Origin of the sequence: Streptomyces sp. NPDC002602 (assembly GCF_042889445.1) — a bacterium.
Lineage (GTDB): Bacteria > Actinomycetota > Actinomycetes > Streptomycetales > Streptomycetaceae > Streptomyces.
Genome location: NZ_JBIAQX010000003.1, coordinates 92,052 through 204,011, shown reverse-complemented (window position 1 = coordinate 204,011; position 111,960 = coordinate 92,052). Strand labels below are relative to the sequence as shown.

General features: G+C 72.3%; 105 protein-coding genes and 1 riboswitch (1 of these 106 cut by a window edge). Of the genes, 59 read left to right on the top strand and 46 right to left on the bottom strand.

The features are described 5' to 3' along the window. Positions 1-1,132: the 3' portion of a catalase gene (locus ACFYW3_RS10225; RefSeq protein WP_351749096.1), read on the top strand. It extends 338 nt beyond the left edge of the window; only the last 1,132 of its 1,470 coding nucleotides appear in the window; its start codon lies beyond the left edge, outside the window; it ends in the stop codon at positions 1,130-1,132. A 105-nt stretch (positions 1,133-1,237) separates the two neighbouring features. Here the strand turns inward: ACFYW3_RS10225 and ACFYW3_RS10220 are convergent, their stop codons facing one another. Then, entirely contained in the window at positions 1,238-1,633 is a 396-nt protein-coding gene (locus ACFYW3_RS10220) for a CBS domain-containing protein (RefSeq protein WP_351749099.1), read from the bottom strand. A gap of 253 nt (positions 1,634-1,886) precedes the next feature. Continuing rightward, positions 1,887-2,699 (bottom strand): histidinol-phosphatase, encoded by an 813-nt coding sequence (hisN, locus tag ACFYW3_RS10215; RefSeq protein ID WP_389386043.1) that lies wholly within the window; start codon positions 2,697-2,699, stop codon positions 1,887-1,889. Between the two features lie 137 nt (positions 2,700-2,836). On the opposite strand from hisN, the gene ACFYW3_RS10210 reads away from it, so the two are divergent. Then, on the top strand, positions 2,837-3,397 hold the full coding sequence (locus ACFYW3_RS10210) for a TetR/AcrR family transcriptional regulator (protein ID WP_351749325.1): 561 nt from the start codon (positions 2,837-2,839) through the stop codon (positions 3,395-3,397). On the opposite strand, the gene ACFYW3_RS10205 is transcribed toward ACFYW3_RS10210, so the two are convergent. The 4 genes from ACFYW3_RS10205 to ACFYW3_RS10190 all read right to left on the bottom strand — a co-directional run bounded on the left by ACFYW3_RS10205 (position 3,363) and on the right by ACFYW3_RS10190 (position 6,938). After that, positions 3,363-3,686 carry a multidrug efflux SMR transporter gene (locus ACFYW3_RS10205; protein ID WP_030225858.1) on the bottom strand — a complete coding sequence of 108 codons (324 nt, stop codon included), beginning with the start codon at positions 3,684-3,686 and terminating at the stop codon, positions 3,363-3,365. The two genes, ACFYW3_RS10210 and ACFYW3_RS10205, sit on opposite strands and share 35 nt — an antisense overlap. A gap of 116 nt (positions 3,687-3,802) precedes the next feature. Next, positions 3,803-4,813 (bottom strand): ribosome small subunit-dependent GTPase A, encoded by a 1,011-nt coding sequence (rsgA, locus tag ACFYW3_RS10200; protein WP_351749104.1) that lies wholly within the window; start codon positions 4,811-4,813, stop codon positions 3,803-3,805. An 8-nt stretch (positions 4,814-4,821) separates the two neighbouring features. Then, on the bottom strand, positions 4,822-6,159 hold the full coding sequence (gene aroA, locus ACFYW3_RS10195; protein WP_351749107.1) for a 3-phosphoshikimate 1-carboxyvinyltransferase: 1,338 nt from the start codon (positions 6,157-6,159) through the stop codon (positions 4,822-4,824). A 65-nt stretch (positions 6,160-6,224) separates the two neighbouring features. Then, on the bottom strand, positions 6,225-6,938 hold the full coding sequence (locus ACFYW3_RS10190) for a M50 family metallopeptidase (protein WP_389386042.1): 714 nt from the start codon (positions 6,936-6,938) through the stop codon (positions 6,225-6,227). A gap of 53 nt (positions 6,939-6,991) precedes the next feature. Here ACFYW3_RS10190 and ACFYW3_RS10185 point away from each other — a divergent pair, with 53 nt between their 5' ends. The 8 genes from ACFYW3_RS10185 to def all read left to right on the top strand — a co-directional run bounded on the left by ACFYW3_RS10185 (position 6,992) and on the right by def (position 14,760). After that, entirely contained in the window at positions 6,992-7,807 is an 816-nt protein-coding gene (locus tag ACFYW3_RS10185; RefSeq protein WP_351749110.1) for an SOS response-associated peptidase, read from the top strand. A gap of 19 nt (positions 7,808-7,826) precedes the next feature. Further along, positions 7,827-8,483, top strand: coding sequence for an alpha/beta family hydrolase (locus tag ACFYW3_RS10180; protein WP_351749113.1), 657 nt, complete (start codon positions 7,827-7,829; stop codon positions 8,481-8,483). A gap of 428 nt (positions 8,484-8,911) precedes the next feature. Beyond that, positions 8,912-9,556 (top strand): sigma-70 family RNA polymerase sigma factor, encoded by a 645-nt coding sequence (locus tag ACFYW3_RS10175; protein ID WP_008741505.1) that lies wholly within the window; start codon positions 8,912-8,914, stop codon positions 9,554-9,556. Then, positions 9,553-9,855, top strand: a complete 303-nt coding sequence (gene rsrA / locus ACFYW3_RS10170; RefSeq protein WP_053676413.1) for a mycothiol system anti-sigma-R factor — start codon at positions 9,553-9,555, stop codon at positions 9,853-9,855. The genes ACFYW3_RS10175 and rsrA overlap by 4 nt, the downstream gene beginning before the upstream one ends. 225 nt (positions 9,856-10,080) lie before the next feature. Continuing rightward, on the top strand, positions 10,081-11,682 hold the full coding sequence (locus ACFYW3_RS10165; protein ID WP_389386041.1) for an HD-GYP domain-containing protein: 1,602 nt from the start codon (positions 10,081-10,083) through the stop codon (positions 11,680-11,682). Continuing rightward, a complete protein-coding gene (locus ACFYW3_RS10160; protein ID WP_351749119.1) occupies positions 11,679-12,956 on the top strand; it encodes an HD domain-containing protein in 1,278 nt (425 codons plus the stop codon). The genes ACFYW3_RS10165 and ACFYW3_RS10160 overlap by 4 nt, the downstream gene beginning before the upstream one ends. A 105-nt stretch (positions 12,957-13,061) precedes the next feature. Next, positions 13,062-14,057, top strand: coding sequence for a hypothetical protein (locus tag ACFYW3_RS10155; protein WP_053676495.1), 996 nt, complete (start codon positions 13,062-13,064; stop codon positions 14,055-14,057). 67 nt (positions 14,058-14,124) lie between these two features. After that, on the top strand, positions 14,125-14,760 hold the full coding sequence (gene def / locus ACFYW3_RS10150; protein ID WP_351378402.1) for a peptide deformylase: 636 nt from the start codon (positions 14,125-14,127) through the stop codon (positions 14,758-14,760). Between the two features lie 20 nt (positions 14,761-14,780). Here def and ACFYW3_RS10145 read toward each other — a convergent pair whose 3' ends face one another. Then, positions 14,781-15,749, bottom strand: a complete 969-nt coding sequence (locus ACFYW3_RS10145; protein ID WP_351749123.1) for a helix-turn-helix domain-containing protein — start codon at positions 15,747-15,749, stop codon at positions 14,781-14,783. 81 nt (positions 15,750-15,830) lie between these two features. On the opposite strand from ACFYW3_RS10145, the gene ACFYW3_RS10140 reads away from it, so the two are divergent. Next, the gene (locus ACFYW3_RS10140; protein WP_351749125.1) at positions 15,831-16,118 is read left to right on the top strand and encodes a hypothetical protein; all 288 of its coding nucleotides are present in this window, start codon (positions 15,831-15,833) and stop codon (positions 16,116-16,118) included. Here the strand turns inward: ACFYW3_RS10140 and ACFYW3_RS10135 are convergent. From ACFYW3_RS10135 to ACFYW3_RS10110, 6 genes are all read right to left on the bottom strand, one after another. Beyond that, positions 16,070-17,086: a ribonucleotide-diphosphate reductase subunit beta gene (locus ACFYW3_RS10135; protein WP_351378411.1), complete on the bottom strand. Its 1,017-nt coding sequence runs from the start codon at positions 17,084-17,086 to the stop codon at positions 16,070-16,072. The two genes, ACFYW3_RS10140 and ACFYW3_RS10135, sit on opposite strands and share 49 nt — an antisense overlap. Beyond that, positions 17,086-19,494, bottom strand: a complete 2,409-nt coding sequence (locus tag ACFYW3_RS10130; protein WP_351749127.1) for a ribonucleoside-diphosphate reductase subunit alpha — start codon at positions 19,492-19,494, stop codon at positions 17,086-17,088. Before ACFYW3_RS10130 ends, ACFYW3_RS10135 begins: the two co-directional genes overlap by 1 nt. A 188-nt stretch (positions 19,495-19,682) precedes the next feature. Then, positions 19,683-19,760, bottom strand: a riboswitch (cobalamin riboswitch). A gap of 76 nt (positions 19,761-19,836) precedes the next feature. Beyond that, complete coding sequence (locus tag ACFYW3_RS10125; RefSeq protein ID WP_351749130.1) at positions 19,837-20,334, bottom strand: GNAT family N-acetyltransferase; 498 nt, start codon at positions 20,332-20,334, stop codon at positions 19,837-19,839. Between the two features lie 151 nt (positions 20,335-20,485). Further along, on the bottom strand, positions 20,486-20,683 hold the full coding sequence (locus tag ACFYW3_RS10120; RefSeq protein WP_351749327.1) for a YbdD/YjiX family protein: 198 nt from the start codon (positions 20,681-20,683) through the stop codon (positions 20,486-20,488). A gap of 5 nt (positions 20,684-20,688) precedes the next feature. Continuing rightward, positions 20,689-22,902, bottom strand: coding sequence for a carbon starvation CstA family protein (locus ACFYW3_RS10115; RefSeq protein ID WP_351749329.1), 2,214 nt, complete (start codon positions 22,900-22,902; stop codon positions 20,689-20,691). Positions 22,903-23,030: 128 nt separating this feature from the next. Next, the gene (locus ACFYW3_RS10110) at positions 23,031-23,795 is read right to left on the bottom strand and encodes a GntR family transcriptional regulator (RefSeq protein WP_053676497.1); all 765 of its coding nucleotides are present in this window, start codon (positions 23,793-23,795) and stop codon (positions 23,031-23,033) included. A 290-nt stretch (positions 23,796-24,085) separates the two neighbouring features. Between ACFYW3_RS10110 and ACFYW3_RS10105 the strand changes: the two genes are divergently transcribed. From ACFYW3_RS10105 to ACFYW3_RS10090, 4 genes are all read left to right on the top strand, one after another. Then, complete coding sequence (locus tag ACFYW3_RS10105; protein WP_053676423.1) at positions 24,086-25,375, top strand: extracellular solute-binding protein; 1,290 nt, start codon at positions 24,086-24,088, stop codon at positions 25,373-25,375. Between the two features lie 76 nt (positions 25,376-25,451). Beyond that, entirely contained in the window at positions 25,452-26,447 is a 996-nt protein-coding gene (locus ACFYW3_RS10100) for a carbohydrate ABC transporter permease (RefSeq protein WP_053676424.1), read from the top strand. Then, positions 26,444-27,316: a carbohydrate ABC transporter permease gene (locus ACFYW3_RS10095; RefSeq protein WP_053676425.1), complete on the top strand. Its 873-nt coding sequence runs from the start codon at positions 26,444-26,446 to the stop codon at positions 27,314-27,316. Before ACFYW3_RS10100 ends, ACFYW3_RS10095 begins: the two co-directional genes overlap by 4 nt. A gap of 6 nt (positions 27,317-27,322) precedes the next feature. Further along, positions 27,323-28,813 carry a glycoside hydrolase family 3 protein gene (locus ACFYW3_RS10090; RefSeq protein ID WP_389386040.1) on the top strand — a complete coding sequence of 497 codons (1,491 nt, stop codon included), beginning with the start codon at positions 27,323-27,325 and terminating at the stop codon, positions 28,811-28,813. A gap of 174 nt (positions 28,814-28,987) precedes the next feature. Here the strand turns inward: ACFYW3_RS10090 and nagB are convergent, their stop codons facing one another. After that, positions 28,988-29,773, bottom strand: coding sequence for a glucosamine-6-phosphate deaminase (gene nagB / locus ACFYW3_RS10085; RefSeq protein ID WP_351378426.1), 786 nt, complete (start codon positions 29,771-29,773; stop codon positions 28,988-28,990). 684 nt (positions 29,774-30,457) lie between these two features. Here nagB and ACFYW3_RS10080 point away from each other — a divergent pair. Further along, positions 30,458-31,927: a PAS domain-containing sensor histidine kinase gene (locus ACFYW3_RS10080; protein WP_351749331.1), complete on the top strand. Its 1,470-nt coding sequence runs from the start codon at positions 30,458-30,460 to the stop codon at positions 31,925-31,927. A gap of 177 nt (positions 31,928-32,104) precedes the next feature. Here ACFYW3_RS10080 and ACFYW3_RS10075 read toward each other — a convergent pair whose 3' ends face one another. Further along, positions 32,105-32,362 carry a WhiB family transcriptional regulator gene (locus ACFYW3_RS10075; protein ID WP_004937597.1) on the bottom strand — a complete coding sequence of 86 codons (258 nt, stop codon included), beginning with the start codon at positions 32,360-32,362 and terminating at the stop codon, positions 32,105-32,107. 319 nt (positions 32,363-32,681) lie between these two features. Then, positions 32,682-33,647: a diacylglycerol kinase family protein gene (locus ACFYW3_RS10070; RefSeq protein WP_351749137.1), complete on the bottom strand. Its 966-nt coding sequence runs from the start codon at positions 33,645-33,647 to the stop codon at positions 32,682-32,684. An 84-nt stretch (positions 33,648-33,731) separates the two neighbouring features. Here ACFYW3_RS10070 and ACFYW3_RS10065 point away from each other — a divergent pair, with 84 nt between their 5' ends. Beyond that, positions 33,732-34,184 carry a hypothetical protein gene (locus ACFYW3_RS10065; RefSeq protein ID WP_389386039.1) on the top strand — a complete coding sequence of 151 codons (453 nt, stop codon included), beginning with the start codon at positions 33,732-33,734 and terminating at the stop codon, positions 34,182-34,184. Between the two features lie 22 nt (positions 34,185-34,206). On the opposite strand, the gene ACFYW3_RS10060 is transcribed toward ACFYW3_RS10065, so the two are convergent. The 3 genes from ACFYW3_RS10060 to ACFYW3_RS10050 form a co-directional block, all read right to left on the bottom strand. Further along, complete coding sequence (locus ACFYW3_RS10060) at positions 34,207-35,205, bottom strand: RNA polymerase sigma factor SigF (RefSeq protein ID WP_389386038.1); 999 nt, start codon at positions 35,203-35,205, stop codon at positions 34,207-34,209. A gap of 17 nt (positions 35,206-35,222) precedes the next feature. Continuing rightward, the gene (locus tag ACFYW3_RS10055; RefSeq protein ID WP_053676432.1) at positions 35,223-35,636 is read right to left on the bottom strand and encodes an anti-sigma regulatory factor; all 414 of its coding nucleotides are present in this window, start codon (positions 35,634-35,636) and stop codon (positions 35,223-35,225) included. 205 nt (positions 35,637-35,841) lie between these two features. Further along, complete coding sequence (locus ACFYW3_RS10050; protein WP_389386037.1) at positions 35,842-36,102, bottom strand: UBP-type zinc finger domain-containing protein; 261 nt, start codon at positions 36,100-36,102, stop codon at positions 35,842-35,844. Positions 36,103-36,157: 55 nt separating this feature from the next. On the opposite strand from ACFYW3_RS10050, the gene ACFYW3_RS10045 reads away from it, so the two are divergent. Beyond that, a complete protein-coding gene (locus ACFYW3_RS10045) occupies positions 36,158-37,738 on the top strand; it encodes a Na+/H+ antiporter (protein WP_351749144.1) in 1,581 nt (526 codons plus the stop codon). A gap of 87 nt (positions 37,739-37,825) precedes the next feature. Here ACFYW3_RS10045 and ACFYW3_RS10040 read toward each other — a convergent pair whose 3' ends face one another. Together ACFYW3_RS10040 and ACFYW3_RS10035 are read right to left on the bottom strand one after the other, a co-directional pair. Continuing rightward, positions 37,826-38,755 (bottom strand): 1-aminocyclopropane-1-carboxylate deaminase/D-cysteine desulfhydrase, encoded by a 930-nt coding sequence (locus ACFYW3_RS10040; RefSeq protein ID WP_389386036.1) that lies wholly within the window; start codon positions 38,753-38,755, stop codon positions 37,826-37,828. Between the two features lie 17 nt (positions 38,756-38,772). Further along, positions 38,773-39,048 carry a hypothetical protein gene (locus ACFYW3_RS10035; RefSeq protein ID WP_389386035.1) on the bottom strand — a complete coding sequence of 92 codons (276 nt, stop codon included), beginning with the start codon at positions 39,046-39,048 and terminating at the stop codon, positions 38,773-38,775. Positions 39,049-39,357: 309 nt separating this feature from the next. Here ACFYW3_RS10035 and ACFYW3_RS10030 point away from each other — a divergent pair, with 309 nt between their 5' ends. Together ACFYW3_RS10030 and ACFYW3_RS10025 are read left to right on the top strand one after the other, a co-directional pair. After that, positions 39,358-40,098 carry an XRE family transcriptional regulator gene (locus tag ACFYW3_RS10030; protein WP_351749152.1) on the top strand — a complete coding sequence of 247 codons (741 nt, stop codon included), beginning with the start codon at positions 39,358-39,360 and terminating at the stop codon, positions 40,096-40,098. A 4-nt stretch (positions 40,099-40,102) separates the two neighbouring features. Beyond that, positions 40,103-40,573 (top strand): NUDIX domain-containing protein, encoded by a 471-nt coding sequence (locus ACFYW3_RS10025; protein ID WP_389386034.1) that lies wholly within the window; start codon positions 40,103-40,105, stop codon positions 40,571-40,573. Between the two features lie 143 nt (positions 40,574-40,716). Here the strand turns inward: ACFYW3_RS10025 and ACFYW3_RS10020 are convergent, their stop codons facing one another. The 3 genes from ACFYW3_RS10020 to ACFYW3_RS10010 all read right to left on the bottom strand — a co-directional run bounded on the left by ACFYW3_RS10020 (position 40,717) and on the right by ACFYW3_RS10010 (position 43,285). After that, positions 40,717-41,307, bottom strand: coding sequence for an N-acetylmuramoyl-L-alanine amidase (locus ACFYW3_RS10020; RefSeq protein WP_053676438.1), 591 nt, complete (start codon positions 41,305-41,307; stop codon positions 40,717-40,719). A gap of 170 nt (positions 41,308-41,477) precedes the next feature. Beyond that, positions 41,478-42,683 carry a globin domain-containing protein gene (locus ACFYW3_RS10015; RefSeq protein ID WP_389386033.1) on the bottom strand — a complete coding sequence of 402 codons (1,206 nt, stop codon included), beginning with the start codon at positions 42,681-42,683 and terminating at the stop codon, positions 41,478-41,480. 140 nt (positions 42,684-42,823) lie between these two features. Then, entirely contained in the window at positions 42,824-43,285 is a 462-nt protein-coding gene (locus ACFYW3_RS10010; RefSeq protein WP_389386032.1) for an RrF2 family transcriptional regulator, read from the bottom strand. Positions 43,286-43,509: 224 nt separating this feature from the next. Here ACFYW3_RS10010 and ACFYW3_RS10005 point away from each other — a divergent pair, with 224 nt between their 5' ends. The 4 genes from ACFYW3_RS10005 (at position 43,510) to ACFYW3_RS09990 (ending at position 47,166) form a co-directional block, all read left to right on the top strand. Beyond that, positions 43,510-44,916, top strand: a complete 1,407-nt coding sequence (locus ACFYW3_RS10005) for a family 2B encapsulin nanocompartment shell protein (protein WP_266949804.1) — start codon at positions 43,510-43,512, stop codon at positions 44,914-44,916. 45 nt (positions 44,917-44,961) lie between these two features. Then, positions 44,962-46,011, top strand: coding sequence for a family 2 encapsulin nanocompartment cargo protein polyprenyl transferase (locus ACFYW3_RS10000; RefSeq protein ID WP_351749163.1), 1,050 nt, complete (start codon positions 44,962-44,964; stop codon positions 46,009-46,011). Between the two features lie 190 nt (positions 46,012-46,201). Further along, positions 46,202-46,795, top strand: a complete 594-nt coding sequence (locus tag ACFYW3_RS09995) for a GNAT family N-acetyltransferase (protein ID WP_389386031.1) — start codon at positions 46,202-46,204, stop codon at positions 46,793-46,795. A gap of 170 nt (positions 46,796-46,965) precedes the next feature. Next, the gene (locus ACFYW3_RS09990) at positions 46,966-47,166 is read left to right on the top strand and encodes a hypothetical protein (protein ID WP_351749169.1); all 201 of its coding nucleotides are present in this window, start codon (positions 46,966-46,968) and stop codon (positions 47,164-47,166) included. Positions 47,167-47,187: 21 nt separating this feature from the next. On the opposite strand, the gene snpA is transcribed toward ACFYW3_RS09990, so the two are convergent. Then, positions 47,188-47,847: a snapalysin gene (snpA, locus tag ACFYW3_RS09985; protein ID WP_351749171.1), complete on the bottom strand. Its 660-nt coding sequence runs from the start codon at positions 47,845-47,847 to the stop codon at positions 47,188-47,190. A gap of 207 nt (positions 47,848-48,054) precedes the next feature. Here snpA and ACFYW3_RS09980 point away from each other — a divergent pair, with 207 nt between their 5' ends. The 3 genes from ACFYW3_RS09980 (at position 48,055) to ACFYW3_RS09970 (ending at position 51,096) form a co-directional block, all read left to right on the top strand. Then, the gene (locus ACFYW3_RS09980; protein WP_053676447.1) at positions 48,055-48,987 is read left to right on the top strand and encodes a LysR family transcriptional regulator; all 933 of its coding nucleotides are present in this window, start codon (positions 48,055-48,057) and stop codon (positions 48,985-48,987) included. A gap of 290 nt (positions 48,988-49,277) precedes the next feature. Further along, positions 49,278-50,198, top strand: a complete 921-nt coding sequence (locus ACFYW3_RS09975) for a DUF4097 family beta strand repeat-containing protein (protein WP_351749174.1) — start codon at positions 49,278-49,280, stop codon at positions 50,196-50,198. Position 50,199: 1 nt separating this feature from the next. Beyond that, positions 50,200-51,096: a helix-turn-helix transcriptional regulator gene (locus ACFYW3_RS09970; protein WP_351749177.1), complete on the top strand. Its 897-nt coding sequence runs from the start codon at positions 50,200-50,202 to the stop codon at positions 51,094-51,096. 4 nt (positions 51,097-51,100) lie between these two features. On the opposite strand, the gene ACFYW3_RS09965 is transcribed toward ACFYW3_RS09970, so the two are convergent. From ACFYW3_RS09965 to ACFYW3_RS09950, 4 genes are all read right to left on the bottom strand, one after another. After that, positions 51,101-51,661, bottom strand: coding sequence for a Clp protease N-terminal domain-containing protein (locus ACFYW3_RS09965; RefSeq protein ID WP_389386030.1), 561 nt, complete (start codon positions 51,659-51,661; stop codon positions 51,101-51,103). Next, a complete protein-coding gene (locus ACFYW3_RS09960; protein ID WP_053676451.1) occupies positions 51,661-51,870 on the bottom strand; it encodes a hypothetical protein in 210 nt (69 codons plus the stop codon). The genes ACFYW3_RS09965 and ACFYW3_RS09960 overlap by 1 nt, the downstream gene beginning before the upstream one ends. A 71-nt stretch (positions 51,871-51,941) precedes the next feature. Next, positions 51,942-52,904, bottom strand: coding sequence for a zinc-binding dehydrogenase (locus tag ACFYW3_RS09955; protein ID WP_351749182.1), 963 nt, complete (start codon positions 52,902-52,904; stop codon positions 51,942-51,944). 475 nt (positions 52,905-53,379) lie between these two features. Beyond that, positions 53,380-54,582, bottom strand: a complete 1,203-nt coding sequence (locus tag ACFYW3_RS09950; RefSeq protein WP_351749185.1) for an NADP-dependent malic enzyme — start codon at positions 54,580-54,582, stop codon at positions 53,380-53,382. A gap of 525 nt (positions 54,583-55,107) precedes the next feature. Between ACFYW3_RS09950 and ACFYW3_RS09945 the strand changes: the two genes are divergently transcribed. Genes ACFYW3_RS09945 through ACFYW3_RS09935 form a run of 3 tightly spaced genes read left to right on the top strand, consistent with a single transcriptional unit; the run spans position 55,108 to position 57,800 of the window. Continuing rightward, complete coding sequence (locus ACFYW3_RS09945; protein ID WP_351749188.1) at positions 55,108-56,058, top strand: ABC transporter substrate-binding protein; 951 nt, start codon at positions 55,108-55,110, stop codon at positions 56,056-56,058. Positions 56,059-56,088: 30 nt separating this feature from the next. Further along, the gene (locus ACFYW3_RS09940) at positions 56,089-57,036 is read left to right on the top strand and encodes an amino acid ABC transporter permease (RefSeq protein ID WP_266969831.1); all 948 of its coding nucleotides are present in this window, start codon (positions 56,089-56,091) and stop codon (positions 57,034-57,036) included. An 11-nt stretch (positions 57,037-57,047) separates the two neighbouring features. Continuing rightward, positions 57,048-57,800: an amino acid ABC transporter ATP-binding protein gene (locus ACFYW3_RS09935; RefSeq protein WP_351749335.1), complete on the top strand. Its 753-nt coding sequence runs from the start codon at positions 57,048-57,050 to the stop codon at positions 57,798-57,800. 118 nt (positions 57,801-57,918) lie between these two features. Here ACFYW3_RS09935 and ACFYW3_RS09930 read toward each other — a convergent pair whose 3' ends face one another. Next, positions 57,919-58,689, bottom strand: coding sequence for a class I SAM-dependent methyltransferase (locus tag ACFYW3_RS09930; protein WP_351378474.1), 771 nt, complete (start codon positions 58,687-58,689; stop codon positions 57,919-57,921). Positions 58,690-58,771: 82 nt separating this feature from the next. Between ACFYW3_RS09930 and ACFYW3_RS09925 the strand changes: the two genes are divergently transcribed. Beyond that, on the top strand, positions 58,772-59,401 hold the full coding sequence (locus tag ACFYW3_RS09925) for a CGNR zinc finger domain-containing protein (protein WP_266969827.1): 630 nt from the start codon (positions 58,772-58,774) through the stop codon (positions 59,399-59,401). Here ACFYW3_RS09925 and sodX read toward each other — a convergent pair. Continuing rightward, a complete protein-coding gene (sodX, locus tag ACFYW3_RS09920; RefSeq protein WP_351749192.1) occupies positions 59,305-59,733 on the bottom strand; it encodes a nickel-type superoxide dismutase maturation protease in 429 nt (142 codons plus the stop codon). The genes ACFYW3_RS09925 and sodX overlap by 97 nt on opposite strands. 171 nt (positions 59,734-59,904) lie before the next feature. Here sodX and sodN point away from each other — a divergent pair, with 171 nt between their 5' ends. Continuing rightward, entirely contained in the window at positions 59,905-60,300 is a 396-nt protein-coding gene (sodN, locus tag ACFYW3_RS09915) for a superoxide dismutase, Ni (protein WP_030036761.1), read from the top strand. Between the two features lie 111 nt (positions 60,301-60,411). On the opposite strand, the gene ACFYW3_RS09910 is transcribed toward sodN, so the two are convergent. Beyond that, positions 60,412-60,597, bottom strand: coding sequence for a DUF6104 family protein (locus ACFYW3_RS09910; protein WP_030190019.1), 186 nt, complete (start codon positions 60,595-60,597; stop codon positions 60,412-60,414). A 131-nt stretch (positions 60,598-60,728) separates the two neighbouring features. Between ACFYW3_RS09910 and ACFYW3_RS09905 the strand changes: the two genes are divergently transcribed. From ACFYW3_RS09905 to fxsT, 7 genes are all read left to right on the top strand, one after another. After that, complete coding sequence (locus ACFYW3_RS09905) at positions 60,729-62,837, top strand: trypsin-like peptidase domain-containing protein (RefSeq protein WP_389386029.1); 2,109 nt, start codon at positions 60,729-60,731, stop codon at positions 62,835-62,837. A 127-nt stretch (positions 62,838-62,964) separates the two neighbouring features. Beyond that, positions 62,965-63,975 carry a MoxR family ATPase gene (locus ACFYW3_RS09900; protein WP_053676460.1) on the top strand — a complete coding sequence of 337 codons (1,011 nt, stop codon included), beginning with the start codon at positions 62,965-62,967 and terminating at the stop codon, positions 63,973-63,975. Positions 63,976-63,980: 5 nt separating this feature from the next. Beyond that, positions 63,981-67,139: an SAV_2336 N-terminal domain-related protein gene (locus tag ACFYW3_RS09895; RefSeq protein ID WP_389386028.1), complete on the top strand. Its 3,159-nt coding sequence runs from the start codon at positions 63,981-63,983 to the stop codon at positions 67,137-67,139. Positions 67,140-67,248: 109 nt separating this feature from the next. Further along, entirely contained in the window at positions 67,249-67,443 is a 195-nt protein-coding gene (gene fxsA, locus ACFYW3_RS09890; RefSeq protein WP_351749198.1) for an FxSxx-COOH cyclophane-containing RiPP peptide, read from the top strand. 130 nt (positions 67,444-67,573) lie between these two features. Further along, positions 67,574-68,836: an FxsB family cyclophane-forming radical SAM/SPASM peptide maturase gene (locus tag ACFYW3_RS09885; protein WP_351749200.1), complete on the top strand. Its 1,263-nt coding sequence runs from the start codon at positions 67,574-67,576 to the stop codon at positions 68,834-68,836. Continuing rightward, on the top strand, positions 68,833-70,098 hold the full coding sequence (locus ACFYW3_RS09880) for an HEXXH motif domain-containing protein (RefSeq protein WP_351749202.1): 1,266 nt from the start codon (positions 68,833-68,835) through the stop codon (positions 70,096-70,098). Before ACFYW3_RS09885 ends, ACFYW3_RS09880 begins: the two co-directional genes overlap by 4 nt. Positions 70,099-70,161: 63 nt before the next feature. After that, a complete protein-coding gene (gene fxsT / locus ACFYW3_RS09875; protein WP_351749204.1) occupies positions 70,162-73,164 on the top strand; it encodes an FxSxx-COOH system tetratricopeptide repeat protein in 3,003 nt (1,000 codons plus the stop codon). Between the two features lie 81 nt (positions 73,165-73,245). On the opposite strand, the gene ACFYW3_RS09870 is transcribed toward fxsT, so the two are convergent. From ACFYW3_RS09870 to ACFYW3_RS09850, 5 genes are all read right to left on the bottom strand, one after another. Next, entirely contained in the window at positions 73,246-77,169 is a 3,924-nt protein-coding gene (locus ACFYW3_RS09870; protein ID WP_351749206.1) for a multifunctional oxoglutarate decarboxylase/oxoglutarate dehydrogenase thiamine pyrophosphate-binding subunit/dihydrolipoyllysine-residue succinyltransferase subunit, read from the bottom strand. A gap of 258 nt (positions 77,170-77,427) precedes the next feature. Beyond that, positions 77,428-78,507 carry an ATP-binding protein gene (locus tag ACFYW3_RS09865; protein ID WP_351749208.1) on the bottom strand — a complete coding sequence of 360 codons (1,080 nt, stop codon included), beginning with the start codon at positions 78,505-78,507 and terminating at the stop codon, positions 77,428-77,430. Next, positions 78,504-79,244, bottom strand: a complete 741-nt coding sequence (locus ACFYW3_RS09860; protein WP_053676466.1) for a response regulator transcription factor — start codon at positions 79,242-79,244, stop codon at positions 78,504-78,506. The genes ACFYW3_RS09865 and ACFYW3_RS09860 overlap by 4 nt, the downstream gene beginning before the upstream one ends. 60 nt (positions 79,245-79,304) lie before the next feature. Beyond that, on the bottom strand, positions 79,305-79,994 hold the full coding sequence (locus ACFYW3_RS09855) for a spermidine synthase (RefSeq protein ID WP_389386027.1): 690 nt from the start codon (positions 79,992-79,994) through the stop codon (positions 79,305-79,307). 224 nt (positions 79,995-80,218) lie between these two features. Then, positions 80,219-80,851, bottom strand: coding sequence for a hypothetical protein (locus ACFYW3_RS09850; RefSeq protein WP_389386026.1), 633 nt, complete (start codon positions 80,849-80,851; stop codon positions 80,219-80,221). Positions 80,852-80,892: 41 nt separating this feature from the next. Between ACFYW3_RS09850 and ACFYW3_RS09845 the strand changes: the two genes are divergently transcribed. The 4 genes from ACFYW3_RS09845 to ACFYW3_RS09830 all read left to right on the top strand — a co-directional run bounded on the left by ACFYW3_RS09845 (position 80,893) and on the right by ACFYW3_RS09830 (position 84,522). Further along, the gene (locus ACFYW3_RS09845; protein ID WP_389386025.1) at positions 80,893-82,317 is read left to right on the top strand and encodes a hypothetical protein; all 1,425 of its coding nucleotides are present in this window, start codon (positions 80,893-80,895) and stop codon (positions 82,315-82,317) included. Between the two features lie 226 nt (positions 82,318-82,543). Then, positions 82,544-83,386 carry a sulfurtransferase gene (locus ACFYW3_RS09840; RefSeq protein ID WP_389386024.1) on the top strand — a complete coding sequence of 281 codons (843 nt, stop codon included), beginning with the start codon at positions 82,544-82,546 and terminating at the stop codon, positions 83,384-83,386. Between the two features lie 64 nt (positions 83,387-83,450). After that, complete coding sequence (locus ACFYW3_RS09835) at positions 83,451-84,239, top strand: DUF4097 domain-containing protein (protein WP_389386023.1); 789 nt, start codon at positions 83,451-83,453, stop codon at positions 84,237-84,239. Positions 84,240-84,360: 121 nt separating this feature from the next. Next, the gene (locus ACFYW3_RS09830; RefSeq protein ID WP_351749219.1) at positions 84,361-84,522 is read left to right on the top strand and encodes a hypothetical protein; all 162 of its coding nucleotides are present in this window, start codon (positions 84,361-84,363) and stop codon (positions 84,520-84,522) included. Positions 84,523-84,561: 39 nt separating this feature from the next. Here the strand turns inward: ACFYW3_RS09830 and ACFYW3_RS09825 are convergent, their stop codons facing one another. Beyond that, complete coding sequence (locus ACFYW3_RS09825) at positions 84,562-84,831, bottom strand: hypothetical protein (RefSeq protein ID WP_389386022.1); 270 nt, start codon at positions 84,829-84,831, stop codon at positions 84,562-84,564. 542 nt (positions 84,832-85,373) lie between these two features. Here ACFYW3_RS09825 and lon point away from each other — a divergent pair. Together lon and ACFYW3_RS09815 are read left to right on the top strand one after the other, a co-directional pair. Next, a complete protein-coding gene (lon, locus tag ACFYW3_RS09820; RefSeq protein ID WP_389386021.1) occupies positions 85,374-87,770 on the top strand; it encodes an endopeptidase La in 2,397 nt (798 codons plus the stop codon). A 123-nt stretch (positions 87,771-87,893) separates the two neighbouring features. Continuing rightward, entirely contained in the window at positions 87,894-88,340 is a 447-nt protein-coding gene (locus ACFYW3_RS09815; protein WP_053676472.1) for a MarR family winged helix-turn-helix transcriptional regulator, read from the top strand. Between the two features lie 161 nt (positions 88,341-88,501). Here the strand turns inward: ACFYW3_RS09815 and ACFYW3_RS09810 are convergent, their stop codons facing one another. Beyond that, complete coding sequence (locus tag ACFYW3_RS09810) at positions 88,502-89,275, bottom strand: hypothetical protein (RefSeq protein WP_351749224.1); 774 nt, start codon at positions 89,273-89,275, stop codon at positions 88,502-88,504. Between the two features lie 397 nt (positions 89,276-89,672). On the opposite strand from ACFYW3_RS09810, the gene ACFYW3_RS09805 reads away from it, so the two are divergent. The 5 genes from ACFYW3_RS09805 to ACFYW3_RS09785 are packed head-to-tail and all read left to right on the top strand — an operon-like array spanning position 89,673 to position 95,694. Then, positions 89,673-92,909, top strand: a complete 3,237-nt coding sequence (locus ACFYW3_RS09805) for a nitrate- and nitrite sensing domain-containing protein (RefSeq protein ID WP_389386020.1) — start codon at positions 89,673-89,675, stop codon at positions 92,907-92,909. Beyond that, complete coding sequence (locus ACFYW3_RS09800) at positions 92,906-93,379, top strand: roadblock/LC7 domain-containing protein (protein ID WP_053676475.1); 474 nt, start codon at positions 92,906-92,908, stop codon at positions 93,377-93,379. The genes ACFYW3_RS09805 and ACFYW3_RS09800 overlap by 4 nt, the downstream gene beginning before the upstream one ends. Beyond that, positions 93,376-93,759: a DUF742 domain-containing protein gene (locus ACFYW3_RS09795; RefSeq protein ID WP_351749228.1), complete on the top strand. Its 384-nt coding sequence runs from the start codon at positions 93,376-93,378 to the stop codon at positions 93,757-93,759. The genes ACFYW3_RS09800 and ACFYW3_RS09795 overlap by 4 nt, the downstream gene beginning before the upstream one ends. Next, positions 93,740-94,369, top strand: coding sequence for an ATP/GTP-binding protein (locus ACFYW3_RS09790; RefSeq protein WP_351749230.1), 630 nt, complete (start codon positions 93,740-93,742; stop codon positions 94,367-94,369). The genes ACFYW3_RS09795 and ACFYW3_RS09790 overlap by 20 nt, the downstream gene beginning before the upstream one ends. 44 nt (positions 94,370-94,413) lie before the next feature. Beyond that, a complete protein-coding gene (locus tag ACFYW3_RS09785) occupies positions 94,414-95,694 on the top strand; it encodes a styrene monooxygenase/indole monooxygenase family protein (RefSeq protein ID WP_351749232.1) in 1,281 nt (426 codons plus the stop codon). Here ACFYW3_RS09785 and ACFYW3_RS09780 read toward each other — a convergent pair. The 3 genes from ACFYW3_RS09780 to ACFYW3_RS09770 form a co-directional block, all read right to left on the bottom strand. Then, on the bottom strand, positions 95,625-96,821 hold the full coding sequence (locus ACFYW3_RS09780; RefSeq protein ID WP_389386019.1) for an NlpC/P60 family protein: 1,197 nt from the start codon (positions 96,819-96,821) through the stop codon (positions 95,625-95,627). The two genes, ACFYW3_RS09785 and ACFYW3_RS09780, sit on opposite strands and share 70 nt — an antisense overlap. Positions 96,822-96,982: 161 nt before the next feature. Next, positions 96,983-97,381 carry an SHOCT domain-containing protein gene (locus ACFYW3_RS09775; RefSeq protein ID WP_389386018.1) on the bottom strand — a complete coding sequence of 133 codons (399 nt, stop codon included), beginning with the start codon at positions 97,379-97,381 and terminating at the stop codon, positions 96,983-96,985. After that, a complete protein-coding gene (locus ACFYW3_RS09770; RefSeq protein ID WP_053676480.1) occupies positions 97,381-97,773 on the bottom strand; it encodes a DUF6325 family protein in 393 nt (130 codons plus the stop codon). The genes ACFYW3_RS09775 and ACFYW3_RS09770 overlap by 1 nt, the downstream gene beginning before the upstream one ends. Positions 97,774-97,878: 105 nt before the next feature. Here ACFYW3_RS09770 and ACFYW3_RS09765 point away from each other — a divergent pair, with 105 nt between their 5' ends. Beyond that, positions 97,879-99,252, top strand: a complete 1,374-nt coding sequence (locus ACFYW3_RS09765) for an FtsW/RodA/SpoVE family cell cycle protein (protein WP_389386017.1) — start codon at positions 97,879-97,881, stop codon at positions 99,250-99,252. Next, a complete protein-coding gene (locus ACFYW3_RS09760; protein WP_389386016.1) occupies positions 99,249-100,709 on the top strand; it encodes a penicillin-binding transpeptidase domain-containing protein in 1,461 nt (486 codons plus the stop codon). Before ACFYW3_RS09765 ends, ACFYW3_RS09760 begins: the two co-directional genes overlap by 4 nt. 33 nt (positions 100,710-100,742) lie before the next feature. Here ACFYW3_RS09760 and ACFYW3_RS09755 read toward each other — a convergent pair whose 3' ends face one another. Further along, entirely contained in the window at positions 100,743-101,852 is a 1,110-nt protein-coding gene (locus tag ACFYW3_RS09755) for a ferritin-like domain-containing protein (RefSeq protein WP_351749243.1), read from the bottom strand. A gap of 187 nt (positions 101,853-102,039) precedes the next feature. Between ACFYW3_RS09755 and ACFYW3_RS09750 the strand changes: the two genes are divergently transcribed. The 3 genes from ACFYW3_RS09750 to ACFYW3_RS09740 are packed head-to-tail and all read left to right on the top strand — an operon-like array spanning position 102,040 to position 104,004. Continuing rightward, positions 102,040-102,978, top strand: coding sequence for a diiron oxygenase (locus ACFYW3_RS09750; protein ID WP_351749245.1), 939 nt, complete (start codon positions 102,040-102,042; stop codon positions 102,976-102,978). A 29-nt stretch (positions 102,979-103,007) separates the two neighbouring features. Continuing rightward, entirely contained in the window at positions 103,008-103,721 is a 714-nt protein-coding gene (locus ACFYW3_RS09745; RefSeq protein WP_266949898.1) for a TetR/AcrR family transcriptional regulator, read from the top strand. A 10-nt stretch (positions 103,722-103,731) separates the two neighbouring features. Further along, entirely contained in the window at positions 103,732-104,004 is a 273-nt protein-coding gene (locus ACFYW3_RS09740; RefSeq protein ID WP_053676486.1) for a hypothetical protein, read from the top strand. A gap of 344 nt (positions 104,005-104,348) precedes the next feature. On the opposite strand, the gene ACFYW3_RS09735 is transcribed toward ACFYW3_RS09740, so the two are convergent. The 3 genes from ACFYW3_RS09735 to ACFYW3_RS09725 form a co-directional block, all read right to left on the bottom strand. Beyond that, positions 104,349-105,614, bottom strand: coding sequence for a histidine kinase dimerization/phospho-acceptor domain-containing protein (locus ACFYW3_RS09735; protein WP_389386015.1), 1,266 nt, complete (start codon positions 105,612-105,614; stop codon positions 104,349-104,351). Next, complete coding sequence (locus ACFYW3_RS09730) at positions 105,611-106,462, bottom strand: hypothetical protein (protein ID WP_389386014.1); 852 nt, start codon at positions 106,460-106,462, stop codon at positions 105,611-105,613. The genes ACFYW3_RS09735 and ACFYW3_RS09730 overlap by 4 nt, the downstream gene beginning before the upstream one ends. A 187-nt stretch (positions 106,463-106,649) precedes the next feature. Further along, complete coding sequence (locus tag ACFYW3_RS09725) at positions 106,650-107,261, bottom strand: hypothetical protein (RefSeq protein ID WP_389386013.1); 612 nt, start codon at positions 107,259-107,261, stop codon at positions 106,650-106,652. Between the two features lie 445 nt (positions 107,262-107,706). Between ACFYW3_RS09725 and ACFYW3_RS09720 the strand changes: the two genes are divergently transcribed. From ACFYW3_RS09720 to ACFYW3_RS09705, 4 genes are all read left to right on the top strand, one after another. Continuing rightward, positions 107,707-108,534, top strand: coding sequence for a nuclease-related domain-containing protein (locus tag ACFYW3_RS09720; protein ID WP_389386012.1), 828 nt, complete (start codon positions 107,707-107,709; stop codon positions 108,532-108,534). 93 nt (positions 108,535-108,627) lie between these two features. Beyond that, a complete protein-coding gene (locus ACFYW3_RS09715) occupies positions 108,628-109,806 on the top strand; it encodes a Ku protein (protein ID WP_389386011.1) in 1,179 nt (392 codons plus the stop codon). 149 nt (positions 109,807-109,955) lie between these two features. Beyond that, positions 109,956-110,840, top strand: coding sequence for a non-homologous end-joining DNA ligase (ligD, locus tag ACFYW3_RS09710; RefSeq protein WP_389386010.1), 885 nt, complete (start codon positions 109,956-109,958; stop codon positions 110,838-110,840). Further along, positions 110,837-111,751 carry an ATP-dependent DNA ligase gene (locus ACFYW3_RS09705; RefSeq protein ID WP_351749260.1) on the top strand — a complete coding sequence of 305 codons (915 nt, stop codon included), beginning with the start codon at positions 110,837-110,839 and terminating at the stop codon, positions 111,749-111,751. The genes ligD and ACFYW3_RS09705 overlap by 4 nt, the downstream gene beginning before the upstream one ends. The last annotated feature ends 209 nt before the right edge of the window (positions 111,752-111,960 follow it).

Genomic DNA, 111,960 nt, shown 5'->3' with positions numbered 1-111,960 from the left:
CCCCCGCGGCTGGGCGCTGAAGTTCTACACCGAAGAGGGCAACTACGACCTCGTCGGCAACAACACCCCGGTGTTCTTCATCAAGGACGCCATCAAGTTCCCCGACTTCATCCACACCCAGAAGCGCGACCCGTACACGGGCTCGCAGGAAGCCGACAACGTGTGGGACTTCTGGGGCCTGAGCCCCGAGTCGACCCACCAGGTCACCTGGCTCTTCGGCGACCGAGGCATCCCGGCCTCCTACCGCCACATGAACGGCTTCGGCTCGCACACGTTCCAGTGGAACAACGAGGCCGGCGAGGTCTTCTGGGTCAAGTACCACTTCAAGACCGACCAGGGCATCAAGAACCTCACCCAGGACGAGGCCAACCGGCTCGCCGGCGAGGACCCCGACTCGCACCAGCGCGACCTGCGCGAGGCCATCGAGCGCGGTGACTTCCCGTCCTGGACCGTGCAGGTCCAGATCATGCCCGCGGCCGAGGCGGCCGAGTACCGCTTCAACCCGTTCGACCTCACCAAGGTGTGGCCGCACGCGGACTACCCGCTGATCGAGATCGGCAAGCTGGAGCTCAACCGCAACCCGGAGAACGTCTTCGCCGAGGTCGAGCAGAGCATCTTCAGCCCGGCCCACTTCGTCCCCGGCATCGGACCGTCCCCGGACAAGATGCTCCAGGGTCGTCTCTTCGGCTACGGCGACGCCCACCGCTACCGCGTCGGCATCAACGCCGACCACCTGCCGGTGAACCGCCCGCACGCCACCGAGGCACGCACCCACTCCCGTGACGGCCACCTGTACGACGGCCGCCACAAGGGCGCGAAGAACTACGAGCCGAACAGCTTCGGCGGCCCGCACCAGACCGACCGCCCGCTGTGGCAGTCGGTTCCCCTCACGGGCGGCACGGGCAACCACCCGGCCGCGGTGCACCGCGAGGACAACGACTTCGTCCAGGCGGGCAACCTCTACCGCCTCTACTCCGAGGACGAGAAGGCCCGGCTGATCGAGAACCTGTCCGGGTTCATCGCCAAGGTCTCGCGCGACGACATCGTCGAGCGCGCGATCGACAACTTCCGCCAGGCGGACGGAGACTTCGGCAAGCGGCTGGAGGCCGCGGTCCAGGCCCTTCGCGGCTGACGCACCGCTTGTCGTGGCGAAAGACGGGCCGGCGCTCCCTCGGGAGGGCCGGCCCGTCGGCGTACCGTCCAAGAGCCCGGGCCGGCGGGCCCCGCCCCGGGAGGACTACGCCGGAACGACGCTGCGCCGGGCCGGCGCCCAGCAGCGGATGACGTCACGGACGGACACGATGCCCACGGGGCCGCCGTCCTCCAGCACGATCAGATGCCGGAAACCGCCGTGCGCCATGGCCTCGGCGGCCTCCTGCACGGTGGCCTCCGGAGTACAGAACACGACGTTGTTGGTGGTGTGCGCACCCACGGACTCGCGGTCGGGGTCGTGTCCCGCGCCGATCGAGTTGAGGATGTCGCGCTCGGTCAGGATGCCGATTCCACTGTGGTCGGGGTCGAGGACGACGGCCGCGCCCACGCGCCGGCCGGACATCAGGCAGGCCGCCTGACGGAGGGTGTGTGCGGGGCCGAGGGTGAGGATCACGGTGCTCATGGCGTCACGGACGAGCATGAAGGGAGCCACCTCCTGGGTGATCCCCCGCTCGGGTGGGTGCGCGGGGCGAAGGCCGTGCGGTCGCACTTCGAGAAGCCCTTCACAAGCGCACAAGCGGGGGGATCCTCAGATTCCCACGAACACGGAGGGTCATCAAGGGGGCGCGTTCCGCACACGCGGGCGCATCCGCCGGCACGGGACGCGCCCGGGCCCCCGGTCGCGGGGGCCTCAGGGGTCCGGAACCCGGTCCCGGACCCGGCCCGCCCGGACCTCAGGCGCGCGGGCGCAGGTGCGTCAGCATCTCCTCGTGGAGCAGGTCGTTCGAGGCAGCGGCGTTCCCGCCGTGCACGCCCTCGACCCCGTCCAGATCGGTGAAGCGCCCCCCGGCCTCCTGGACCACGACCGCCAGGGCGGCCATGTCCCACAGGCTCAGCTCCGGCTCGGCGCACAGGTCGAGCGAGCCCTCCGCCACCATCATGTACGGCCAGAAGTCGCCGTAGCCGCGGGTGCGCCAGCAGGCGCGCGACAGGTCCAGGAAGCCGGGCAGCCGGCCCTGCTCCTCCCAGCCGCTCAGCGAGGAGTAGGCGAAGGAGGCGTCGTCCAGGGTCGCGACCTTCGACACCCCGAGCCGCGTGGTCTCGCCCAGCGCGCCGCCCGCGAAGGCGCCGCCGCCCTGCGCCGCCCACCAGCGGCGGCCCAGCGCCGGCGCGGAGACCACGCCGACCACGGGGCGGAACGACCCGTCCGCGTCCTCGGGGTCCCGGGCCATCAGGGAGATCAGGGTCGCCCAGACCGGAACCCCGCGCACGTAGTTCTTGGTGCCGTCGATGGGGTCCACGACCCAACGGCGCGGCCCGTCGCCCTGGAGCCCGTACTCCTCGCCCAGGATCGCGTCCCCGGGGCGGGCGGCCAGGATCCCGGCCCGGACGATCTCCTCGGCGGCCTTGTCGGCCTCGCTCACCGGGGTCATGTCCGGCTTCGTCTCGACCAGCAGGTCGAGGGCGCGGAAGCGCTGCATCGTGGCGGCGTCCGCCGCGTCGGCGAGCTCAAGGGCAAGGCGGAGGTCATCGTCATACTCGGGCATGGTCGAACAGTATCGAGACTGTCGCGGCCCGGCGAACGCCGTCCACGCTGCGGCCGAGAGGCGCCCTTGACAGGATCTGTCGACCCGTCAACTCTGGCCGGAGAGTCAATCGGGTGAGCCAATCGGGGGAGGCGTCGATGCCGGCGGCCCGGGAATCCTTGCTGGAAGCGGCCGGAGCGGCGCTGTCCGCGCGCCCCTGGCCCGCCGTGCGGATGGTCGACGTGGCGGCCGCCGCCGGGGTGTCCCGGCAGACCCTCTACAACGAGTTCGGTGGCAAGGCGGGCCTTGGCCGGGCCCTGGTGCGCCGCGAGGCCGACTGGTACCTCGACGGCGTGGACCGGACCCTGGCCGCCCAGGCGGGCACCGCCGACCGGCTCGCGGGAGTGGCCGAGTGGACCGTACGGGCCGCCCGCGCACGCCCCCTGGTCCAGGCCCTGCTGACCGGCTCGTGGAACGGGAACCTGCCGGCTCCGCCCGGACGCGGGTCCCGACCGGGCGTCCCGGCGCTCGGCCCCGGCGAACTGATCCGGGCGGTCCGCGACCGGGCGTCCACCGCGCTCACGCCCGAGACGGCGGGGCGGTGCGAACTCGTCGTACGACTCGCGCTGTCCTACGTGATCGCCCCGGGGGAGGAGCCGGGCACCGGGGAACTGCTGCGCCTGGTCAGTGCGCCGAACCGGACAGCTGAAGTCCGATGACGCCGAGGATGACCAGCGAGATCGAGACGAGCTTGAGCGTGGACACCAGGTCGCCCAGGAAGACCATGCCGTAGATCGCGGTCCCGGCCGCCCCGATGCCCGTCCACACCGCGTACGCCGGACCCACGTCGAGCTTCTTCAGCGCGAGCGTCAGCAGGCCGAAGCTGCCGAGCGCGAAACAGGCGAAGGCGATGGTCGGCCACAGACGGGTGAAACCGTGGGACAGCTTGAGGCACACCGCGAAGCCCGTTTCCAGGATTCCGGCGACCACGACCAGCAGCCACGCCATGGCGTACGCCTCCCCGCGTCATGTGACATCGCGTCACTTGGTGCGAACAAGCATTTATCCCGACCGGTGGTCCCACAAACCCGGCCCGCCGCCGGACGGCCGGGCCGCCGTTCGGCTCAGTCGCCCTCGCGGCGCTCCCGCGTCTCCAGCAGCCGGCGCAGCGAGTACAGCCGCGCCGGGTCCGCGTGGCCGTCCTCGACCCACTTGTCGAGCGCGCAGTCCGGCTCGTCGTGGCTGCACGCGCGCGGACACCCCTCGGTACCGGGCACCAGTTCCGGGAAGGCCAGGATCACCCGGGACGGATCCACGTGGTGCAGACCGAACGAGCGCACGCCCGGGGTGTCGATCACCCAGCCGTCGCCCGAGGGCAGCGGCAGCGCGAGCGCCGAGGTGGTGGTGTGCCGGCCGCGGCCGGTCACCGCGTTCACGTGGCCGGTGGCGCGCCGCCGGTCCGCCGCGACGAGCGAGTTGACCAGGGTGGTCTTGCCGACGCCCGAGTGGCCGACGAAGGCCGTGACCCGGCCGTTCAGACGCTCGCGCACCCGCTCCGCCGCGTCGCCCGTCGCCAGCTCCTCGCGGTTGGTCACCACGTAGTTCAGACCGAAGGTCGAGTAGATCTCCAGGATCTTGTCGGCGGAGGTCAGGTCGGACTTGGTGAGCACCAGCAGCGGCTCCAGGCCGGCGTCGTACGCCGCCACCAGGCAGCGGTCGATCATCCGGGGCCGCGGCTCCGGATCGGCCAGCGCCGTGACGATGGCCAACTGGTCCGCGTTCGCGACGACCACCCGCTCGTACGGGTCGTCGTCGTCCGCGGTGCGCCGCAGGACGGACCGGCGCTCCTCGATCCGCACGATCCGGGCGAGGGTGTCCTTCTTGCCGGACAGGTCACCGACGATCCAGACCCGGTCGCCGACCACCGCCGCCTTGCGGCCCAGCTCGCGCGCCTTCATCGCGTGCACCGTGCGGTCCTCGACCAGGCAGGTCAGCCGGCCGCGGTCCACGGTCAGGACGAAGCCCTCCGAGGCGTCCTCGTGCTTGGGGCGGATGGTCGTACGCGGCCGATTGCCCTTGCGGTTCGGGCGGGAGCGGATGTCGTCCTCGTCGGTGTTCTTGCCGTACCTGCGCATGACGGGCCCTACGCTCCCGATCCCGCGAGCATGTCCGACCACATCGTGGGGAAGTCCGGCAGGGTCTTCGCGGTCGTCGCCACGTTCTCGATCAGCACGCCCTCCACCGCCAGACCGATCACGGCGCCCGCGGTGGCCATCCGGTGGTCGTCGTACGTGTGGAAGACACCGCCGTGCAGCGGGCGCGGGCGGATGTGCAGTCCGTCGGCGGTCTCGGTGACATCGCCGCCGAGCCCGTTGATCTCGGCGGTCAGCGCCGCCAGCCGGTCCGTCTCGTGCAGCCGCAGGTGCCGGACACCGCGCAGGATGGACTCGGAGTCGGCCAGCGCCGCCACCGCCGCGATGCCCGGGGTCAGCTCGCCGACCTCGCCCAGGTCCACGTCGATGCCGTGGATCTTCCCGGTGCCGGTGAAGACCAGACCCGCGTCGGTGAGCTCGCAGGAACCGCCCATCTCCGTGAAGATGCGGCGCAGCGCGTCGCCGGGCTGGGTGGTGCGGCGCGGCCAGTCGGGGATGGTGACCGTGCCGCCGGTGATCAGCGCCGCCGCCATGAAGGGCTGCGCGTTGGACAGGTCGGGCTCCACGACCATGTCGCGGCCCAGGAGCGCGCCGGGCGCGACCCGCCACACGTCCTTCTCGCCGCCGGCCTCCGGGGTGTCCACCTGGGCGCCCGCCGCGCGCAGCATCTCCACCGTCATCCGGATGTGCGGCATGGACGGCAGGGTCGAACCGATGTGCCGGACCTCGACGCCCTGGTTGAACCGCGGCGCGGACAGCAGCAGCGCCGAGACGAACTGGGAGGAGTTGGAGGCGTCGATCTCGACCGTGCCGCCCTCCAGGGCCCCGCCGCCCTGGACGGTCAGGGGCAGCGCGCCCCGGCCGTCGTCGTCGATGCGGGCCCCGAGGACGCGCAGCGCGTTGATGACCTCGCCCAGCGGGCGCTCGTAGGAACGCGGGTCGCCGTCGAAGCGGATGTCGCCGCCGGCCAGGGTGGCCACGGGCGGCAGGAAGCGCATGACCGTGCCCGCGTTGCCGACGTCGACGGTGGCCGGACCGTGCAGCGCGGCCGGGATGACCCGCCAGGCCTCGCCGCTGTCACCGTCGGCGGAACTGGAGGAGATGGTCTCCTCGATGCCGACGCCCATCGCGCGCAGGGCGTCCGACATCAGCTGCGAGTCGCGCGAGCGCAGCGGGCGGCGCACCCAGCCCGGCTCGGAGGCCAGTGCGGCGAGCACCAGGGCCCGGTTGGTGACCGATTTGGAACCCGGCACGGTGACGGTGGCGTGGACGGTGCCGTCGGCGAGCGGAGCGGGCCAGAGGGCGTGGAGCGCGGGGGTCTCGGTCATGGCCTCCACTTTAGTGGCTCCGCCCGTACCCGGATCTTGATCGCCGGCCGGTCGTCGTCCCCGTCTCAGAGGGCGAGGAGCCAGCGCCCGCCGCCGATCAGCGAACACAGCGCGACGGCGTGGAACATCAGCAGCCAGACGACCGGGTGCACGTGCGTGAGCCGACCGAGCTGGTCCGCGTCCGAGTCCGGGGCTCCACCGTTCCTCCGCTTGGCCTGGAGCTCGAACACCGGCCGGACCCCGCCCAGCAGCAGGAACCACACCACCCCGTACGTGAACATCGCCTGGACCTCGGCCGGGGCCAGCCAGGACACCAGGACGAAGCCGGCCCCGGTCAGCACCACCGTGAGCAGCCCGTACGCGTTCCGGATCATCACCAGCATCGCCACCAGCAGCGCGGTCGCCGCCCACAGCAGCAGCGTGATCCGGTGCGCCGACAGCAGCGCGGCCCCGCCGAGGCCGAGCAGCGAGGGCGCCGTGTACCCGGCGGCCGCCGTCAGGACCATGCCGAGCCCGGTCGGCCTGCCCCGGCTGACGGTGACCCCGCTGGTGTCCGAGTGCAGCCGGATCCCGTCGAGGCGGCGCCCGGTCAACAGCGCGAGCAGCCCGTGACCGCCCTCGTGCGCGATGGTGATCGCGTTGCGGGAGATCCGCCACACCGGGCGGGGCGCCACGGCTGCCATGGCGACGACCCCGGTCGCGATCACCAGCCACAGCTCGGGCTCGGGCTGTATGCCGGTCAGCCGGTCCCAGAGACCGGCCGTCGTGATGCTGTCCATGGAGTGGCGGACTCCTTGCGGTGGTGGGCGGGTGTCGTGGCAGTGTTGCAGGCATGTGCGGAAGGTATGCAGCGAGTCGGGCGCCGGAGGATCTGGCGGGAATCTTCGGCGTCGAGAAGCGGGAGCCCGAGGAGTCCCTGGCACCCGACTGGAACGTGGCGCCGACGAAAGAGGTCCACATCGTCCTCGACCGTCCCTTGAAGGACGCGCCGAGCCCGCGTCCGGTTCGACAGTTGCGGGTGGTGAAGTGGGGGCTCGTCCCCTCCTGGGCCAAGAACCCCGAGGGCGCGGCCCGGATGATCAACGCCCGCGCCGAGACCCTCGCGGAGAAGCCGTCCTTCCGCCGCCCGTTCGCCCAGCGCCGTTGCATCATCCCCGCCGACGGCTACTACGAGTGGGTCACCGCCCACGACGAGCGGCAGTTGGAGGTCGAGGGGAAGAAGAAGCGGGCCCGCAAGCAGCCCTACTTCGTGCTGCCCTCCGACGGCGCCGTCTTCGCCATGGCCGGGATCTACGAGTTCTGGCGCGACCGGACCCTGCCCGACGACCATCCGGCGGCCTGGTGGGCGACCTGCTCGGTCATCACCACTGAGGCCGAGACCGGGCCGCTGGGGGTGGCCCCCGCCGACGGACCCCGCTCGCTGTCCGACATCCACCCCCGTATGCCGCTGATGCTGACCCCGGACAAGTGGGATCCCTGGCTGGACCCGGCGCGCACGGACCCCGACGAGCTCCAGGCGCTGCTCGCGCCGCCGCCCGGCGGGCTCATGCGGGCGTACGCGGTGTCCACCGCCGTCAGCAACGTGCGCAACAACGGCCCCGAGCTGCTGGCGGAACTGGCCGCGCCGGAGGAGGAGACCCTCTTCTGACCCGGGCAGGATGGGGCGCATGACCACGCGTACCGAGAGCGTCCCGACGCCGGCGGGCGAGGCCCGCGTCACCTGGCACCCCGCCACGGCCGGTAAGGCCCGGCTCGTGCTCGCCGTGAGCCACGGCGCCGGCGGCGGGATCGAGGCCCGGGACCTGCGGGCGCTGGCCTCCGCCCTGCCGGCCCGCGGGATCACCGTGGCCCTGGTCGAACAGCCATGGCGGGTCGCCGGGAAGAAGGTCGCCGCCGCGCCCAAGGTGCTCGACGAGGGCTGGCGCGGGCTGTGGCCGGCGCTGACCCGGCCCGGACCGCCCGTGGTGGCCGGCGGACGCAGCGCCGGTGCCAGGGTGGCCTGCCGGACCGCCGCCGAGCTGGGCGCGGCCGGGGTGCTCGCGCTGGCGTTCCCGCTGCACCCGCCGGGCCGGCCCGAGAAGTCCCGGGCCGAGGAGCTGCTGGGCGCCGGGCGGCCCACCCTGGTGGTCCAAGGGAGCCGGGATCCTTTCGGCCGGCCCGAGGAGTTTCCCGAACCGACCGGGGACGATCCGTACGAACTCGTCGCGGTGGAGCACGGCGACCACGGGTTCGCCGTGCCGAAGAGGGCCGACCGGACCCAGGACGAGACCCTCGACGTGATCACCGGGGCCGTCGCGCGATGGCTCGGACGACTGTCGCTGTGAGCCCTCCGAGGGTTGCCGGCGGAGCCCTCGGACGGTTGTCGCCCCGAACCCCCGCACGGCCCGCGCTCCGAGCCCCCGCACGGCCGGCGACCCGGGCCGGGGGCTCGACCTGACACATTCCCGCGTGATCCGGATCACGCGCCCCGCGGAGTCGACCTGACGGATCCGGGAAACCCCCACAGGCCCCGGGAATGCCGGGCCCGGGCCTTCTGTTGTGCCGAATGTCGGTACGTACGGGAAGTTCGTCGGAGGAGAGGGAGCGCATGACCCAGGTCATCAGCCAGAACCGTCCGCAGGCCGCTGACCTGGACTGGACGGTGCTGCCCGCCCCCAAGCGCGGGACGCTTCGGGCGGCGGAGGGCCGGGAAGGTCGACTATTCTCCGATTCGAGCGGATCCGCTTTCGGAGCCGCCACGCTGTCGGAGGAGGTGGGTCCTGTCGCCGGGACCGACGAAGGCCACGCGGAGGAGACGACCCCGGAGCGCAACGCGCGCTTCGAGCGGGACGCCCTCGGCTACCTCGACCAGATGTACTCCGCCGCGCTGCGCATGACGCGCAACCCGGCCGACGCCGAGGACCTGGTCCAGGAGACGTACGCGAAGGCGTACGCGTCCTTCCACCAGTTCCGCGAGGGCACCAACCTCAAGGCATGGCTCTACCGCATCCTGACGAACACGTTCATCAACTCCTACCGCAAGAAGCAGCGCGAACCGCAGCGCAGTGCCGCGGAGGAGATCGAGGACTGGCAGTTGGCGCGCGCCGAGTCGCACATGTCGACGGGCCTTCGGTCCGCCGAATCGCAGGCGCTCGACCACCTGCCCGACTCGGATGTGAAGGAAGCGCTCCAGGCCATTCCGGAGGAGTTCCGCATCGCGGTCTATCTCGCCGACGTAGAGGGCTTTGCGTACAAGGAGATCGCGGACATCATGGGTACACCCATCGGCACGGTCATGTCCCGACTGCACCGTGGGCGCCGTCAACTCCGCGGAATGTTGGAGGACTATGCCCGTGAGCGCGGGCTGGTCCCCGCCGGTGCCGGAGAGTCGAACGACCTGAAAGGCTCGGGCTCATGAGCTGCGGAGAGCCGCACGAGACGGAGTGCGCCGAGGTCCTGGATCACCTTTACGAGTTCCTGGACCACGAGATGCCCGACAGCGACTGCACGAAGTTCGAGACACACTTCGGCGAGTGCAATCCCTGTCTTGAGAAGTACGGCCTCGAACAGGCCGTGAAGAAGCTGGTCAAGCGCTGCTGCGGTTCGGACGACGTGCCGACCGATCTGCGCTCGAAGGTGATGGGACGGATCGAGTTGATCCGTTCGGGGCAGGCCGTGCCCGACCACGACGTCACGGCCGATCCCGCGACGGGCTAGTCGAAAGCGTTCGTTTCCCCATCGCCCGGGATTCGCCGGCCGCGCCTTTCCGAACAACCGCCCCCGGCCGTTCCCTTCGTTCACTCGAAGGTGCTAATCCGGGGGCACCCGAACGACACAATGTGAAAATGTGGCCCACTTCACGTGGGACCCCACCTATTCTCCCCTTCCGGTACCGGTCCGCTCCGGTGCCCGCCGTACACGGCCCAGGGGGAGGAGAGCGCCATGCGGGTACTTCCACCGGCGGCGCGCGTCCTCGTCGTGTGCGCGGTCCTCGTGGCATCGGTGTGCGTGCTTCCGGCCGCACTCCGCCCCGACACCCGCTGGCCGACCGTCTCGCTGCTCGCCGTGCTCTACCTCGGCTGTGAGTCGGTGCGGATCTGCCCACGCCTCACCGGCCGGGTGCCCGAGGGCATCGGCACCTTCTTCCCCGTCGTGCTGGCCGCCGTCTTCCTGTTGCCGCCCTCCGCCGCCGCGCTCGTGGCCGTGCCCGGGGCCCTGGCCGGACCGGTGGTCCGGCGACCGGCGGGCGTGCGCCGGGTGTGGCACGCGGCGCAGCAGGCGACGGCCGCCTGGGTGGCGGGACGCACGTACGGGCTGCTCGGCGGACCGGCCGCGCTCGACGGGCGAGGGCCGGTCGCGAGCGGGATTCCCCGGCCGTCCGCCGGCGGCCTGCCGGGCGCCGATCCGATCGCGTGGGTCGCCGACTTCCCCTACCTGCTGCTTCCCGCGGCGGCCGCCGCCGTCGCCTTCTGTCTGGTCCTCACCCTCCTCGACGGGGCGATCCTCGTCGCCGCCGAGCGGCGGCCCCGGGCCACCGTCCGGGCGGCTCTGTCGGTGCGCTCCCTGGCCCCGCACTGCGTGCACGGGCTGGCCGGGCTGATGATGGCCGTCATGTGGCGCAGCCCGTACGGACTGCCCGCCGCCCTGCTGGTCCTGCTGCCGATGTACATCTCCTGCTGGGTCTTCGCCCAGTACCACCGCGAGCGCACCGCCCACCAGGCCACGATCCGCGCGCTGGTGCAGGCCGTGGACGTCAAGGACCGCTACACGCGCGGTCACAGCGAGCGGGTCGGTCAGGCCTCGGCGATGATCGCCCGCGAGCTGGGGATGGCGGACGAGCGGACGGAAGTCGTCCGCATCGCCGGCATCCTGCACGACGTGGGCAAGATCGGCGTACCGACCCGACTCCTGCGCAAGGACGGCCCTTTGACCCCCGAGGAACGTCGGATCATAGAGCTGCACCCCGAGTACGGGCACGAGATGGTGCGCGGCATCGGCTTCCTGGGGGAGGCCCGCGCGGCGATCCTCCACCACCACGAGCGGGTCGACGGGTCGGGGTATCCGTACGGGCTTCGCGGCGAGCAGATCCCGGTGTCGGCCCGCGTGGTGGCGGTGGCCGACTCCTTCGACGCGATGACGTCGACGCGCTCGTACAGCAGGGCGCGGCCGGTGCCGGTCGCGCTCGCCGAGCTGGAGCGGTGCGCGGGGACACAGTTCGACCCGGCCATGGTGCGGGCCCTGGTCGGCGCCATCGGGCGCCTGGGCTGGCACCCGGTGGTCACCTCCGACGACGACCTCCAGGTGATCGGTGACGCTCCGGCCGGGCCGGGCGGGCCCGGCGTCCCCGCCGAGGGCACGCTGCCCGGGCTGCCGACCCAGGGCGGTCCGTCGGCGGCGCCCGCGGATCCGGGCCCGCCGGGCCGGCCCCGGGACGAGGCTCCCGCACCCGACCGTGCCCCCGGAGGCCGGACGCCCCGGGTGCGCCCCGCGACCGGAACCGGCCCCGGGCCGCGCCCCGGACCCCGACCCGGAACCGGCCCGTGAGGGGGCCGACCGCCCCCGCGGTACGCGCCGCCGCCGCCCTGCTCACCCTCGTGGCCCTGGCCCACACCCTGTGGCACGGCCTCGCCGACACCGGCGTCGCCCTCGCCTTCGGCGGCCTCGTCGCCGTCGGGGAACTCGCCCGCCGCGACCACAGGGACGCCGCCGGGAACCTCACGGCCGAGGACCGCCGGCCCGCGCCCCTCGGCTCCGCCGGAGCCCTCGCGTACGCCCTGCTCGGGCAGAACGCCGGGCACCCCACCCACCACGGGGTCCTGCAGACCGTCGCCGTCGTGCTCGCCGCAGCCCTCGTCGGGCTGGTGCCGCACGTGGCGCGGGGCCGCGGGCCCGCCCTCGACCACGTGGCCCGCCAGGTGCTCACGGTCGGCTTCGCCGCCGCCTGTTTCCAGCCGCTCCACGACTCCGGCCGACTGGAGGACAGGGTCGGCGAGGGCCCGTACCTCGTGCTCTTCCTGCTGCTCCTGCTCGGCCTGACGGCCCTGTGCGACGCGGTCCTCGCCGCCGCGCTCGCCGCGTCCCGCACCGGGTGGCCGTACGGGCCCCTGCTGCGCGACGAGCTGCGCGCGCTCGTCGGGATCGGCTCGGCGATCTGCGCGACCGGTTTGGTCATGGCGCTGGCCGTGGCCGTGGCCGGGGTGTGGGTCCTGCCCGTCTTCAGCGTGCCGCTGCTGCTCACCCAACTGTCCTTCCACCGGATCACCGCGATCCGCACCACCTACCGCGAGACCATCACCTCCCTCGCCCGGGCCACCGAGATCGCCGGGTACACCCGCCCGGGCCACTCCCTGCGGGTGGCCGCGCTGAGCTGCGCCGTCGGGCGGGAGCTGGGGCTGTCCGAGCGCGAGCTCACGGTGCTGGAGTACGCCGCGCTGATGCACGACATCGGGCAGCTGTCCCTCGTCGACCCGGTCCCGGCCGGGGCGACCGCCGGGCTGCCCGCCGCCGAGGCCCGCCGGATCGCCGGGCTGGGCGGGGAGGTGGCCCGGCAGACGGGGGTGCCGACGGAGGTCGCGGTGGTCGTGGAGCGGCAGGCCGATCCGTACCGTGAGCAGCCGGTCGCCGCCCGGATCGTGCGCGCGGTGAACGCCTACGAGGACCTGTGCGGCGGAAGCGGTCACCCGGGCGGCTCACTGGCCGCCCTGGAGCGTCTGCGGCTGGGTACCGGGCACGACTACCAGCCGGAGGTCGTGGAGTCCCTGGCGAGGGTTCTGGCCAGGGGCGGACGTGCCCGAGTCGTTCCCGTCCCGCCTGGGTAACCCATGGGTAATGAGCGGCCGTCCGAGTGGGCATGGTTGGATGCGAGTGGGAGTGTCCGTGAGGGTGTCCGCAAGGCTGCACCGTTGGACCGGCAGGCGGGAATCGTGAGGATCTTCGGGAAGGTACGGCATCGGCCCTCCGCCTCGTGGCGGCAGGCCACCGACCGCGCGTTCACGCTGATCGGCGACGGGCGGTACGAGGACGCGGGCGCGCTGCTGACCAGGGCGGCCGACCTGGAGCCCTGGTTGTCCGAGTCCTGGTTCAACCTGGCCCTGCTGCACAAGTTCCGGCACGACTGGGAGCAGGCGCGGGCCGCCGGGCTGCGCGCGGTGGCCCTGCTGGACCGCGAGACGGGCGCCCCGGACTGGTGGAACGTCGGCATCGCCGCGACCGCGCTCCAGGACTGGCCGCTGGCCCGCCGGGCCTGGCAGGCGTACGGCCTGAAGGTCCCGGGGGACCCGCACGGCACGGGCGGGGCCGGCGAGCCCGTCGGCATGGAACTGGGCAGCGCCGCCGTGCGGCTCTCGCCCGAGGGCGAGGCCGAGGTTGTCTGGGGTCGCAGGCTCGATCCGGCCCGGATCGAGGTCCTCTCGATCCCGCTGCCGTCCTCCGGGCGGCGCTGGGGCGAGGTCGTCCTGCACGACGGGGTGCCGCACGGCGAGCGCATCACCGCCGCCGGCCCCTCCTACCCCGTCTTCGACGAGATCGAGCTGTGGGCGCCGTCGCCGGTGCCGACCTGGGTGGTGCTGCTGGAGGCGGCCACCGAGGCCGACCGCGACGCCCTGGAGCAGTTGGCCTCCGACGCGGGCTTCGCCGCCGAGGACTGGTCCTCGTCGGTGCGGCTGCTGTGCCGGACGTGCTCCGAGAGCGCGATGCCGAGCGACGAGGGCGACGAGCAGCACCCGGACCCGCACGATCACAGCGAGCCCGGCCATCCCGGCCCGCTGGGCCACCGCACCGCCGGTTCCGGTTCCCTGTGGGTCCCCGAGCGCGAGTGCGGCATCGCGGCGCCGGCCGGTCTGGTGCGCGGGCTCCTCGACGGCTGGGTGGCGGACAGCCCGGACAGTCGCGAGTGGCGGGATCTGGAGGAAGTCTGCTGAGTCGGGGCCGTAGGCTGTACGGGTCACATCGGTGACTCGGCGGACTTACGGAAGGCGTACGGCGGACATGGCGCAGCAGGAGAACCAGGTTGTCCCGGTCGACGAAGAGGGCTACGTCGTGGACACGGAGGACTGTGAGGCGCGCGAGCTCGCCTACCGTGAGCGCGGCACCTCCCGCCCCATCACGGTGGTCGGCAATCCGGTCCTGCACCGGGAATGCAAGGACGTCACCGAGTTCGGCGACGAACTGGCCGGGCTGATCGACGACATGTTCGCGAGCCAGAAGACCGCCGAGGGCGTGGGCCTGGCCGCGAACCAGATCGGCGTGGACGCCAAGGTCTTCGTCTACGACTGCCCGGACGACGACGGCAAGCGGCACACCGGTGTCGTCGTCAACCCGAAGCTGGTCGAGCTGCCGGTCGGCGCCCGCGTGCTGGACGACTCCAACGAGGGCTGCCTGTCGGTCCCGACGGCCTACGCCTCGCTGGCCCGCCCGGACTACGCCGAGGTCACCGGCCAGGACGCGCAGGGCAACCCGATCAAGGTCCGGGGCACCGGCTACTTCGCGCGCTGCCTCCAGCACGAGACGGACCACCTGTACGGGTACCTGTACATCGACCGCCTCTCGAAGCGCGACCGCAAGGACGCCCTGCGACAGATGGACGAGGGCACCCCGCGCTACGAGGTCGTCCCGAACGCCTGAGCCGCTCCGCCCGAGCCGGTCTACGCCACGGCCTGCGGGCCCCGGAAGGCGCGCCTGAACGAGTTCGGCGTGGTGCCCAGGGCCCGCAGGAAGTGGTGGCGCAGCGCCGCCCCGTTGCCGAAGCCGCAGCGGCCCGCGATGGCGTCGATCGTCTCGTCGGAGGATTCCAGCAACTCCTGCGCCAACAGGACGCGTTGACGCAGCACCCACTGGTACGGAGTGGAACCGGTCTCCTGCTGGAAACGGCGGGCGAAGGTGCGCGGGGCCATGTGCGCGCGGTCCGCGAGCTGCTCGACCGTGATCTCCTCGTCCAGGTGGCGCGCCATCCAGGCGATGACCTCCCCGACCGTGTCGCAGGAGGTGCGGGGCAGCGGCCGTTGGATGAACTGGGCCTGGCCGCCGTCCCGGTGGGGAGGTACGACCATCCGCCGGGCGATGGTGTTGGCCACCTCCGCGCCGTGTTCCTGTCGTACGACGTGCAGGCAGGCGTCGATGCCCGAGGCGGTGCCCGCGGCGGTGATCACCGAGCCCTCGTCCACGTAGAGCACGTCCGGGTCGACGACGGCCTTCGGGAAGCGGCGGGCCAGGGCCGGGGCGTGCATCCAGTGCGTGGTGCAGCGCCGCCCGTCGAGCAGCCCGGCCGCGCCGAGCAGGAAGGCCCCGCTGCACACGCTGAGCAGCCGCGCCCCCCGGTCCACGGCCCGGCGCAGGGCCTCCAGCAGTTCCTCGGGGTACTCCCGGGTCGGGGCCGTGCGGTCGGCCGGCAGACAGATCAGGTCCGCGACCTCCAGCCGTTCCAACCCGTGCGGGGCCACGATGTCGAAGTGTCCGTCGCCGGTGGTGGACCGCCGGTCCTCCGCGGCGCACACGGCGAAGTCGTAGACCGGCAGCCCCATGTCGCTGCGGTCGAGTCCGAAGACCTCGCAGAAGATCCCCAGTTCGAAGGGGGCGACCCCGTTGGCGAGGGCCACGGCCACATTGGTCAGCATGCCGCCAGTGTGGCAGTAATTCGCACTTCCATGACAGTCCTGCCACTGTCGGGTTTTCGCCGGCCTCGCGAGAGTGGAGGGGTGAACACGCTTCTGAGCCACCTCGTCGTCCTCGCCGTCGCCGGCCTCCTCGCGGGCCCGGCCCTGTACGGACTCCTCCTCGAACGCCGCGTCGACCGGCAGTTGCGAGCCGCCCGCGAGCGGGAGGAGGCCGTCCGGGAAACACGGCGGCGCCCCCGCCCGGGACCCCCGGAGATCCGGGAGGTCCACCCCGTGGGCGGGGGCGCTGCCACGTCGTACGGCCGTGAGAGGAAGGGGACTCAGAAGTCCTCGTCCAGGTCGACGGTGCCCTCGACCGCCACCTGGTAGGCCGACGGGCGGCGCTCGAAGAAGTTCGTCAGCTCCTGGACGCCCTGCAGCTCCATGAACGAGAACGGGTTCTGCGAGCCGTACACCGCCGGGAAGCCCAGGCGCACCAGACGCTGGTCCGCGACGCACTCCAGGTACTCGCGCATCGACTCGGTGTTCATGCCCGGCAGGCCGTCACCGCACAGGTCGCGGCCGAACTGCAGCTCCGCCTCGACGGCCTCCTTCAGCATGTCGGTGACCTGCTGCTGGAGGGCGTCGTCGAAGAGCTCCGGCTCCTCCTTGCGGACCGTGTCGACGACCTCGAACGCGAAGTTCATGTGCATGGTCTCGTCACGGAACACCCAGTTGGTGCCGGTGGCCAGACCGTGCAGCAGGCCGCGCGAGCGGAACCAGTACACGTACGCGAAGGCACCGTAGAAGAACAGGCCCTCGATGCACGCCGCGAAGCAGATCAGGTTCAGCAGGAAACGGCGCCGGTCGGCGGCCGTCTCCAGTCGGTCGATCTTCTCGACCGAGTCCATCCACTTGAAGCAGAACTGCGCCTTCTCGCGGATCGAGGGGATCTCCTCGACCGCGTCGAACGCCGCCGCCCGGTCGTCCGGGTTGGGCAGGTAGGTGTCGAGCAGCGTCAGGTAGAACTGGACGTGCACGGCCTCCTCGAACAGTTGGCGCGACAGGTACAGCCGCGCCTCCGGGGAGTTGATGTGCTTGTACAGGGTCAGCACGAGGTTGTTCGAGACGATCGAGTCACCCGTCGCGAAGAACGCGACCAGGCGGCCGATCATGTGCTGCTCGGACGGGGTCAGCTTCGCGAGGTCCGCGACGTCCGAGTGCAGGTCGACCTCCTCGACCGTCCACGTGTTCTTGATCGCGTCGCGGTAGCGCTCGTAGAAGTCCGGGTAGCGCATCGGGCGGAGCGTGAGCTCGAAGCCCGGGTCCAGGAGGTTCTTGTTCTCGTTGGAGCTCATTACTGGCAGGCCTCGCAGGACTCGGGGTTCTCAAGGGAGCAGGCCAGCGCGTCGGCGTCGACGGCCTGCGGAAGCGGGGCGGCCGCCGCCGGGACGGCGGAGCCGGACGCCGCGCGGGCGATCTTCGTCGCCGGGCGCGAGCGCAGGTAGTACGTGGTCTTCAGGCCCTGCTTCCAGGCGTACGAGTACATCGAGGACAGCTTCCCGATGGTCGGCGTCTCCAGGAACAGGTTCAGCGACTGCGACTGGTCGAGGAACGGCGTACGGGCCGCCGCCATGTCGATCAGGCCGCGCTGCGGGATCTCCCACGCCGTGCGGTACAGCTCGCGCACCTCGGCCGGGATCCAACCGAAGCCCTGCACCGAGCCGCTGGCCTCGCGCAGCGCCTCGCGGGACTGGGCGTCCCACACGCCGAGCCGCTTCAGCTCGGCCACCAGGTAGGCGTTCACCTGGAGGAACTCACCGCTGAGCGTCTCGCGCTTGAAGAGGTTGGAGACCTGGGGCTCGATGCACTCGTACACGCCCGCGATCGAGGCGATCGTCGCGGTCGGGGCGATGGCGAGGAGCAGCGAGTTGCGCATGCCGGAGGTCGCGACCCGGGCGCGCAGCGCCTCCCAGCGCTCCGGCCAGTTCAGCTCGGTGTCGTAGTGGTCCGGGTGCAGGACGCCGCGGGCGGTACGGGTCTGCTCCCAGGCGGGGAGCGGGCCGTTGCGCTCGGCGAGGTCGCAGGAGGCCTCGTACGCGGCCAGCATGATCCGCTCGGAGAGCTTCGTGGACAGCGCCCGCGCCTCGGGGGAGTCGAAGGGCAGCCGCATCTGGAAGAAGACGTCCTGGAGGCCCATCGCGCCCAGACCCACCGGACGCCAGCGGGCGTTGGAACGCCCGGCCTGCTCGGTCGGGTAGAAGTTGATGTCCACCACGCGGTCGAGGAAGGTCACGGCGGTCCGGACGGTCGAGTCCAGCCGCTCCCAGTCGATGTCGCCGTCGACCACGAACGCGCCGAGGTTGACCGAACCGAGGTTGCAGACGGCCGTCTCGCCGTCGTTGGTGACCTCGATGATCTCGGTGCAGAGGTTCGAGGAGTGGACGACCGTGCCCGGCTCCGCGGTCTGGTTCGCCGTGCGGTTGGAGGCGTCCTTGAACGTCATCCAGCCCTGGCCGGTCTGCGCGAGGGTGCGCATCATCCGGCCGTACAGCTCCCGGGCGGGCATGGTCTTGCGGGCCAGGCCGGCCGCCTCGGCCGCGCGGTAGGCGGCGTCGAACTCGTCGCCCCACAGGTCCACCAGCTCGGGGACCTCGGCCGGGGAGAACAGCGACCAGTCGGAGTCGGAGTTGACGCGGCGCATGAACTCGTCCGGCACCCAGTGGGCCAGGTTCAGGTTGTGCGTACGGCGCTGGTCCTCGCCGGTGTTGTCGCGCAGCTCCAGGAACTCCTCGATGTCCGCGTGCCAGGTCTCCAGGTAGACGGCGGCGGCGCCCTTGCGCCGGCCGCCCTGGTTCACGGCCGCGACGGAGGCGTCGAGGGTCTTCAGGAACGGCACGATGCCGTTGGAGTGGCCGTTGGTGCCGCGGATCAGCGAACCGCGGGCGCGGATGCGGGAGTACGACAGGCCGATGCCGCCGGCGTGCTTCGACAGGCGGGCGACCTGGTGGTAGCGGTCGTAGATCGAGTCGAGCTCGTCCAGCGGGGAGTCCAGCAGGTAGCAGGAGGACATCTGCGGGTGCCGGGTGCCGGAGTTGAAGAGGGTGGGGGAGGACGGAAGGTAGTCGAGGCGGCTCATCAGCCGGTAGAGCGAGGCCACTTCCTCGACGGCCTGGACCGTCTCGTTCTCCGCGAGACCACAGGCCACGCGCAGCATGAAGTACTGCGGGGTCTCGATGACCTGGCGGGTGAGGGGGTGGCGCAGCAGGTAGCGGCTGTGCAGGGTGCGCAGGCCGAAGAACCCGAAGCGGTCGTCGGCGCCCTCGGCGAGCGCGTGCTCGACCAGCGCGTTCAACCGGCTCGCGTGGGTCGCCACGAACGCGGCCGTGCGGTCGGCGATCAGGCCCTCGCGGTGGCCGACCTCGACGGAGGCGGAGAAGGAGGTGGACCCCTGGCCCGCGGCCTCGTCACGGACGGCCAGCGTCAGCAGGCGCGCGGCCAGCCGGGAGTACGCCGGGTCCTCGGAGATCAGACCGGCGGCGGCCTCGGTCGCCAGCCCGCGCAGCTCGGCCTCGTCGGAGGCGGCGCTGCGGCCGCGGAGCGCGGCGGCGGCGACCCGGCCGGGGTCGGTGTCGGGAAGGTCGGCCGTCAGCTCGGTCAGGGTGCGCAGCAGCGCGGCCCCGGGTCCCCCGGACGTGATCGCGGTCTCGATCGCGGACTCGGACGGAACGGACTCTGCGCGCGGTGCGGAGGGCGCGATGGTCACGGGGGGAGCTCTCCCTTGCTCGGCTCCGGGAACACCGACGGCGCGGGCACGAGCGGGCGCATGCGGACCTCGCACGCTCCGGCCCGGACAGGGCGGGCGGTACGTGCACCGCATGGCGTCCACCGGCCCAACCGCGAGGCCCGGACGTGTCTGCACCCGGTTCGGTCGAGCCGGGCGCGCTGTCGACAGGTCCTCGGACTTGTAGTTGCACGAATGGGTGCACTTCACACCGTTGCGGGACAGTTCCGGATTCGCACCGGATTCCCCTGCGACGACAGCGAGCACGAGCATACATGTGGGGGCGGGTGGATGCGTGACCCCCCACATGTTGTGTCGGCGTGGTTACAGCTCCAGACGGTAGGTCAGGAGTGTGAGGCCCGGGATCGGGGCCCAGTCTCGTTCTGGTGTTCGGGTGAAGCCGAGGCGCTCGTAGATCCTGTGCGCCCCCGTCATCGACCGCTGGGTGGACAACACCAGGTGCGTCACGCCCTCCAGGGCCCTCGCCCGGGCCATGCACGCCCGCACCAGAGCCTCGCCCGCCCCGCGTCCGCGCGCCTCGCGTGCGACGGCCAACATCCGGAACTCCGCCTCGCCCGGGCCCGCGATGTCGGCCAGCGGGCTCGCGTTCGAGGCGAACGTCACCCCGCCGAGGACCGTGCCGTCGTGGTCCGCGACGAGCACCTCCCCGGAGGCGGCCCGGCCGGCCACGTCGCGCAGCACGTTCAGGTACGAGTCGTCCTCGTTGAAGTCCAGCAGCCCGTCGTCCAGGTAGGCCCGCGCGGTGATCTCGCCGAGCTCTTCGTATTCGGCGGCCGCGGCCGCCCTGATCACGATGTCCATGCCGTCGAGTGTGTCGGACGGGCGTGCGAGGGGTCGCGCGTGTCCACGGACGGGGGCGCCGAGCGCGTACGCCCGGGTCCGGACGGGCGCGCGAAGGGCCGCCGGGTTCCCCGGGGGGAACGCGGCGGCCCTTCGGGAGCCCCGGACGGAGTCAGCAGCAGCGGAAGCCCTCGCGCGGGTCGGCCTCGCGGGCGTCGGTGCGGGCCCGCTCGAAGGCGCGCCGCGTCATGACCTCGGCGTCCGTGTCGTGCGCGCGGGCGTGTGCGACGTACCGGTCGTACGCGGCCTCGCCCGAGAACTCGCGGACGTAGAAGCGGGTCTTCGCCCACGCCCCGCGCACGGCCGTCAGGCCGCTCACGCGACCGGTTCCCGGGTCTTGCCGCCGCCGGAGTCGAGGCCCGCGGCGGCGAGTTCCGCCCGTTCCTCGGGGGTGGCGATCAGACCGGCCGGGGCGACGATCTTCGACTCGGTCCACGGGGTCTCGGTGAGGGTGACCGTCTCCGGCTTGCGGACGGCCTTGACGCAGGTCCGGGCCGCGTCCAGCAGCACGATGATGATCAGGACCGCGAACAGCACCGACAGGACGCCGTCCACCGTGGCGTTGGTGACCACGGTGTGCATCTCGCCCATGGTCTTGGCGGGCTTGATCACCTTCCCGGCCTCGATGCCGTCCTGGTACAGGTCCCGCTGAGCGAAGAACCCGATCTTCGGGTTGTCGGAGAAGATCTTCTGATAGCTGGCGGTGAGGGTGACCGCCACGTCCCAGGCCAGCGGGACGCCCGTCACCCAGGCCCACTTCAGCCGACCCGACTTGATCAGCAGGGTGGTGCAGACGGCCAGGGCCACCGCCGCGAGGAGCTGGTTCGCGATGCCGAACAGCGGGAAGAGCTGGTTGATGCCGCCCAGCGGGTCACTGACACCGACCCACAGGAAGTAGCCCCAGCCGCCGACGACGACCGCGCTCGCGATCCACACGCCCGGCTTCCAGCTGACGTCCTTGAAGGACTTGTGCACGTTTCCGAGGGTGTCCTGGAGCATGAACCGACCGACCCGGGTGCCCGCGTCGACGGTGGTCAGGATGAACAGCGCCTCGAACATGATGGCGAAGTGGTACCAGAAGGCCTTCATCCCGGCGCCGCCGATGACCGACGAGAAGATCTCCGACATTCCGAGTGCGAAGGTCGGCGCGCCGCCCGTCCGTGACAACAGGCTGGTCTCCTCCACGTCCTTCGCCGCCTGGGCGAGGGCCTCCGGGGAGATGGCGAAGCCGAAGTTCGTCACCGCCTGCGAGGCGGTCTCGACGGTGGTGCCGACCACGCCGGCGGGGGAGTTGACCGCGAAGAACAGCCCGGGCTCGATGATGCAGGCCGCGATCACCGCCATGACGGCGACGAAGGACTCGGTGAGCATCGCGCCGTAGCCGATGACCTGGACCTGGGTCTCCTTCTGGATCATCTTCGGGGTGGTGCCCGAGGAGACCAGGGAGTGGAAGCCCGACAGCGCACCGCAGGCGATGGTGATGAACACGAAGGGGAACATCGAACCGGCGAAGACCGGACCGTCGCCGCGCGAGGCGAACTCGGTCACCGCGGGCATCTTCAGCATCGGCATGGCGATGACCACGCCCACCGCGAGCAGCGCGATCGTGCCGACCTTCATGAAGGTGGAGAGGTAGTCGCGGGGCGCGAGCAGCATCCACACCGGCAGCACCGACGCCACGAAGCCGTAGGCGACCATCCAGATGACGAGGGTCTGCTTGTCGAGGGTGAAGAACTCGGCGAGCGAGGAGTCCGCCACCCAGCCGCCCGAGACGATGGCGAGCAGCAGCAGGGCGACGCCGATCAGGGAGACCTCGGTGACGCGCCCGGGGCGCAGCACGCGCAGGTAGAAGCCCATGAACAGGGCGATGGGGATGGTCATGCCGATGGAGAAGACGCCCCAGGGGGAGTCCGCCAGGGCGTTGACGATGACCAGTGCCAGCACCGCGAGCAAAATGATCATGATGGCGAACACGGCGACCAGGGCGGCGGCTCCGCCCACCGGGCCGATCTCGTCACGGGCCATCTGCCCGAGCGAACGGCCGTTGCGCCGGGTCGAGAAGAAGAGCGTGACCATGTCCTGGACCGCGCCGGCGAAGATCACGCCCGCCACGATCCAGATCGTGCCCGGCAGGTAACCCATCTGCGAGGCGAGCACCGGGCCGACCAGCGGGCCCGCTCCGGCGACGGCGGCGAAGTGGTGACCGAAGAGCACGCGACGGTCTGTGGGGTGGAAGTCGACACCGTTGTCAAGGCGTTCGGCCGGGGTCGCCCGGGTCTTGTCCACCTTCAGTACGCGGTTCGCGATGAAGCGCGCGTAGAAGCGGTAGCCGATCGCGTACGAGCCCAGGGCGGCGGCGAGCAGCCACGCGGCCGAGATCTCCTCGCCCCGCGAGAGGGCCAGTACGCCCCAGCCGATCGCGCCGATGAGACCGACGAGCACCCAGACGGCGATCGACTTCGGCGAGAGCCCCCCTGACGAGGCTCCCGCCGTGTCCCGTTGTGTACCTGTTGCTTCCGGTTCCGCCATGATCGTCGTCCCCTCGTTGATCACTGCTTGAGCGCAGGGAATCTACGGGGGCTGACCGGTGAACGTAAGCCCCCGTCCGTATAGCGGTACGAGCGTCCACCGGGGGCCGATCAGGAGTCAACCGTTGATCAGAGGGCAGGTCGCTGAAGGCGGGCGACGAATTTATAACGGTCGCCGCGATACACCGAACGTACCCATTCGACCGGTTCGCCGTCGGCGTCCAGCGAGTGCCGGGAGAGCATCAGCATCGGCAGGCCGACGTCGGTGCCGAGCAGTCCGGCCTCGCGCGGGGTGGCCAGTGAGGTCTCGATGGTCTCCTCGGCCTCCGCGAGCCGTACGTCGTACACCTCCGCGAGGGCGGTGTAGAGAGAGGTGTACTTGGCCAGCGAACGGCGCAGCGCGGGGAAGCGCTTGGCCGACAGGTGGGTGGTCTCGATGGCCATCGGCTCGCCGCTCGCCAGGCGCAGTCGCTCGATGCGCAGCACCCGCCCACCGGTGGTGATCTTGAGCAGTCCGGCGAGTGTGTCGTCGGCCGTCACGTAGCCGATGTCGAGGAGCTGTGAGGTGGGCTCCAGCCCCTGGGCCCTCATGTCCTCGGTGTACGAGGAGAGTTGGAGCGGCTGGGAGACCTTGGGCTTGGCCACGAAGGTGCCCTTGCCCTGGATGCGTTCCAGCCGGCCCTCGACGACGAGCTCCTGCAGGGCCTGGCGGACCGTGGTCCGCGAGGTGTCGAACTCGGCCGCCAGCGTGCGCTCCGGCGGCACCGGGGTGCCCGGGGGGAGCGTCTCGGTCATGTCGAGCAAGTGCCGCTTGAGTCGGTAGTACTTGGGCACCCGCGCCGTGCGAGTGGCCGCCCCGCCTTCCGGCTCCGTGGTCGCCCCTTCGGTGGCCATCGCCGCCCGCCTTCCCGACTCCAGTTTCGCTGCCGTCACCGGCTCCTCCATATGTGCGGTCACATCGTGACACGAGCGGGAGGACAGGCCTCCTCCCTCCCCCAGGTGTCGGTCCGATAACGGACCGATCACCCGCTCATTAGACCCTTGACACCCCTAAAGGTCTAGGCCAAGCTCCGGTTGCTGGTCTAAACCAATATGGATCGGATCCCGGCCCCACGTGCAGTACTTCGCGTATGTCGCCGCGGCGGGCAAGGGAAGTGCATGAAGGCATCCCTGAGGAGGGTGGCGTGAAGCGCAAGCTCATCGCGGCGGTTGGAGTCGCGGGCATGGTTATCGGCCTGGCGGCGTGCGGTGGCTCGGACGACAAGGGCGGCAACACTGCCGACAAGGCGTCCGGCGCCAAGGAGTTGACCGTCTGGCTGACGGTCGACGCCCAGAACAACTGGCCGGAGCTGGTCAAGGCGGCCGATGACGCGGTCGTCGCGAAGCACCCCGGTCTCACCGTCAAGCACGAGTACTACGGCTGGCCGGACAAGAACGCCAAGCTGGACGCCGTGCTCGCCACGGACAAGGCGCCGGACGTCGTCGAGATGGGCAACTCCGAGATGATCGGCTACATGTCGACCGGAGCCTTCTCCGAGGTGGACCCGTCGAAGTTCGACAACTCCTCCGCGTGGCTGGACGCCCTCAAGGAGTCCGTGACCTACGACGGCAAGACGTACGGCGTCCCGTACTACGCCGGTGGTCGCGTCGGCACCTGGCGCAAGGACCTGGCCGCCGAGGCCGGCGTCACCGCCGCCCCCAAGACCTGGGCCGAGTACACCGGCGCCCTGGACAAGATCCAGGCCGCCAAGGGCGACAAGTTCAGCGCCCTGTACCAGCCGTCGCCCGACTGGTACGCCGCGATGTCCTACGTCTACGACGCCGGCGGCGCCATCGCCAAGAAGGACGGCGACAAGTGGAAGGGCACCCTGTCCTCCCCCGAGTCGCTGAAGGGGCTCAAGCAGTACAAGGAGCTCCTCGACAAGTACATGCACGCGGACAAGACCAAGGACGAGTCCGACCGCCCGGTCGTCTTCGCCCAGGGCAACTCCGCCGCCATCTTCGCGGCCGCCTGGGAGGGCGCCACCGCGGCCGACCCGAAGAACGACAAGGTCGGCGGCCTGAAGGACAAGCTGGAGAACTTCGTCCAGCCCGGCCCGAACGGCAAGAACCTCCCGGTCTTCCTCGGCGGCTCCGACCTCGCGGTCCCGGCCAAGTCCAAGGCCAAGGACATCGCCTCCGAGTGGATCAACGCCTTCACCGGCGCCCAGGGCCAGAAGGGCCTGATCGCCAAGGGCAACCTGCCCAACAACAAGACGGACCTCGGCCCGCTCAAGTCCGCCCCGGCGACTCAGGTCGCGGCCACCGCCGCCGAGTCCTCCTGGTTCGTGCCGACCGCCCCGGGCTGGGGCCAGGTCGAGAAGGCCAAGCTCCTGCAGACCCTGCTCCAGGAGATCGGCACCGGCAAGAAGTCGGTCGAGGACGCGGCCAAGGCCGCCGACGCCGAGATCGACAAGGTCATCAACAGCAAGTGACCTCTGGCCGGCAGGGCCCCGCCACATCGGCGGGGCCCTGCCGCCCGTCACGAGAGGGACCCCCGAGGAGCACGCGATGAGTGCCGCACAGACAACCACCGCCGACCTGCCGCCGGCGAAGCAGAACACCTCCGTTGGAATCGGGACGGGACGCACGGGCAAGCCGGGGAAGCCGACCCGCAAGGGTTCCGGCGCGACCCCGTGGCTGCTGCTCGCCCCGTGCCTCCTGGTCATCGTCCTCGTCATGGGGTACCCGCTCTTCAGACTCGTGTCCCTCTCCTTCCAGAGCTTCGGCAAGTCCGAACTCTGGGGCTTCAAGGACGCCGAGTTCGTCGGGCTCGACAACTTCACGAAGATCCTCGGCGACGGGGTCTTCTGGACCGTCGTCCTGCGCACCGCCGTCTTCGCGGCCGGCGCGGTCGTCCTGACGATGGTCATCGGCATGCTGATCGCGCTGCTGCTCCAGAAGGTGTCCGGCTTCGTCAAGGCGCTCATCAGCATCGCCCTCGTGGCGAGCTGGGGCATGCCGATCATCGTCGCAACCGCCGTCTTCAAGTGGCTCTTCGACGCCGACTACGGCGTCCTCAACTACCTGATGAGCAAGCTGCCCGGCGTCGACATGATCGGGCACAACTGGTTCGCCAGTGGCCCCCAGGGCCTCGCGGTGATCATGCTCCTGGTGGTCTGGGGGGCGGTGCCCTTCGTCGTCATCACCCTCAGCGCGGGCCTCACCCAGGTGCCCAAGGAGCTGGAGGAGGCAGCGCGCCTCGACGGCGCCGGCGCGTGGGGCGTGTTCCGCCACGTCACCCTGCCGATCCTGAAGCCGATCATCGTGATGCTGACGACCCTCTCGGTCATCTGGGACATGGGCGTCTTCCCGCAGGTCTTCGTGATGCGCAACGGCAACCCCGAGGCCGAGTTCCAACTGCTGACCACCTACTCCTACCAGCAGGCCTTCGTGGTCAACGACTACTCGGGCGGCTCCGCCATCGCCCTCGTGACCGTCCTGCTGCTGCTCGGAGTGGTCGCCGTCTACATGCGCCAGATGCTCAAGATCGGAGAGGTGGAGTGACCTCGACCACCGCGACCCCGCCCGTCGCCCGCCGCAAGCAGAACAAGCCGAAGGCGAAGTCGAAGCTCGGCTGGAACCTCATCGGCCTCGTGGTCTTCGCCACCGTCGGCTTCCCGGTCTACTGGATGCTGAACACGGCCTTCAAGCCGGCCAAGGACGCGATCGACCCGAACCCCCACTTCTTCCCGCGCACCTTCACCCTGGACAACTTCCGGCGTGCGCTGGAGATCTCCGACTTCTGGGGTCCCGTCGGCCGAAGCATGATCGTCTCGCTCGTCGTCGTGTCCATCGGCATCGTCGTCGGCATGCTGGCCGCCCTGGCCATCTCCCGCTTCGCCTTCCGCGGCCGCAAGATCGTCATCGTGGGCATCCTCGCCGTCCAGATGATCCCGCTCGTCGCGATGATCATCCCGGTCTTCCTGCTCCTCAACGACCTCGGCCAGTACGACAAGCTCACCGGCCTGATCATCACGTACCTGACGTTCATCCTCCCCTTCACCGTGTGGACGCTGCGCGGATTCATCGTCAACATCCCGAAGGAACTGGAGGAGGCCGCCCAGGTCGACGGCTGCACGCCGACCGGCGCCTTCCTGCGCGTGGTCTTCCCGCTGCTCGCCCCCGGCATGGTCGCCACCTCGGTCTACGGGTTCATCCAGGCGTGGAACGAGTACCTCTACGCACTGATGCTGATGAGCCAGCAGAACCAGACCGCCACCGTCTGGCTCGGCAACTTCACCACCAAGAACGGCACCGAGTTCGCGCCCATGATGGCCGGCTCCACCATGATGGCGATCCCGATCGTCGTGCTCTTCCTCATCGTCCAGCGCAAGATGGCCGCGGGCCTCACCGCCGGCGCCGTGAAGGGATAACGGCCCATGACTGTCCTTGCGCACCACACCGACACCCTCACCCGGGACGCGCTCGCGGTGCTCCAGCCCGGCTTCGAGGGCACCACCGCCCCCGCCTGGCTGCTGCGCCGGGTCGCCGAGGGCCTCACCGCCGTCGGCCTCTTCGGCCGCAACATCACCTCGTCCGACCAGCTCTCCGCGCTGACCGCGCGACTGCGCGCCGAGCGCGACGACGTGCTCGTCGCCATCGACGAGGAGGGCGGCGACGTCACCCGCCTGGAGGTCCGGGGCGGCTCGTCCTTCCCCGGCAACCTGGCCCTCGGCGCGGTGGACGACACCGCGCTGACCCGCGACGTCGCCCGGGAGCTGGGTCGCCGGCTCGCCGAGTGCGGGGTCAACCTCAACTGGGCGCCCTCCGCCGACGTCAACTCCAACCCGGACAACCCGGTCATCGGCGTACGGTCCTTCGGCGCCGACACCGACCTCGCCGCCCGCCACACCGCCGCCTACGTCGCGGGGCTCCAGGCCGCCGGCGTCGCCGCCTGCACCAAGCACTTCCCGGGCCACGGCGACACCAACGTCGACTCGCACCACGCGCTGCCCCGCATCGACGTGGACCTCGACACCCTGACGGCGCGTGAACTCGTACCGTTCAAGGCCGCCATCGAGGCCGGTACGAAGGCCGTCATGAGCGCGCACATCCTGGTGCCCGCCCTCGACCCGGCCCGCCCGGCCACGCTGAGCCCGCGCATCCTGACCGGACTGCTGCGCAAGGAACTCGGCTACGAGGGCCTGATCGTCACCGACGGCATGGAGATGCACGCCATCGCCGGCACCTACGGCATCGAGCGCGGCTCGGTCCTGGCCATCGCCGCGGGCGCCGACGCGATCTGCGTCGGCGGCGGGCTCGCCGACGAGGCGACCGTGCTCGCCCTGCGCGACGCGCTGGTCGCCGCCGTCCGCGAGGGCACGCTGCCCGAGGAGCGGCTCGCCGACGCCGCCGCCCGGGTCCGCGCCCTCGCCGACTGGACCCGGCGATCGCGGGCCGCCGTCACCGACTCGGGCGCGCGGGAGGGGAACGCGCCCGACATCGGCCTGACGGCGGCCCGCAGGGCGGTGGTCGTGAGCGGTTCGCCGACTCCCGTCACCGCCCCGTACGTCGCCACGCTCGCACCCGTCGCGAACATCGCGGTGGGCGACGAGACCCCGTGGGGCGTCGCGGCGGAACTGGCCGAGCTGCTCCCCGGCACCCGGTCGGGCGTGTACCCGCGGGGCGCCGGCGCCGGGGACGTCCTGGCGGCGGCGGGGGACCGCACCGTCGTCGCGGTCGTCCGGGACGCGCACCGGCACCCGTGGATGATCGAGGCCCTGGACGCGCTGGTCACGGCCCGCCCCGACACGGTGGTGGTCGAGATGGGCCTGCCGCGCGCCGAGCCGCGCGGGGCGCTGTACATCGCGACGCACGGCGCCTCACGGGTGTGCGGGCGGGCCGCCGCGGAGGTCATCGCGGGCGTCTAGGCCGGCTCTCTCGGATCCGGCCGCCTCGCAGGCCACGGAGCCGGGCACCCGTCACGGGGGTGCCCGGCTCCGTCGTGTCCGGGGGCGGCCGGCATGTCGGGTACGCGGAAGGGCCGGGTACGCGGAAGGGCCGGGCCGCCCCGTCAGGGAGGCCCGGCCCTTCGCGGCCGTCGGCTACAGACCCTGCCAGGAGGGCTTGTTGGCGTACGTGTGGCGGAAGTAGTCCGCCAGCTTCAGCTTGGACGCGGCGGCCTCGTCCACGACGACCGTGGCGTGCCGGTGCAGTTGGAGCGCGGATGCCGGGACGAGCGCGGACAGCGGCCCCTCGACCGTCTGCGCGACCGCCTCGGCCTTGCCCTCGCCGGTGGCCAGCAGGACCAGGTGACGGGCGTCGAGGATGGTGCCGATGCCCTGGGTGATGACGTGGTGCGGGACCTGGTCCATGTCGTTGTCGAAGAAGCGCGCGTTGTCCACGCGGGTCTGCTCCGTCAGCGTCTTGATCCGGGTGCGGGAGGCGAGGCTGGAGCACGGCTCGTTGAAGCCGATGTGCCCGTCGGTGCCGATGCCGAGCAGTTGGAGGTCCACGCCGCCGGCCGCGGCCAGGGCCTCGTCGTAGGCCACACAGGCCGCCTGGACGTCCTCGGCGGACCCGTCCGGCCCCATGAACGAGGACTCGGTGAGCCCGAGGGGCGCGACGACCTCGCGGAGCACGACCGCGCGGTAGGACTCGGGGTGGCCCGCCGGCAGGCCTACGTACTCGTCGAGCTGGCAGACCCGGGCCTTCGAGGCGTCGACCAGGCCGGCCTCGACCTTGGCCGCGAGGGCCTCGTAGACGGGCAGCGGGGTAGAGCCGGTCGCCACGCCGAGCAGGGCGTCGGGCTTGCGGCGGACCAGGGCGGCCATGGCCTCCGCGATGAGCTCGCCGCCTGCCTTGGCGTCCGGGACGATGACAACTTCCACGCGGGGCCTGCCGATCTGGAGAGGTGGTGTGGTATAGACCAATCTAACAGAACGGACCCCTTCCCGGCGGGCCGCTTCCCTCTTTCCATGGTGGTCCCGCCCGCTGTCCGCGGCCTCCCGGAAGCCGTCGGAGGCGCCGCCCCCTCGGGGTCGCTCGGGGCCCGGATCCAGTCGGTCACGGAGCGTGACGGCCAGGGGAGGGGAGTCGTGCGGGGATGGTGCTTCGCGTGTGCGTCGATCGGCGCGTGAAGGGGTGACCCGGGGAAAAGGCGCGCAAATTCAGCGGCTCTCGCGCGAACGCGGCGGGGAATTGCGGGGAATGGGGCTCTGCGGCCCTGGAATTCCTCTGGGCCACGGTGCGGGACGGGACCCTCGACCCGCCCGGCACCGTAGCCCGGAGTACTTACGGCCGGCGGGTGTGCGGTTCCCTCCGGCCGGTGGGAGGAGCCCGCGCGGTCAGGGCAGAGCGCGCGGGTTACCTCGATCCGTCCTCCTGTGCGGGGAGGGCGGAAGCTTAAGTCAATTGTGGACTAGACCATTCTGTTCTGTCCATCCAATGACGGGGGTATGCGACCCGTCACTTCCTCCAACAGTACGCGGACCGGGCCCCTCCTGGGTACTCCTGGGTAAGAGCCGTGGGGAAAGTCATGGCCATACCCGGGGTACGCTCGCCACGTGCCCTCCATGAACGACCTCGTACGCCAGCACACCGCTCTCGGTGAAACCGACCTGGAGTGGCTCCACCTGCTGGTTTCCGAGTGGCAGCTGCTCTCCGACCTCTCCTTCGCCGACCTCGTGCTGTGGGTGCCCACCCTCGACGGCACCCGGTACGTGTCGGTCGCGCAGATGCGCCCGAACACGGGGCCGACCTCCTATCAGGACGACATGGTCGGACACCTGGTTCCGCGCGGCCGGCGTCCGCTGCTCGACGCGGCGCTCGACGAGGGGCGGATCGTGCGCGAGGGCGACCCGGAGTGGCGCGAGGAGGTCCCGGTCCGCGTCGAGTCGATCCCCGTCCGTCGTGAGGGGCGGGTACTGGGAGTGATCGCCCGCAACACCAACCTGCTCACCGTGCGTACACCGAGCCGACTGGAGCTGACCTACCTCCAGTCGGCCTCCGACCTGGCCCAGATGATCGCGGCGGGCTCCTTCCCGTACCCCGGCCAGCAAGTGGACATGGACGCCTCCCCGCGCGTCGGGGACGGCCTGATCCGGCTCGACGCCGACGGGGTGGTCACGTACGCGTCCCCGAACGCGCTCTCCGCCTACCACCGGCTCGGCCTCGCCTCCGACCTGGTCGGCCAGCACCTGGGCAACGCCACCGCCGAACTCGCCCCCTCCCGGGGCCCGGTGGACGAGGCCCTGGTCAAACTCGCCAGCGGCTGGGCCCCCCGGGAGACCGAGGTCGAGGGGAACGGCGGCGTCATCCAGCTACGGGCGATCCCGCTCAAGCCCAAGGGCACCCGGATCGGTTCCCTGGTGCTGTGCCGCGACGTGACGGAACTGCGTCGTCGCGAACGTGAATTGATCACCAAGGACGCGACCATCCGGGAGATCCACCACCGGGTGAAGAACAACCTCCAGACGGTGGCCGCGCTCTTGCGGCTCCAGGCCCGCCGAATGGATTCCCCGCAGGGCCGGGAGGCCCTGAACGAGGCGGTGCGCCGCGTCGGATCGATCGCGATCGTGCACGAGACGCTCTCCCAAAACCTGGACGAGCGCGTGGAGTTCGACGAGATCGCCGACAGGGTGATCGCGATGGTCGCCGAGATCTCGCCCGGCAAGGTGGAGTGCCGACGCACCGGCCGGTTCGGGATCCTCGACGCCGAGGTCGCGACCCCGCTGTCGATGGTGCTGACCGAGATCCTGCAGAACGCCCTGGAACACGCCTTCACCCAGGGGGAGGGCGGCACCGTCGAGGTGTCCGCCGCGCGCTCCGGCTCCGGGCGGGCCGACGCCCGACTGTTGATCACGGTGCTCGACGACGGGTGCGGCCTGCCCGAGGGCTTCGATCCCCAGCGGGCCGGCAACCTCGGGCTCCAGATCGTGCGCACCCTCGTGGAGGGTGAACTCGGGGGAACGTTCGACATGGTCCGGGTCGAACCGCGCGGCACCCGGGTCGTCCTCGACATACCGGCCAGCCCGCAGAAGTAGCAGCGAGTAGCAGCCGGGACATGACCCTGAGTGACGATTCCGATCGGTTCTGATCCGTTTCGCATCCCGCACAGCACTGAGCCCCGGACCGAAAGTTCTCGGTCCGGGGCTCAAGAGCACGTTGCTGAGCGCTTATACGGGTACTACGCGCTGCGGCTCGAGGCTCGAAAGTCGATGTCAGGCGGTGGCGTTGCGCGCCCGATTGCGAGCGGCGCGGCGCTTCATCGCGCGGCGCTCGTCCTCGCTGAGGCCGCCCCAGACGCCGGAGTCCTGACCGGACTCGAGCGCCCACTGCAGGCACTGCTCCATCACGGGGCAGCGGCGGCAGACGGCCTTGGCTTCCTCGATCTGCAGCAGCGCAGGACCGGTGTTGCCGATGGGGAAGAAGAGTTCCGGGTCTTCCTCACGACAAACGGCGTTGTGACGCCAGTCCATGGCTGCTCCATCTCCTTGTATTGCGGGCAGGTTGCTTGTGAATGTGAACGCTTTCACGAATCCCCCCGTGAGGGAAGGGCCGACCCCCAGTTGCCTGGTGGGGTCCGAGATTCGTGGAGGGGTTCTGGCGATCTGTGTGGGTGCCGGGTTGTGCGGGCTGTCCCGATCGCCATGTAGAGATTCGCAAACCTCGGACGGGGATACAACCCCTTCCGGAAAGTTTTTTTGGATTCGTCGGTGTCTACTAGGTCACAGCCCTAGTTCCTGGGGGTGGACCAGCGTGTATACGTTCGAGTGAAAGGACTTTTGGCCCTTCCACTCACACAATCACACGCAGTGCACGGCGTACGCCTGTGAACCGAACGCTGGTGCGTAGCCCGAGGTGGTCGCCGTCCATCTGGAACGGGAGCGGAACCTTCGAATGCAAGGTGAAGTCGGTCAGATCGTGCAGAGACACCGCATGCTTGCCGTGCGGCCCGCGTTCAGGAGTCGAGGTCAGGAGCTGCGTGGCGTACCTGGCGACCGCCGGAGTTGACAAACGATCGAGTGCCAGTACGTCAAGCGCGGTATCGAACGACGCCTCCGGGGACGCGTAAAGCGGACGATTGCCCAGATACGTCCACGGCGAGGTGTTGCAGACTATCGACAGCACCAGATCCGTCACCGGATCCGCGCCGGGCCGCTCCAGCGTGACCGTGCCGTGCCTGCGGTTCGGCTCGTCCCAGAACTGGCGCATGAGCTGTCGCACATAGAGGGAGTGCGTCGAACGCTTGCCGCGTTCCCGCTGCTGCTCCACCCGCCCCACCACACCCGCGTCGAAGCCGAAGCCCGCGCAGAAGGTGAACCAGCGCGCCGGGACGGACTCGTCCTCCGTGCCCGGGGTGCCGGCCGCCAGACCGAGGCCGACCGTCCGTTCGCGTTCCTCGCGCAGGGCGTCGAGCAGGGCGCCGGTCGCCTCGACCGCGTCGTTCGGCAGGCCGAGCGCACGGGCGAACACGTTCGTGGATCCGCCGGGGACCACCGCGAGCCGGGGCAGCCGGTCCGGATCGGGCCCGTTGTGCAGCAGCCCGTTGACCACCTCGTTGACGGTGCCGTCCCCGCCCAGCGCCACGACGAGATCGACACCCTCGTTGGCCGCCCTGCGCCCGAGGTCCCGCGCGTGCCCCCGGTACTCGGTGGTCACCGCCTCCAGCTTCATCTCGCTGGCCAGGGCGTGGGTCAGGACGTCACGCGTGCGCGCACTGGTCGTCGTCGCTGCTGGGTTGGCCACGAGAAGTGCACGCATGAACGCCAGCCTACCCACCCCTCCGAGGGAGGCCCCTACTGCCCGTCCCCTCCGGGGCCGGCGGGGCGCGGCTACCCTGCTGGGGTGAGTAAGAAGCCGACCTCGAACGTTCCCGCCCCCTCGCCCGCGACGTCCCCCGCCGTGCTGCCCGGTCGGCTGACGGCCGCCGCCGTGCTCACCGCGCTGGAGGGCCTGGCGCTCGCCGGCCTCGGCGTCTACATGCTGTACGTGGGCATCGCCGGCGATCCCGACTCCCCGCAGCAGGCCGAGACCGGGGGTGTGACGCTGCTCGCGCTCGCCGCGCTGCCGCTGATCGCGGCGCGCGGGCTGCGCCTGGGCCGCCGCTGGAGCCGCGGCCCGGCGCTGATCACCCAACTGATGGCGATGCCGGTCGCCTGGACCCTGTGGACCACGGGCGGGGCGATGGTCGCCGCCGCGGTGGCGCTGGCGCTCACCGCCGTGGCCGTGGGGGCGCTGCTGGTGAACCCGACGGCCACCGAAGCGCTTGGTATCGGGCCTGGGGAACAGACCCGATAACCCGTACGTCGATCCGTACGTCCTACTCCTCGACGAGGAGCTTCTCCCGGAGCTGGGCCAGGGTGCGGGCCAGCAGTCGCGAGACGTGCATCTGGGAGATGCCGACCTCCTGCGCGATCTGCGACTGGGTCATGTTGCCGAAGAACCGCAGCAGCAGGATCCGCTTCTCCCGCGGCGGCAGTCCTTCCAGCAACGGCTTGAGGGACTCGCGGTACTCGACGCCCTCCAGCGCCTCGTCCTCCGAACCCAGGGTGTCCGCCACCGCCGGCGACTCGTCGTCGGTGTCCGGGACGTCCAGGGAGAGCGTGCTGTAGGCATTGGCCGATTCCAGCCCCTCCAACACCTCCTCCTCGGAGATGCCGAGCCGTTCGGCCAACTCGTGCACCGTGGGGGAGCGGCCGTGTTGCTGCGAGAGTTCCGCCGTGGCCGTGGTCAACGAGAGCCGCAGCTCCTGAAGGCGCCGCGGCACCCGCACCGCCCAGCCCTTGTCACGGAAGTGGCGCTTGATCTCGCCGACGACCGTGGGCGTGGCGTACGTCGAGAACTCGACGCCGCGGTCCGGGTCGAACCGGTCCACCGACTTGATCAGGCCGATGGTCGCCACCTGGGTCAGGTCGTCGAGCGGCTCCCCGCGGTTGCGGAACCGCCGTGCCAGGTGCTCGACCAGCGGCAGGTGCATCCGGACCAGCCGGTTGCGAAGTTCGGCCCGCTCCGGCGAGCCGTCGGGCAGTTCCCGCAGCTCGAAGAAGAGGGCCCGCGCGCCACTGCGGTCGCGCGGATCCGGCAGCGGCACGTGCGCCATCGGGATCGGGGCCATCGGGGCCGTGGCAGCGGCCGGCGGTGGCTGTGCTGGTTGTGGTTCTTCGTGCTGGTTCTCGCTCACAGGGCCCGCCCGTCGCTCCGCCGAGTCCAAAAAGCCGTCTTCCGCATCCGCGTCGGCCGGGTGTGGCCGGGCGTGCAGTTGCTCCGGGATGCCACCGTCGACCTCGTGTCGTACCCGGGGCCGATCCCCGCCCCGCACCGGGATCTCCCCGCCGCTCACGCCGGGCCTGGCCCCGCGCCGCGCTGTTTGTAGAGGCTGATGCTCACTGTCCGGTCCTCCTCGACCGTCGCCTCGACCTTGCCGGCCAGCGCCGACAGGACCGTCCACGCGAACGTGTCCCGCTCCGGTGCGCGCCCGTCGGTGGTCGGTGCGGAGACCGTGACCTCCAGCGAGTCGTCGACCAGCCGGAAGACGCAACTGAGGACGGAGCCGGGCACGGCCTGCTGGAGCAGGATCGCGCAGGCTTCGTCCACCGCGATGCGGAGGTCCTCGATCTCGTCGAGGGTGAAGTCCAAACGTGCGGCGAGGCCGGCCGTGGCCGTTCGCAGCACCGACAGGTAGGCACCCGCAGCCGGCAGCCGGACTTCCACGAAGTCCTGGGTCCCGGGCTCGCCTGCGATCTGGGACACCCTCACCTCCAAGGTGGTACGAGCTCTGTTCGCCGGTGACGCTATCGCGATCCGGGCGATCGTGTCGCGGCACCCCGTGTGACACCTGCCCGGAGTACCCACGCCCGCAGGCCGGTGACCGATGGTAAGCCCATGGGTACGGACAGTGGCTAGGGGTCTGCGGGCCCAAATCAGGGGAACCGGCGGAGGGTTGACCTACCCCGCCTCAGACGATCGAACCGTCGACAAAACACCACCGCCAGGTCTCGCCCGGTTCGAAGCTGCGCATCATCGGGTGACCCGTCTCGCGGTGGTGTGCCGTGGCGTGCCGGTAGGGGGAGGAATCGCAGCAGGCCACGTAACCGCACGCCAGGCACATCCGCAGCTGCACCGGATGGCTTCCGAGTGTCAGACATTCGGGACAGGTCTGGGCAAGGGGGATGGGCTCGGGGCGCGGCAGTTCGGCAACGTGGGTGCACTCGCTCATGATGGCCAGCGTACTGAGGTGCGGGCGCCCGCGGACTGATGAGGATGGGTCTTCGATGGAGGTATTGCCGCTGGTGGCACTCGTGGCGGGCAGCGCGGTGGTCGCGGGGTTGGCCCGTCGGACGTCCGTGTCGGCCCCGCTGCTGCTCGTCGCGGCCGGTTTGATGGCGTCGTACATCCCGGGCGTGCCGTCGTACACGCTCGACCCGCACATCGTGTTGCCGCTGCTGCTCCCGCCGCTGCTGCACACCGCCGCCATGGAGAGCTCCTACCTGGACCTGCGGGCCAACGCGCGGCCGATCGCCCTGTTGTCGGTCGGGTACGTGCTCTTCGCGACGCTCGCCGTCGGGTACGCGGCCTACCTGCTCGTACCCGGTCTGTCACTGCCGGTGGCGCTGGTGCTGGGCGCGGTCGTCGCGCCGCCGGACGCGGTGGCCGCCACCGCGATCGCCCGCAAACTCGGCCTGCCGAACCGGATCACGACGATCCTCCAGGGCGAGTCCCTGGTGAACGACGCCACCGCCATCACCGCGTACAAGGTGGCCCTGGCGGCGGCGGTCGGCGTCAGCGCCGGCTGGGCGGGCGGGATCGTCGAGTTCCTGCTGGCCTCGGTGGGCGGCGTCGGCATGGGCCTGCTGCTGATGGTGCCCATCCACCTGCTGCGCAGGTCGCTGCGGGACCCGCTGCTCCAGAACACCCTGTCGCTGCTGATCCCCTTCGTGGCGTACGCGGCGGCCGAACGGGTGCACGCGTCCGGGGTGCTCGCCGTGGTCGTCGTCGCGCTGTACCTCGGACACCGCAACTGGCAGGTCGACTTCGCCACCCGGCTCCAGGAGGCCGCGGTGTGGAAGGTGATCTCCTTCGTCCTGGAGTCGGTGGTCTTCGCGCTGATCGGGCTCCAACTGCCGGTGGTCCTCAAGGGGCTCGACGAGTACGCGGGCCCGGACGCGGCCTGGTACGCGCTGGCGGTGTTCCTGGCCGTGGTCGTGGCCCGGTTCGTCTGGGTGTTCCCGGCGACCTTCCTGCCGCGGGTGCTGTCCGAACGGATCCGCGAGCGGGAGCCGGAGACCAACTGGAAGGCGCCCGTCATCGTGGGATGGGCGGGCATGCGCGGTGTGGTCTCGCTGGCCATCGCCTTCTCCGTCCCGCTGAGCGTGCCGCACCGCAACCTGATCCTGTTCCTGACCTTCACCACCGTCATCGGGACCCTGGTGGTCCAGGGCCTGACGCTGCCCCCGCTGATCCGCCTGCTGAGGCTGCCGCCGAGGGACGCGCAGGCCGAGACGCTGGCGGAGGCGCAGGCGCAGAGCGAGGCGTCGCGGTCGGCGGAGGAGCGGCTCGACGAACTGCTCGCCGACCCGGCGAACGCGCTCCCGCCGCCGCTCGCGGACCGGCTGCGCACGGTGCTGGAGCGGCGGCGCAACGCGGTGTGGGAACGGCTCGGCGAGGTCAACGCGGTCACGGGCGAGTCGGCGGACGACGTCTACCGGCGCCTGGCCGGCGAGATGATCGAGGCCGAGCGGGAGGTGTTCGTGACGCTGCGGGACCAGCGGCGGATCGACGACGAGATGCTGCGGGCGTTGCTGCGCAGGCTGGACCTGGAGGAGGCGGCGGCCTACCGGGAGGAATCCTCCTGACCCCGGGCGCGGCGGGCGCCGGGCGCCGGGGCGGGGTCGGGTCGGGTCGGGTCGGGTCGGGGAGGCCGCCGCTCCCGGGCGGCGGGGTCAGGGGCGGCCCGTGACGACGGCCGCGAGGGTGGTGCCCGGGGGGAACGTGCCGGACTCCGTCAGGGCGGTCAGCGCCCAGAGCAGCTTCGCGACGTAGACACGCTCGATCGGGACCCCGTGGCGGCGCTCGAAGTCCGCCGCGAACGCCTCCAGTTCCGCCGGGACCTTCGCGTACCCCCCGTGGTCGAAGCCCTCGGCCAGGGTCCAGTCGCCGACCGGGCCTGCGAAGGCGGCCTCCTGGAGGGAACGTATCTCCGCCGCCAGGAAGCCACCCGCGAGCACCGGTACGCCCCACGCCCGCTGCGCGGGGCCCAGCCCCGCCGCCAGGCCCGCCAGGGTGCCGCCGGTGCCGCAGGCGACCGCCACCACGTCGGCCGCGCCGCGCAGCTCGCGGCCCAGCTCCGCGCAGCCGGTCAGGGCGAGGGCGTTGCTGCCGCCTTCGGGGATCACGTACGCGCCCTCCGCGCCCGCCGCCGCGAGCAGCCGGGCCAGGATGTCGGGTTCGGCCTTGCGGCGGTAATGCGACCGGGACGTGAAGTGCAGCCGCATCCCGTCCGCCGCGCAGCGGGCCAGGGACGGGTTCAGCGGCCGGCCGGCCAACTCGTCGCCCCGGACCACGCCGACCGTCGGCAGCCCGAGCAGCCGCCCGGCGGCGGCGGTGGCCCGCAGGTGGTTGGAGTAGGCCCCGCCGAAGGTCACCAGCGCCGGGAACCCCCCGTCCAGGGCCGCCCGCAGGTTCGGCGCGAGCTTGCGCCACTTGTTCCCCGGCAGCTCGGGGTGCACGAGGTCGTCCCGCTTGAGCACCAACCGCACGCCGTACCGCTCGAACCGCTCGTCCGACGCCTCGACCAGCGGCGACGGCGGGCGGGGCAGGAGCAGGGAGCGGGGATCCACGGGGCTGTTCACCCGCCCATTGTGGGCGCTCATGTCCATGCCGTCGCACGTCAGAGCCCCTCCTCTGATCGCCGTCGTCGGCGCCGGCGGCCCGGAGCCCACGCCTCGCGGGTGACGCGCGCGTGATCCGTGAACACCCGCCTGAACAGGTCGTGCCCCGTCCGCCCGGCGTGCCGCAGAGCCCAGTCCTGCGCGTCCGCCTGCTCGGCATGAGCGCCGGACTCGGCTGCACAGCCCTCGGCGACGCAGAACGCCTCGCAGGTCACCCCGCCCTCGGGGGCGTGCCGGATCGTGTGGGCGACGTAGCGGAGCACGGCGCGGGTCATCGACTCACCTCCGCGTGTGGGTGCCGGCGGATCTCCACGTTGCAGTCCACGACTGCCGAGAGGTCCCGGCGCCGGTAGCACTCTGTGCGCTGAGCGACCAGCGCACCGCACACGTCGCAGTGCGGATCCGCCGGATCGGGGTCCGGTGCCGGGAACGGATCACGCTGTTCGACCTGTTGCCACGATTCCCGCACCATTTCGAAGCCCCTTCACATCCGCTGGTGCCGCGATCGTCCCGCCGATGATCAGGACGGGGGAACCTCGTACGTTCGGCACTTCGGGACGTCCCACAGCCTGTAGAACGTCCCCATGCAGAACGAGCGGTTAAGGGCCGTCATGGCATCCGGCGGCTGGACTCATGCCTCATTGGCCGGCGTGACCGGCGTGGACCCGAAGAGCGTGGAACGCTGGGTGAACCTCGGGCGCACCCCAAGGCGGGCAACCGCACTCAAGGCGGCGGAGACGTTGGGCGAGGACATCCACGCCCTGTGGCCGGCGCTCCGGCAAGCACGGGCAGCGCGGGCCGTCAGCACGGAACTGGTCGCTCTGTACGACCAGCGGGCAGACCTTCCCGTATCCGTGTTCGTGGATCTCCTCGCGGCGGCGCGCGAGCGCATCGACGTCCTGGTCTACGCGGCGGTGTTCCTGCACGAGGCGTATCCCCGGCTGAACGATCTCCTGCGGGAGCGTGCCGCCGACGGGTGCGCGGTACGCATCGCAGTCGGTGACGCGGACAGCGGGAACGTCCGGCAGCGAGGGCGGGAAGAGAAGTTCGGGCACGGCATCGAATCCCGCTGTCGCCTCGCTCTCTTGCACTACCGGCCGTTGGCGAGCGTGCCGGGCATCGAGCTTCGGACGCACGGGACGACGCTCTACAACAGCTTGTACCGGGCTGATGATCAGGTGTTGGTCAATGCCCACGTCTGGGGTGTGAACGCGTACGGTGCGCCCGTGTGGCACCTTCGCCGCCACGATTCGGGCGGCATGTTCGACACGTACGCGGACAGCTTCGATGCCGTGTGGGAGACAGCGCGTCCTGTGGAGGCATGACCGGATGGCCCGGACCGAGTACTACGACGACCCTCACGCGCCCGAGCCGAACAGCATGGTCGTGGCCGCATCGGCGGTGGTCACCGACGGCGAAGGCCGCATCCTGCTGCAACGGCGCACGGACAACGACCTGTGGGCGCTGCCCGGCGGAGGGATGGACCTGGACGACTCGCTGCCCGGCACGGCCGTCCGCGAGGTCAAGGAGGAGACCGGCCTCGACGTGGAGATCACGGGACTGGTCGGCACGTACACGGACCCCCGGCACATCATCGAGTACACCGACGGCGAGGTCAGGCGACAGTTCAACGTCTGCTTCACTGCCCGCATCACCGGCGGAGAACTGTCCCTCTCGAACGAGAGCACGGAACTGCGATTCGTGGCGCCGGTGGATCTCGACGCACTGCCCATGCACCACACCCAACGCCTGCGCCTGCGGCATTTCCTGGAGCACCGCTCCGCCCCGTATCTCGGCTAGTGCCGTGACCGACGAGCCTTCCGGGAAGGGCCGCCGGCCGGAGCGCGGCTTCGCCGTCCAGGTGTGCGGCGAGGAGATCGGGCATCCGCACGGCGAAGCCCGCCTGGGCGGACGGTGTCAGGGTCCGCCCCTTGGTGGGGCGGTCACTTGAGGCGGTCCGCCACGCGTTCTCGGAACCACGTCATCGTGAACCCCTTGGGGTCGATCTTGCCCGGTTGCCATTCGAGGTGCCCGATCACCGAGCGCTCGGTCCAACCGTGGAAGCGGCAGACGGCCGCGGCCGCCCGGACCATGGCATCGAGCTGCACCGCGGGCCAGGGGTCCTTGCCGTCGCCGAGGTTCTCGCACTCGAAGCCGTAGAAGTGTCGGTTGCCGTCGGTGTTCGCCGTGTGGTCCGGGGGCAGCCGCTTCTCGGCGATCACCGCGGCCAGGACGTCGGAGTCGCCGGAGCCCGCGTGGTTGGCGCGGCCGTAGCCGACGAGGTGGACCCGGCCGTCCTTGGTGATCACGCCGTGGCAGAGCGGGCCGGGCAGGTCCTCGTCGCCGTCCCGGCAGAGCCGGACCGTGTAGGCGGTGCCCTGCGTGACGGTGTGATGGATCATCACCCCGTTGACCGGTCCCCAGGGCCCCTTGTGGTTGCGGTTGTGGGTGCGCCAGGCGCCGACCTCGACGACGCGCAGCCCCTCGTTGCGCAATTGGGTGAGGAAACGGTCTGCGGACATGGGTGCGGACATGAACGCCTCCTTCCGTGCGTGAGGGGCCGAACACCTTTCGTGTTCGGCCCGTCACGTTCCGGTGTAGTGGAGGGAGTCCTTCCGCGGCTAGCGCGTTCGTACGGCGAGCGAGCGAATCCGGACATTCCCGGAGGTCCCGTCTGCCCCTCGCGTCCCGCCGGCCTCGGCTGTCACGCGGAGGCGAGCCACAGGTCGGGGCCGAAGACCTCGTAGTGGATGTTGGCCGCCGGCACGCCCTTGTGGAGCAGTTGTTCGCGGACCGCCCGCATGAAGGGCAGCGGTCCGCACAGGTAGGCGTGGGTGCCCGGAGCCACCGGGACGTCGGAGAGGTCGAGCCGGCCGACCCCGTCGCCGGCGGCGGCGTCCTCGTGGCCGGTCTCGTACCAGAACCGGGCCGAGGCGTCGGCGAGCTTGTGCGTGAAGGCCCGGTGGTCGCCCCGCAGGGCGTGGTCGGCCGGGGAGCGATCGGCGTGCAGGACGGTCACCGGGGCGCCGTGCCCGGTCTCGGTCAGGTGCTCCAGCATCGACAGCATCGGCGTGCAGCCGATCCCGGCCGAGGCCAGCAGTACGGGCGAGGTCGGGTCCTGGAGCACCAGGTCGCCGTACGGGACCGAGACGCGCAGGGTGTCGCCGACGCGGACCTCGGTGTGCAGGTGGTGGGAGACCTCCCCGTCCGGGCCGGCCGCGGCCGGCCCGTGGACCCGCTTGACGGTGATCGCGCGGACCGGGGATCCGGGCGACGAGGAGAGGCTGTACTGGCGGATCTGCCGTGCGCCGTCCGGGAGCTCGACCTGTACGGAGACGTACTGGCCCGGCTTGAAGCCGGGTGCGGGCGCACCGTCGGCCGGGACCAGGTGGAAGGTGGCGCAGTCGACGGTCTCCTCGACGCGCCGGACGACCGTCCACGGGCGCCAGACGTCGCCCGCGACGACCCGCTGCTCGGCGTACAGCCGCTCCTCGATGGCGATGAGGGCGCCCGCCATCAGCCAGTAGACCTCGTCCCAGGCCTCGACGACCGCAGGGGTGACGGCCTCCCCGAGGACCTCCGCGATGGCCTCGAACAGGTGCCGGTGAACGATCGCGTACTGGTCGCGGGTGATGCCGAGCGAGGCGTGCTTGTGGGCGATGCGGCTCAGCATCACGTCGGGCCGGGTGTCGGGGTGTCGGACGAGGTGGCCGGCGAAGGCGGCGATGGAGCCGGCCAGGGCCTGCTGTTGCAGTCCGGCCTTCTGGTTGCCGCGGTTGAACAGGTCGCGGAGCAGGGCCGGGTGTGCGGCGAACAGCTTCGCGTAGAAGAGTTCCGCGATGTCGCCGACGGCCGCCCCCACGGCGGGCAGGGTGGCGCGTACGGTCGCGGTCGACTTCTCGGACAGCATCGGGGGGCTCCTCTGTAAATGGACTATGGGATACCAATTAAAGGGCGCGAGGGCCTCCGGGGCGATGCGGAGATCTGTTCGAAGAGCCCTCGGGTGTGGCGTGGGCGGGTCGCGGCCGTTCGGAACCGGCCATCCGCGCCTCAGTCGGCGGGGCCCCCGCCCCGACCGGGCGGTCCGCTCGAAATGCCGAGCAGCAGCGGTCCGGTGGGGGCCGCCACCAGGTCGTTCACCGTGAGCGGGTCCAGTGCTGCGAAGAAGGCCTCCTGGGCCCGACGCAGCGCACCACGCAGAAAGCAGGCGCTCCGCAGTGGGCACGGGACGGCGCCGTCGCAGTCCACGACGTCGCCGACACCCTCCAGTTCGCGCACCACCGCGCCCACCGAGGCGGCGCGGCCGGCGCCGGTCAGGGCGAGCCCGCCGCCCCGGCCGCGCCGCGCCTCGACCAGGCCGAGGTGTTGCAGCCTGGCCACCACCTTCGCGGTGTGGGTGTACGGGACCTCCATGGTCGCCGCGACCTCGCGCGTCGTGGGGAGGTCCGTGTCCTCGACGGCCAGGCGCATCAGGACGCGGAGCGCCAGATCGGTGAATCGGGTCAGCCGCATGAGGTCACCCTAGGAAACTTGAATCTTTGATGCAAGTTAAGGCGGTGCGAGGGGCGGGGATGGCTGAAACCAGAGGGGTCGGTGGGGCTGGAGAGGAGAAAGTGACTCTTCAGGGTGCCCACACCCCATACGGAGTAGTCCCACCCTTTTGTGTAATGGTCCCACCACGCTGCGCACTGGAAGGCTGATCCCGCAGATCCATGGAGTGATCGAAAGGGAAACACATGTCGGTCCAGGCAGGTTCCGAATCCGAAGTCCAGGCACCGCAGCGCAGTCTCGGGACCTCGGCCGCGCGGAACTTGGCAACCACGACCAAGTCCGCGCCGCAGATGCAGGAGATCACCTCCCGGTGGTTGCTCAAGATGCTCCCGTGGGTGTCGGTGCAGGGCGGTACGTACCGGGTCAACCGGCGGCTCAGCTACTCCGTCGGTGACGGCCGGGTGGAGTTCATCAAGACCGGTACCCAGGTCCAGGTGATCCCCGCCGAACTCGGAGAGCTCCCGCTGCTGCGCGAGTACGAGGACATCGACGTCCTGACCGAACTCGCCGCCCGGTGCCACCAGGTCGACTTCGAGGCCGGCCAGGAGCTCACCTCCTTCGGCAGCCCCGCCGACAGGGTGTTCCTGCTCGCCCACGGCCGGATCGACCAGATCGGCACCGGCCCCTACGGCGACGACGCCGTCCTGCAGACCGTCGCCGACGGCGCCTACTTCGGCGAGGACGCCCTCGTGGACGAGGAGGCCATCTGGGAGTACACCGCCCGCGCCGCCACCTCCGGCACCGCGCTCGTCCTCTCCCGCCAGGACTTCCAGCTCCTCGCCGACCGGGTGGACTCGCTGCGGGCCCACGTGGACGAGGTGCGGGCCCTGCCCGCCCAGCGGACCAACAAGTACGGCGAGGCCGCGATCGACCTCTCCGCCGGCCACCAGGGCGAGGCCGTGCTGCCCGGCACCTTCGTCGACTACGAGGCCCGGCCGCGCGAGTACGAGCTCTCCATCGCCCAAACGGTTCTGCGCGTCCACACCCGCGTCGCCGACCTGTACAACCAGCCGATGAACCAGACCGAGCAGCAGTTGCGGCTCACGGTCGAGGCGCTCCGCGAGCGCCAGGAGCACGAGATGCTCAACAACCGCGACTTCGGCCTGCTCCACAACGCCGACTACGACCAGCGCATCCAGCCGCACGACGGCGCGCCCAGCCCCGACGACATGGACCAGCTGCTCAGCATGCGGCGCGGATCCAAGCTCTTCCTCGCGCACCCCAAGGCCATCGCCGCCTTCGGCCGCGAGTGCAACAAGCGCGGGCTGTACCCGGAGTCGATCGAGATCGGCGGGCACCGGGTGCCGTCCTGGCGCGGGGTGCCGATCTTCCCGTCCAACAAGATCCCGATCAGCGACGCCCGGACCACCTCCATCCTTTGCATGCGCACCGGCGAGGACGAGTCGGGCGTGATCGGTCTGCACCAGCCGGGCATCCCGGACGAGATCGAGCCGAGCACCTCGGTCCGCTTCATGGGCATCAGCGAGCAGGCGATCATCTCCTACCTGGTCACCACCTACTTCTCCGCCGCGGTGCTCGTCCCGGACGCGCTCGGCGTGCTGGAGAACGTCGAGATCGCCCGCTGGCGCTGATGAGGGGCCCGGTCGAACGGCGACGGGGGAGTACGGGGGAGCGCGATGGCGACCACTGAGGCGATCACCACCGGCGAGGGGCACGAGGCCGCGGCCCTGCTGGAGCGGACGAAGGAAACGGTCAACCCGGAACTCCGCCGGGCGATCGAGAGTCTGCCCGCGGGGATGCGACGCGTGGCGATGTACCACTTCGGCTGGGAACACGCGGACGGCGGTCCGGCCGCGGGGAACGCGGGGAAGGCCATCCGGCCCGCGCTCGTCCTCGCCTCGGCGCAGGCCCTCCAGGGGGCGGGCGCCGAGGTCGGGGACGCCGTGCGGGCGGCCGTCGCCGTGGAGTTGGCGCACAACTTCACGCTGTTGCACGACGACGTCATCGACAAGGACGTCCGGCGGCGCGGCCGGGCCACGGCCTGGACCGTGTTCGGGATGCCGGACGCCATCATCACGGGCGACGCGATGATGTCGCTCGCGCTGAAGCTGCTGGCCGAGGATCCGCACCCGGCCGCCCCGGCGGCCGCTGCCCGGCTCTCGGCCTGTGTGATCGAGCTGTGCGCCGGGCAGCAGGCGGACTGTGCGTTCGAGCGCCGCGGGGACGTCTCGCTCGACGAGTGCCTGATGATGGCGACGGCCAAGACCGGGGCCCTGCTGGGCTGCGCGTGCGCGCTGGGGGCGCTGTACGCGGGGGCCGGTCCGGACGAGGTCGACGCGATGGACGCCTTCGGCCGGGAGGCCGGTCTGGCCTTCCAGCTGATCGACGACCTGATCGGCATCTGGGGGGACCCGGGGCACACCGGCAAGCCCGCCGGGGCCGATCTGATCGCCCGCAAGAAGTCCCTCCCGGTCGTGGCCGCCCTCACCTCGGGCACCGCGGCGGGCGAGGAGCTGGCCGCGCTGTACGCGGGCCCCATGACCGGGGACGACGTGCGCGCGGCGGCCGACGCCGTGGACCGGGCCGGGGGTCGCGACTGGGCACAGGCCCATGCCGCCGACCGGATGGGCCGGGCCGTGCAGCAGCTCTCCAGGGCCGTCCCGGACCTGGGGGCGGCGGGCGGGTTGCTGGCGCTGGCGGAGTTCGTCACCCGGCGCACCAAGTAGGTCCACCGGGCCGCGCGGCGCGCACGCGACCGCCCACGCGTGGGGAAAGGCCTGTTCCCGCACCGTACGACGGTGGAACAGGCCTTTTCGCGTGCGCGGTCGCGTGCGCGGTCGCGCGTGCCTTCCGGGCTGTTCGGGCCAACTCTAGGATCACCCGCAGTCGTTGACAGCCGAGTGAGGGGTGGGTCCAGTGGTGCTGGAGATACGTCAGGCGGATCGGTCGGACCGGGACGCGGTGGCACGGCTGCTCGACCTGGCCTTCCGTGACGACCCCGTGAGCGGTTGGGTCTTCCCGGATCCGGAGCACCGGGCGGCGGTGCACGGGAAGTTCCTCGGCGTCTTCGTGGACGTGGCGCTCGACGACGGGCGGATCGACTACGCGACGGACGGTTCGGCGGCGGCGCTGTGGCTGCGGATCCCGGCGGGCGAACCGGAGGGTGAGGACGAGGTCCCGGCGAGGATGCGGGCGGTGGCCGACCCGGACAACGAGCGGTGCGAGCTGGTGGGCCGGCTGACCGGCGAGGTGCACCCGACCTCCGAGGAGCACGAGTACCTGCTGATGATCGCCGTCGCGCCCGACCGGCAGGGCGAGGGCCTGGGCACGGAACTGATGCGGCCGGTGCTGGAGCGGTGCGACCGCGAGGGGCTGCCGGCGTACCTGGAGGCGAGCAGCGAGCGGAGCAAGGGGCTGTACGAACGACTCGGCTGGGAGTCCACGGGGACGTCGGTGCGCCTGCCGGAAGGGCCCCTGATGTGGCCGATGTGGCGCAAGCCGCAGGGCTGAGGGGACCGTGCCGACGCACGTCCAGGCGGCGCTCGGCCTGGCCCCCGGCGCGCCGAGGCGCTTCGACGCGATCGCGAGGGGCCGCGGCAGGTGGTCACCACCCGCGCCCGCAGGCGCTGACCCGCCGGCGTCACCCCGCCGAACGCGCGAAACCGGCCTACCGTTGAGGTATGGCCGGTCAAGAGCAGCAGCGCACGCACGAGACGGTGGCCCCGCAGGCCGGGCACGAGCAGCAGTCGTGCCCGGCCTGCGGGCGTTCCGTGGACACGGTGGTCCGACGGCGCAAGTCCCTCGGGATCTTCGTGCCGCAGTGGGGCCCGGGCTCATGCAAGAACCCGGATTGCTCCACGTACGTCCCCAGGGAGGTCTAGGCCTGGCGGAAGCGGTGTGACCTAGCCCTTGGTGCCGAGGCCGGAGGCGACGAGGCCGTTGGCCCAGAGCTGGTTGACGCGCGAGCGCTCGGCGGAGTTCGGGTTGGGGTTGGTGCACGAGGTGCCCGGCCCGCCGCCCGACATCAGCTCGCTGCACGGCCCGGAGTAGTGGTCCGGAAGACCCAGCACGTGGCCGGTCTCGTGCGCGGTCACGCGGGTGGAGTCGTACTGCTGGTTCTGCCGGTAGTCCAGGAAGATGTAGCCCCGGCCGTGCCCGTCGGTGCTCGCGTACGAGCCGCGCGAGTCGTTGCCCTCGCGGTACGAGAAGTTCCCGCCGGAGGACACCTCCTGCAGTCTGACGTTGCTCACCGAGCTGTTCCAGATCTGGGTGGAGCGGGATATCTGGCCGCGGAAGCTCGGCGCGCTGCGGGTGTTGTACGTGACGGTCACCGCGAGGGCGCCCGGGTTCGCGGCGCGCTGCTCGGCCACCGAGGCCCGCACGGCCTGGAAGAAGGCCTTCGTCGCGGCGTCGTTCTGCGCCGAACGCTCGTACGCGGCGTAGCTCGCGGCATTGCCGACGGGCGCCGGGGCCGCGCTCGCGGTGGGGGCGACCGAGGACAGGGCGGCGGCCAGGCCGATGCCGATGCCGCCGGCCAGGAGGGACTTACGGGAGTGGCGCATGTGGGGGGCTCCTACTCATCCGGTGTGGGGGGTGGGTCGTTCGGTACCGGAGTCTGCGGGAGCGGAAGGGGCCGGCGGATGATGTCAGCCATCGATAACGCCGGGCTATCGGGAAGTTTTCGGTAGGTCAACTAGCGTGAGAATGGCGGGATTCGGGGGGCTATCAGCGACTGGTGCGGCGCCGTGCGCCCGCCCTACTCTCGGGTCATGGAGCTCGAGGTGAGGCACCTGCGCGCACTGTGTGCCATCGCGGACGCCGGCAGCCTGCACAAGGCGGCGCGGCAACTCGGCGTGAGCCAGCCCTCGCTGACGACCCAACTGCGCCGTATCGAACGCGCCCTGGAAGGGGAACTGTTCCTGCGCGAACGGACCGGATGTCGCCCCACGCCATTCGGCCGTACCGTGCTCGGGCGGGCGCGTCCGCTGCTCGCCGAGATGGCGGCCCTGGTGGCCGAGGCGCGGGCCGCCGCCCACGGGCCCCGGCTGCGGATCGGCTCGACCGCCAGCCGGGCGCTGCCGGGCTGGCTGCGCCGGCTGCACCGGCGCTCGCCCGAGACCGAGACCTCCCTGGTGGTCGACGTGTCGGCCAACGCGCTGCTGCGGATGGTGGCGTCGGGGCAACTCGACGTGGCGTTCGTCCACGAGGTCGAGGGCAGCCCGCTGCGGGTGCCACCCGGCCTGGAGCTGCACGTGCTGATGGAACGCGAACCGCAGTTCGTGTCCATGTCCCGGGACCATCCCGCCGCGCGCCGGCCGGTGGTGGAATTACGTGACCTCGCCGCCGACCGCTGGACCGTCGACCCGTCCGTGGACGGCGAATGGGACGGCCTGCGGCGGGTCTTCGCCGGGGCCGGGCTGGACCCGCCCGTGCTGCACGCCGACTACCACACCGCGACCTCGTTGATCGTCTCCGGTGAGGCCGTGGCCCCCTGCCAGCCGACCTCCGGCCCCCGGGACGACATGGCCATCCGGCCCCTGTCGGGGGACCCGTTGGCGGTACGGCTGCTCCTGGCCACCCTGCCGGGCGCGCACGCCGAGGTGTACGAGGACCTCCGCGCGGCCTACCGCGAGGCCGCCCTGCGCACCCCGCCGTACCGGGCCTGGCTCCACCACCACGCGAGCCCACTCCTGGCCGCGTAGGGGATCGCCCCGGGCCCCGGGTCCCCGGCCCCGCCTCCGGTCGTACCGGGCCGGGGCGGCGGCTCCCCCGTCCGGCCTCCGCCGTCCGGCCGTGATCCGCCCCGCCCGCGCGCCGCGCACGCCGCACGCGGCGGTTCCGCGTGCCCGAAAAACGGGGCAGATCATAGCAAAATGGGTAATTCAGGGATGCGCTTGACTTCCCTCAACCGCGATATATCGTGTTACCCACAAGACGCGATATGTTGCGTGCGTCGAGTCCGGTCCGTGAACGCACGAGGAGGATCAGCACCATGGCAGAGCAGATGACGTGGTCCGTCGCCGAACCCCAGAAGCTCACCTTCGAGCAGCCGGTGACCGAACTCCGCGTCCGTGTCGTCGGCGGGACCGTGAACGTCGTCGCCTCCGACGAGGGACCCGCCCGCCTGGAAGTGGCCGAGGTCGACGGCCCGCCGCTGCACGTGGTCCACGAGGCCGGCGTCCTCACCCTCTCCTACGAGGACCTGCCCTGGAACGGTTCCCAGGGCATCAAGGAGTGGTTCGAGAGCAAGCCCTGGAAGTCGTGGTCCGGTGGCGACGGCCGCAAGGCCTGGGAGCGCTCCGTCACGGTCACCCTCACGGTGCCCGCCTCCACCTCCGTGCAGTTGGCCGCCGTCAGCGCCACCGCCTTCGTCTCCGGCATCAGCGCCGCCACCGACGTCAACGGCGTCTCCGGCGACACGACCCTGGTCGGCCTCGCCGGCAAGGTCAAGGTGAACACCGTCTCCGGCGCCGTCGAGGCCCAGTCCGTCACCGGTGAACTCGGCTTCCACTCGGTCTCCGGCGGCCTGACGGTGGTCGACGGCGCGGGCGGCAACGTACGGGCCGACTCCGTCAGCGGCGACATGCTCATCGACCTGGCCCTGGACCCGACCGCGCCGAGTCCGGTGGACATCTCCCTGAACTCGGTCTCGGGCCAGGTGGCGATCCGGCTGCCGCACCCGGCCGACGCGCGGGTCGAGGCCAACACCGCCACAGGAGGCGTCTCCAACGCCTTCGAGGACCTTCGGGTCTCCGGCCAGTTCGGGGCCAAACGGATCACCGGCACGCTCGGAGCCGGCACCGGCACCCTGCGGGCCACCACCGTCTCCGGCGCCATCGCGCTGCTGCGCCGCCCGGCCGGCGACACCGGCGACACCGCCGCCCCCCTCGCGCTCGACAAGAAGGTGCTCTGACATGCCGCCCGTCTTCGCCCACGGCCGCCTCCGCCTCTACCTCCTCAAGCTGCTGGACGAGGCCCCGCGGCACGGGTACGAGGTGATCCGCCTGCTGGAGGAGCGCTTCCAGGGGCTGTACGCGCCCTCCGCGGGCACCGTGTACCCGCGGCTGGCGAAGCTGGAGGCCGAGGGTCTCGTCACGTACGCCACCGAGGGCGGGCGCAAGGTGTACTCCATCACCGAGGCCGGGCGCGCCGAACTCGCCGACCGCGGCGGGGAACTGGCCGACCTGGAGCTGGAGATCCGCGACTCGGTCTCCGAACTGGCCGCCGAGATGCGCGACGACGTCCGGGGCGCGGCGGGTGACCTGCGGCGCGAGATGCGCGCGGCCGCCGCCTCCGCCACGACGACCCGGGTCGAGGACGAGGGCTGGAAGGCCGCCAAGGAGGAGCTCCGCAAGGCGAAGGCGGAGTGGAAGGAGCAGGCGCGGCGGGCGAAGGACGAGAGCCGCCGGGCCCGCGAGGAGGCCCACCAGGCCCGCCGCCAGGCCAAGGAGGCCCAGGAGCGGGCCCGCGAGGAGGTCCAGCGCATCGCGAGCCAGCTCCAGGAGCAGTTCGCGAAGTCGAGCGGTGTGCTGGGCGGCCTGGCCGGGGCCTGGCTCGGCGGCGGCACCCCCGCCTCCGCGCCCGGCGCGTCGACCGCGGCCTCGGACGTGGGCTCCACCTGGGCCGAGGACCTGACCCCGACCACGGACCCGATCCGCGACCTGGACCGGTTGTTGGACCGCTTCCGCGACGAGATCCGCGACGCGGCCCGCGACCACGGCGTGAGCCCGGCGCAGTTGGCCGAGGCCCGTGCGCACCTGGCCGTCGCGGCGACCCGGGTCACGGCGGAGCTGCGCCCGGACCCGGCGTAGGTCGTCAGGCCGACAGACCCCGTTCGGCGCCGGCGAGGGTGACGCCGTGGTCCGCGAGGACCTCGGCGACCGTGCCCGGACGGGAGAGCAGGGCCAGCAGCAGGTGCGGGGTGCCGATGTGGCGGTCCCCCCGACCCAGCGCGATCCGGAGGGACTGCTCCAGGATCTTCTTCGCGCCCGGGGTGAAGGGGACGTGCCGGTTGTTCGACTCCGGGCGGCCGAGGGCCGAGCGGAGCGAGGCGCCCAGGCCCCGCCTGCGGGGCGCCGTGCCCGAGAGGGCGCCCTCGCCGTGGGTCTCCTCGATCCGGGTGACGATCTCGGTGAGGTCGATCCCGAGACCGGCCAGGGCCTCTTCGTCGGCCCGGGTCATGCCGCCCCGCCGGCGGGCCTCGGCGAGGCCCGCGGTCACCGCCGCCCGGTCCACGCCGAGCGGATCCAGCGCGCCCTGTGCGAGCAGGGCGAGCAGCAGGTGTTCCTCCGTGACGACGCCGGCCCCGGCCCGTCGGGCCTCGGCCACCGCGCCCGTCACCGTGGTGCGCGCCTCGGTCGTGAAGCGTTCGAACATCAAAGCCTCCCGTGCTTCTTGTGCACGGCCTGCCGGGTGACGCCCAGCTCGGCCGCGATCTCCTGCCAGGACCAGCCCTGCGCGCGGGCACTGCGCACCTGTACGGCCTCCAACTGCTCCAGGAGCCTTCGGAGGGCGGCCACGGCACGCAGGCCCACGCGCGGGTCACGGTCGCCGGCCCGTTCGGCGAGATCGGTCGCTTCGGTCATGCGTGTCAATGTAGGTTGACGCACGGGAGGGTGTCAACCCTGGTTGACATTCGGGGTGGGGGAGTCGGCCGTCAGACCGTCAGGACCACCTTGCCGAAGAGGTCTCCGGACGCGAGCTTCTCGAAGCCCTCGCGGGCCCGGTCCAGCGGCAGCACCTCGTCGATGACCGGTCGCAGGCCCGTGGCCGCGCAGAAGGACAGCAGGTCCTCCAGCTCGTCCTTCGAGCCCATGGTCGAGCCGACCACCTTCAGCTCCAGGAAGAAGATGCGGGTCAGTTCCGCGTGCGCCGGGCGGTCGCCGCTCGTCGCGCCGGAGATGACCAGGGTCCCGCCGGGCCGCAGGGACTTGATGGAGTGCGACCAGGTGGCGGCGCCGACCGTCTCGATCACCGCGTCCACCCGCTGCGGCAGCCGGGCCCCCGGCTCGAACGCGTCCACCGCGCCCAGTTCCACCGCCCGCTCGCGCTTGGCCTTGTCCCGACTGGTGGCGAAGACGCGCAGGCCCGCCGCCTTGCCCAGGGCGATCGCGGCGGTGGCGACCCCGCCGCCCGCGCCCTGGACCAGGACGGAGTCCCCGGGCCGCACGCCGGCGTTGGTGAACAGCATCCGGTACGCCGTCAGCCAGGCGGTGGGGAGGCAGGCCGCCTCCTCGAAGGACAGCTCGGCGGGCTTGCGCAGGACGTTCCAGGCGGGGACGGTCACCTGCTCGGCGAAGGTCCCCTGGTAGCGCTCGGTCAGGATGGAGCGCGGCTCGTCGGGGCCGACCCCGTGGCCGCTCTGGCCGATCACGGAGTGCAGGACGACCTCGTTGCCGTCCTGGTCGATCCCGGCGGCGTCGCAGCCGAGGATCATGGGCAGTTTTTCCTCGCCGAGGCCGACCCCGCGCAGCGACCACAGGTCGTGGTGGTTGAGCGAGGCGGCCTTGACGTTCACGGTCACCCAGCCGGGGCGGGCCTCGGGGGCGGGGCGGTCGCCCAGCTCAAGGCCGCTCAGCGGCTGGTCTCGGTCGATTCGGGCGGCGTAGGCAGCGAACATGCCGCCAGACGCTACCGCTCGGTAGCGGGGCCTGACCAGAGGCGTCAGGTCGGCGGCGGAGCTGATCGGAATGGTCGAGCCACCCCCAAGTACCCGCCGTACCAGTTGGTTTGTGTGGCTCGGGTGCCTAATCGGAACGTCGGGATCGAGTCGGGATCGGGGGTAACATTCTGGCCGTGCGGTGATGCTCGCCATGAGCCTGTCATTTCCCGCCCGTGGTCCCGTCCGGCGCTCCGCCCGACGGCGACCCCCACGACTGCCCGGCTCGGCCGGGCGACTCACGGAGCGACCCCTCCCGGTTCGGGGGCCGGGAGGGTGCGTTCTCCGCGCGGACGCCGGCCCTTCACGCGCGGACGCGCCCGCCGGCGCCGGCGCTCCGCCCGCCCCGGTACCCGGACGCGAGGAAGGCCCGGCCGGAGTGGATCCGACCGGGCCTTCACCCGTACAGCTCAGCGTGGGACGCGGACCGTGACGGTCAGACCAGACGGGCCACGCCGTCGGCCTTCGCCGCCGCGGCGACCGCGGCCGTGACGGCCTCGGCGACGCGCTCGTCGAACGGCGACGGGATGACGTAGTCGGCCGCGAGTTCGTCACCCACGACGCCGGCGATGGCGTCGGCGGCGGCGATCTTCATGCCCTCGGTGATCCGGGTCGCGCGCACCTTGAGGGCGCCCGCGAAGATGCCCGGGAAGGCCAGCACGTTGTTGATCTGGTTCGGGAAGTCCGAACGACCGGTCGCCACGACCGCCGCGTACTTGTGCGCGACGTCCGGGTGGACCTCCGGGTTCGGGTTGGCCATGGCGAAGACGAAGCAGTCCTTCGCCATCGTGGCCACCGCCGCCTCGGGGACGGTGCCGCCGGAGACGCCGATGAAGACGTCCGCGCCCGCGAGGGCGCTCTCCAGGGAGCCGGTCCGGCCCGTCTTGTTGGTCAGGCCCGCGATCTCCGCCTTGACGTCCGTCAGGTCGGAGCGGTCCGCGGAGACCACGCCCTTGCGGTCGGTGACGCACACGTCGCCGATGCCCGCGTCCACGAGGATCTTGGCGATGGCGATGCCCGCCGCGCCCGCGCCGGAGATGACCGCACGCAGGTCGCCGAGGGTGCGACCGGTGAGCTTCGCCGCGTTGCGCATGGCGGCCAGCGTCACGATGGCCGTGCCGTGCTGGTCGTCGTGGAAGATCGGGATGTCCAGGGCTTCCTGGAGCCGACGCTCGATCTCGAAGCAGCGGGGCGCGGAGATGTCCTCCAGGTTGACCCCGCCGAAGGAGGGCGCGAGACGGATGACCGTCTCGATGATCTCGTCCGTGTCCTTGGTGGCGAGCGCGATCGGAACCGCGTCGACACCGCCGAACTGCTTGAACAGGATCGCCTTGCCCTCCATCACGGGGAGGGAGGCCTCGGGACCGATGTCCCCCAGGCCGAGCACGGCCGTGCCGTCCGTGACGACGGCGACCACGTTGGACTTCCAGGTGTACTCGTTGACGAGTTCCGGGTTCTCCGCGATGGCGCTGCAGACCTTCGCCACACCGGGCGTGTACGCGAGGGACAGGTCGTCCTTGTCGCGGACCGGCACGGTGGCCTGCACGGCCATCTTGCCGCCCCGGTGCAGTGCGAACACCGCATCGGGGTTGTTGTCCGTCACGCTGTCGCTGCGAGGATTGACGATCTCCGCTGCCACTTTCTTGACCCCTTAAGTCTTTAATCGTTGAGGGTGGCCACTCCTGGTTAAGGGGTGGGCGGGCACCGCGTCCGTGCTCCGCATCGACGGTTGGCCCGTCTCCGCGAAGAGGGAGGTTCGTACGCGCGGGCGCGCCGCACGCGCGCCCTGAGCCCCGGATGAGGGGTGTAAGGATCTGTTCTACCCGAAGAACGCTCGCTCAGACGAGTCGATTCCTGCTCGATCGTAGGCCGCTTGTCCGCGTTTTGGCGAAAAGTCCAAACCTTGCTGTCCAATGGGCGAGACGCACCGCAAATACTGCGGAGGAAAGCCCTGGTCACAGCGCATAATCCCGCCGCGAAGCCCGTTCCCCGCAGTCCTGTTGGGCACCCCGGGTCGCCCGTTATCCGATTTTGACCTGACGGGCACCCTGAATGTCTCAGTCCGAATGGCAAGATGCCGTAATCACACAAGGTCGCGACACTCGATGGTGCGTGCCCGACCGTTCTCGGATGCTTTTTTCCCCACTGCCGGAGGAACCAGCTCATGACCGCAAGCACCACCCGTCGTACGACCGCCGCCCGGTCCCGGATCGCCGCGGCCGGTGCGATCGCGGTCGCCGGCGCCCTCATCCTCACCGGTTGTGGCGACCAGACCGACAAGGGCGGCAGCTCCACTCCCTCGGGCAAGACCAACAGCGCCCCGCTCTTCTCGGCGCTGCCGAAGAAGATCCAGGACGCCGGTGTCATCAAGGTCGGCACGGACGCCGCCTACGCGCCGATGGAGTTCACCGAGGGCAACAAGATCGTCGGTGTCGACCCCGACATCGCCGAGGCCCTCGGCAAGCAGCTCGGGGTGAAGTTCCAGTTCACCGCCGGCACCTTCGACGGCCTGATGACCTCGGTCTACACCGGCCGCCAGGACGCGATCATGTCGTCCATCACGGACAACAAGAAGCGCCAGGAAGGTCTGGACGACAAGGGCGCCAAGATCGGCAAGGGCGTCGACTTCGTCGACTACTTCTCGTCCGGCGTCTCGCTGATCGTCAAGAAGGGCAACCCGCAGGGCATCAAGTCCCTCGACGACCTGTGTGGCAAGACCGTCGCCGTCCAGCGCGGCACGATCTACGAGGACACCTTCAAGGCGCAGGCCGAGAAGTGCGGGGACAAGAAGCTCACCATCGAGGCCTTCGACACCGACGCCGAGGCGCAGACCCGCGTCAAGGCCGGCGGCGCCGTGGCCGACCTGAACGACTACCCGGTCGCCGCGTACACCGCGAAGACCTCGGGTGGCGGCAACGACTTCGAGGTCACCGGCCAGCAGAGCGACGTCGGCCTCTTCGGCATCGGTGTCGCGAAGGAGAACACGCAGCTGCGTGACGCCCTCAAGCAGGCCCTCGACGCCATCATCAAGGACGGCTCCTACGCCAAGGTCCTTGAGAAGTGGGACGTCAAGGACAGCGCCGTCAAGTCCGCGACCATCAACGCAGGTCAGTAATTCCGGGCGCTCCACTGAAGGGCAGTCATTGTGACTGACAAGATCGACAAGGGTCCGGCCGCAACCCCGGCCGGACCCGGCCCCTCGGCCACCCCGTACGAGGCCATCAAGGCGATTCCCGTCCGTCATTACGGACGCTGGATCAGTGCCGTGGTCGTCGTCGCGGTACTGGGCTGGCTGGTTCTCGCTTTCGCCAACGGCAATGTCAACTGGGGCACCGTCGGCGACAAGCTGTTCGACCCCACGGTCATCACCGGCCTCGGCAACACCATCCTCATCAGCGTCACCTCGATGCTGCTGGGTCTGGTGCTCGGCATCCTCTTCGCGGTGATGCGGCTCTCGAACAACCCGGTGACCAGCGCCGTCGCCTGGCTCTACATCTGGTTCTTCCGCGGTACCCCGGTCTACGTCCAACTGCTGGTGTGGTTCAGCCTCCCGCTGATCTTCCAGTACATCGACCTCGGTCCGATCTACAAGAACGAGACCGTCGACGTCATGACCCCGTTCCTGGTCGCCCTCCTGGGCCTCGGCCTGAACGAGGGCGCCTACATGGCGGAGATCGTGCGTGCCGGCATCCAGTCCGTGGACGAGGGCCAGAGCGAGGCCTCGCACGCCCTGGGCATGACGCAGGTGCAGACCATGCGCCGCGTGGTGCTGCCCCAGGCGATGCGGGTGATCATCCCGCCGACGGGCAACGAGTTCATCAACATGCTGAAGACCTCGTCGCTGGTCTCGGCGGTGCAGTACACCGAGCTCCTGCGGGCCACCAGCAACATCGGCTCCACCGCGGGTGCCATCATCGAGATGTACTTCGTGGCCTCCATCTGGTACCTGGCGCTCACCAGCGTCTTCAGCGTCGGCCAGTACTACCTGGAGCGTCGCTACGCCCGCGGCTCGCTGCGGTCCCTGCCGCCCACCCCGCTGCAGCGGATCAAGGCCAACCTGAACATGTTCCGCCGTACGGAGGTGGCCAAGTGACCGCCCAGCCCATGGTCAAGGCCGAGGCCGTCCACAAGTCGTACGGCCCCGCCCACATCCTCCGGGGCATCGACCTGGAGGTCGCCCCCCGTGAGGTCTTCTGCCTGGTCGGCCCGTCCGGCTCCGGCAAGTCCACCTTCCTGCGGTGCATCAACCACCTGGAGCGCATCAACGCCGGCCGGCTCTCGGTCGACGGGCAGCTCGTCGGGTACCGCGAGAAGGCGGGCAAGCTCTACGAGCTGAAGGACAGCGAGGTCGCGGCCCAGCGCCGGGACATCGGCATGGTCTTCCAGCGCTTCAACCTGTTCCCCCACATGACGGCCGTCGAGAACGTCATGGAAGCCCCCGTCATGGTCAAGGGCGAGAGCCGGGCGGTGGCGCGGGCGCGCGCCGTCAAGCTCCTCGACCGCGTCGGCCTCGGCGACAAGGGCGGGAACTACCCCTCGCAGCTCTCCGGCGGTCAGCAGCAGCGCGTGGCGATCGCCCGCGCGCTGGCCATGGAGCCGAAGCTGATGCTCTTCGACGAGCCCACCTCCGCGCTCGACCCGGAGCTGGTCGGTGACGTCCTCGACGTCATGCGCGACCTCGCCGAGTCCGGCATGACCATGATCGTGGTCACCCACGAGATGGGCTTCGCCCGCGAGGTCGGCGACAACCTCGTCTTCATGGACGGCGGCGTGGTGGTCGAGTCCGGCCACCCGCGCGAGGTCCTGGGCAACCCGCAGCACGACCGGACGAAGGCGTTCCTGTCCAAGGTGCTGTGACCGATCGACGCACGGGAGGGGCGGTACGGGTTTCCGTACCGCCCCTCCCGTCGTTCCCGGGCCGCCGCGCACCGGGGTCCGGGGCCTATCGCAGGCCGCGCGCACCCGGGTCCGGGGCCTATCGCAGGCCCAGGACCAGCGCGTCCGAGGGGGAGCGCCAGACCGTGCGGGCCTCCGCGAAACCCGCCTCGCGCAGGGTGCGGGCGTGCCAGGCGTCGTCCGGGGTGTCCCCGTCGGCGTGCTCGCCGTAGATCTCGTAGCGGCGCTTCGTCGGCTCGGCGAGCAGCGGGTCGGCCGCGGCCAGCGCCCACCAGTCGGCCCAGTCGACGGCGCCGGCGGCCCGGGCCCGGTCCATGCCGGCGTGCCGCTGCGCACGGTCGGCGGCGTTGAGCCGCGGGGTCGTCGGGTCGGGCATGTGGTCGGCGTTCATGAAGACCCCGCCCTCGCGCACGAGCGGGGCGAGCTGCCCGTAGAGCACCGTGAGCCGCGGGCTGTGCAGCCAGTGCAGGGCGGTGGCGGTCAGTACCGCGTCGTACGTGTCGTGCGGCAGGGCCGCGGTCCAGTCGGGGTCCTTGAGGTCCGCGGTGACGAAGGTGACCCGGGGGTCCCCCTCGAAGTGGCCGCGCGCGATCGTCAGCAGGGCCGGGTCCAGGTCCACGCCCGTACTGCGGGCCTCCGGGAACCTCTTGAGCACGCGGTCCGTGATACTTCCCGTACCGCACGCGAGATCCAGTACCCGGGGAGCGGGTCCCACCAGTGCCTCGACCATGTCCAGCATCACCCGGAACCGCTCCTCGCGGTCGGGCATGTACCACTCCTGCTGACGGTCCCAGCTGTCCTGCCAGGCCTGCCAGTCCCCGACGGTCACCGGATTCGACGCTTCGGTCATCCCGAACCCCTCCCTACGTAATACCCTCGAACCAGTAGTAGCTGTTACCGCAGACCTTAATCCGCAGCCGTAAGGACTACAAGTGGAACTGGCCCATTACTCGGACTATGCCGTGCGCCTGGTCAACACCGAGGAGCCGGCCCGCAACAAGGACTCGCTCACCTCGGTGGACGCCGTTCGCGCGCTCTTCGGGGCCAGCACCCAGATGGCCCGCCGGGTCACCGACACCGACGTCACCCGCTTCCGCAACGTCCGCGGCCGGCTGCGCTCCGTCTTCGAGGCCGCCGACGGCGGCGACCACGTGCTCGCCGTCGACCTGCTGAACTCCCTGCTCATGGAGTTCCCCGTCAGCCCCCAGGTCTCCGGGCACGAGACCCTCGACGACGACGGCCGCCCCGATTGGCACATCCACCTCGCCGAACACCCCTCGAACGCCTCCGCCGGCTACGCCGCCATGGCCTCCTTCGGGCTGGCCTTCCACCTCACCGCGCACGGCCCCGAACGCCTGGGCCTGTGCCAGGCGGCGCCCTGCCGCAACGCCTACCTCGACACCTCCACCAACCGGTCGCGTCGCTACTGCTCCGACCGCTGCGCCACCCGCGCGAACGTGGCCGCCTACCGGGCCCGCAAACGCCTGGAGGCGGACGAGTCCGCACGCAGCGGCCGCACCGCCGAGACCGCCCAGGACAGCCAGGTCCTCAGCGAACGCTGACCCTCCGGCCCCGAGGGCGGGGGCCGCCACCGCGCCACCGCCGTCGCCAGCACCAGCTCCGCGGGCACCGTCCCGTAGTCGGTGCTGTCGCCGGTCTCGTTGAACGGGTTGTCCCCGAGCACCCACCAGCCGCCCGGCCGCCGCTCCACCGCGCGCTTGACCACCAGCAGGTCCTGCTGGAACGGATGCCGCAGGACGACCACGTGCCCCGGACGCACGGGCGCCCCGTACCGGACGACCACCTGATCCCCGTGGACCAGCGTCGGGACCATCGACGGCCCGTACACGTCCACCACGCCCAAGCGCTTCCAGGCGCGCTTGTCCTCCACCATGAGCGACCTCCTCGTCCCCTGCGCATGCTGCCGCATGGGTCCGTACATTCGCTCACCGCGGGCGCCGCGACGCTGGACTTTTGTCCTAAGCCCGCAGGGGCGCCCGCGAATTCCGGTCGGTCAGCGAGTAATCTCCCCCTTGAGAAGACGATCACGAGGAGGACAAACTCCATGCTTTCCCGCCTCTTCGCCCCCAAGGCGAAGGTCTCCGCCCACTGTGACCTGCCCTGCGGCGTGTACGACCCGGCCCAGGCCCGTATCGAGGCCGAGTCGGTCAAGGCCGTCCAGGAGAAGTACCAGGCCAACGACGACGCGGACTTCCGCGCCCGCGCGATCACCATCAAGGAGCAGCGCGCCGAGCTGGCCAAGCACCACGTCTCGGTGCTGTGGAGCGACTACTTCAAGCCGCCGCACTTCGAGAAGTACCCCCAGCTCCACACGCTGGTCAACGACACCCTGAAGGCCCTCTCGGCCGCCAAGGCGTCGAACGACCCGGCGACCGGTCAGAAGGCGCTCGACCTGATCGCCGAGATCGACCGCATCTTCTGGGAGACCAAGGCCGCCTGATCCAGGCCCGCGTCCCGATGACGAAGGGGCCCGACCGGAAACGGTCGGGCCCCTTCGTCATGGGTGCCGCGAGGGACGTCGGAAAGTCCGCGGGGGACCGCCCGACACCTGCTATTCCTCGTCCTCGTCCTCGTCGTCGAGACGCGCCAGCCAGGTGGCCAGCCGCTCCACCGGGACCTCGAAGTCCGGGTTCAGGTCGACGAAGGTGCGGAGCTGCTCGGCGAGCCACTCGAAAGTGACCTCCTCCTCGCCGCGCCGCTTCTCCAGCTCCTCGATGCCGCGATCGGTGAAGTACAAGTCGGGCTCCGTGCCGTGATGAAGGTGTGCGTGGGGTGTTTCCCGCCAGGATAATCCCGGCTCGCGGCGAGGTCTCCCGCCCTCCCCGGGCCGCCGCTAGCCTGGATGGCCACGACCTGAGGGGGCGGGGGATGCAGGACGGGCGCACGGGCGGCGCCGCGCGCGCCTTCGAGCTCCTGGAGCCCCTCGTCCGGGCGGCCACCGTACGCGTGCACGCGGCCCCGGACGGGTATGCACTCCCCGGCAGCCACTGGTCCGGTCCCACGTGGGGGAGCGGCTTCTTCATCGCCCCCGGCTGGGTCCTGACGTGCGCGCACGTGATCGGCGAAGGGGGTGCTGCGGTGCGCCTGGTCGGACGCGAGGTCGGCATCTCCTTCTTCTCCGGCGGCGCGGCCGCGGGGTTCCCGGGCGGGGCCCCGGTCACAGGGACGGTCACCGGGCGGGTCGAATGCGTGCTCCCGGAACGACTGGAAGAGCGACGTCCCGGCCGGGGCGCCCTGTGGGACCTGCCGGACCTGGCCCTGATCCGGGTGCTCGCCCCCGTCTCGCACGCCTGCGTGTGGCTGACCGACCGGGCCCGACCCCGCATCGACGAGGCCGCGTACTTCGGCTGCACCGAGGACCTCGGGATGCGCGAGATCACCGGGCGTACGACGCGACTGCGCGGCACCGCCGCGGGCGGCGCGGCGATCCGGCTCGGCGACGAGGACGAGATCGAACCCGGCATGTCCGGCGGCCCCGTCGTGGACCTGGCGCGCGGCGAGGTCATCGGCGTGATCAAGGCCCGGCGGCACGCGGGTGGCGGCGGACTCGCCGTGTCCGTGGCCCAACTGCGCACCCTGCCCATGGCCGCCACCGGACAGATCGGCCTGTACCGCAGGGTCATGCAGGCCCACGACCTCTACCACTACGACCAGCACCTCAGCGACCTCAACAGCCGCCGCACCTGGACCGACGTCCACGACGAACTCCCGGGCGAGGAACAGGACCCCCACGGCGGCCGGGGCCGGCTCACCCGCCTCACCCCCGCCGAGCGCACCACCCTGTGCGGACTGCTCGCCGAACTGCCGCCCCCCGGCTCCTCGGAGGCGGTCCGGGCGCTCGCCGAGGCCGCCCGCGGCGAGGAACCCGACACCGGGCTGCCCGCCCCGCTCAGCTGGCGCGACGGCCTCGGACTGCTGCACGACCCGCCGGGCGCCGGCGGGGAGGCCGCCGCGATGCTCCGGTACGCGACCGACATCAGCGTCGCCGACCACCGCGAGCCGCCCTCCCCGGGCGCCGACGAGGAACTGTGGGACTGGGTGCGCACGACCGCGGAGCGGCTGTGGCGACCCCTGCGCCGAGAACTCGGCGAACGCCGCGACCGGGGCCTCGCGGACCGGGAACTGCGCCGGCGCGCCCGGGCGGGGCAGACGGTCCGGGGCCGGGCCCGGGCGGCCGGCGGCCTGCCGGCGGGCCCCTCCGTCCTGCTGGAGGTGTGGGCGCACAGTTGGGAGGAGGTCTACGACTGGCGGGTCTCGGTACTCGCGGGGCCGCAGCGGGTCACCCCGCTGGACTCCGGCACCCGCGTGAGCCCGGCCCGCCTGCCGGCGGCCTCGCGGGCGGCGCTCGCCGAGGGGTTCCGGCGGTGCGACACGCACGAGGCGAACGCGCTCCTCGAAGTGGCCGTCGCCCCCGAGCTGTTCGGGCTGGCGGTCGACGAGTGGCCGGTGGCGGGCGGGATCCCGGTGGGAGTCCAGCGGCCGGTGGTGTTCCGCCACCCGGGCGACGGTGCGGAGCGCGACCCCGGCGGGGCGGGACCGGGCGGACGGTGGGCGCGCGTCCAGGAGGGCCCGCTGCAGGGGCGGCGCGCCGACTGCTTCCGGGGCCGTCAACGCAGCCCCTCACCGGCCTGGTTGGCGGGGCTGGTCGACAACACCGTCCCGGTGCTGTGCCGGGACGCGGCCGCCGAGCCCACCCTGGGGGCACTGCACGCGGTGCGCGACGCGGGGTACGGGGTGCTGGTCTGCCGGCGGCCACCGGCCGACCCGGGGCAGTCGTGCGCGCCGTTCCACCGCGGGCTGCGCGAGGAACTCGCCGAGGCCGGGCGGGCGGCGGCGCTGCCACTGCGGTTGAAGGCCCTGCGGGGCCGGGCGCACGGGGCGGACCCCGACGCCTACTGGGCCGCCGGGATGACGCTGGTGTGGGAGGACCCGGGGCGGGCGCTGCCGCAGGACGAGCCGCTCCAGGGGGACCTGTGACGGGCCCTCCCCGGAGGTGCCCCGGTACGCCCCCGCGGTGGCGGGCGGGGTCGGGGGGCCCGGGGCGGCGCCGGGAGACGTCCCCCGACGGCACGGGAACGGTGCGCACTGCACGGGAGGAGCGGACGTGAACGAGGAATGGCTCATCTACCGGGGCGTCGGTGAACCCCACGACGGCATCGACGCGCTCCCCGACCCGCCCCCCTGGCGGGACTTCGACGGCGGCCCCGCCCTGGAGGCGGGCGGCCCCGGCGCGGTGGCCGACGCGAACGTGGCCCGCCGGCTCGGCGCCCACCGACAGGCGGCGGAGATGCACCGGCCGGAGCCCGAGGAACTGGAGGCGGTCAACGCCGCGCTGTACCTGCGCCGGCCGCTGCTCGTCACCGGCTTCCCCGGCACGGGCAAGTCCACGCTCGCGCACGCCGTCGCCCACGAACTGAGGCTCGGCCGCGTCCTGCGCTGGCCCGTGGTCTCGCGCACCGTGCTCCAGGACGGCCTGTACCGCTACGACGCCATCGCCCGGCTCCAGGACGTACAGATCGCGGCCGGCGGCGGGAACCCCGGCGGCTCGCCCGGGATCGGGAAGTACATCCGGCTCGGACCGCTCGGGACGGCGCTGCTGCCCACGGAACGACCCCGCGTCCTGCTCATCGACGAGATCGACAAGAGCGACATCGACCTTCCCAACGACCTGCTGAACGTGCTGGAGGAAGGCGAGTTCACGCTGCCCGAGCTGGAGCGGGTCGCGGACACCGAACCCGAGGTGCGGGTGCTCACCGACGACGGCGCCAAGGTGGCCGTCCGGGACGGCCGGATCCGCTGCCGGGCCTTCCCCTTCATCATCCTGACCAGCAACGGCGAACGGGACTTCCCCGCCGCCCTGCTGCGCCGCTGCATCCAGCTCAAGCTCGGACAGCCCGGGGAGAAACGGCTCGCCACCATGGTCCGCGCGCACCTGGGAGAGGAGGCCGCCCGGCTGGGCGCCGACCTGATCCGCGAGTTCCTCAGCCGCTCCCAGACCGAACTCGTGGCCGCCGATCAACTGCTCAACGCCATCTACCTCACCCACCACGCGGCCCCGCCCACCCGGGAGGACCTCGCCGACCTGCTCATCCAGCGCCTCGACCGGCCGAGGTGATCCCCGTGCCGCCCGCCTCCCCCGCCGAGCCGATCCGGGAACTGGCCGCCCTGCTGCGGGCCGCCGGGCTCGACCCGTCCGCCGAGGAACTGGCCGACGCCCTGTGGCTCGCCGGGCGGACCGCGAGGCCGGCGGGGGAGCCCGGCACCCGGCCCGCGCGCGTGCGCCGCTCACGGACACCCGCGCGGGCCGAGCCGACGCGACCACCCCGGACGCCGGAGCCCGCGCGGGAGGACACCGACCCCGAGGACCCGGTCACGCTGTATCCGGCGGGGCGCCGGTCCCCCGGCGACGAGGTCGAGGTCGAGGCCCCGGCGGGGCTGCCCGTACGGGTGCCCGGCGCGACCGCGCTGCCCCGGATCATGGACGTCCAGCGGGCCCTGCGCGCCCTGCAACGGCGCCGGCCCGCCGCGCCGGCCACCCGTACCGTGCTCGACGAGGCGGCCACCGCGGAGGCCAGCGCCCGGGCGCTCGGGCTGGTCATCCCCGTGCTGCGGTCCGACGGTCGGCGCGAGGCCACCGTCCGGCTGGTGATGGACGCCTCCCCGTCGATGGCGGTCTGGCAGGACCTGTTCGACGAACTGCGCTCCGTGTGCGAGCGCCTGGGCGCCTTCCGGGACGTACAGGTCCACTACCTGCACCGGCTCGGCGACGGGACGGCGCTCATCGGACGCGGCCCCTCGCCGGGAGGCGCGCTGCGGTCCGCGGAGCAACTGCGGGACCCCACCGGGCGGACCCTGACCATGGTGGTCTCCGACTGCGCCGGTCCGGTGTGGCGCGAGGGCGAGGCACAGCGGCTCCTGTACCGGTGGGCCGAGTGCGCCCCCTGCGTCGTCGTACAGCCGCTGCCGCAGCGGCTGTGGGGCCGCAGTTGGCTGCCCACCGAGCGCGGGGAACTCTCCCGGAGCGAGGGCTGCGGGCGCGCGCTGCGCTTCCGCCCGGAACGACCGCCCCGCCCCGGCCGCCCCACCGGCGGGCTGACCGTGCCCGTCCTGCCGCCCCACGCCCACGCCCTGGGCGCCTGGGCCCGGCTCGTCGCCGGCCTCGGCACCGGGCCCGTGCCCGCCGAGGTCGGCCGGGTCCTCGCCGACCACCCGGCGGCGCCCGCACCGCCGCCCCGGGCCGCGCGACCGCCGCGCGAACTGGTGAGCCGCTTCCGCTCGTCGGCGTCCCCCGGAGCCGTACAGCTCGCCGTCTACCTCGCCGCGGCGCCGCTCACCCTGCCCGTGATGCGGCTCGTGCAGCGCACGATGCTCCCGGACTCGGAGCCCTCCGACCTCGCCGAGGTGCTGCTGAGCGGGCTGCTGCGGCGGGGGCCCGACAGCGGCTGGTACACGTTCGTGCCGGGCGTGCGGGACGTGCTGCTGGGGCCGCTCGGGCGGGACGAGGCCGCCCTGGTCCTCAAGCACTGCTCGGAGTACGTCCTGGCCCACTTCGGGCGGGGCGTGCGCAACTTCCCCGCGCTGGCCGTCTCCCAGCTCACCGGCGCGCCGGTGGACTCCGCCGAGGAGCGGATGCCCGCCGGCCGGCTCCCACAGGCCTTCGCCCAGGTGTCGGCGAAGGTCGTACGGCGCTACCTGCCCGGGCCGCCGCCCGACACGGAGGCCCCGCCGCCGCCCGCGACGCCCGCCGTCGCCGCGCGGGAGCGGGCGCTGCGGACCGCCCTGGCCCGGCCGCTCGACGGCGGGCAGCGCGGGCTGTACGAGACGGTCACCCTGCTGCGCCGGGCCGTGGCCGCGCCGCCCGGACCCGACGACCCGCCGGGCGAGGCCGAGGCCGAACTGGCCCGCGCCCTGCTGCGGTTGTGGGCCCTCCAGCGGGACCCGGAACTGCTCGCGGAGGCCGAGCTGGCCGTCGGGGGACAGACCGACGCCCGGGCCCGCGCCCTGCGCGGCCGGGTGCTGTACGAACGGGCCCTCGCCGGCGTCGCGCCCGACGGCGGGCTCCCCGACGGCGCACTGCTGGAGGCGGCGGACCGGGAGTTCGCGGCCGCCGGGGCCGCGCCGGGGACCGACCGGGCGCTGCGCCTGGACTGCGCCGTGCGCCGCGCCCGCACCCTGGTCCGGCTCGGCGAACTGCGCCACGACCCGGGGGCGCTGCGCGAGGCACGGGCCGCGCTGGAGGCGCTCGCAGACCCGGACGATCCCGCCGCCGCGGGGGAGGTCGAGGCGGGCCGGGGCCGGGAACTCGGGCGTGTCCTGCTGGCCCTGCTGCCGTACACCCCCGACCCGACGGAGCGCACCGCGCTGGCCGAGGAGGCCGCCGGGCGGCTCACCGCCGACCCGCGGGCCGAACCGGAGGCACGCGCCCGCGTACGCGTCGAGCGCGCCGCGGCCCTGAGTCACCTGCCCGGACGGCTGGAGGAGGCCTCCGGGGAACTGGCCACCGCGCTGACCGAGACCGGCGAGGCCGGAGCACGGGTGGCCGCGCTGGTGTGCCTGGCCCGCGTGCACCGGGCGAGGTGGGCGCGGGACGCGGACCCGCGGGCGCTGGAGGACGCGGCCGAGGCGTACGGACGGGCCCGCCGGCTGATCCCCCGGGACGGGGACGCCTTCGGGGAACTGCTGCCCGAGTGGGGCGACGTGCTCCTGGACCGGGCACGGGCGCCCGACGCCGACGCGCACCGGTTCGCGTCGACCGCCGTGCGGGTGCTGCGCGAGAGCCGGGCCGCCGTGCCCCAGTCCGACCCCCGCGCCGGGCACCGGCTGCGCCGCCTCGCGGCGGGCCTGCGGCTGCGGCACGCCTACGAGGGCGACGTGGTGGACCTGCGCGAGGCCGAGTACCTGCTGGAACTGGCCGCCCGGCACGGCCGAGGCCCGCTGGAGCGGGCCGCGGCCTGGCGCGAGCACGGTGACGTCCAGCGGGAGATCCACGGGCACACCCGGGCCGTCGACCGGCTCGACCGGGCGGCGGACTCCTACCGCCGGGCCTGGCGGGAGGCATCGGAGACGGAACCGGGGCCCGACCGGGAGGCGGCGGTCCGTCTGGCGATCCGGGCGCAGGAACTGCGGGGGGAGGTGCTGGAGCGGCTGGCCCGGCCGCGCGCCGCACTCGACGCGTACCGCTCCGCCGTGGAGCTGTGGCAGGGCCTCGGGGGCGCGGACGCCGAGCGGCGGATCGAGCGCCTGCGGGCACGGATCCGTGTCCTGGAGGCCGGCCTGTGACCGCGCCCCGCGCGCCGGCGCGAGCGGCCCGGACCGGCCCCGGTGGGCGGCGCGGGGAAGAGGGCCGGCGAGCGTCCGGTCCGGGACACGACAGGGGGGCGGACCGGAGATGGTGACGGGACGGCAGGAGGCGACGACCGGTGTCCGGAGGTGTCCCGGGCGGTTACCGGACCTGTCCGGGCTGGATCTGACCGCGTTGCGGAAGATCGAGCACCCGGTGCTGGCCGAGGTGATGAAGGGCATGGTCGAGCGGGTCACCCACCCCGCCGAGATCCTGAACGCCTTCGACTCCGGAATCACCTGACACGAACCCACCGCCGCCGCATACGGCGGGAGTTGACCACTTTCCGCCGTTAGTCCGAGCCGTCCGAAGGGCAGGGATGGACCGTCCCGGGGGTCCCCCCGGCGGTCGCCGGGGGAGGGAGGCACAGGCGATGAGGCGAGCGATCACGAGCGATGTCGCGCCCGCGCGACGGCCCACCCGCGACCTCCCCGCAGGTCACGCGCACCACGCGCCCTGGCCCTACACCCGGCTCGACGTGCCCGCCCTGCGAGCGGCGGGCCACCGCCCCTACCCGATCCGGCAGTTCGTGCTCAAGACGCACGGCCGCTGCAACCTCGCCTGCACCTACTGCTACGTCTACGAGATGGCCGATCAGAGCTGGCGCGATCGCCCCCCGCTCATGACGCCCGCGACCGCCCGCCGCGCCGCCGAGCGGATCGCCGAGCACGCCGCCGCCCACGACCTGACCCGCGTCGACCTCGTCCTGCACGGCGGCGAACCACTGCTCGGCGCACCCGGGGAACTGGCCGCCCCCGTCGAGGCCGTCCGCGCCGCCGCCGGCCCCCGCGTGCGGGTCACCGCGACCGTGCAGACCAACGGCACCCTGCTCACCCGCGGCCGGCTCGCCGCGCTCGCCGCGGCCGGCATCCGCGTCGGCGTCAGCCTCGACGGCGGACTGCCCGCGCACAACGCCCGCCGGGTGGACCACGCCGGACGCCCCGGCTTCGGGGCCGCCGCCCGGGGGCTGCGGCTGCTCGCCCGCCACCCGGAGAGCTACGCCGGGGTGCTGTGCGTCGTCGACGTCACGCAGGACCCGCTGGAGGTGTACTCCTCGCTGCTCGGCTTCGCGCCGCCCACCCTCGGCCTGCTGCTGCCCCTGGCCAACTGGAACGACCCGCCCCCGGGACGCGCCCCGCACACCACCCCGTACGCCGACTGGCTGCTCGCCGTCTTCGAGCGCTGGTGGCACGACGGGGCGCGACGAACCCGCGTCCGGATCTTCGAGGAGATCATCGCCCTGCTCCTCGGCCTGCCCGAGGCCACCGAGACCCTCGGGCTCGCGCCCGCGACCACCGCCGTGATCGAGACCGACGGCGCCATCGAACAGGCCGACTCGCTGAAGTCGGCCTACGAGGGCGCCGCCGCCACCGGACTCGACGTCGAACACCACAGCTTCGACGAACTCCTCGACCACCCCGGGCTCGCCGCCCGCCAACTCGGACGGGACGCGCTCGCGCCGGGCTGCCGCGCCTGCGAACTCGTCGAAGTGTGCGGAGGCGGCCACTACCCGCACCGCTACCGGGAGGGCGAGGGCTTCCGCCGGCCGTCCGTCTACTGCGCGGACCTCCAGGTCCTCATCCGGCACATCGCCCGGGCACTGCACACCGCCACCGCGGGACGGGCCGCCTCATGAGCGAGGACCCCGATCCCCCGGCGGGCACCGGCCTCGCCCCGTTCACCGTCAGCTCCCGCACCCTGCGCGCCCTCGCCTCCACCGAACCCTCCCCCGACGGAACCCGCCTGGTCCGAGACGTCCGCAGGTCCAGGCGACTGCTCCTGCTGCGCGCCGTGCTCGACGCCGCACCCGGCGCCGAGACCGCCGAGCACTGGGCGCTGCTGGAGGAGGCCGAACGACACGACCCCGACGCGGCACGGGACGTACTGCACTACCCCGCCACCGGGGTCTGGGCCGAGGAGACCCTGCGCCGGCTCCACGACCCACACGGACCCGCGCCCGACCTGGGGCACCTCGGGGCGCTCGCCGCCGCCGCCGCGCTGCGCTCCGGCATCACCTTCAAGACCACCCTGCGCCCCGTGCACGGCCGGCTCGTCCTGCCCACCCTCGGCCTGCTGCGGCCCGACCGCCCCGGCCCGTTCGCCGTCACCGAACGCTCCTGGGAGAGCGCCGCGGACGCCGTGCCCCTGCACGGGCTGCCCGGCGGCCGGACCGCCCTCGACGACCTCGACCCGTACCGGGCGCCCTCGGGCCCCCCGGCCACCGTGCGCCCCGCCCGGCGGCTCACCCCCAAGGGCCACAAGCGCTGGGACACCCAGTGGTCCGGGGCGCTCACCCTGCTGCGCCGCTACGACGCCGGCCGCGCCGACGAGACGGGCCGCCTCCTGCGCTCCGTCGTCCCGCTGGCCGGCGGCTCCCGCTCCAGCGGCGCCACCCTGCCCGCCGCCGCCGGCTCCGTGCTCGCCCGGGCCCAGGCCCCGCCCGCCCTCGCCGCCACCCTGGTCCACGAGGTGCAGCACGGGAAACTGACCGCCCTCGCCGACGTCCTGACCCTGCACACCGCCGACCGCACCCCCTGCCACTGGGCGCCCTGGCGCAGCGATCCGCGCCCCCTGGACGGGCTGCTGCACGGCGCGTACGCCCACCTGGCCCTGGCCGGCTACTGGCAGCGCGCCGCCCTGTACGGGGCGCGGGGCGCCTGGGCCCAACACGCCCGGATTCGCGCCCAGGTGGCCGCCGTGCTGCCCACGCTGCACGGACACCCCCGACTGACCCCCACCGGACGGGAGTTCACCGACGGCATGGCCGCCGCCGAACGCGCCATGGACGAACTTCCCCCGCCCGGAAACCAGTACGCCACCGCCCTGCGGACCCTGGAACGCGAACGCCGCGCCTGGTGCGAGAACCACCCCGAACTCACCCACTTCGCCGAGGGCTGACGAACCGTCCGCTGCGGTACCTTTCAAACCCGTCCACCGCCCGGATTCCAGGGAGACGGCCGCATGACGACCGGTACGCGCCACGACCGCGACGGAGCCCCGCAGCCGCAACGCTTCGTCATCAGCTTCGCGGGGTTCAACCGCCCCTGGGCCGTGTGGATCGCCCACCGCCTGGAGGAGCACGGCCACCGCGTGGCCCTGCAACGCTGGGACCCGCAGGCAGGCCGCGGCCTCACCGAGGCCCTGGAGGACCTGGCCCGCTCCGGCGGCCGGATCCTGGTCGTCCTCAGCGAGCGCTACTTCTCCGCGGGCACCCACACCGACGAGGAGTGGAACGCCGCCCTGCGCGCCGTCACCCGCGACCACCCCGACCGGTTCGCGGCCGTCTGCCTCACCGACTCCCCGCTGCCCAGCGCCGTCGCCGCGCTGGAGAAGACCGACCTGTGGGGCCTGGACGCGTACGAGGCCGAGTACCGCGTCCTGCGCCGACTGGAGCTGCCCACCGACCGGATCGGCACCGAGAGCGGCCGCCGCGGCCCCCGCTTCCCCAACGACCCCCCGGAGATCTGGGGCCGCGTCCCGCGCCGCAACCCCCGCTTCACCGGCCGCAACGACGTCATCGGCGCCCTGCGGGCCGCCCTCACGGAGGCACCCCCCGGCGCGTCCACCGTCACCCTGCTGGGGCTCTCCGGCGTCGGCAAGACCCAGGTGGCCACCGAGTACGCCTACCGCTTCGCCTCCGAGTACGACGTGGTGTGGTGGGTCCCCGCCGAGGACCGGCCCACCCTGCGCGAACGCCTCGCCGACCTGGCCCCCGCCCTCGACCTGCCGCGCGGCGCGGGCAGTTACGGCGAGCAGATCCGGGCCGTGCTGGAGGCGCTGCGCCGCGGCACCCCCTACCACCGCTGGCTGCTGGTCTTCGACGGTTGCGACCACCCCGACGACCTCATCGACCTGCTGCCGTCCGGCGCCGGCGACGTCATCATCACCTCCCGCAACCGCGAGTGGGCCGCCCGGCACACGAGCCTCGTCGAAGTCCCGCTCTACGCCCGGCCCGAGTCCGTCACCTTCATCCGCCGGCGGGCCCGCCGGCTCTCCGGGGACGAGGCCGACCAGCTCGCGGAGGCCCTGGAGGACTACCCGCTGGCCCTCGACCAGACCGCGGGCTGGCTCGCCGACTCGCCGCTCGGCGTCGGCGAGTACCTCACCCTGCTCCGGCGCCGGCTGGACACCCACGAGGCCGTCACCCTCTCCGACGACTACCCGCTGCCCTTCCCCACGGCGCTCGCCATCCTGCTCAACAACGTCCGGGAGAGCTTCCCCGACGCCCTCGCACTGCTGCGCCTGTTCGTCTTCTTCGCCCCCGGCCGCGTCCCGCTGCGCCTGCTGCGCGAGTTCCCCGCCGCCGACGTCCCCGAACACCTCGCCGGCCTGATCAACGACCAGATCCGCTGGAACGCCGCCCTCAACAAGCTCGTGCAGTTCTCCGTCGTCCGCCTGGAGTACTCCGACCTGTCCGTCGAGGAGGGCGGCGGCGGCCTGGAGACCGTCCAACTGCACCGCATGGTCCACAACATCGTCCGCGACGACCTCGGCGAGGAGGAGGCCGAGCAGCTCTCCCGCGCCGTCCGCCAGGTCCTCGCCGCCGCCGACCCGGGCCGGCCCACCGACTCCCGGCTCTGGCCCCGGTACGCCGAACTCATCCCACACCTGGAGACCGCCGGTGTCCTGACCAGCACGAATCCCCGCATCCAGAACTTCCTGCTGCACTGCCTGCGCTACCTGATCCTCGCCGGGGAGTACCGCACCTGCCTGCGGCTCGCCGAGGAGACCGACGGCGCCTGGCGGTCCATGCTCGGCGAGGACCACGACCAGGTCCGCGAACTCAGCTACCACCACGGCGGCGCCCTGCGCATGCTCGGCCACTTCCGCCGGGCCGAGATCCTCGCCAAATCGGTCGCGGACCGGCTCGTCGAGGAACGCGGCGACCGCGACCTGGAGACCCTGCGCGCGACCAGCACGTACGCGGGGGTGCTGCTCGGCACCGCCAAGTTCGAACAGGCCCGCCTGCTGCTGGAACACGCCTTCACCACCTACCGCGAACTGCTCGGCGAGGACGACTCCACCACCCTCAACGCCCAGAACAACGTCGCCGTCGCCCTGCGCCTCCTCGGCCGCTACCAGGAGGCGTACGACACCGACCTCGACACCCTGCGCCGCCGCGAACGGGTCCTGCGGGTACGGCACATCGCCACCCTCTCCTCGGGCATCGGCTGCGCCATGGGCCTGCGGCTCATGGGCCGCTACCGCGAGGCACAGGCCCGCCAGGAACAAGGGCTCAAACTCAACGCCCAGGTACTCGGCCCCAACCACCCGCAGACCCTGCGCGCCGAACACAACCTCGGCATGTGCCTGCGCCGCGCCGGCGACATCCCCGGCGCCGGCGCCCGCCTGCGCGGGGTCCTGGAACGCTCGACGCGGGTGTTCGGCGCCGAGTTCCCCTGGACCCTGATGGTCGCCTCCGACTACGCCACCTACCTGCGCGAGTACGGGGACGTCGGCGAGGCCCGCCGGATCTCCGAGGAGGTCGTGCGCGGCTACCAGTCACAACTGGGCCTGGCCCACCCGTACAGCATCGGCACCGTCGGCAACCTCGGCCTTGTCCTGCGCGCCCAGGGCGAACGGGAAGAGGCCCTCAACCTCGCCGAACAGGCCCTGGTCGGCATGCGGGGCGCGCTCGGCGACCGGCACCCCTGGACCCTGGGCTGCGCCCTGAACGCCACAGGACACCGCAACATCACCGGGCGGCTGGAGAACGCCGTGGACCTCAGCCGGGAGACCCTGCGGGCCGCCGGGCAGGTACTGGGGCCCGACCACCCCATGACGCTGAGCGCCGAGATCGCCCTCGCCGCCGACCTGCGGGCCGTCCGGGAGGACGTGGAGGCCTCGAAGCACGAGGACGCCGGGCTGCGGGCGCTGATGCGCACCCTCGGCCCGCAGCACGTCCACACCGTCTCCGCACGCCAACAGACCCGCCCCTACTGGGACTTCGAGCCGCAGCCGTAACCCCTTGCCGCGGCCAAGGACGCCGGAAGGCCCGGACCCCCTCGGGGGTCCGGGCCTTCACGGTTCGAGCAGATGCGCCGATCAGGCCTCGAAGACCTCGTTCAGCAGGAGCTGCTGCTCCGCCTGGTGACGCTTGGCGGAACCCACGGCCGGGGACGAACCGTGCGGACGCGACACGCGCCGCAGCCGCTCGCCCGCCGGGATGTCCGCGCCGACCGCCAGGTCGAGGTGGTCGATCAGGTTCAGCGCGATGAACGGCCACGCACCCTGGTTCGCCGGCTCTTCCTGCGCCCAGATGTACTTCGCCGCGTTCGGGAACTTGGCGATCTCCGCCTGGAGCTCCGCACCCGGAAGCGGGTACAGACGCTCGATGCGCAGGATCGCGGTGTCCGTGATGCCGCGCTTCTCCCGCTCGGCCTCCAGGTCGTAGTAGACCTTGCCGGCGCAGAAGACGACCTTGCGGACCGCGTTCGGGTCCACGGTGGAGTCGCCGATGACCGGACGGAACGAACCGTTCGTGAACTCCTCCGCCTTCGACGCCGCCGCCTTCAGACGCAGCATCGACTTCGGGGTGAAGACGATGAGCGGCTTGTGGTGCGGGTTGTGGACCTGCCAGCGCAGCAGGTGGAAGTAGTTCGACGGCAGGGTCGGCATGGCGACCGTCATGTTGTCCTGCGCGCACATCTGGAGGAAGCGCTCGGGACGCGCCGACGAGTGGTCCGGGCCCTGGCCCTCGTAGCCGTGCGGCAGCAGCAGCGTGACGCCGGACGTCTGGCCCCACTTCTGCTCGGCCGAGGAGATGAACTCGTCCACGACGGTCTGCGCGCCGTTGACGAAGTCACCGAACTGGGCCTCCCAGAGGACCAGCGCGTCCGGACGGGCCAGCGAGTAGCCGTACTCGAAGCCCATGGCCGCGTACTCGGAGAGCAGCGAGTCGTAGACGTTGTAGCGGGCCTGGTCGTCCGACAGGTACAGCAGCGGGGTGTAGTCCTCGCCGGTCTCCCGGTCGATGAGGACCGCGTGACGCTGACCGAAGGTGCCGCGGCGGGAGTCCTGACCGGACAGCCGGACCGGGGTGCCCTCCATCAGCAGCGAACCGAAGGCCAGGGTCTCGCCCATGCCCCAGTCGATCGTGCCCTCGTCGATCATCGACGCGCGGCGCTGCAGCTGCGGAAGCAGACGCGGGTGCACGGTGACGTTGTCGGGGATGTTGACCTGGGCCTCGGCGATCCGCTTCACGACCTCCTGCGAGACCGCGGTGTTCACCGGGACCGGGAAGTGGGCCGTGGGCGCCGGGACCTGCGGGGCGGCCGCGGGCTGCGTGGCGGCCTCGCGGACCTCCGCGAAGACCTTCTCCAGCTGGCCCTGGAAGTCCTGGAGCGCCTGCTCGGCCTCTTCCAGGGTGATGTCGCCGCGACCGATGAGGGACTCGGTGTACAGCTTGCGCACCGAGCGCTTCTTGTCGATCAGGTCGTACATCAGCGGCTGGGTGAACGCCGGGTTGTCGGACTCGTTGTGGCCGCGACGGCGGTAGCAGATGAGGTCGATGACCACGTCCTTGTTGAACGCCTGACGGAACTCGAAGGCGAGCCGCGCGATGCGGACCACGGCCTCCGGGTCGTCGCCGTTCACGTGGAAGATCGGCGCCTCGATCATGCGGGCCACGTCGGTCGCGTACATCGAGGAACGCGAGGACTCCGGGGCGGCGGTGAAGCCGACCTGGTTGTTGATGACCACGTGCACGGTGCCGCCGGTGCGGTAGCCGCGCAGCTGCGACATGTTCAGCGTCTCGGCGACCACACCCTGGCCCGCGAAGGCCGCGTCGCCGTGCAGGGCCAGCGGCAGGACCGTGAAGTCCGTGCCGCCCTTGTTGATGACGTCCTGCTTGGCGCGGGCGACACCCTCCAGGACCGGGTCCACGGCCTCCAGGTGGGAGGGGTTCGCGACGAGCGAGACCTTGATCTGCTCGCCGTCCAGGCCCGTGAAGGTGCCCTCGGCGCCCAGGTGGTACTTGACGTCGCCGGAGCCGTGCATCGACTTCGGGTCGAGGTTGCCCTCGAACTCGCGGAAGATCTGCGCGTACGACTTGCCGACGATGTTGGCCAGGACGTTCAGCCGGCCGCGGTGGGCCATGCCGATGACGACCTCTTCGAGGCGGGCCTCGGCGGCCGAGTCGATGACGGCGTCGAGCAGCGGGATGACGGACTCGCCGCCCTCCAGGGAGAACCGCTTCTGGCCGACGTACTTCGTCTGCAGGAAGGTCTCGAAGGCCTCCGCCGCGTTCAGCCGGCGCAGGATCCGCAGCTGCTCCTCGCGCTCCGGCTTGGAGTGCGGGCGCTCGATGCGGTCCTGGATCCAGCGGCGCTGCTTCGGGTCCTGGATGTGCATGAACTCGACACCGGTGGTGCGGCAGTACGAGTCGCGCAGCACGCCGAGGATGTCGCGGAGCTTCATCATCGACTTGCCGGAGAAACCGCCGACCGCGAACTCGCGCTCCAGGTCCCACAGGGTGAGGCCGTGCTCGGTGATGTCGAGGTCGGGGTGCTTGCGCTGCTTGTACTCCAGCGGGTCGGTGTCGGCCATGACATGGCCGCGGACCCGGTAGGAGTGGATCAGCTCGAAGACGCGGGCGGCCTTCGTGACGTCGTCGTCGTGCGAGGCGTCGATGTCCCGGAGCCAGCGGACCGGCTCGTACGGGATGCGCAGCGCCTCGAAGACGTCGTCGTAGAAGCCGCTCTCGCCCAGCAGCAGGTTCGCGACGATGCGCAGGAACTCGCCGGAGGCCGCGCCCTGGATGACCCGGTGGTCGTAGGTCGAGGTCAGGGTCATGACCTTGGAGATGCCCAGCTTGTTCAGGGTGTCCTGCGAGGTGCCCTGGAACTCGGCGGGGTAGTCCATGGAGCCGACGCCCATGATGACCGACTGTCCGGGCATCAGACGGGGCACGGAGTGCACGGTGCCCAGACCGCCGGGGTTGGTCAGCGAGACCGTGACGCCCGTGAAGTCGTCCATCGTCAGCTTGCCGACGCGGGCGCGACGGACGATGTCCTCGTAGGCCTGCCAGAACTCGAAGAAGTTGAGGGTCTCGGCCTTCTTGATGCCGGCGACGACGAGCTGACGGTCGCCGTTCGGCTTCACCAGGTCGATCGCCAGACCGAAGTTGATGTGCTCCGGCTTGACCAGGGTCGGCTTGCCGTCCTTCTCCGCGAAGGAGTGGTTCATGGCCGGCATGGCCTTGATCGCCTGCACCATCGCGTAGCCGATGAGGTGCGTGAAGGAGATCTTCCCGCCCCGGGCGCGCTTGAGGTGGTTGTTGATGACGATGCGGTTGTCGAACAGCAGCTTCACCGGGACGGCGCGGACGGACGTGGCCGTCGGGACGTCGAGGGAGGCGTTCATGTTCTTGGCCACGGCCGCGGCGGGGCCGCGGAGCGTCACCAGTTCGGGGCCCGCGGGGGCCTCGGTGGCGGGCGCGGCCTTGGAAGCTGCGGGAGCGGGCGCGGCGGCAGCCGGAGCCTGAGCGGAGGGCGCGGCCGGTGCGGCGGCCTGGGCCTGGGAGGTGACAGTCACAGCAGGGGCACCAGAGGGGGTGGCAGGAGCAGGGGCAGGAGCTGGCACAGGCGTGGTCGCGGCCGAGGGCGAGGGCGCGGCGTCAGCCGCTCCCGCGGCACCGGTGCTCGCACCGGCGCTCGCCGCCCCCGTGGCGGCCGCGACGGGGGCCTGCGGGGCCTGGGCGGCGGGGCTGGCGGCCTGTGCGGAGGCGCCATCCTTCGTCGTCGTGGACTTCTCGGGACCGTCGGCCTTGGCGGGGGCTGCTGCGCCCCCGGGCTTGTAGTCGGCGAAGAAGTCCCACCAGGCCCGGTCGACCGAGTTCGGGTCCTGGAGGTACTGCTGATAGATCTCGTCGACGAGCCACTCATTGGCACCGAAGCCTGAGGCAGGGGTCTTCCCGCCCTCTGCTGCTTCGGTCGTGGTGCTCGAGTTACTGGGGGACTGTGGCGACACGGCGGCAACCGCCCTCTTCCGCTTCACAAGGTATGGACAGCGGGAATAAAGGCTACGCCTCCCCGGGCGTCCGATGCAGGCCGGGCGGGACTTACGTCGCGCAGGTCACATCGAAAGGCGGGTTTCACCGCTTGGAATGGCGGGAAACAAGCGCGGTTCGGGTAGGGGACACCGTGGTTGCGGCCCCCTTGGCTTCGCACCCCTGACGGACCCCGGCGCGTGTGGCCGAGATCATGTCCTTCCCACTCGAACCCTACGTCAACGCGATGCCTGGGAGCTGCCCGGAAGCGTGACGAGGATGCGGCAGCCGCGTGACGATTCGGCCACTCCGATCTGGCCCCCGTGCAGGCCGACGGCCCAGCGGGCGATCGCCAGGCCCAGTCCGGTACCCCCGTCGCCACCCCCGGAATTGCCCCGATTGAACCGCTCGAAGACCCGGTGCCACTCGGATTCGGGGATCCCGGGACCCTCGTCCCGCACCTCCAGTTGCAGGCTCCCGGGCGCGTCGCCGGCCCGGGCCCGGACCGTGACCCGGCCGTGCGGGGGGCTGTGCTTGACCGCGTTGTCGATCAGGTTCGCCACCACCTGGTGGAGCCGTTCCGCATCGGCGTAAGCCGTCAGTTCGAACGGGAACACGTCCAGGTGGAGGTGGACGTCGTTGCGGGTGTGCCCGCCCGAGCCGGAGGTCAGGCCCGGTCGCCCGGCGGCCGCCAGCCCGGACTCCTTGAGCACCCCCGACAGGTACGGCCACACCTCGAACCGGCGCGCCCGCAGCGGGACCACGCCGTTGTCCACCCGGGACAGGTCCAGCAGGGTCTCCACCAGCCGGCCCAGCCGCTCGGTCTGCTTCAGGGCCGTCCGCATGGTCTCCGGGTCGGCGGCCGAGACCCCGTCGACCACGTTCTCCAGCACCGCCCGCAGGGCCGCGATCGGTGTGCGCAGCTCGTGGGAGACGTTGGCGACCAGCTCCTTGCGGTGCCGGTCCACCGCCTCCAGGTCGTCCGCCATCAGGTTGATCGTCGCGGCCAGGTCGCCGAGCTCGTCGCGGCGCCCGGCCTCGCGCACCCGGCGGGTGTAGTCCCCGTGGGAGATCGCCCTGGCCACCGTGGTCATATCGTCCAGCGGCGCCGTCAGACCGTGCGCCACGAACTGGGTGATCAGCATCGAGGCGATCACCGAGAACACCGTGATGAACCGCAGCTCGGTGTCCGTGCGCAGGGCCACCAGCAGCAGGCCCGTGGTGATGAAGACCGACACCACGACGAGCGTGCCCAGCTTCGTCTTGATCGAGAACGGCGAGAAGGGCCGCAGCCCGCCGCCCGGCTGCCGCTGGCTCACGGCTGGGCCGGGGTCTCCAGGGCGTACCCGACGCCGTGGACCGTGCGGATCCGTTCCGCGCCGATCTTCCGGCGCAGCGCCTTGATGTGGCTGTCGACGGTACGGGTCCCGGACGCGTCGGCCCAGTCCCAGACCTCCGCCAGCAACTGTTCCCGCGAGAGCACCGCCCGCGGCGTGCCGGCCAGGCACACCAGCAGGTCGAACTCGGTCGGCGTCAGGTGCACGTCCTCGGTGTGGACCCGGACCCGGCGCTGCGCGTGGTCGATCTCCAGATCGCCCAGGCGCAGGGTGGCCCCGCGCGGGGCCGTCGCGGCCAGTGTGGCCCGCTCCACCCGTCTCAGCAGTACGTGGACCCGTGCGGCCAGCTCGCGCATCGAGAACGGTTTGGTCATGTAGTCGTCGGCCCCGACCCCGAGGCCGACGAGCATGTCGGTCTCGTCGTCCCGGGCGGTGAGCATCAGCACCGGCACCGGGCGCTGTGCCTGCACTCGACGGCAGACCTCCAGCCCGTCGAAGCCGGGCAGCATGACGTCGAGCACCAGCAGCTCGGGCAGCCAGCTCTCGGCCGCCGAGACGGCGGCAGGGCCGTCGTGGGCGGCCTGGACCTGGAAGCCCTCGGCGCGCAGCCGGGCCGCGATGGCGTCGGCGATGGTGCGATCGTCCTCGACCACGAGCACGCGCCGCTGGGCGCCTGGGGTGGCCGCGGCGCCGTTGTGGGTGGTGTGTGTCTGTTCCATGTCCCGCCCCTGAAGAACCCGCGTGATGGGGTGCAGCGTAGAGGAGCCGCAGGCCTGCGGCTATGTGGGGCCGACCGGGCCCCGGGCGAGGTGGACGACGTCCGGGACACCTCGGGCGACTCGCACTTCTTCGGTCCTTACCGACTCGAATCCGGCATTCCGCAGGGCCTGCTCGAAGGCCGCGGACGGTCGCGCGGACCAGACGGCGAGCACCCCGCCGGCGGTGAGGCGGGCCCGGCAGGCGGCGAGGCCCGTGGGGGAGTACAGGCCTCGGTTGTCGTCGGTCACGGTCCAGTCCGGGCCGTTGTCGATGTCCAGGCAGAGGGCGTCGTACCGGTCGCTCGTGTCGTGGAGGTACGCGACGAGATCGGTGTGCAGCACGCGGACCCGGGGGTCGGCGAGGGCGGCGGCCGAGAGCGGGGCCAACGGCCCGCCGCGATGCCAGTCGATGATCGCCTCCTCGCGTTCGGCGACGACGATCCGACCCCAGCGCGGTTGGGAGGCCGCGTGGGCGAGGGAGAAGCCGACGCCGAGACCGCCGACGAGCACGGACGGGGCCGGCGGGGCAGGCTCCAGGGCCCCGAACGCCGCGTCGATCAGCAGGCGTTCGGAGCGGCCGTCCGAAGTGTCCATGAGGAAACAGCCGTTGGCGATGATCTCGTGCGTCTCCCCGCGCCGGCGCAACACCACCTCCCCGTACGGTCCTTCGCGGCGGTCGACGGTGACGGCTTCCGGTACGGGGGCGGTCATCGGTCTTCCTTCCCGTGGCCGCTCGGCCACTCCTCGTCGCCGGACACAACGAAGCCCCCGTGCCACTCGTTCCGGGTACGGGCCGCCTTCCCGGTCCGCGATCGGTCGGCGATCGGTCCGCGATCCGGTCCGCGATCCGGCGCGCGTCCCCGTCCGGGCTTCCGTTCGGGCTCTCAGTGCGGGCTCTCCGTTCGGGCTTCCGTCCGGGCTCTCCGTCCGGGCTCTCAGTCCTCGAACGGGGGCAGCGCGTCCAACACCCGCGTCAGGGCGATGGGTACCGAGCCGTCGCCGGTGGCCACCTCGAAACCCCCGTACGCGAAGGCGTAGGTGAACCCGTCGAACACGGTCCCGCTCTTCGACGTCCGGGGCAGCCGGGCGAAGTCCGCCTCCCGGAGCGCGGCGCGCAGCGTGCCGAGTTGAGGGCCGGTCAGCTTGCCGCGGCCGACCTCCTTCGCCCGCCCGTCCAGCAGGGTCCAGGAGCCGTCGTCCCCGATCACCAGGGTGCCGGTGCGGCCGGCGAAACCGCCGCTGCGGGTGACCCGGACCAGGGTCGCCGCGGGGGAGGTGACGCGGGGCGAGGGGGCCGGGGCCGTGCCGGTGGGACCGGGACCCGGGGGCGTCGAACCCCCGGGGACGGGTGCGCTCGGGGTGCCGGCGGGCGGGGCGGGCGGGGCGGACGGGGTGGACGGGGTGGCGGGCGATGAAGCGCCGGCCGTCGCGGTCTCCGTGTGCGGGGCGGTCGGCGGTTCGTCGGCACCGCCGCAGCCGCCGAGCAGCAAGGCGGCCAGTACCGCGCCGAGCACCGCGCCCGGTACCGTCGTCGCCCGTCCCGCTCGTCCCGCTCGCCCTGCGCGCACGCCACACCCCCGCGGGAACTCGGCCGACCCGGACCCCGAGTATGGAGTCCGCACCCGTCACGCGGAAGCACCCGGAGGCCGACATCAGCCGCGACTTCAGCCGCACGGCCCTGTGGCGCCCGGTCCCGCCGCTCGTGGCCCTCGCCCTGGGGCTCTGGTCCCCGGAACGCGGTCCGGCCGGCGGCAGCATGTGGCGCGACGAGTCCGTCACCGTCCAGGTGGCGCACCGCCCCCTGGGCGACCTGTGGGCGCTGCTCGGGCAGGTCGACGCCGTGCACGGGCTCCACTACCTGCTCATGCACGGCGTGTTCGCCCTGTGGGACGGCGGCCTGTGGGCGCTGCGCCTGCCGTCCGTGGCCGCCACCGCCCTGGCCGCCGCCGGGGTGGCCGCGGTGGCCCACCGGTTGGCGGGTGAGCGGGCCGCGCTGTGGGCCGGTACCGCCTACGCCGTTCTGCCGCCCGTGCAGATGTACGCGCAGGAGGGGCGCTCGTACGCGTTCGTCGCCTGCGCCGTGGTGTGGGCCACCCACCTGATGCTGTGCGGGCGCTGGGCGGCGTACACGGTGGTGCTGCTGCTCGGCTGCTGGCTGCACGAGTTCGCCGTACTGGCCCTGCTCGCGCACGGCTTCGTCGCTTGGCGCTCGCGCGGGTGGCGGTGGAGCGCCGTCGTCGTCGTGGTCGCCCTGTTGCCGCTGGTCCGGGTCAGCGCGGTGCAGGCCGAGCGGCAGTTGGGCTGGCTCGGGCGGCCGAGTGGGCAGGACTGGGCGGTGTACGGGGTGCTCGTGCTCGCGGTGGCGCTGCTCGCCCGGGGGACGGCGGTGCCCCGGGAACTCGTCCGGGTCGCCGTGCCGCTCGCCCTGCTGCCGCCCGGACTGCTGCTGGTCGTCTCCCTCGCGCACCCCTGGTACGTCGACCGGTACGTCCTCTACGCGTTGGCCGGGCTCGCCCTGCTCGCCGGAGCCCGGCTCGCGGCCGCGCGCGGGCTGCGGCCCTGGGCGCTGGTGGCCGCGCTGCTCGTGCCGTTCGGCTGGTGGTCGGTGTGGCTGCGGACCCCGGAGAGCCGCAAGGACGACGTGCTCGCGGTGGCGTCCGCCGTCCGGGAACGGGCCCTCCCCGGGGACGCCGTGCTGTTCATGCCGTCCCGGCGCCGCGAGTGGCTGCTGTCCTCGCCCGCCGTGTACGCCCCCCTGCGCGACCTCGCCCTGGACCGCTCCCCGACCGCCTCGCGGAGCCTGTGGGGCACGGAGGCCGGTCCGGACGAGATCCGGGCGCGGTTGGCGGGGGCTCCCCGGGTGGTGGCCCTGCTGGACCCGGAGGGGCAACCCCTGGACCCGTACCCGGCGGAGGTCGCGAAGCGGGAGGCGTTGGCCGCCGAGTACGTGCCGTGCTCGGTGACACGGGTGCGGGGCGCGCGGATCGTGGTCTACGCGGCGCGGGGCCCGGCCGGCGGCTGCGACCGGGACTGAGGCCGGTGCGGGGGTCGGGCCGGTGCCGGCGCGGGGCCGGGAGGGGCGATGGCGCGGGGCCGGGTCGGCGACGGCGCGGGGCCGGGAGGGGCGATGGTGCGGGACCGGGAGGGGCGACGGCGCGGGGCCGGGAGGGGCGATGGCCCGATGGGCAGGCCTGGGAGGGTGGTTGGATGGGCGCGGGCCGGACCGCCGAGGCCCGTGACCACGCTGCCGGAGGCGCCGCATGACCGTGTCCGAGAACCCCCCGGGCCCCCTCGTCGGGACCGCCTGGACCGCCGCCCGCCTCGGCGGGCCCGACCTGGTCGTCCTCGACGCCTCCGTCGCCCCCCACCGCGACGCCGACCGACGGATCCCGGGCGCCCGACCCTTCGACCTCGACGGCGCCCTGTCCGACCACACGACGGGGCTCCCGCACACGATGCCCGCGCCCGCCGACTTCGAGCGCGCGATGCGGGACCTCGGCCTCGACGACCGGGCCACGGTGGTCGTGTACGACGGCGCGGGCCTCCATTCGAGCGCCCGGGCATGGTGGATGCTGCGCGCCATGGGCTTCGACCGGGCCGCCGTCCTGGACGGCGGACTGCCCGCGTGGGAGGCCGCCGGACTGCCCGTGGAACACGCCCGGCCCGGATACGAGGGCCCCCGCGGCACCTTCACCGCCCGCCCCCGCGCCGGACTGCTGGTGGACGCCGCCGCCGTGACCGACGCCCTGGCCGACCCGGCCGCGGCCGTGCTGGACGCCCGCACCCGCGAACGCTTCGGCGGTACCGCCCCGGAGCCCCGCCCCGGCCTGCGCGGCGGACACATGCCGGGCGCCCTCAACCTGCCCTTCGGCGACCTCAAGGGCCCGGACGGACTGATGCGTCCCGCCGCGGAACTCCGCCGGCTCTTCGCGGAGTCGGCGGGCGGACGGGAACGCCTGTACCTCAGCTGCGGGTCGGGGGTGACCGCCTGTGTGCTCGCGCTGGGCGCCGAACTCGCCGGGTACCGGGACCTCGCGGTGTACGACGGCTCCTGGAGCGAGTGGGGCCTGCCGTCCAACCGGCCGGTGACGACCGGGGGTTAACCCCACCCGAGGCCCGGGTACCGGCCCCATCGCCCAGCGGACGGCGCCTCGACAGACTGGCGGCATGCCTTCCCACACCGCGCCCGCCGCCCGCCCCGGTGCACTCGCCCGGGCCTCCCGCCCCGCCCGCACCGCCGTCGCGGCCTGCGCCGTCGTCGGCGGACTCCTCCTCACCGGCTGCTCGTTGACCGCGCACGCCATGAAGACCGTGAGCGCCGACGCCACCGTCGCCGAAGCCGTCACCGCGGTCGAGATCAGGGGCGCCCGGCACGGTTCCATCGAGGTGACGCCGGGGAACGGCCCGGGCGTCGCCGTCCACCGCACCGTCCACTACCGGGGCGACACGGCGCCCCGGCCGCAGCAGCGCGTCTCCGGGGGCCTGCTCACCTTCGACAGCGGCTGCACCGGCAGTTGCTACGTCGACTACCGGCTGGAGGTGCCGGCCTCCGCGACGGTCAGGCTCGAAAGCAGCAGCGGACGCGTCACGGTGAGCGGGGTGGCCGCGGCCGACGTCGAGACCTCCTCGGGCGACGTGAGGGTGGAGCGCATCGCGGGCGTGCTGAAGGCCCGCACCTCCTCCGGCGACATCACCGGTTCGGCGCTGGCCGGCCCGGCGGCCGACGTCCGCTCCTCGTCCGGTGACGCCCGCCTGGCCTTCGCGACGTCCCCGAACTCGGTCGCCGCCGAGAGCGGCTCGGGCAACGTCACCCTGACGGTGCCGTCGGCGCCCTACCGGGTCGACGTCTCCACCACCTCGGGCGACCGCCGGGTCGCCCTGCCCACCGACCCGTCGGCCGGCGCCCGCCTCGCGGTGAAGACCACCTCGGGCGACGTCAGCGTCTCGGCGGCCTGACGGGTTGGGCGGGAGCGGCCACCAACTCGGCCTGTGTCAAAGCGACTTCGAGTGGACCCGGCTCACCGAGGGCTCGGCTCGGCAAGGAACGGGCGGCGAGCGTCTCGGGATGCTCCGGTCCGTGAATGCGCTCGAAGGCCGCAACCGCGCCACGGACGAGGGGGAGGGTCTGGCTCTGTTGATCGCTGACGATCAACGCAAAGCCATGGTTGAGTTCGGCGGCCAGGGTGATCGGGTGGGTGGGGCCGGCCACGCCGCGCCTTCAGCAGCGCAGGTCCGGTGACCGGGTCCGGCTCCGGGCCGACCGTGGACTCCAAAGCACTCAAACATTGGGGATGTCCGTCTTCGCTGCGATGAGCATGCTGCGTGGGATGACCACCAGACGCTCGTCCCGGCTGATGGAGACTCCGTCCGGCAGGCGGGCGCCAAGGGGAGTGGTGAGGTCGCGGCCGATCACGGCGATGTCGCCGTTCTCCAATTCCCAGATGTCCGGGCATTCCGGACCGCTATTCGTGGCACCCAACTCCAGGGCCGATTTCCCCAGACGCCTCTTGAAGTTCGTTTCCGGGTCTGCTTCCCATGGCCTGTTCATGATGCCCCCTCCACCGCACCGCCACGTCAAGGTAGCAGTGGCCGGCCGTCAAGTGTGGTGCGGTGTAGAGGGGTTGCCGTGATCGAGTGAAGAGCGCTCTGGGGGATGGCCCGTAAATGATCTTCGGGTCGGAATCGCGTCGACAGGTGGTCCGGCTGTTCATTCATCGGGCGAAGTCGTGTCCGTGTCCGTGTCGGCGGGCGAAGGGCCGTCCCGCGAGTGCGGCCGCGCTCCGAGTGGGGGTCGGCTCGAAAGGCCGGAACAGTGGCCGACCGACGGGCGCTGGAGGCGTGGATCGCCCATCGAGCGTCGGCGTGTGGCTCGACGCCCTTCACCCTTACGGGCTGCTTCGCCACCACCTCGGGACTTCTCGCCGAACGGACGGCGCCCCGAACCGGCCGGCCGATGGGCCGAAGGAGATCGCCCCCGCCCCTACGGGACTCGTCGGGGTGTTCGCCCCGGGCGAACGGCGGTGGGGGAACATCGGGGGGCTCATCGGCATTGAGTCGGGATAGCTCAACTTCACTGCCGGAGGGAAGATCATGGCTTCGACGTCCGTATCGCTCACCCTGCCCGTACTGCCGCTCGACGACGAGGTCGTACTGCCCGGGATGGTCGTCCCGCTGGACCTGTCCGACGCCGACGTGCGGGCTGCCGTGGAGGCCGCCCAGGCCGCCGCGGGCAGCGGGAAGCCCCGGGTGCTGCTCGTGCCGCGGATCGACGGACAGTACGCGGGCACCGGTGTGCTCGGGACCGTCGAGCAGGTGGGACGGCTCTCCGACGGGGACCCGGGCGCGCTCATCCGAGGGCGCGGACGCGTCCGCATCGGCGCCGGGACCACCGGGCCCGGGGCGGCGCTCTGGGTCGAGGGCGAGACCGTCGAGGAGTCGGTGCCCGAGCCGCTGCCCGGCGCCGTCACCGAGCTCGTCAAGGAGTACAAGGCCCTCGCCACCAGCTGGCTCAAGAAGCGCGGCGCCTGGCAGGTCGTGGACCGGGTGCAGCAGATCGAGGGGGTGTCGGCGCTCGCCGACAACTCCGGCTACTCGCCTTTCCTGACCCTGGCCCAGAAGGTGGAACTGCTGGAGACGGCCGACCCCGTCGCCCGGCTCCGGCTCGCCGTCAAGGCGCTGAGCGACCACCTGGCCGAGCAGGACGTCGCCGAGTCCATCGCCAAGGACGTCCAGGACGGCGTCGACAAGCAGCAGCGCGAGTTCCTGCTGCGGCGGCAGTTGGAGGCCGTGCGCAAGGAACTGCGCGAACTGAACGGCGAGAAGGACGGCGAGGAGTCCGACGACTACCGGGCCCGCGTCGAGGCCGCCGACCTGCCGGAGAAGGTACGGGAGGCCGCCCTCAAGGAAGTCGAGAAGCTGGAGCGCTCCAGCGACCAGTCGCCCGAGGGCTCCTGGATCCGCACCTGGCTCGACACCGTGCTGGAACTGCCGTGGAACGAACGCACCGAGGACGAGTACGACATCCGCGGCGCCCGGGCGGTCCTCGACGCCGAGCACGCCGGACTGAGCGACGTGAAGGACCGCATCACCGAGTACCTGGCGGTCCGCAAGCGGCGCTCCGAGCGCGGCATGGGTGTCATCGGCGGGCGGCGCGGCGGGGCCGTGCTGGCCCTCGTGGGCCCGCCCGGGGTCGGAAAGACCAGCCTCGGCGAGAGCGTCGCCCACGCGATGGGCCGCGAGTTCGTGCGCGTCGCGCTCGGCGGCGTACGCGACGAGGCCGAGATCCGCGGCCACCGGCGGACCTACGTCGGCGCCCTGCCCGGCCGGATCGTACGGGCGATCAAGGAGGCCGGCTCGATGAACCCGGTCGTCCTCCTGGACGAGATCGACAAGGTCGGGTCCGACTTCCGGGGCGACCCGGCCGCCGCCCTCCTGGAGGTCCTCGACCCCGCCCAGAACCACACCTTCCGGGACCACTACCTGGAGGTCGAACTGGACCTCAGCGACGTGGTCTTCCTGGCCACCGCCAACGTCCTGGAGGCGATCCCGGAAGCCCTCGCCGACCGCATGGAGCTGGTCCGCCTCGACGGCTACACCGAGGACGAGAAGGTCGTCATCGCCCGCGACCACCTGCTGCCCCGCCAGCTGGAGCGCGCCGGCCTCGGCGCCGACGAGGTGGTCCTTGAAGAGGACGCCCTGCGCAGGCTCGCCGGGGAGTACACCCGCGAGGCGGGCGTACGGACCCTGGAGCGCTCCCTCGCGCGGCTGCTGCGCAAGGTGGCCTCGCAGCACGAGCTGGGGGAACGGGAGCTGCCGTTCCACGTCGGCGCCGACGACCTGAGGGCGCTCATCGGGCGACCGCACCACGTCCCGGAGTCCGCGCAGGACCCGGCCGAGCGGCGGACCGCCGTCCCCGGCGTGGCCACCGGTCTCGCCGTGACCGGGGCCGGCGGCGACGTCCTCTACGTGGAGGCCTCCCTGGCCGACCCGGAGACCGGCGCCGCCGGGCTGACCCTGACCGGCCAACTGGGTGACGTGATGAAGGAGTCCGCGCAGATCGCGCTCAGCTTCCTGCGCTCGCACGGCGCGGAACTGGAACTGCCGGTCGCCGACCTGAAGGACCGGGGCGTGCACATCCACTTCCCGGCCGGCGCGGTCCCCAAGGACGGGCCGAGCGCGGGCATCACCATGACGACCGCGCTGGCCTCGCTGCTGTCGGGCCGCCAGGTCCGCACGGACGTCGCCATGACCGGCGAGGTCTCGCTGACCGGGCGGGTGCTGCCCATCGGCGGGGTCAAGCAGAAGCTGCTCGCCGCGCACCGGGCGGGCCTGACCACCGTGATCATCCCCAAGCGCAACGAGGCCGACCTGGACGACGTCCCGGCCGAGGTGCTGGAGGGGCTGGAGGTGCACCCGGTGACCGACGTCCGTCAGGTGCTGGAGCTGGCCCTCGTCGGGGCGGAGGTCACCGCCGGGGTGGCCGCCTGATCCGGCACACGGACGGCCCGGGGCCCCGCTTCGGCGGGGCCCCGGGCCGTCGGCGTACCCGCTGCGAAATACTGACCGGGCGGACACACACCGCGACGGGACCACCATCGACAGGAGCCGGACGTGCACGGGAGCGAAGACCAGGAGTTCCTTGCCCTGGAGCGGGAGCTGTCCGTCTTCCTCCGGCGGGCTCGGGCCTCCTCCGGCGAGATGGCCCGCGCACTCCACCCGGAGCTGGAGCCGGCCGCGTACGGGTTGCTGGTGCGGCTGGAGGCGGCGGGGCGCCAGCGGGCCACGGAACTGGCCGCGTACTTCGGGGTCGGCAAGGCCACGATGAGCCGCCAATTGCGGGCACTGGAGGTGCTGGGGCTGGTGGCCCGCGAGCCGGACCCGGCCGACGGCCGGGCCTTCCTGGTCGGGCTCACGGAGGAGGGGCGGGCGCGCTTCCTGCGGGTGCGGGGAGCGCGGCGCGAGCAGTACATGCGCAAGCTCGCCGACTGGGACCGCGGGGAGGTCGCGGAACTCGCGCGGCTGCTCAACCAGTTGAACCAGGGCGCGGACTCGGAGTAACCGGGCGCGCCCGCGACGCCTCGCGGCCGGGCCCTCGCGGCCGGGCCCTCACGGCCCAGCCGGCCACTCGCACTCCCGCCCCCGCCGCCGTACGCGCCCCGCGCCACGCTGCCCGCGTCCCGCGCCAGGCTCCCGCCGCTTTCGCCCCGCCGGCCCCCCCGTCACAGCTCCGCGTACACCGCGGACGCGTCGTCGTGGCGCTTGTGGCGGCCCGGCGGGCGGGCCGGGTCGCACTCCAGGGCGCGCACGCGGGCGATCAGCCCCTGCGCGCCCTCCTCGCGGAGCACTCCGAGGCAGGCCGCCCAGTCACCCTGCCCGAAGGTGTCCGTCCAACGGCTCGCGCCGTCCGTGAGGGCGGCCAGGGCCAGCACCTCGGAGCGCGGGGTCCGACCGGTGACCGCGCGGCCCGCCACCTCCGGATCGGCCGCCGCCGTGAAGAACCCGCCCTCGACATTGCGCAGCGCGTCCGCGGCGGCCACCGACCGCAGTGCCTCGCGCGGCACCCGGTCCAGTCGGTCGTCGAGGACGGCGCCGACCTCACCGCCCCGGGTCTGGACCAGCAGGACGGAGTCCGACAGCACGAGGTGCTCCACGGTCGTCCCGTCCCAACGCGCCACGACCACCGTCGCCTGAGGCGTCCGCACGTGAGAAAGGTCACAGGTGCCCCGGTGGGCCGCGGCGGTGCTCTCGACGGACGCCGCCAGGATCCGGTCCAGCGGCATGTCCCTCCGCGATCCGGACAGTTCGGTCAATCGCCCGCCGAGGCGGGCCACGAACCAGGGCACACCGTGCACGCACCCGTCGTCCCCGCGCGGCGGGGTCACCCCGTCGAGTGCCACCACGACACCGCCGCCGGACGTGGGCATCGCGGCCGACAGCCAGTCCTCATTGGGGCGTTCCGGGTTGCCGGGGGCCGTCGCCAGGTCGATGCGCATACGGACATTCTGCCCGCAGGGGTGTCGGCGGCCCGCTCCGGACGGACATGCGTCGAACCCCGGCTCAAGGAAGGTCCGTACCAACGAACGGGGGGTGTGGCGGGCGGCGCCGGGCCGCACCGGCGGTGCGGGCGCGCATCTTGCCAAAGCGCGCCGCCAACTTTCAACCACCCGCCCACGGCCGGGCCCTGACGGGCGGCGCCCGAGTTGGTCGCCCACTGTTCCTTGATGTTCACTCCTTCGAGTGGCCGGGTGGGCGATGTACGGCTCTCTTCCCAACACACTGCAATGGTCTGAGGCGGTACGAGGGGGCAGGGAGCGTTTACTTGTTGACCGGCCGTTACCTCGGCCACACGAGTAGACGAGCACGAGCACACGTACAGGATTGCGAGCACCGGTGCAGAAGAAGCGGTCTCGGAAGAACGGCACCGCCAGCGCCGACGGCCTCGCCATCGCAGGACGTCGCGTCCGCGTGCGCCGCAGGCTGGTGATCGGTGTGGCCGTCGCCGGCCTCACGGTCCTGGTGGCCGGCGCACCCGCCGTCGTCTCCGCGACGAGAGAACTGAACGACTCCCAGCGGCTGGTCACGCTCGCCGAGCAGACCCGTGCGGCCCTCACCCTGGCGCACCTGATCGGCGACGAACGCGACGCCGTCATCGAGTACGTCGCCAAGGGACGCCCCGCCTCCGGCAAGAGCGCCGTCCAGGAGCGCACCGCGCGCACGGACCGGCAGCTCGAGGAGGTCCGCGCGGAGGCCGACGAGGACCTCTCCGTCGCCCTCGGCCGGATCGGAGCCGTCCGCAGCGAGGCGCTCGAAGGCAAGGGCGGCGCCCTCGCCGCGCACCAGGCGTACGCCGGCGTCATCGCCGACCTCATGGCACCGGGCGACCGGCTCGTCGAACTGACCCCGCCCCGCGCGGAGGCCGCCCTGGTCACCACCCGGCCGCTGGCCCCCCTCGGACAGGCCGTGGAACAGGCCGGCGCCACCCGCGGCCTGCTGCTCGCGGCCCTGGCCGTCCCGCGCACCGAACAGGCCGTGAGCCTGGCGCCCGTCGACGAACTCACCGTCGCCGCCCAGCGCTCCCGGGTCCGCGAACAGGCCGCCCTCGACGACTTCTCGCGGACCGCGCGACCCGACGTACGGGAGACGCTCGCCGCCACCGTCACCGGCCCCGAGGTCAAGACCGCCGAGGAGTACCTCAAGCGGCTCACCGACCGGCCGACCCTGAACTCGACCGACCGCAAGGTCGACCGCGCCGCCGTGGGCGCCGCGCTCACCGCCCGCGTCGACCGGATGCAGTCGGTCGAATCCACGCTGGCGAGCCGACGGGCCACCGCCCTCGCGACCCTGCGCGACGACGACGTGACCCGCCTCGAACTGCTGATCGCCTTCGTGGGCGTGCTGTTCCTGTTCGTGGTCGGCTTCTCCACGGCCGTCGCCCGCTCCCTGACCCGGCCCCTCTCGGTGCTCCGCCGGGGCGCCCAACGGCTGGCGACCCCGGAGGGCTCCGTCGAGCCGGTGCGCTTCACCGGCCGCAACGACGAGTTCGCCGAGGTCGTCCGCCACCTGAACGCGGTGCGGGACCAGACGGTCTCCCTGCACACCCGGATCGCCGGACTCGACGCCGACCGGCGCCGCCTCATCGGACGCAACGAGGCGCTGACCGCCGGCCGCGAGGCCCTGGACGCCGAGCTCAGGGAGCTGCGGGCCGGGCTCGAAGAGCACCGCCGCGTCATGTCGACGACGTCGGTGTCCCTGTCCCTGCGCACCCTGGGTCTCGTGGAGCGCCAACTGGCGGTCATCGAGGAGCTGGAGTCGGAGGAGCAGGACCCGGACCGGCTCGCGACCCTGTTCAAGCTCGACCACCTCGCGACGGTGATGCGCCGTCACAACGAGAACCTGCTGGTCCTCGCCGGCCAGGAACACGGCCACGGGCAGGCCCTGCCGGTGCCGCTGGTCGACGTGATGCGGGCCGCCGTCAGCGAGATCGAGCGGTACGAGCGCGTCGACCTCGCGGCGATGCCCTCGTACACGCAGGTCGCCGGGCACGCCGCCGACGACATCTCGCACGTCCTCGCGGAACTGCTGGAGAACGCGACGACCTTCTCGCCGCCGGACGTCAAGGTGAAGGTGTCCGGCCGGCTGCTCGACACCGGCGAAGTGGTGCTGTCCGTGCTGGACCAGGGCATCGGCGTCACCGAGGACCGGATGGCGACCCTCAACGCCCGACTGGCCACCCCCGAGGCGTACGACGAGGAACCCGAGTCGGAGCACGGCCTGGGACTCGGCCTGTACGTGGCCGGCCGGCTCGCCGCCCGGCACGGTGTCACCGCCGAACTGCGGGCGCCCCGACACGGCGGGACCGAGGCCCTCGTGGTCGTCCCGGCGACGCTGCTGCCGACCACGCCGCCCGCCTCGCCGGTGCACTCCGTCGTCGCGCCCGGCGTGTCCGGGCTGCGCCTGCCCGGGGCTGTCGCCGAGGCGAACGAGAACACGCTGATGTCCCAGCGGACGCCCCCGGCGGCGGACCCGGTCGTGGAGGCCTCGGCCGAGCCCGCGCGCGAACCGGCGGCCGAACCGGCCCGGGATCCGGGGATCGCCGCCGACCTGGCCGCCGCGTTCGGCGACCCGGTCGTCGCCACGACCACGCCGGCGGACGCGGAGTCCGGCCGGACGCGGCAGGACACGCGGCAGGACACGCAGCAGGAGACGAAGCTGGGGGCGGACCAGGGGCCGGACCCGGTTCCGGAACCGGTTCCGGAACCGCTCTCGGACCCGGAGGCCGAGCCGCTCGCCGAGACCGAGGCCGCCTTCGACGCGGAGTTCGAGGCCGAGTTCGAGGCCCGCGCGGACTCCGAGCCGCTTCCGACCGCCGACCAGGTGTTCACCGTCCCCGCGCCGGAGACGCAGGAGCCGTCGTCCGCCGAAGAACCGGCCGCGAGCGACGCCCCGGACGAGCCGAGCGACCCGGGCGACGCCACGGACGACGCCACGGGCGAGACCGCGGACGACGCACCGGACGATGCACCGGACGAGGCCGCCGACGCGATCGACGCCCCGGCAGCCGTCCCGGATCCGCAGCCCGTGCTGTCCGCCGACGAGGAACTCCTCGCCCGCGTGGTGTCGGAGGCCGACGCCGAGGCCTTCGTGGCCCCGGACGCGCAGGCGCCCCCGGCCGAGCGGGACTTCACGGTGCCGGCCCCCGCGGCCGAGGCGCCGGCGGTCGCGGATCCCGAGCAGGGGCTGCCCCGCCGGACACGGCCCGACGCGGCACCGGGACTGCCCGTGCGGCCCGTCGCCGCCGAGGCGCCCGATCCGCACCGGCGGGCCGAGGCCGAGGACCACTGGGTCCCGCGCCAGGCCGGCCACCCCGAAGACGTCCTGACCGACAAGGGACTCCCCAAACGGACCCCGCGCAACGTGGCCACCGGAGGTCGCCCCGCCGACGCGCGCCCCGAACCGCGCCGGGTGGACGCCGACGAACTGCGCCGCAGGCTCGGCGGTTTCTACCAGGGGACCCAGGACGGCAGACGCGTCGTCGAGGCCGAGCTCGCGCAGGACCGCGGGCAGGACCGCGGGCAGGACCGGGGACAGACCGACCAGGGGGACACCGCACAGGAGGCACGCACATGACCGCGCCCAGTACGTACGGACTGAGCACCCAGGCCCGCAACCTGCAGTGGCTGCTGACCGACCTGGTCAAGGAGGTCCCCGGCGTCAACTCCGTCGCCGTCGTCTCCTCGGACGGGCTCCTGCTGCTCTCCTCCGAGCCGCCGGCGCAGTCCCCGCAGGACCGGCCCAAGGGCCCCCGAGGGGCCTCGGCCGACCTCGCCACCATCGTGTCCGGGCTCGGCAGCCTGACCACGGGCGCCGCCTCCCTCATGGACGGCGGCTCCGTGAAACAGACCATGGTGGCGATGGAGCACGGTTCCGTCTTCGTCATGGTCATCAGCGACGGCTCGCTGCTCGGCGTGCACGCCACGCCCGACTGCGACATGAGCGTCGTGGCCTACCACATGGCCCTGTTCGTCGGCCGCGCCGGCCACGTACTGACCCCCGAAGTCCGCAGCGAGCTGCGCCAGTCGATGGAGAACACCCCGTGAGGAGCCCGGCCTCCGACCGGCTGCCGATACGCGGCGCCGACCGTCGCCCCGCCCGCGTCCGCCCGTACTCGCTGACGGGCGGCCGGACCCGGTTCACGCAGGTCCTGCTGGTGGAGACCTTCGTCGCCGCCCTCGACACCGGTCCGGTCGCGACGCCCGACCGGATGCCCGAGATGCCCGCCATAGTCGAGGTGTGCCGCCGCATGCGGACGATCGCCGAGATAGCGGCGCTCCTGAAACTGCCGCTCGGCGTGGTCCGGGTCCTGGTCAGCGACCTCGCCGACCAGGGCCGGATACGCGTCTACGGCACGGGACACGGCACCGGCCGTCCCGAACGCGCACTGCTCGAAAGGGTGCTCAGTGGTCTTCGCCGTCTCTGACCGTCACATCGACGTCCCCCCTGACGACGAGCCCGCCCAGGCCTGGCAGTACGACCGCTCGCGGGCGCCCGTCGCCGTCAAGGTGCTGGTCGCGGGTGGATTCGGCGTCGGGAAGACCACCTTCGTGTCCTCCCTCTCCGAGATCACCCCGCTGCGCACCGAGGCGGTGATGACGCAGGCCGGTGCGGCCACCGACGACCTGTCCGGAACCCCGGACAAGAGCACCACCACCGTCGCGATGGACTTCGGCCGCGTCACGCTCGCCGACGACCTCGTCCTGTACGTGTACGGCACCCCGGGCCAGGAACGGTTCTGGTTCATGTGGGACGACCTGGTGCGCGGGGCCATCGGCGGCCTGGTGCTGGCCGACACCCGCCGGCTGCGCGACGCCTTCCCGGCCCTCGACTACTTCGAGAGCTGTGGCCTGCCGTACGCCGTCGCCGTCAACCACTTCGAGGGCTCCGCCTCCTACGAGGAGGAGGACGTGCGCGAGGCGCTCACCGTCCCGCCCCACGTACCCGTGGTGATCATGGACGCCCGGCGGCGGGCGACCGTCGTCGAATCGCTGCTGGCCCTGGTGGGTCACGCCCTCGACGCCACCCCCGAATAGATCCACCAGGTCAGGCGGCCTGACAGACCCGAATCGAGAACGTGATGCGCAAGATACTCGTCGTGGGAGCCGGTCAGTCCGGTCTTCAGCTCGCCCTCGGACTCCAGTCCAAGGGGTACGAGGTCACCCTGATGTCCAACCGGACGGCGGACGAGATCCGCACCGGACGGGTCATGTCCACGCAGTGCATGTTCGACACGGCGCTCCAGCACGAGCGGGACCTCCAGCTCGACTTCTGGGCGCGGCAGGCACCCACGATCAAGGGCCTGGGCGTCTCGGTCGCCGCCCCGGACGGCGGCCGGGCCGTCGACTGGCTCGGCCGGCTCAAGGGGGACGCGCAGTCCGTCGACCAGCGCGTGAAGATGGCCGGCTGGCTGGACGCCTTCGTGCAGCGCGGCGGGCAGTTGGTCGTCCACGGGGCGTCCGTCGCCGACCTGGACTACTTCTCCCGCGCCTACGACCTGGTCCTGGTCGCCGCCGGCAAGGGCGAGCTGGTGTCGATGTTCGAGCGGGACGCGGCGCGTTCCCCCTACGACGCGCCGCAGCGCGCGCTCGCGGTCAGCTACGTCCACGGCCTGGGGCCCCGCCCCGAGCACCCGGAGACGGAAGCCGTGCGCTGCAACCTGGTGCCGGGCGTCGGCGAGCTGTTCGTCATGCCGACCCTCACCACGTCGGGCCGCGCGGACATCCTGTTCTGGGAAGGCGTCCCGGGCGGCCCGATCGACGCGTTCAAGGGCACGACGGACCCCTCCGCGCACCTGGCGCTGACGCTGGAGCTCATGGAGAAGTTCACGCCCTGGGAGTACGCGCGGGCCACGAAGGTGGAGCTGACCGACGCGGGCGCGACCCTCGCCGGCCGGTACGCGCCGGTGGTCCGCAACCCGATCGGCCGGCTGCCCGGCGGCGGGCTGGTGCTGGGCGTGGCGGACGTGGTGGTCGCGAACGACCCGATCACCGGGCAGGGTTCCAACTCGGCGGCCAAGTGCGCGGCCTCGTACCTCTCGTCGATCCTCATGCACGGCGACAAGCCGTTCGACGAGGCGTGGATGAAGGCCACGTTCGACAAGTTCTGGTTCACGACCGGCAAGCCGGTCACCCAGTGGACCAACGCCATGCTGGGGGTCCCGCCGGAGCACGTGCTGAACCTGATCGGTGCGGCCGGGCAGCTCCAGCCGGTGGCGGATCGATTCGCCAACGGCTTCGACAACCCGGCCGACTTCGACGCGTACTTCTACGACCCCGAGGACGCGGCCGACTACCTGGCCGAGGTCACGGCCACCGTGGCGGCGGCCTCCGCGACGGCGGGGGCCTCCTCCGCCGAATAGCCGGTGTCGTCCCCCGCCGAGGCCGACTCGGGCAGTCGCGGCGGGGTGTACGAGGCGAGCGGCGCCCCTCCCGCGTCCGGCCGGACGGCCCCGAGGACCGGATTCGCGGCGATCGGCGACACCTTGACGGTGGTTCCCGGCCGGGGTGCCTGGATCACCTTCCCGTCCCCGATGTACAGGGCCACGTGCGTGGCGGTGGGGAAGTACACCACCAGATCGCCCGGCCGGAGCCGGTCCAGGGGAACCCGGGGCAGCCGGGCCCACTGGTCCTGGCTGGTCCGGGGGATCGCCCGCCCGGCGTGCTCCCAGGCCCGGGAGGTCAGCCCGGAGCAGTCGAAGGACCCCGGCCCCTCCGCGCCCCAGACGTACGGCTTCCCGATCTGCGCGGCCGCGTACGTGAGGGCCTCCCCGCCGGCGGCCGTCGGCGTACGGGCGCTCACGGCCCCCGGAGCACCGAGCCGGCCCGAATCCACCAGCTTCCGCTGTGCTTCGGCGGTGTCCGCAGCCTCGCGGCCGTCGAGCTGCGCCAGTTGTTCCGCGCTCAGCGAGGCCAACAGCCGCTCGACCTCCTTGAGCCGGCCCGTCACCTCGTCCCGCTGCTTCTTCTGCTCGGCGGTCAGCGCCCGCTGGGCGTCGAGGGCCTTGCGGGCCGCACCGGCCAGCGTCCCGGCCCGCTGCTCGCCCCGCTCCAGCCGGGCCAGCACACCGGCCGTCCTGGCCCCCTCGTGCGCGGCGAGCCGGCGCTGGTCGGCCGCGCTCTGGAAGTCCCCGAGGAGCAGCATGCGGACGTACGGGGGGACGCCGGCGCGGGAGCCCTGGTACTGCTCCCGGGCCAACCGGCCGGCGATGGCCCGCTCGGTCAGGAGCGCGGCCCTTGCGTGGGAGAGCTCGGTGGTGGAGCGGCGTTCCTCGTCCTGGCGGGCCTTGAGGGCGACCTCGGTGGAGTTGTGGGCCTCGGCGGCCTGTTCGGCCTTCTGGTACAGGCCTTGGAGGCGGGTGAGCAGGACGCCGACGGGCTCGGCGGCCGGGGCGGCCGGCAGCGGTTCGGCGCGGGCGAGGGGCGGGGGGCCGGCCGTCATGAGGACGGCGGCGGCCACACAGGCGGCACGGAGCAGTCGAATTGTCATGTAATCACCTCCGGGGCGGCCGATGGTGCCACGCCCGGTATGACGAATCCTCCACGCGGGGCCGGCGGCGGGGACCCGGCCACCCGTCCGGCCCCACGCCGAAGCCCCTCTGCCCCTGATCCGGGTCCCGCCCCGAGCCCGCGGCCCCGGTTCACGATCCGTCAGGAACCGAGCAGGCGGGCCTTGGCCGTACTGAACTCCTCCGGGGTCAGCAACCCCTCGCGGGCGAGGCCGGCCAGTTGCGCCAGCTCCCGCACGAGCCCCTCGCCCGGGCCGGTCGACCCGTGCGGGGTCGGATCCGCCGAGGCGGCCGTGCCGGTGTCGGTCTCGGTGTCGGCACCGGTGTCGGTGTCGGTGGCGGCGTCGATGTCCGTGTCCGTGTCGGTTTCCGTGTCCGGGCCGGTGTACCGCGCGGCCGGCGAGACGGGGTCCGGGGGCCGCGCGGCGTTCCGCCCGGGGTCCGGGGTGCCCGAGGCCCGCGCCAGGAGGCCGCGGAGCAACGGTCGGCCCGGCGGCCGGTCGGCCCGGGCCGGCGAGGCCGCCACGGGTCTGATGAACATCAGGCCACCACCCCCACCCGCTCGGCCGGGATCCGGACCGACCCCACGATCCGCCCGCCCGCCGCCCGTACCGCCACGGCCGCGTCCTCGGCCCACACGTGCTCGACGACCAGCAGGAGCGCGCAACTGCCGAGTTCCAGGAGCTCCGCCGCCTCGCGGACGTCCTCCGGGCCGATCAGCCGGGTCGCCTCCCGGTGCGCCAGCAGGCCCGCCAGCTCCACGAACTCGTCGAACTCGGACGCCATGACCTCCCCGGACGCCGTCCGCGTGGCCACGAGACCGTCGATCAGCCGCACCACCCCGGCCTTGCGGAGCCCCATCACGGCCTCGACGGCCGGGACGCGCAACTGTTCCTCCGGAAAGGCCAGGACGATGAACTCCACAGGACCCATGGGGCGAGACTCCCGATTCCGATGGTTCCGACGGTTTGTGACGACTCTTCGGCACTCTATGACATAAACGGACATACGCCCCGTGCCCTTGCTACGTTTCCCCGTATGACCGCTCTGACGGCGAAGGTTGCGGAGCCCGCCCCGCCCCCACCCCGCAGCGACCGCGCCGCCAAGCGTCGCGGCGTCGAGCTCGCGCTGCTCATCGGGGCGGTCCTGATCTCCGTACTCGGTCACCTCCACGTCGGCCACGCGTCCACCGGCCGGCTCCCCGAGGGCTCCTCGCACTACGCGGCGGGACTCTTCGGCGCCGCCCTGCTCGCGCACCTCGCCGTCCGCTTCGGCGCCCCCCACGCCGATCCGCTCGTGCTGCCGATCGCGTTCCTGCTCAACGGCCTCGGCCTCGTCCTCATCCAACGGCTCGACCTGAGCACCCCCCACCACCTCACCGCGGGGGAGCAACTGCGCTGGTCCGCCCTGGGGGTCGTGCTGTTCGTGCTCGTCGTCGGGGTGCTGCGCGACCACCGGGTGCTCCAGCGGTACGCGTACCTGTCCGTCGCCGTCGCCCTCGTGCTGATGCTGGTGCCCGTCTTCTTCCCGGCCGTCAACGGGGCCCACATCTGGATCCGTCTCGCCGGCCTCTCCTTCCAGCCCGGGGAGTTCGCCAAGATCCTGCTCGCCGTCTTCTTCGCCTCGTACCTCGCCGCGAACCGCACCGCCCTCGCCCTCGGCGGCCGGCGGCTCTTCTGGAAGCTCAAACTGCTGCCCGGCCGGGTCCTCGGGCCGATCCTCACGATCTGGCTGCTCAGCGTCGGGGTGCTGATCCTGGAACGGGACCTCGGCACCTCACTGCTCTTCTTCGGTCTCTTCGTGATCATGCTCTTCACGGCCACCGGCCGGATCGGTTGGATCGCGATCGGGCTGCTGCTCGCCGCCGTGGGCGCCTACGCGGTCGCGACGTTCGAGCCCCACGTGCACGGTCGGGTGGACGACTGGATGAATCCCTTCGCCTCCATCGAACGGGGCGAGGGCCCCGGCCAGCTCGCCCAGTCCCTCTTCGCCTTCGGCGCCGGCGGACTCCTCGGCGCCGGCCTCGGCCACGGCCAGTCCTTCCTCATCGGGTTCGCCGCCAAGTCCGACTTCATCCTGGCCACCGCCGGCGAGGAGCTGGGGCTGGTCGGCCTGGCCGCGATCCTGGTCCTCTACGGGCTCCTCGTGGACCGGGGCTTTCGCACCGGACTCGCGCTGCGCGACCCCTTCGGACGGCTGCTCGCCACCGGACTCGCCTCGATCCTCGCGCTCCAGGTGTTCGTCATCGCGGGCGGGGTCACCGGACTGATCCCGCTCACCGGCATGGCCATGCCCTTCCTGGCCCAGGGCGGCTCCTCCGTCGTCACCAACTGGATCATCGTCGCCCTGCTGGTCCGACTCGGCGACTGCGCACGCCGACCCCAGGCCGTGGAAGGGGAGGCCGCCCGATGATCCGGTACATCCGCTGGTGCGGGTACTTCTGCGCGGCGCTGATCGTCGCCCTGCTGTGCAACGTGGCCCGGGTGCAGGTGTGGGAGTCCGCCGCCTACGGCGCCAACCCGGCCAACAAGCGCCCCGCCATCGCGCGGTACGCCGAACCGCGCGGGGACGTCCTGGTCGACGGCAAACCCGTCACCGGCTCCCGCGACAGCGGCCAACTGCTGCGCCACGAAAGGACGTACGCCAACGGCCCGCTCTACGCCCCCGTCACCGGCTTCTCCTCCCAGACCTACGGGACCAGCTTCGTGGAGCGTGCCGAGGACGCCCTCCTCTCGGGCACCGACCCGGGACTCTCCGCCTTCCCGCTCTGGTACGACCTGGCCCGGGGCCGGCCGGCCGGCGGGAACGTCGCCACCACCATCCGTTCCGCCCTGCAGAGCGCCGCGTACACCGGGTTGGCCGGCAAGCGCGGCGCGGTCGCGGCCCTGGAGCCGGCCACCGGCAGGATCCTCGCCCTGGTCAGCAGCCCCTCCTACGATCCGGCCCTGCTGTCCGGCACGGGCACGCGGGTCAAGGCGGCCTGGGAGCGACTGAACGCGGACCCCGCCAAGCCGATGCTCAACCGGGCGCTGCGCGAGACGTACCCGCCCGGCTCCACCTTCAAGATCGTGACCGCGGCGGCCGCCCTGGAGGCGGGGGTGGTCACCGACGTGGACGCGCCAACCGAGACCCCCGACCCCTACCCGCTGCCCGGCACGAGCACCCTGCTGCCCAACGCCGGCACCGGTTGCGTCGACGCCTCGATGGCGGAGGCGGTCCAGTGGTCGTGCAACACGGTCATGGCCAAGATCGGCGTGCGGGTCGGCCTGGAGGGGATGGTGCGGGCCGCCCAGCGCCTCGGTTTCAACGACGACACGCTGCGGGTGCCGTCCTGGGTGTCGCGGTCGAACTTCGACACCGACATGAGCCCGGACCAGTTGGCCCTGTCCTCGATCGGGCAGTTCAACACGAAGGCCACCCCGTTGCAGATGGCGATGGTCGCGGCCGCCGTCGCCAACGGCGGGGAACTCAAGTCCCCGCACCTGGTGGACCGTACGACCCAGGACGACGGGGACCAGGTCCGGCGCGCGGACCAGCACACCCTGGGCCGGGCCATGAGCCCGGGCACGGCGGTGCGGATGCAGGAGCTGATGGTCAAGGTGGTGCGGGACGGCACGGGCCGCAACGCCGCGATCCCCGGTGCGACGGTCGGCGGCAAGACGGGCACCGCGCAGCACGGCGTCGGCAACGCGGGAACCCCGTACGCGTGGTTCATCTCCTGGGCCAAGGCCGACGGCGCCCCGTTCCCGGCGGTGGCCGTCGCGGTGGTGGTCGAGGACGCGGCGGCGAACCGCCGCGACATCAGCGGCAACAGCGCGGCGGCGCCGATCGCGCGGGCGGTGATGGAGGCGGCCCTGAGGAAGCCGTAGCCGGCGCCGACCGGATGCGCGGGCAGTCGGGGCCTACGCGCTCTCGGAGCCCTCCGCGACGGCGTCGGCCACCTCCGCCACCCGCTCCCGCTCCTCGGCGGCGAACCGCTCGCGGTCCAGCGCCTCGGCGATCTCCTCGTCCTGGCTCATCAGCAGGTCCAGGTTGGAGTCGCCCATCTCGAAGACGCCCATGTCCAGGTAGGCCTTCTGGAGCCGCTCGCCCCACAGCCCGATGTCCTTGACGCACGGCACGATCCGGCTGAACAGCAGCTTCCGGAAGAGGTGCAGGAACTCCGACTGCTCGCTGAACTCCTCGGCCTCCCCGCGCGGGATGCCGAAGTTCTCCAGCACCTCCACCCCGCGCAGCCGGTCCCGCATCAGGTGACAGCCCTCGATCACGAACTCCTCGCGCTCGCGCAACTCGGCGTCCGTCAACTGCTTGTAGTAGTCCCGCAACGCCATCCGACCGAAGGCCACGTGCCGGGCCTCGTCCTGCATCACGTACGCGAGGATCTGCTTGGGCAGCGGCTTGTCGGTCGTGTCGCGGATCATCCCGAACGCCGCCAGGGCCAACCCCTCGATGAGGACCTGCATGCCCAGGTACGGCATGTCCCAGCGGGAGTCGCGCAGGGTGTCCCCGAGCAGCCCCTGGAGGCTGTCGTTGACCGGGTAGAGCATCCCGACCTTCTCGTGCAGGAAGCGGCCGAAGATCTCCGCGTGCCGGGCCTCGTCCATGGTCTGGGTGGCGGAGTAGAACTTCGCGTCCAGGTCCGGCACGGACTCCACGATGCGCGCCGCGCACACCATCGCGCCCTGCTCGCCGTGCAGGAACTGGCTGAAGTTCCAGGAAGCGTAGTGCCGGCGCAGCTCGCCCTTGTCCTTGTCGGTGAGTTTGGCCCAGTGCCGGGTGCCGTACAGGGTCAACGCCTCGTCGGGGGTGCCGAGCGGGTCGTTCGGGTCCACCTCCAGGTCCCACGCGATGCGCTTGGCGCCGTCCCACTGCTTGTCCTTGCCCTTCTGGTACAGCGCGAGCAGCCGCTCCCGGCCGCCGTCGTACTCCCAGTTGAAACGGGCCGCGCCGGAGGCCGGAACCTGCCAGACGGCCTCGCCCGGGGCCGTGGTGTAGAGCTCGTGCGTCGACATGGACGCCCCTTCGTCTCACGTACTTCCCTGCCTGAGCGGACAGTTGGCAGCGTCACACGTTGGTAGACACGGGGTCAACAAGTCGTGCGCGGGGGATTGACGACCTTGCTGACAAGCAGTCTCATAAGAGGTGACCGCTGGTAACTCCCCGGCGGCGACCCCACACGACGGGCGAGGTGCCCCCGCGATGACGACCACGACCGACCGCACGGATCGCCGGGTCCTGCAGGACGCGCTCGGCCTGCTCAAGGACCGCGAACAGATAGCCGAACGACTGCTCGAATCCTCGGCCAAGCACTCCTTCGACCCCGACACGGAACTCGACTGGGACGCCCCGCCGATCGAGGGCAAGTACTACTGGCCGCCCGAACTCCTCTCCCTCTACGACACCCCCATGTGGAAGAAGATGGGGGAGGAGCAGCGCATCGAACTCTCCCGCCACGAGGCGGCGGCGCTCGCCTCGCTCGGCATCTGGTTCGAGATCATCCTGATGCAACTGCTTGTCCGACACATCTACGACAAGTCGCTGACCAGCAATCACGTCCGCTACGCGCTCACCGAGATCGCCGACGAGTGCCGGCACTCCATGATGTTCGCCCGCATGATCCAAAAGGGCGGCGCCCCCGAGTACCCGGTCTCCCGCGCGAACCACAACCTCGCCCGCGTCCTCAAGACGATCTCCACCACCCCCGGCTCCTTCGCCTGCACCCTGCTCGGCGAGGAGATCCTGGACTGGATGCAGCGGCTCACCTTCCCGGACGAGCGCATCCAGCCGCTCGTGCGCGGGGTCACCCGCATCCACGTCATCGAAGAGGCCCGGCACGTCCGCTACGCCCGCGAGGAACTGCGCCGCCAGATGCTGACGGCCCCGCGCTGGGAACAGGAACTCACCCGGATCAGCTGCGGCGAGGCCGCCCGCGTCTTCTCGCTGGCCTTCGTCAACCCGCAGGTCTACGACAACATCGGCCTCGACCGCCACGAAGCCCTCGCCCAGGTCAAGGCGAGCGGCCACCGGCGCGAGGTCATGCAGACCGGCGCCAAGCGGCTCACCGACTTCCTCGACGACATAGGAATCCTGCGCGGGGTCGGCCGCCGGCTCTGGCAGAGCTCCGGACTCCTGGCCTGAGGCGCCGCCCCGGGGGTTACCCTGCGGGCATGACCGTACGCGCGTACCGCAGGCTGAGCGTCGAGGAGCGACGGGCCCAACTCCTCGACGCGGCCCTGACGCTGTTCGCGCACCGGGCACCGGAGGAGGTCTCCCTCGACGACGTGGCCGAGGCCGCCGGCGTCTCGCGCCCCCTCGTCTACCGCTACTTCCCCGGCGGCAAGCAGCAGCTCTACGAAGCCGCCCTGCGCTCCGCGGCCGAACTCCTGGAACAGTGCTTCGCCGAACCCCAGGCCGGACCCCTCACCCGGCGACTGTCCCGCGCCCTGGACCGCTACCTGGCCTTCGTCGACGAACACGACGCGGGCTTCTCCGCCCTCCTCAACGGCGGCAGCGTGGTCGAAACCTCCCGCACCACGGCCACCGTCGACGGCATCCGCCGGGCCGCCGCCCAACAGATCCTCGTCCACCTCGGCGTCCCGGACCCCGGCCCGCGGCTGCGCATGATGGTCCGCACCTGGATCACCGCCGTCGAGGCGGCCTCGCTGATCTGGATCGACGAGGGCAAGCAGCCCGGAGTGCAGGAGCTGCGGGACTGGCTGCTGGACCAGTTCATCGCCCTGCTCACGGCGACCGCCGCCACCGACCCGGAGACCGCCGCCGCCGCCCGCGCGGCCCTCTCCCTGGAATCCGCGGAGGGACCGGTCGGAGTGCTGGCCCGCCGTGTGATCCCCGTGGTCTCCGAGGCCGCCCACCTGCTGTGACACTGGAGGGGTGAGAAGCCAACCCACCCCCTTCGAGGGCGGCCCGATGGACGGCCGGACCCTCCCGATCCTCCTCGGCCCGACCGGGCACCCCGCCAAGTGGTACGAGATCCCGGTCCCCGCCCCGGACGGCGGCGCCCCCACGGTCCTGCTGTACGAGCGCGTCCCGGCGGGCTACTCGAAGCGGCTGGGCCTCCAGAAAGGCTGGAAGTACACCTTCGTCCCCTCGGGCACCAGGCCCAAACCCCGCTGGCCCTGGACCAAGACCCCACCCCCGGCGTAACCGGTTCCGGCGGCAAGCACCTCCGGCCCGGCCCGGTCCGGCGGTACCCCTTCTCAGCCGCGGCGGAGTTTGAGGCGCCCGGTTGTGGTTGCGTCGGTCCCTGACCCGGTCACGGCGGCAGGCCTTTCGGCCCGATTCAGCCCGATTCAGCCTGGTCCGGCCTGGCGGTACCCCTTCTCAGCCCCGCCGGCGTTTGAGGCGCCCGGCGCAGCCGGGGCCGGCAGCATCGACGCCGCACGGCACGGCACGGCACCACCCGCCCGGCCGGCGCACCGGTCCCGCCCGGCCAGGGCACGGGCCCAGCCACGGCAAGGGCCCGGCCAGGGCCGCCAGGCCCGGCCCCCTCACCCGCCCGGACAGGGCAAGGGCAGGGTGACCACCGCCAACGCCCCGCCACCCGCTCCGCGCCGGAACTCCAGCCGCGCCCCGATGACCCGGGCCTGTCCGACCGCGATGGTCAGCCCCAGCCCGTGCCCCTTTCCCTTGCCCGAGCGGGAGTCCGACCCGCTGCGGAAGCGTTGCGGGCCGTGTGCGATCAGGTAGTCGGGGTAGCCGTCGCCGTGGTCCCGTACGGTCACCACCGGCCCGTCCACGGTCAGGACCACCGGCGCACGCCCGTGCTTGTGGGCGTTGGCCACCAGATTGCCGAGCACCCGTTCCAGCCGCCGCCGGTCCGTCTCCACGTGCGCGTCCCGGACGACGATCACCTCCGTGTCCGTCCCCGAGGCCCGCACCACCCTCCCGGCGAGCCGCGCGAGTTGGTGCAGGTCGGTCTCCACGGCTTCGCTGCCCGAGTCCAGTCGGGAGATCTCCAGCAGGTCCTCGGTGAGTTGGCGCATCGTACGGACCCGCTCCTGCACGAGTTCCGTCGCCCGTCCCTCCGGCAGCAGTTCCGACGCCGCCTGCAAGCCCGTCAACGGCGTCCGCAGCTCGTGCGCCACGTCCGCCGTGAACCTCTGCTCGCTCATCAGCTTCGCCTGGAGGCTGCCCGCCATGGTGTCCAGCGCGCCCGCCACCGTCGCCACCTCGTCCTGGTGCCGCGCCGGGTCCCGCGTGCGCGGATCGCCGACCCGCGCGTCGAGGTCCCCCTGGGTGATGCGCCGGGCGACCGTCGCCGTCTGGTGCAGCCGCCGGGTCACGCGCGTCACGGCGAACGCCCCCACCAGCAGTGTTCCCCCGATCGCCAACAGGGAGGAGCCGATGATCGCGTGGTCCAGGCCGCTGATCGTGCGCGCGCTCTGGCTGTAGTCGACGGCGGTGGCCAGCGCCCGGCCGTCCGCCGGGCCGGCCGCCCACATCGTCGGCCGGTCGTCGTACGTGCCCACGACCGTTCCCTGCCGGCCGCCGACCGCGAGTGCCCGCAACGACGGCGGCAACTCCGCCGGATCCAGACCAGAATCGGGGGGCAGGGCCTCGCCGGCCTCGTACGCGCGGGACGCGTCGTGCAGCTTCTCCAACGCCTTGTCGCGCGCCGACCCGATCGTCTGCCGGGTCACCTCCACGTGCACCAGCGCGCCCAGCACCGCCGCCAGCGAGCAGCACATGATCACGATGAAGCACGCCGCCTTCCAGGTCAGCGACGCGGTCCAGGCGGGCAACCGGTGCCTCACGACGAAGCCCCGCCCGTCCCCGAACCCGAACCCGTCGCCGTCCCCGTGCCCGAACCCGTCGCCGTCCCCGTGCCCGAACCCGAACCCGAACCCGACCCCGAACCCGTCCCCGGACCCGACCCCGTCCCCGAATCCGCCCCCGGGCTCGCGTTCGTCGACGGCTGCGGGCGCGCCGGCGGCCCCGGCACCCGGACGATCTGCTCGCGCGTCGGCAGCATGCTGCGCTGTTTCCCGTCCCAGGACCAGGCGGTGATCAGCTCGTAGCCGTTGTTGCCGCTCGGAGCCCGCAGGATCACGTCCCGGCCGGCGAGTTCCACGCCGATCACGGTGTCGATGGTGGCCATGATCCGGTTGAGCCGCCCGTCGGGGTCCGCCGTGTAGGCCCGTACGGACAGCATCTTGTCGGGCAGCTCGATCCCGACGACGATCTCGTCCTTCCCGTTCCCGGTGAGGTCCCGGTAGTACGGGCTCAGGACCGGACACCTACCGGTCGGTTCGTTCCCGCACGCCAGAACCGCGTCGGCGGTCTCCCGGGGCATCCCGTCCGGGCCGACGTCGGCGTTCGGGCGGGCGCGCAGTTCGGCCTGGACCAACGCCACCGGGTCGACCGCGTGCACGTCCTGGTTCTTGACCCGGGGCAGCCCGGGCACGTACTCGGGCGGCGCGCCCCCCGGATCGGCGGGCGGCACCACGGCCCCCTGCCGCCCCGGCCACAGGTTCACGGGCCCGCTCGCCGTCGGGGTCGGCCCGGCGGCGGCCAGTTCGCCGGAGTCGCCACAGCCCGCCATCAGGAGCAGCAGGGCGGGTAGCAGCAGAACGGTGCGCGTCCGGACGGGGAGCGTTCTCACGGGGCGGGCCATCCTCTCTGCGGCGGCCGGTGGCGGTCGGTTTCCAGCCAACCTTATGCAGAGATACATCCCTTTTGCTCACGCGTCCGCCCGGTGGACCACGGACCGATCCGCCCGTCGCCGGGGCCCGGGCACGACCCGGCCCGATGGCGTCCGCCGCCCGGGGTTCAGCCCGCCGCCCGGGGTGTCAGCCCTCCGTACGTCCGCGCCGCACCATCGCGAATCCGAGCCCGGCGGCGCCGACGGCCGCGATCCCGCCGCCCGCCGCGAGCAGCAGCACGCCCTCTCCCGGACCGTCCGCCATCGTGTTCAGGCGCAGCGCCTCCGCGGTCCCGCCCACACCCGCACGCGCCGCGGACTCCGGGGTGTGCGCCGAGACGGGAACGGTGTGCCCGCTGCGCGTCCCGGTCTTGTGGCCGTCGCCGAAGAGGGCGTGCGACGCGTCGCCGGCCGGGCGGGTGTCACCGACCCAGGACGTGAGCCGGCCGTCCGCCCGCAGTGAGACGTGCAGGTCGCCGGAACCGCCGACCTCGGTCGCACCGTCCCGGTCGGCCAACGTGGCGATCCGGGCACCGTCGCGCAGGATCTCGGCCTCGTAGGCGTTGTCGGCGACCCGGTAGACCCGGGCCAGGGACTCGCCGTCCGCGAGGGAGAGGCTCTTGACCAGGGTCCGCTGCCCGGTCGACGCGGCCGGTACCCCGTCCGCGAGCGCGGCCGCGGCGGGCACTGCCAGGAGGCTGCCGGCGCATGCGGTCACGGCGGCTGCGCGAACGAGACTGCGACGGCTGACGGTGCTCACGGGAGGTCCTTCGTTGCGGGTCGGGTCCGGGGAGGCCCGGGGTTTCCAGGCGTGTCCGGGCGTGTCCGGGCGTGTTCAGGTGACATAAACGTAGGCGTCCGTCATTGCGGTACAGCGGTGCTTCTGTAACAGCAACCCGACGAGGTTCCGTCGGAGTCGTTACACGGGCCGTCACCCCGAGCCGTCACACGGCCGATCGCCCGCCCTGCCGGTGCCCCGCAGGCCCCTGCCCGTGTCCCGCAGACCCGTTCGGCCCCGCAGACCCCTTCGGCCCCGCAGACCCGTTCGGCCCCGCACACCCCGCACACCCCGCACACCCCGCACACCCCCTCGTTCCCGCGAAGAGTCCGACGCCACTCCGGCGTCGGGGCTCGGCCCGAGGACCCGGCAGGGGGATTGTCCGGCGGCGCCCGGCCTGCTCCCATGGACTGCGGGGGTGAGGCCGATGCCCGGACTCAAGGTGCTGCCGAGCGGCCGACCCGGCCGAGGTCGGCTGTACGTCAACCTGCCCGACGGCGAGGCGGTCGCCTGGTACGACCGGCGGACCAACCGGGTCAGCCTGCTGTCGGACACCCGCCGCGAAGCGGTCCTGACGGCCCTGCGCCCCTACCTGACCGGCGACTACACCGTCGGCCCGCCCCCGGTGCCCACGGCGGCCGACCGGCTCCGCCTCGCGCTGCCCCCGGACGAGGACCTCGCCCCGAACCGGCCGGGGGAGCGCCTGGTGGGCGAGCTGACGTACGGCTCCCCGGGCGCCCGGGCCCGGCACCGGATCCGCCAGGAACTCCAGGCCCTGGAACGGATGGGCGCCGAACTCGACGCACTGGAGAACGAGGACTGCCGGGTCCTGCACGCCGTTCCGCTGCCCGACGGCGGCGTGATCGACCACCTGCTCATCGGGCCGCCCGGCCTGTTCTGCGTCCGCACCGTCCCCGGTCACGGCCGGCGCGCCCGGATCGGGGACCTCCTGCTCACCGTGGGCCGCGCCGAACCCGGCCCGGAACCCCGACTGGCCCGCCTCGCCGCCGCGTACGCCACCCGTGTGCTGACGGCGCAGGTCGTCCCGGCCCTCGCCCTGGTCGAGGCCTCGCGGGTCGAGGTGGCCCCCACCCTGCGCGACGTACGGATCCTCCAACCCGGGACCGCCGCCGCCCACTTCGCCTCGATCCCGGCCACGCTCAAGCCCCCGGACGTCGACGCCCTGTACGCCCTCGCCCGCGACACCCGCACCTGGCTGCGCCCCGTCCGGCGGCGCGGCGGGACCCGCGCGTAGCGACCCGCCGTCGGCCCGGGCCGGCCCGCCGTCGAGTGTCGCGCTCCGGCTCCTCGGCATAGCCTGAGGACCTCCCCAGGGAAGGAGCGCGGCATGAGGGCTACCTGGAAGGGGGCCATCTCGTTCGGGCTGGTCACGATCCCGGTGCAGCTCTTCACGGCCACGGAGGAGCACGACATTCTGCTCCGCCAGGTGCACGGGAAGGACGGCTCACGGGTGCGTCTGCGGCGCGTCTGCGAGGCGGAGGACGTGGAGATCCCGTACCACGAGATCACCAAGGGCTACGAGGCCCCGGACGGCAGCATGATCATGCTGTCCGACGAGGACCTCGCCGACCTTCCCCTCCCGAGCAAGAAGCTCATCGACGTGCTGGCGTTCGTGGACGCCTCGACGATCGACCCGCTGATGTTCTCCAAGGCCTACTACGTCGGCACGTCCGACCGCGCCGCCGCCAAGCCGTACGCCCTGCTCCGCGAGGCCCTCATCGAGTCCGGACAGATCGCCGTCACGAAGATCGCCATCCGGTCCCGCGAGGCCCTCGCCGTGCTCCGGGTCCACGAGGACACCCTGGTCCTCCAGACCTGCCTGTGGCCCGACGAGGTCAGGCCCGCCGCGGGCATCACTCCGGAGGGGGACGTGACGATCCGGCCCCAGGAACTCCAGATGGCCCGCTCGCTCATGGACATGCTCTCCCAGGACTTCGACCTGTCCGCGCTCCACGACGAGTACCAGGAAGCCCTCCAGCAGGTCATCGAGGCCAGGCTCCAGGGCATCGAACCGCCCCGCGAAGAGGAAGAGGCCGCCCCGACCGGCGGCAAGGTCATCGACCTGATGGCCGCCCTGGAGAACAGCGTCCGCGCGGCCAGGGAATCCCGCGGTGAGCCCGCCGCCGCCGACGGGGAGACGGACGCCGAGGTGCGCACGCTGCCCGTGCCCGGGAACACGGGGAAGGCCGCGGCGGAGAAGAAGGCCGCCGCGGAGAAGAAGACCGCACCCGCCAAGAAGGCGACGGCGACGGCGACGGCGAAGAAGACGACGGCAACGGCGACGGCGAAGACGACCCAGGCCCGCAAGGCCACCGGCTCCGCCGCGAAGAAGGCCACCGCCTCACCCAAGGAGACCGGCGGCAAGAAGACCACCGCCACGAAGAGGGCCGCGGCGAAGACGACGAAAACGGCGAAGACGGCGACCGCGACCGCGAAGACCGCGGCGGCCAACGCGAAGACCGCGGCGGCCAAGAAGAAGGCGACCAGGCGCGCGGCCTCCGCCTGACGGCCCCGCGCCCGTCCAACCTTCCTCCCGTCCACCCTTCCGCCCGGCGCCCCGCCCCCTCACCCTCCGCCACCCACCCGCCGCCGCCTCCCACCCACCCGGCCCGTCCTGACCGCCCGCTTCCTCCCGATCCGTGTCAGTCTGCTGGTATGGCGCCGATCACGATGGTGGAGGGGCGCCGCATCTCGCTCAGCAACCTGGACAAGGTGCTGTACCCGGAGAGCGGCTTCACCAAGGGCGAGGTCCTGCACTACTACGCCTGCGTCGCGGACTCGATGCTGCCCCACCTCCACGACCGGCCGGTCTCGTTCCTGCGCTACCCCGACGGCCCGGACGGTCAGCTCTTCTTCACCAAGAACCCACCGCCCGGCACGCCCGACTGGGTGCGGACCACCCCGGTTCCCCGGTCCGAGGACCTCACCGCCGAGCAGGTGGTCGTCGGCGACCTGCCCACCCTCATGTGGGCCGCCAACCTCGTCGTCGAGTTCCACACCCACCAGTGGCCCGCCGACGCCCCCGCCATCGCCGACCGGCTGATCCTCGACCTCGACCCCGGTCCGCCCGCCACCGTCGTGGAGTGCTGCGCCGCCGCCCTCCGGCTCCGCGAGCGCCTCGCCGCCGACGGGCTGCACGCCTGCGCGAAGACCTCCGGCTCCAAGGGCCTCCACCTGATCGTGCCGCTGGAGCCGACCCCGTCCGAGCGCGTGTCGGCGTACGCGAAGGCCCTCGCCCAGGAAGCCGAACGCGAACTCCCGGACCTGATCGTCCACCGGATGGCCAAGAACCTGCGCCCCGGCAAGGTCTTCGTCGACCACAGCCAGAACGCCGCCGCCAAAACCACCGCCGCCCCCTACACCCTGCGCGCCCGCGCCCTCCCCACCGTCTCCGCGCCCGTCTCCTGGGACGAGGTGGAGGCCTGCCACGATCCCGCCGAGCTGGTGTTCCTCGCCGACGACATCCCGGCCCGGCTGGCCCGCGACGGCGACCTCTGCGCCCCGCTGCTCGACCCCGCCCAGGCCGGCGGGCTGCCGTGACCACGGTCCGGGTCGCACTCGCCGCCGCCGTCGCCACCCTGCCGCGCGAGCCGGGTCTCGCGTACGAGCCGAAGTTCGACGGACACCGCCTCGTCGTCGTGCGCACGGCCGAGGAAGCGGTGCTCCAGGCCCGTTCCGGGCGGATCGTCACCGCCGCCTTCCCCGACCTCGCGGCGGCGGCGCTGATGCTGCCCGCCGGGACCGTCCTCGACGGGGAGGTGGTCGTCTGGCACGCCGGCCGGACGGACTTCGCGCTCGTCCAGCGACGGGCCGCCGCCACCCCGGCCAGGGCCGCGCTGCTCGCCCGTACCCTGCCGGCCTCGTACGCCGCCTTCGACGTACTGGAACTGGCCGGGCTCGACGTGCGCGCCCGGCCGTACGAACGACGCCGCGCCCTCCTGGTCGACCTGCTGCTCCCGCTCGGCCCACCCCTCCAACCGGTGCCCATGACCACCGACCCGGAGCTGGCCGAGACCTGGTACGAGACCCTGCCCGCCGGCGGAGTCGAGGGCCTCGTCGTCAAACGGTTGGACCAGGCCTACCCGGCAGGCCGCCGAGGTTGGCGCAAGCTCCGCCACACCAACGTCCGGGACGCGGCCGTCGTCGGCCACACGGGCACCCCGCGCCGCCCGCTCGCGCTCGTCCTCGTCCTCCCGGGCGAGGACGAGGAACCACTGGTGTCCAGCCCGCTGTCCCCGGCCCTGCGCACCGAACTGTCGGCGACCCTCGCCCGACGCGCCGAGAGCGCCCCCGACCCCGCCCCCGACCCCGCCGGGGCGACCGTGACCGCCATCGGCCTCGGCGAGGTCCCGTACCGCCCGCTGGACCCCCCACTGGCGGCGGAAGTACGCCAGACCTCGGGCCGCCACCCACCCCCGGAAGTCCTCCGCCTGCGCACGGACCTGCTCTGACGGGCGTGGTTCCGAGGTGCCCCGTTTCGATGTGGCCCGGTTTCGACATGCGCGGTTCTGACATGCACGGATCCCTGACGCACGCCGGCCGGGGGGCGGCCCGGGGGGGGGGGGCGGGGCGGGGGGGGGGGGGCGGGCGGGGGGGGGGGGGCGGCGGCCCGCGGGCGTCGGGCGGGGGGGGTCGGGACCGCGTGGCGCCCCCCCCAGGC

Coding starts and splice junctions, on each gene's coding strand:
- ACFYW3_RS10220 (WP_351749099.1), bottom strand. CDS start 1,633: ATGCTCGTCCGTGACGCCATGAGCACCGTGATCCTCACCCTCGGCCCC.
- hisN (WP_389386043.1), bottom strand. CDS start 2,699: ATGCCCGAGTATGACGATGACCTCCGCCTTGCCCTTGAGCTCGCCGAC.
- ACFYW3_RS09745 (WP_266949898.1), top strand. CDS start 103,008: ATGACCGTACGCGCGTACCGCAGGCTGAGCGTCGAGGAGCGACGGGCC.
- ACFYW3_RS10080 (WP_351749331.1), top strand. CDS start 30,458: ATGAACGACCTCGTACGCCAGCACACCGCTCTCGGTGAAACCGACCTG.
- ACFYW3_RS10075 (WP_004937597.1), bottom strand. CDS start 32,362: ATGGACTGGCGTCACAACGCCGTTTGTCGTGAGGAAGACCCGGAACTC.
- ACFYW3_RS09715 (WP_389386011.1), top strand. CDS start 108,628: ATGAGGGCTACCTGGAAGGGGGCCATCTCGTTCGGGCTGGTCACGATC.
- ACFYW3_RS09945 (WP_351749188.1), top strand. CDS start 55,108: ATGACCGCAAGCACCACCCGTCGTACGACCGCCGCCCGGTCCCGGATC.
- ACFYW3_RS09825 (WP_389386022.1), bottom strand. CDS start 84,831: ATGAACAGGCCATGGGAAGCAGACCCGGAAACGAACTTCAAGAGGCGT.
- ACFYW3_RS10070 (WP_351749137.1), bottom strand. CDS start 33,647: ATGCGTGCACTTCTCGTGGCCAACCCAGCAGCGACGACGACCAGTGCG.
- ACFYW3_RS09975 (WP_351749174.1), top strand. CDS start 49,278: ATGGCAGAGCAGATGACGTGGTCCGTCGCCGAACCCCAGAAGCTCACC.
- ACFYW3_RS09965 (WP_389386030.1), bottom strand. CDS start 51,661: ATGTTCGAACGCTTCACGACCGAGGCGCGCACCACGGTGACGGGCGCG.
- ACFYW3_RS10050 (WP_389386037.1), bottom strand. CDS start 36,102: ATGAGCGAGTGCACCCACGTTGCCGAACTGCCGCGCCCCGAGCCCATC.
- ACFYW3_RS10020 (WP_053676438.1), bottom strand. CDS start 41,307: ATGTCCGCACCCATGTCCGCAGACCGTTTCCTCACCCAATTGCGCAAC.
- ACFYW3_RS10165 (WP_389386041.1), top strand. CDS start 10,081: ATGCGGGTACTTCCACCGGCGGCGCGCGTCCTCGTCGTGTGCGCGGTC.
- ACFYW3_RS09935 (WP_351749335.1), top strand. CDS start 57,048: ATGGTCAAGGCCGAGGCCGTCCACAAGTCGTACGGCCCCGCCCACATC.
- ACFYW3_RS10030 (WP_351749152.1), top strand. CDS start 39,358: ATGCAGAACGAGCGGTTAAGGGCCGTCATGGCATCCGGCGGCTGGACT.
- ACFYW3_RS10205 (WP_030225858.1), bottom strand. CDS start 3,686: ATGGCGTGGCTGCTGGTCGTGGTCGCCGGAATCCTGGAAACGGGCTTC.
- ACFYW3_RS10180 (WP_351749113.1), top strand. CDS start 7,827: ATGACCACGCGTACCGAGAGCGTCCCGACGCCGGCGGGCGAGGCCCGC.
- ACFYW3_RS09775 (WP_389386018.1), bottom strand. CDS start 97,381: ATGTTCATCAGACCCGTGGCGGCCTCGCCGGCCCGGGCCGACCGGCCG.
- ACFYW3_RS10015 (WP_389386033.1), bottom strand. CDS start 42,683: ATGCTGTCCGAGAAGTCGACCGCGACCGTACGCGCCACCCTGCCCGCC.
- ACFYW3_RS10025 (WP_389386034.1), top strand. CDS start 40,103: ATGGCCCGGACCGAGTACTACGACGACCCTCACGCGCCCGAGCCGAAC.
- ACFYW3_RS10125 (WP_351749130.1), bottom strand. CDS start 20,334: ATGGACATCGTGATCAGGGCGGCCGCGGCCGCCGAATACGAAGAGCTC.
- ACFYW3_RS09980 (WP_053676447.1), top strand. CDS start 48,055: ATGGAGCTCGAGGTGAGGCACCTGCGCGCACTGTGTGCCATCGCGGAC.
- ACFYW3_RS09765 (WP_389386017.1), top strand. CDS start 97,879: ATGACCGCTCTGACGGCGAAGGTTGCGGAGCCCGCCCCGCCCCCACCC.
- aroA (WP_351749107.1), bottom strand. CDS start 6,159: ATGACCGAGACCCCCGCGCTCCACGCCCTCTGGCCCGCTCCGCTCGCC.
- ACFYW3_RS10005 (WP_266949804.1), top strand. CDS start 43,510: ATGTCGGTCCAGGCAGGTTCCGAATCCGAAGTCCAGGCACCGCAGCGC.
- sodN (WP_030036761.1), top strand. CDS start 59,905: ATGCTTTCCCGCCTCTTCGCCCCCAAGGCGAAGGTCTCCGCCCACTGT.
- ACFYW3_RS09840 (WP_389386024.1), top strand. CDS start 82,544: ATGACCGTGTCCGAGAACCCCCCGGGCCCCCTCGTCGGGACCGCCTGG.
- ACFYW3_RS09970 (WP_351749177.1), top strand. CDS start 50,200: ATGCCGCCCGTCTTCGCCCACGGCCGCCTCCGCCTCTACCTCCTCAAG.
- fxsA (WP_351749198.1), top strand. CDS start 67,249: ATGGTGACGGGACGGCAGGAGGCGACGACCGGTGTCCGGAGGTGTCCC.
- ACFYW3_RS10040 (WP_389386036.1), bottom strand. CDS start 38,755: ATGAGCGCCCACAATGGGCGGGTGAACAGCCCCGTGGATCCCCGCTCC.
- fxsT (WP_351749204.1), top strand. CDS start 70,162: ATGACGACCGGTACGCGCCACGACCGCGACGGAGCCCCGCAGCCGCAA.
- ACFYW3_RS09835 (WP_389386023.1), top strand. CDS start 83,451: ATGCCTTCCCACACCGCGCCCGCCGCCCGCCCCGGTGCACTCGCCCGG.
- ACFYW3_RS10100 (WP_053676424.1), top strand. CDS start 25,452: ATGAGTGCCGCACAGACAACCACCGCCGACCTGCCGCCGGCGAAGCAG.
- ACFYW3_RS09855 (WP_389386027.1), bottom strand. CDS start 79,994: ATGACCGCCCCCGTACCGGAAGCCGTCACCGTCGACCGCCGCGAAGGA.
- ACFYW3_RS09880 (WP_351749202.1), top strand. CDS start 68,833: ATGAGCGAGGACCCCGATCCCCCGGCGGGCACCGGCCTCGCCCCGTTC.
- ACFYW3_RS09885 (WP_351749200.1), top strand. CDS start 67,574: ATGAGGCGAGCGATCACGAGCGATGTCGCGCCCGCGCGACGGCCCACC.
- ACFYW3_RS09905 (WP_389386029.1), top strand. CDS start 60,729: ATGCAGGACGGGCGCACGGGCGGCGCCGCGCGCGCCTTCGAGCTCCTG.
- ACFYW3_RS10115 (WP_351749329.1), bottom strand. CDS start 22,902: ATGGCGGAACCGGAAGCAACAGGTACACAACGGGACACGGCGGGAGCC.
- ACFYW3_RS10035 (WP_389386035.1), bottom strand. CDS start 39,048: ATGACCCGCGCCGTGCTCCGCTACGTCGCCCACACGATCCGGCACGCC.
- ACFYW3_RS10210 (WP_351749325.1), top strand. CDS start 2,837: ATGCCGGCGGCCCGGGAATCCTTGCTGGAAGCGGCCGGAGCGGCGCTG.
- ACFYW3_RS09930 (WP_351378474.1), bottom strand. CDS start 58,689: ATGACCGAAGCGTCGAATCCGGTGACCGTCGGGGACTGGCAGGCCTGG.
- rsgA (WP_351749104.1), bottom strand. CDS start 4,813: ATGCGCAGGTACGGCAAGAACACCGACGAGGACGACATCCGCTCCCGC.
- ACFYW3_RS09955 (WP_351749182.1), bottom strand. CDS start 52,904: ATGTTCGCTGCCTACGCCGCCCGAATCGACCGAGACCAGCCGCTGAGC.
- snpA (WP_351749171.1), bottom strand. CDS start 47,847: ATGCGCCACTCCCGTAAGTCCCTCCTGGCCGGCGGCATCGGCATCGGC.
- ACFYW3_RS09770 (WP_053676480.1), bottom strand. CDS start 97,773: ATGGGTCCTGTGGAGTTCATCGTCCTGGCCTTTCCGGAGGAACAGTTG.
- ACFYW3_RS10145 (WP_351749123.1), bottom strand. CDS start 15,749: ATGCTGACCAATGTGGCCGTGGCCCTCGCCAACGGGGTCGCCCCCTTC.
- ACFYW3_RS10000 (WP_351749163.1), top strand. CDS start 44,962: ATGGCGACCACTGAGGCGATCACCACCGGCGAGGGGCACGAGGCCGCG.
- rsrA (WP_053676413.1), top strand. CDS start 9,553: ATGAGCTGCGGAGAGCCGCACGAGACGGAGTGCGCCGAGGTCCTGGAT.
- ACFYW3_RS10010 (WP_389386032.1), bottom strand. CDS start 43,285: ATGCGGCTGACCCGATTCACCGATCTGGCGCTCCGCGTCCTGATGCGC.
- ACFYW3_RS09760 (WP_389386016.1), top strand. CDS start 99,249: ATGATCCGGTACATCCGCTGGTGCGGGTACTTCTGCGCGGCGCTGATC.
- ACFYW3_RS10135 (WP_351378411.1), bottom strand. CDS start 17,086: ATGAGCTCCAACGAGAACAAGAACCTCCTGGACCCGGGCTTCGAGCTC.
- ACFYW3_RS10185 (WP_351749110.1), top strand. CDS start 6,992: ATGTGCGGAAGGTATGCAGCGAGTCGGGCGCCGGAGGATCTGGCGGGA.
- def (WP_351378402.1), top strand. CDS start 14,125: ATGGCGCAGCAGGAGAACCAGGTTGTCCCGGTCGACGAAGAGGGCTAC.
- ACFYW3_RS10110 (WP_053676497.1), bottom strand. CDS start 23,795: ATGGCCACCGAAGGGGCGACCACGGAGCCGGAAGGCGGGGCGGCCACT.
- sodX (WP_351749192.1), bottom strand. CDS start 59,733: ATGGTGGAGGACAAGCGCGCCTGGAAGCGCTTGGGCGTGGTGGACGTG.
- ACFYW3_RS09960 (WP_053676451.1), bottom strand. CDS start 51,870: ATGACCGAAGCGACCGATCTCGCCGAACGGGCCGGCGACCGTGACCCG.
- ACFYW3_RS09785 (WP_351749232.1), top strand. CDS start 94,414: ATGCGCAAGATACTCGTCGTGGGAGCCGGTCAGTCCGGTCTTCAGCTC.
- ligD (WP_389386010.1), top strand. CDS start 109,956: ATGGCGCCGATCACGATGGTGGAGGGGCGCCGCATCTCGCTCAGCAAC.
- ACFYW3_RS09750 (WP_351749245.1), top strand. CDS start 102,040: ATGACGACCACGACCGACCGCACGGATCGCCGGGTCCTGCAGGACGCG.
- ACFYW3_RS09755 (WP_351749243.1), bottom strand. CDS start 101,852: ATGTCGACGCACGAGCTCTACACCACGGCCCCGGGCGAGGCCGTCTGG.
- ACFYW3_RS09990 (WP_351749169.1), top strand. CDS start 46,966: ATGGCCGGTCAAGAGCAGCAGCGCACGCACGAGACGGTGGCCCCGCAG.
- ACFYW3_RS09845 (WP_389386025.1), top strand. CDS start 80,893: ATGGAGTCCGCACCCGTCACGCGGAAGCACCCGGAGGCCGACATCAGC.
- ACFYW3_RS09780 (WP_389386019.1), bottom strand. CDS start 96,821: ATGACAATTCGACTGCTCCGTGCCGCCTGTGTGGCCGCCGCCGTCCTC.
- ACFYW3_RS09800 (WP_053676475.1), top strand. CDS start 92,906: ATGACCGCGCCCAGTACGTACGGACTGAGCACCCAGGCCCGCAACCTG.
- ACFYW3_RS10090 (WP_389386040.1), top strand. CDS start 27,323: ATGACTGTCCTTGCGCACCACACCGACACCCTCACCCGGGACGCGCTC.
- ACFYW3_RS09810 (WP_351749224.1), bottom strand. CDS start 89,275: ATGCGCATCGACCTGGCGACGGCCCCCGGCAACCCGGAACGCCCCAAT.
- ACFYW3_RS10045 (WP_351749144.1), top strand. CDS start 36,158: ATGGAGGTATTGCCGCTGGTGGCACTCGTGGCGGGCAGCGCGGTGGTC.
- lon (WP_389386021.1), top strand. CDS start 85,374: ATGGCTTCGACGTCCGTATCGCTCACCCTGCCCGTACTGCCGCTCGAC.
- ACFYW3_RS10190 (WP_389386042.1), bottom strand. CDS start 6,938: ATGGACAGCATCACGACGGCCGGTCTCTGGGACCGGCTGACCGGCATA.
- ACFYW3_RS09860 (WP_053676466.1), bottom strand. CDS start 79,244: ATGGAACAGACACACACCACCCACAACGGCGCCGCGGCCACCCCAGGC.
- ACFYW3_RS09720 (WP_389386012.1), top strand. CDS start 107,707: ATGCCCGGACTCAAGGTGCTGCCGAGCGGCCGACCCGGCCGAGGTCGG.